61 protein-coding genes and 1 pseudogene (2 of these 62 cut by a window edge) are annotated in these 88,252 nt (G+C 49.8%); 51 read left to right on the top strand and 11 right to left on the bottom strand.

All coding sequences use genetic code 11. From position 1 onward, the window contains the following. On the bottom strand, window positions 1-815 hold the 5' portion of the coding sequence (locus NYR52_RS09870) for a penicillin acylase family protein (protein WP_246026972.1). It extends 1,609 nt beyond the left edge of the window; the window shows 815 of its 2,424 coding nt (coding positions 1-815); it begins with the start codon at window positions 813-815; the stop codon falls past the left edge of the window. Between the two features lie 237 nt (window positions 816-1,052). Between NYR52_RS09870 and msrB the strand changes: the two are divergent. Further along, window positions 1,053-1,466 (top strand): annotated as a pseudogene (gene msrB / locus NYR52_RS09865) (peptide-methionine (R)-S-oxide reductase MsrB); the annotation flags it as partial. A gap of 62 nt (window positions 1,467-1,528) precedes the next feature. Here the strand turns inward: msrB and pepF are convergent. After that, the gene (pepF, locus tag NYR52_RS09860) at window positions 1,529-3,346 is read right to left on the bottom strand and encodes an oligoendopeptidase F (RefSeq protein WP_259435566.1); all 1,818 of its coding nucleotides are present in this window, start codon (window positions 3,344-3,346) and stop codon (window positions 1,529-1,531) included. Between the two features lie 97 nt (window positions 3,347-3,443). Continuing rightward, window positions 3,444-4,346, bottom strand: coding sequence for an EamA family transporter (locus tag NYR52_RS09855; RefSeq protein ID WP_132223674.1), 903 nt, complete (start codon window positions 4,344-4,346; stop codon window positions 3,444-3,446). A 409-nt stretch (window positions 4,347-4,755) separates the two neighbouring features. Between NYR52_RS09855 and rimP the strand changes: the two genes are divergently transcribed. The 26 genes from rimP to NYR52_RS09730 all read left to right on the top strand — a co-directional run bounded on the left by rimP (window position 4,756) and on the right by NYR52_RS09730 (window position 29,162). Then, window positions 4,756-5,217 carry a ribosome maturation factor RimP gene (gene rimP / locus NYR52_RS09850; protein WP_022738995.1) on the top strand — a complete coding sequence of 154 codons (462 nt, stop codon included), beginning with the start codon at window positions 4,756-4,758 and terminating at the stop codon, window positions 5,215-5,217. Window positions 5,218-5,240: 23 nt separating this feature from the next. After that, window positions 5,241-6,365: a transcription termination factor NusA gene (gene nusA, locus NYR52_RS09845; RefSeq protein ID WP_132223671.1), complete on the top strand. Its 1,125-nt coding sequence runs from the start codon at window positions 5,241-5,243 to the stop codon at window positions 6,363-6,365. Between the two features lie 21 nt (window positions 6,366-6,386). After that, complete coding sequence (gene rnpM / locus NYR52_RS09840) at window positions 6,387-6,665, top strand: RNase P modulator RnpM (RefSeq protein WP_022738992.1); 279 nt, start codon at window positions 6,387-6,389, stop codon at window positions 6,663-6,665. Beyond that, window positions 6,658-6,957, top strand: a complete 300-nt coding sequence (locus NYR52_RS09835; protein ID WP_022738991.1) for a YlxQ family RNA-binding protein — start codon at window positions 6,658-6,660, stop codon at window positions 6,955-6,957. The genes rnpM and NYR52_RS09835 overlap by 8 nt, the downstream gene beginning before the upstream one ends. 50 nt (window positions 6,958-7,007) lie before the next feature. After that, window positions 7,008-9,257 carry a translation initiation factor IF-2 gene (gene infB, locus NYR52_RS09830; protein WP_246026974.1) on the top strand — a complete coding sequence of 750 codons (2,250 nt, stop codon included), beginning with the start codon at window positions 7,008-7,010 and terminating at the stop codon, window positions 9,255-9,257. 2 nt (window positions 9,258-9,259) lie between these two features. Then, a complete protein-coding gene (locus tag NYR52_RS09825) occupies window positions 9,260-9,541 on the top strand; it encodes a DUF503 domain-containing protein (protein ID WP_022738988.1) in 282 nt (93 codons plus the stop codon). A 28-nt stretch (window positions 9,542-9,569) separates the two neighbouring features. Continuing rightward, window positions 9,570-9,923 carry a 30S ribosome-binding factor RbfA gene (rbfA, locus tag NYR52_RS09820; protein WP_022738986.1) on the top strand — a complete coding sequence of 118 codons (354 nt, stop codon included), beginning with the start codon at window positions 9,570-9,572 and terminating at the stop codon, window positions 9,921-9,923. A gap of 1 nt (window position 9,924) precedes the next feature. Continuing rightward, complete coding sequence (locus NYR52_RS09815; RefSeq protein ID WP_132223662.1) at window positions 9,925-10,893, top strand: DHH family phosphoesterase; 969 nt, start codon at window positions 9,925-9,927, stop codon at window positions 10,891-10,893. Continuing rightward, a complete protein-coding gene (truB, locus tag NYR52_RS09810) occupies window positions 10,890-11,801 on the top strand; it encodes a tRNA pseudouridine(55) synthase TruB (RefSeq protein ID WP_132223659.1) in 912 nt (303 codons plus the stop codon). The genes NYR52_RS09815 and truB overlap by 4 nt, the downstream gene beginning before the upstream one ends. Further along, complete coding sequence (locus NYR52_RS09805) at window positions 11,801-12,742, top strand: bifunctional riboflavin kinase/FAD synthetase (RefSeq protein ID WP_132223656.1); 942 nt, start codon at window positions 11,801-11,803, stop codon at window positions 12,740-12,742. Before truB ends, NYR52_RS09805 begins: the two co-directional genes overlap by 1 nt. 139 nt (window positions 12,743-12,881) lie before the next feature. After that, window positions 12,882-13,151 carry a 30S ribosomal protein S15 gene (gene rpsO, locus NYR52_RS09800; protein ID WP_022738982.1) on the top strand — a complete coding sequence of 90 codons (270 nt, stop codon included), beginning with the start codon at window positions 12,882-12,884 and terminating at the stop codon, window positions 13,149-13,151. A gap of 138 nt (window positions 13,152-13,289) precedes the next feature. Beyond that, a complete protein-coding gene (pnp, locus tag NYR52_RS09795; protein WP_022738981.1) occupies window positions 13,290-15,419 on the top strand; it encodes a polyribonucleotide nucleotidyltransferase in 2,130 nt (709 codons plus the stop codon). Window positions 15,420-15,533: 114 nt separating this feature from the next. Next, window positions 15,534-16,511 carry a polysaccharide deacetylase family protein gene (locus NYR52_RS09790; RefSeq protein ID WP_022738979.1) on the top strand — a complete coding sequence of 326 codons (978 nt, stop codon included), beginning with the start codon at window positions 15,534-15,536 and terminating at the stop codon, window positions 16,509-16,511. A gap of 56 nt (window positions 16,512-16,567) precedes the next feature. Next, window positions 16,568-17,812 (top strand): M16 family metallopeptidase, encoded by a 1,245-nt coding sequence (locus tag NYR52_RS09785; RefSeq protein WP_259435565.1) that lies wholly within the window; start codon window positions 16,568-16,570, stop codon window positions 17,810-17,812. A 1-nt stretch (window position 17,813) separates the two neighbouring features. Then, a complete protein-coding gene (gene dut, locus NYR52_RS09780) occupies window positions 17,814-18,257 on the top strand; it encodes a dUTP diphosphatase (protein WP_259435564.1) in 444 nt (147 codons plus the stop codon). Window positions 18,258-18,273: 16 nt separating this feature from the next. After that, window positions 18,274-18,465 carry an aspartyl-phosphate phosphatase Spo0E family protein gene (locus tag NYR52_RS09775; RefSeq protein ID WP_022738975.1) on the top strand — a complete coding sequence of 64 codons (192 nt, stop codon included), beginning with the start codon at window positions 18,274-18,276 and terminating at the stop codon, window positions 18,463-18,465. Between the two features lie 102 nt (window positions 18,466-18,567). Continuing rightward, window positions 18,568-18,813 (top strand): YlmC/YmxH family sporulation protein, encoded by a 246-nt coding sequence (locus NYR52_RS09770; RefSeq protein WP_022738974.1) that lies wholly within the window; start codon window positions 18,568-18,570, stop codon window positions 18,811-18,813. A 99-nt stretch (window positions 18,814-18,912) separates the two neighbouring features. Then, window positions 18,913-19,812: a dipicolinate synthase subunit DpsA gene (gene dpsA, locus NYR52_RS09765; RefSeq protein ID WP_132223647.1), complete on the top strand. Its 900-nt coding sequence runs from the start codon at window positions 18,913-18,915 to the stop codon at window positions 19,810-19,812. Then, complete coding sequence (locus NYR52_RS09760; protein WP_259435563.1) at window positions 19,812-20,414, top strand: dipicolinate synthase subunit B; 603 nt, start codon at window positions 19,812-19,814, stop codon at window positions 20,412-20,414. The genes dpsA and NYR52_RS09760 overlap by 1 nt, the downstream gene beginning before the upstream one ends. A 103-nt stretch (window positions 20,415-20,517) precedes the next feature. Beyond that, window positions 20,518-21,555, top strand: coding sequence for an aspartate-semialdehyde dehydrogenase (locus NYR52_RS09755; protein WP_259435562.1), 1,038 nt, complete (start codon window positions 20,518-20,520; stop codon window positions 21,553-21,555). Window positions 21,556-21,571: 16 nt separating this feature from the next. Beyond that, entirely contained in the window at window positions 21,572-22,801 is a 1,230-nt protein-coding gene (dapG, locus tag NYR52_RS09750; RefSeq protein ID WP_132223638.1) for an aspartate kinase, read from the top strand. 17 nt (window positions 22,802-22,818) lie between these two features. Next, window positions 22,819-23,700, top strand: a complete 882-nt coding sequence (dapA, locus tag NYR52_RS09745; protein ID WP_259436750.1) for a 4-hydroxy-tetrahydrodipicolinate synthase — start codon at window positions 22,819-22,821, stop codon at window positions 23,698-23,700. Window positions 23,701-23,894: 194 nt separating this feature from the next. Beyond that, a complete protein-coding gene (locus NYR52_RS09740; RefSeq protein WP_106342210.1) occupies window positions 23,895-25,571 on the top strand; it encodes a ribonuclease J in 1,677 nt (558 codons plus the stop codon). A 955-nt stretch (window positions 25,572-26,526) separates the two neighbouring features. Further along, a complete protein-coding gene (locus NYR52_RS16765) occupies window positions 26,527-26,757 on the top strand; it encodes an imm11 family protein (protein ID WP_375163201.1) in 231 nt (76 codons plus the stop codon). A gap of 482 nt (window positions 26,758-27,239) precedes the next feature. Then, complete coding sequence (locus NYR52_RS09735; protein ID WP_259435561.1) at window positions 27,240-27,416, top strand: hypothetical protein; 177 nt, start codon at window positions 27,240-27,242, stop codon at window positions 27,414-27,416. A gap of 453 nt (window positions 27,417-27,869) precedes the next feature. Continuing rightward, the gene (locus tag NYR52_RS09730; RefSeq protein WP_259435560.1) at window positions 27,870-29,162 is read left to right on the top strand and encodes an MDR family MFS transporter; all 1,293 of its coding nucleotides are present in this window, start codon (window positions 27,870-27,872) and stop codon (window positions 29,160-29,162) included. 124 nt (window positions 29,163-29,286) lie between these two features. Here NYR52_RS09730 and NYR52_RS09725 read toward each other — a convergent pair whose 3' ends face one another. After that, the gene (locus NYR52_RS09725; RefSeq protein ID WP_259435559.1) at window positions 29,287-29,481 is read right to left on the bottom strand and encodes a hypothetical protein; all 195 of its coding nucleotides are present in this window, start codon (window positions 29,479-29,481) and stop codon (window positions 29,287-29,289) included. Between the two features lie 685 nt (window positions 29,482-30,166). On the opposite strand from NYR52_RS09725, the gene NYR52_RS09720 reads away from it, so the two are divergent. Beyond that, window positions 30,167-31,102 carry a S66 peptidase family protein gene (locus NYR52_RS09720; protein ID WP_132223624.1) on the top strand — a complete coding sequence of 312 codons (936 nt, stop codon included), beginning with the start codon at window positions 30,167-30,169 and terminating at the stop codon, window positions 31,100-31,102. Window positions 31,103-31,166: 64 nt separating this feature from the next. On the opposite strand, the gene aceA is transcribed toward NYR52_RS09720, so the two are convergent. Both aceA and aceB read right to left on the bottom strand, forming a co-directional pair. Next, window positions 31,167-32,447, bottom strand: a complete 1,281-nt coding sequence (gene aceA, locus NYR52_RS09715) for an isocitrate lyase (protein WP_375163143.1) — start codon at window positions 32,445-32,447, stop codon at window positions 31,167-31,169. Between the two features lie 24 nt (window positions 32,448-32,471). Then, window positions 32,472-34,085: a malate synthase A gene (gene aceB / locus NYR52_RS09710; RefSeq protein ID WP_259435558.1), complete on the bottom strand. Its 1,614-nt coding sequence runs from the start codon at window positions 34,083-34,085 to the stop codon at window positions 32,472-32,474. A 280-nt stretch (window positions 34,086-34,365) separates the two neighbouring features. Between aceB and NYR52_RS09705 the strand changes: the two genes are divergently transcribed. Together NYR52_RS09705 and NYR52_RS09700 are read left to right on the top strand one after the other, a co-directional pair. Next, complete coding sequence (locus NYR52_RS09705) at window positions 34,366-34,551, top strand: H-type small acid-soluble spore protein (protein WP_022738954.1); 186 nt, start codon at window positions 34,366-34,368, stop codon at window positions 34,549-34,551. A gap of 560 nt (window positions 34,552-35,111) precedes the next feature. Continuing rightward, complete coding sequence (locus NYR52_RS09700; RefSeq protein WP_259435557.1) at window positions 35,112-35,702, top strand: histidine phosphatase family protein; 591 nt, start codon at window positions 35,112-35,114, stop codon at window positions 35,700-35,702. A gap of 207 nt (window positions 35,703-35,909) precedes the next feature. On the opposite strand, the gene NYR52_RS09695 is transcribed toward NYR52_RS09700, so the two are convergent. From NYR52_RS09695 to NYR52_RS09685, 3 genes are all read right to left on the bottom strand, one after another. Further along, window positions 35,910-36,188, bottom strand: coding sequence for a hypothetical protein (locus tag NYR52_RS09695; protein WP_022738951.1), 279 nt, complete (start codon window positions 36,186-36,188; stop codon window positions 35,910-35,912). A 132-nt stretch (window positions 36,189-36,320) separates the two neighbouring features. Next, window positions 36,321-36,887 (bottom strand): alpha/beta fold hydrolase, encoded by a 567-nt coding sequence (locus NYR52_RS09690; protein ID WP_259436749.1) that lies wholly within the window; start codon window positions 36,885-36,887, stop codon window positions 36,321-36,323. A 7-nt stretch (window positions 36,888-36,894) separates the two neighbouring features. Then, window positions 36,895-37,251, bottom strand: a complete 357-nt coding sequence (locus NYR52_RS09685) for an alpha/beta fold hydrolase (RefSeq protein WP_259435556.1) — start codon at window positions 37,249-37,251, stop codon at window positions 36,895-36,897. A gap of 372 nt (window positions 37,252-37,623) precedes the next feature. On the opposite strand from NYR52_RS09685, the gene NYR52_RS09680 reads away from it, so the two are divergent. The 13 genes from NYR52_RS09680 to NYR52_RS09620 all read left to right on the top strand — a co-directional run bounded on the left by NYR52_RS09680 (window position 37,624) and on the right by NYR52_RS09620 (window position 74,331). Further along, a complete protein-coding gene (locus NYR52_RS09680; protein WP_022738948.1) occupies window positions 37,624-37,755 on the top strand; it encodes a hypothetical protein in 132 nt (43 codons plus the stop codon). After that, window positions 37,736-38,554 (top strand): prohibitin family protein, encoded by an 819-nt coding sequence (locus tag NYR52_RS09675; protein ID WP_259435555.1) that lies wholly within the window; start codon window positions 37,736-37,738, stop codon window positions 38,552-38,554. The genes NYR52_RS09680 and NYR52_RS09675 overlap by 20 nt, the downstream gene beginning before the upstream one ends. Window positions 38,555-38,804: 250 nt before the next feature. After that, the gene (locus NYR52_RS09670) at window positions 38,805-40,031 is read left to right on the top strand and encodes an aminopeptidase (RefSeq protein WP_132223606.1); all 1,227 of its coding nucleotides are present in this window, start codon (window positions 38,805-38,807) and stop codon (window positions 40,029-40,031) included. A 466-nt stretch (window positions 40,032-40,497) separates the two neighbouring features. After that, complete coding sequence (locus tag NYR52_RS09665; RefSeq protein ID WP_259435554.1) at window positions 40,498-55,077, top strand: non-ribosomal peptide synthetase; 14,580 nt, start codon at window positions 40,498-40,500, stop codon at window positions 55,075-55,077. 168 nt (window positions 55,078-55,245) lie between these two features. Further along, on the top strand, window positions 55,246-65,835 hold the full coding sequence (locus tag NYR52_RS09660; RefSeq protein WP_259435553.1) for a non-ribosomal peptide synthetase: 10,590 nt from the start codon (window positions 55,246-55,248) through the stop codon (window positions 65,833-65,835). A 395-nt stretch (window positions 65,836-66,230) separates the two neighbouring features. After that, a complete protein-coding gene (thrS, locus tag NYR52_RS09655; RefSeq protein ID WP_132220845.1) occupies window positions 66,231-68,177 on the top strand; it encodes a threonine--tRNA ligase in 1,947 nt (648 codons plus the stop codon). Between the two features lie 172 nt (window positions 68,178-68,349). Then, window positions 68,350-69,972, top strand: a complete 1,623-nt coding sequence (locus NYR52_RS09650) for a spore germination protein (protein ID WP_259435552.1) — start codon at window positions 68,350-68,352, stop codon at window positions 69,970-69,972. A gap of 7 nt (window positions 69,973-69,979) precedes the next feature. Next, window positions 69,980-71,089 carry a GerAB/ArcD/ProY family transporter gene (locus tag NYR52_RS09645; RefSeq protein WP_259435551.1) on the top strand — a complete coding sequence of 370 codons (1,110 nt, stop codon included), beginning with the start codon at window positions 69,980-69,982 and terminating at the stop codon, window positions 71,087-71,089. Beyond that, window positions 71,073-72,245 carry a Ger(x)C family spore germination protein gene (locus tag NYR52_RS09640; RefSeq protein WP_132220839.1) on the top strand — a complete coding sequence of 391 codons (1,173 nt, stop codon included), beginning with the start codon at window positions 71,073-71,075 and terminating at the stop codon, window positions 72,243-72,245. Before NYR52_RS09645 ends, NYR52_RS09640 begins: the two co-directional genes overlap by 17 nt. Window positions 72,246-72,431: 186 nt before the next feature. Next, a complete protein-coding gene (locus tag NYR52_RS09635; RefSeq protein ID WP_259435550.1) occupies window positions 72,432-72,767 on the top strand; it encodes a DUF402 domain-containing protein in 336 nt (111 codons plus the stop codon). A gap of 13 nt (window positions 72,768-72,780) precedes the next feature. Then, a complete protein-coding gene (locus tag NYR52_RS09630) occupies window positions 72,781-73,266 on the top strand; it encodes a dihydrofolate reductase (protein WP_259435549.1) in 486 nt (161 codons plus the stop codon). 106 nt (window positions 73,267-73,372) lie between these two features. Next, the gene (locus tag NYR52_RS09625) at window positions 73,373-74,131 is read left to right on the top strand and encodes a ClpP family protease (protein WP_132220834.1); all 759 of its coding nucleotides are present in this window, start codon (window positions 73,373-73,375) and stop codon (window positions 74,129-74,131) included. Then, window positions 74,128-74,331: a YlzJ-like family protein gene (locus NYR52_RS09620; RefSeq protein ID WP_132220832.1), complete on the top strand. Its 204-nt coding sequence runs from the start codon at window positions 74,128-74,130 to the stop codon at window positions 74,329-74,331. The genes NYR52_RS09625 and NYR52_RS09620 overlap by 4 nt, the downstream gene beginning before the upstream one ends. A gap of 252 nt (window positions 74,332-74,583) precedes the next feature. Here the strand turns inward: NYR52_RS09620 and NYR52_RS09615 are convergent, their stop codons facing one another. Further along, complete coding sequence (locus tag NYR52_RS09615) at window positions 74,584-75,054, bottom strand: hypothetical protein (protein ID WP_132220830.1); 471 nt, start codon at window positions 75,052-75,054, stop codon at window positions 74,584-74,586. 1,037 nt (window positions 75,055-76,091) lie between these two features. After that, window positions 76,092-77,561, bottom strand: a complete 1,470-nt coding sequence (locus tag NYR52_RS09610; RefSeq protein WP_259435548.1) for a phytoene desaturase family protein — start codon at window positions 77,559-77,561, stop codon at window positions 76,092-76,094. 631 nt (window positions 77,562-78,192) lie between these two features. Here NYR52_RS09610 and NYR52_RS09605 point away from each other — a divergent pair. The 8 genes from NYR52_RS09605 to yfmH all read left to right on the top strand — a co-directional run. Next, complete coding sequence (locus tag NYR52_RS09605; protein WP_259435547.1) at window positions 78,193-80,550, top strand: FtsK/SpoIIIE family DNA translocase; 2,358 nt, start codon at window positions 78,193-78,195, stop codon at window positions 80,548-80,550. A gap of 167 nt (window positions 80,551-80,717) precedes the next feature. Further along, on the top strand, window positions 80,718-81,746 hold the full coding sequence (locus NYR52_RS09600) for a BMP family lipoprotein (protein ID WP_132220824.1): 1,029 nt from the start codon (window positions 80,718-80,720) through the stop codon (window positions 81,744-81,746). A gap of 326 nt (window positions 81,747-82,072) precedes the next feature. Next, window positions 82,073-83,584: an ABC transporter ATP-binding protein gene (locus tag NYR52_RS09595; RefSeq protein WP_132221007.1), complete on the top strand. Its 1,512-nt coding sequence runs from the start codon at window positions 82,073-82,075 to the stop codon at window positions 83,582-83,584. Further along, window positions 83,581-84,651, top strand: a complete 1,071-nt coding sequence (locus NYR52_RS09590; protein WP_022737590.1) for an ABC transporter permease — start codon at window positions 83,581-83,583, stop codon at window positions 84,649-84,651. Before NYR52_RS09595 ends, NYR52_RS09590 begins: the two co-directional genes overlap by 4 nt. Next, window positions 84,644-85,579: an ABC transporter permease gene (locus NYR52_RS09585; protein WP_022737591.1), complete on the top strand. Its 936-nt coding sequence runs from the start codon at window positions 84,644-84,646 to the stop codon at window positions 85,577-85,579. The genes NYR52_RS09590 and NYR52_RS09585 overlap by 8 nt, the downstream gene beginning before the upstream one ends. Window positions 85,580-85,678: 99 nt before the next feature. After that, window positions 85,679-86,716, top strand: coding sequence for a BMP family lipoprotein (locus NYR52_RS09580; RefSeq protein ID WP_132220820.1), 1,038 nt, complete (start codon window positions 85,679-85,681; stop codon window positions 86,714-86,716). 148 nt (window positions 86,717-86,864) lie between these two features. After that, window positions 86,865-88,163, top strand: coding sequence for an EF-P 5-aminopentanol modification-associated protein YfmF (gene yfmF, locus NYR52_RS09575; protein WP_022737593.1), 1,299 nt, complete (start codon window positions 86,865-86,867; stop codon window positions 88,161-88,163). Next, window positions 88,150-88,252, top strand: partial view of an EF-P 5-aminopentanol modification-associated protein YfmH gene (gene yfmH, locus NYR52_RS09570; protein ID WP_259435546.1) — the 5' end (the start) only. Its footprint extends 1,190 nt past the window's final position; 103 of the gene's 1,293 nt are visible here — the first part of the coding sequence; the start codon lies at window positions 88,150-88,152; its stop codon lies off the right edge, out of view. Before yfmF ends, yfmH begins: the two co-directional genes overlap by 14 nt.

The following is an 88,252-nucleotide window of genomic DNA, read 5'->3' as shown; positions in this document are numbered from 1 at the left end:
TTGTTGCTACCGTTGTACGCTATCGGGAAAGGAGCTTTGGCCAAATGGGCGGTCAATTGGGAGAGCGCGTGTTTTGATGGGACGGCCAATTGGTTACTGGGGATGGTGCGGTCCGTTTCTGGCGGAAATAAATCCAGGGCTTTTGCTTGTGGATATTGCATCAGCATCAGGTAGCGAAACGCTTGCCCCTTCCATTTGCCGCCCAAGTCATACGCCATATATTTGCCGATGATTAGGGAATCGACCGGTGTCCAAGGACGTGGTTCATAACCGGCAAGGGTGAATTCCAGTGGCAATCGGTGATTCTGTTTGGCTTCATTGATATATGCATTTACTCCTTTGGCGTAAGCGGACAAGATGCGTTTGGCTTCATCGGAGTAAGCTTCGTAAGAGCGTTCAGCCGCCCGGCGCAATCCCAGCGTTCGGAAAAACTTATCCTTGTCCAATGCGGACTTTCCCACCACTTCACTCAATTGACCGGATGCCAAACGCCGGGACATGTCCATTTGAAAGAGACGGTCTTGCGCGGTGACATAGCCTTGGGCCATGTACAGGTCTTGCTCGTTTTGCGCTTTGATATGCGGCACTCCCTGTGAATCACGTGTCACCTGTACAGGAGCTCTCAGTCCAGGTAACTTCACATCCCCAGTTGTCTGGGGGAGTAGATGGAGCACGAAGAGACTGACGGTGCCGGCCGACAACAGGAAGAGCAGGAGGAGCGTGATGAACAGCGTCCGCCAGACCGGGATGCGCTTGGGGTGCTTGGTGAGCGGGGTGGTCATTTCGTACTTCAGCTCCTTTGTTTGCAAATTCAATAATATAATTATCACAATAATAAATGTTTTTGTAAAATATAAATCGATTATTGCTGATGGAGGGGGAATTGCTTGATCCATTAGCCCAACTCGTCCTGTGAAAAACGCGTGAGGGAGAATTGTTTTTTTGGGGGGACTGCAACAGATGATTGCAAAAGGTTAAGATAATAAGAAACGGAAGACTGCCTAGGGGAGGTACATATCATGGACAAAAAAAAGCCTTATAGTCCCGAAGAATTGAAGGCACGCTTAACGCCATTACAATATCGAGTTACGCAAGAAAATGGGACTGAGCCTCCGTTTCAAAATGAATTTTGGGATCATGACGAAGAAGGGCTGTATGTGGATATCGTATCAGGCGAACCATTGTTCACTTCCATGGACAAGTTTGACTCTGGATGTGGTTGGCCCAGTTTTACCAAACCGGTGGAGCCAGACAGAATTGTTGAGAAACTAGACACAAGCCATGGAATGATTCGTACGGAAGTCAGAAGCAAAGACGGGGATTCACATTTGGGACATGTGTTTGACGACGGCCCTGGCCCCAACGGCCTTCGCTATTGCATCAACTCCGCGGCCCTGCGCTTTATACCGAAGGATGAGTTGGTTAAAGAGGGATACGGCGAGTATTTGCCGCTGTTTGAAAAATGAGGGGACAATGAACCGGCCCGGCGCATGTTGATGGCGCCGGGCCGGTTCGGTTTTCATCCCGCTCAAGTAAAGAGGAGTTGCTCCAGCTCATTCAGTTTTTCTTCAAAGTCTTTCAACGCCAACCGAATTGGTTCCGCAGTCGTCATGTCAACGCCTGCTTTCTTCAGCACTTCGATCGGATAGTCAGAGTTGCCTGCTTTGAGGAATTCTGTGTAGCGGTCAACGGCAGGTTTGCCCTCAGTCAAAATCTGTTTGGACAGTGCGGTGGCTGCGCTGAATCCGGTGGCGTATTGGTATACGTAATAATTGTAGTAAAAATGGGGGATGCGGGCCCATTCCAGGCCGATTTCCTTATCGCTGATCATTCCTTCGCCATGGTATTTCTGATTGAGTGCATAGTACAGCGAAGTGAGCAGATCAGGTGTTAATGCCTCGCCGGCTTGCGCCTTTTGGTAGATGGTATGCTCGAACTCGGCGAACATCGTTTGTCTGAACACAGTGCCCCGGAAAGAGTCGAGATAATGGTTGAGAAGATAAAGTTTTTGTTGCTTGTCGGTGGTGTGTTTCATCAAGTAGTCATTCAACAGAGCCTCGTTGCAGGTTGAAGCGACTTCAGCGACAAAGATGGTGTAATCCCCGTATATATAAGGTTGATTTTTGCGGCTGTAGTAGCTGTGTACGGAATGCCCGAATTCGTGAGCCAAGGTGAACAGGTTGTCGACGGTATCTTGCCAGTTCATCAGGATGTAAGGATTGGTGCTGTAAGAGCCAGAGGAGTACGCGCCGCTGCGTTTGCCCTTGTTTTCCATCACGTCTACCCAGCGGTTTTCATACGCTTCTTTCAGGATGGAGATATATTCATCCCCCATGACGGCCAGGCCTTCCAGCAATTTTTGCTGTGCTTCGGGGTAGGTGATTTTCATCTTCGCGTCAGGCACCAGTGGGGTGTAGATGTCATACATGTGCAGTTCTTCATATCCCAATGCCCGTTTGCGGATTTCCAGATAGCGGTGCAAAAGCGGCAAATGCTCATTCACTGTGTTGACGAGCTGGTCATACACGGTTTCTGGAATGTGATTGTTGCTCAGGGCGGCGTGACGGGCCGAATCGTATCCGCGAACCTTGGCGTAGAAGCTGTTTTTCTTGACTACTCCGCTCAGGGTGCTGGCGAAGGTGTTTTTAAATTTGTCATACGTGTGGTACAAGCCTTCAAATGCTTCTTTCCGCACCCGCCGGTCGCTCGATTCCATCAGTTTGATGTAGCGGCCGTGTGTGATTTGTACAGGTGTGCCGTCTTCATCCACGATCGTTGGGAATGTGAGGTCAGCGTTGTTTAACATACCAAAGGTTGTAGCGGAAGCACCTAATACATCAGCCGCTTGGGCCAAAATGGCTTCCTCTTTTTCGGATAATACATGCGGGCGTTTTTTGTTCAGCTTTTCCAACGCGTGGCTGTACACGCGGAGTTCACTGTTTTCCGCGAGAAACGCTTTGATTTTGTCTTCGCTGATGGAAAGGAGTTCGGGTGTCATAAAAGAGAGCGCGCTTCCCGCTTCTGCGAACAAGCTTTTTGCCCGTGCATCAAGCGCTTGATAGAAGGAGTTGGTGGTATCTTGGTCATACCGCATGTGGGCGTATGTATACAATTGTTCAAGGCGCATATGCAATTCATCCCTGAACTTGAGCGCGCGCAACAAGGATTCGGCTGAATCGCCCAATGTCCCTTTGAAGTCTGCAGCTTTGGGTATCAAGGCTTTCACCTTGTCAAACTCTTCGTTCCAAAGGTCGTCGGTTGCGAAAATATCTTCCAAACGCCAAGTGTATTCCACCGGCACTTCCGAACGATGTGGCAGTTGCTTGCTGTTTTGTTGCTTGGACATAGAAAGCCTCCTTACCTCTTTTTTACCATTATACTCGAAAGGGGAACAAAATTCGATCTACGAACGGTTTTGTCACCCTTTCGAGAGCGGAGGAAAATCACGATTGTTTGGCAGAAATCGATCGCCTCCCGATGATGCTTGGAGCCTCGGATATCAAAATGCCGAGCAGGATCAGCAACACCCCGGTCCATTGCAGCATAGTCGGTTGTTCATGCAAAAAGAACGCCGCCACGACGATGACCGCCGGCAATTCGACGGAACCCAAGATGGAGGCGAGCCCGGAGCCGATGTGAGGGATACCCTTCATAAACAATATGGTAGGAATGACAGTGCCGAACAAGCCGAGCAAAAGACCCCAAAACCACAAGCCGTCAAATAGCTTCCCCTCGATGAGAAAAGCGGGGGAAAAGATAAGGAGGTTAGTAAACAATCCGCCGGTTACAAAGCTGGCGCTACGAATCATCGGGTTGACATCGATCGCGACGAAATTGCTAAAATAAATGAATAGCGCATATGTCAAAGCGGACAGCAAACCGAAGAAAATCCCCTTAGCATGAAGCGAGGCGCCGTTGAGTTGGGAAGCACTGGCCAGCAACGAGCCGCTCAAAATGATAGTGGTGGCCAACCAGTGATTCCAACGAGGTCTCACCCGCGTACGCATCCATTCCAACAATAGACCGATCCACGTGAATTGGAACATGAGGATGATGGCAAAGGAGGCGGACAGCGTCTTGAGGGACAGATAATAGAAGATTCCCGTCAAACCGGACACCATCCCACACATAATTAGAGAAAGCAGGCTTTTGCGAGAAAGCCGCTTCGTTTTGGCGCAGGCTGGCAAGGCTACCAGCCACAAAAAGAGACAACCAAAAAACACTTGGCTACCCGTGATTTCTCCCGTGGCAAACCCGTGTTGGTAGGCTAGTTTGGTGATTGTGGACACCACACCATAGGATGATGCGCCCATCAATACATAGATGCTCGCTTGTGTGCGACTCATCAAACCACTCCTATCTAGTTACAACCAGATTAAAAAATAAATCACAAAAAACGATTGGAACCAAGCTGGAAACAACAAAATTCCCTATTGTTTCAGCACGTTGCTTGTTTAGCGGAATAAAGGATAATATTGTATATTTTTATAATCCTATCGAATTTTAACATGCAAATCTGGATTATGGCATCAATTTCATGTAAATCTTTTTTTTGTGCATGATAAAGGAAAACGAAGCCTGCACCCCATGCTTTTCCGTGAAAGGCAATTGCATGCATTTTGCTGATTGTGTTATAATCACGTTGGCTATACTTAGTGTAGATACATCTGTTGGCAATAAAGAGTGGGTGCTGACCCACTCTTTCCGTTTTGCTAGGGGTGATATCGAATTGGCTCAAAATAAGGAGGGTTGGCCTTGAGCCGACAAGTGTCAGAAGTGGTGGAGAAGATCGCACTTCCAATCATAGAGGCAGAAGGACTGGAATTAGTCGACGTTGAGTATAAAAAGGAAGGGACAAACTGGTTTTTGCGCGTATTTATTGACCGCGAAGATAAACCAGTGGACTTGGACGATTGCAGCCGCGTCAGTGAGCGACTGAGCGAAGTGCTTGACGAGACTGATCCCATTCCTGGCGCTTACATACTGGAAGTCTCTTCTCCTGGGGCTGAAAGACCACTAAAAAAAGAAAACGATTTCCACAAAGCTATCGGCAAACATGTGCACGTGACAACCTATGAGCCGATTGACGGGCAAAAGGTGTTCGAAGGCGTATTGAAAGAGGTTGACAGCGTCTCTTTGACGGTAGAGGAGAAAAAGAAAACGGTGCACATCCCACGGGAAAAAGTGGCGAAAGCCCGTTTAGCGATCGTTTTTTAAAAACGAAGGGAGGATGTTGGCCGATGAATGCTGAGTTCATCGAAGCCCTCGGTCAATTAGAGAAAGAAAAAGGGATTAGCAAGGACATATTGATCGAAGCAATCGAAGCAGCCTTGATCTCCGGTTATAAGCGTAACTTTCACTCTGCACAAAACGTGCGGGTCGACATTAACCGCCATAACGGAGAAGTGCGTGTGTTCGCGCGCAAAACAGTGGTTGAGGACGTGTTGGACACGCGCTTGGAAATCAGCTTGGCAGCTGCGCGTGAATTGGATCCGAACTACCAATTGGACGATATCGTTGAGATTGAAGTAACTCCGGCTGATTTTGGCCGTATTGCGGCGCAAACTGCCAAACAAGTGGTGACACAACGCATCCGAGAGGCGGAGCGCACAGCGATCTACAAAGACTTCATCGATCGTGAAGAGGATATCATCACCGGGATCGTGCAACGCGCTGACAATCGCCACTACTATGTGGATCTGGGCAGAGTGGAAGCTCTTTTGCCACATTCAGAAGTGATTCCGGGTGAACGCTTCAAACATGGAGATCGCGTAAAAACTTACATTACCAAGGTAGAAAAATCGACGAAAGGCCCGCAGATTTTCCTTTCTCGCACCCACCCTGGTTTGTTGAAAAGATTGTTTGAGTTGGAAGTGCCGGAAATCTACGAAGGCGTGGTCGAAATTCGTGCCATCGCCCGCGAAGCCGGACAACGTTCCAAAGTGGCCGTTTCTTCGCGCAATGAGGATGTCGATCCCGTGGGAGCATGTGTGGGTCACCGCGGACAACGTGTGCAAACGGTTGTAAATGAATTAAAAGGGGAAAAAATCGACATTGTTCGCTGGTCAGAAGATATCGGCGAATGGATTGCCAATGCGCTCAGCCCGTCCAAAGTGATCAGTGTCACCGTGTATGAGGAAGAAAAGATGGCGCGTGTAATCGTGCCGGATCACCAGTTGTCGCTGGCTATCGGCAAAGAAGGGCAAAACGCTCGCCTCGCCGCCAAACTGACCAACTGGAAAATCGACATCAAGAGCGAATCCGAAGCGCAAGAGGCCGGCGAACCGATTGAACAAGAGCCGATGCTGGTTGAGCAGGTAGCGGAGGAAGCCGAATCCGCACATGAAGCGGATGAAATGTTATAAAATGGGGAGGTTGCTTGAACGATGAAGCAACGGAAGGTTCCCATGCGCAAATGCGTGGCGTCTCAGGAAATGTTCCCAAAAAAGCACTTAATTCGTATTGTTCGTACACCCGACAACGAGATCATCATTGATCCGAGCGGGAAAAAATCCGGGCGCGGAGCGTACTTGTGTGCCAAGTTGGAATACATCGACATGGCACAAAAGAAAAAAGCGCTGGACCGGGCCCTAAAAGCACAAGTTCCATCCGAAATTTACGACGAACTGCGCGAAGTGGTAAAAGGGATGGACCTGAATGAATAAGATGCTACAGTTGTTGGGTCTCGCTATGAGGGCGAGAAAAGTGGTTTCAGGTGAAGAGCTAGTCATTCAAGAGATCCGATCGGGTAAGGCGCGGCTGGTTTTCCTGGCCACAGATGCCGCGAAAAATGTGGAAAAGAAAGTAACGGACAAATGCTCTTCCTATGGCGTTCCATTGATTCGATATGGTACCCGGGGGGAGCTTGGAGCTGCAATCGGCAAAGAAGAACGGGTGGTGATCGCTATACTCGATGAGGGATTTGCCCGTTCGTTCCGTAAGCTTTCGAGTAACTGACGGGGGTGAATGGATTGGCCAAAATCCGAGTATATGAGTACGCCAAACAGATGAAGATGAGCAGCAAGGAAGTGCTTAACATTTTAGAACGTATGGATATGAAATTAAATAACCATATGAGCGTGATGAACGAAGGAATGATCCAAAAAGTGGAACAGTATATAAACGAAGTAAAAAAGTCTTCTAACAGTAAAGAAGAGAAGCCGCAGGGAGAAAAGAAGCCGAAGCAAAACCCGAATGCTCAAAAGAATCAAGGGCAAAACCGGGGGGCTCGTCAAAACAATCGGCCAAACCAACAATCACCGAGAAATCAAAATAAACGTCAAGCCAATGACGGGGCTAACGACGCACAATCGGCCGGCACGTCCAATGCCGGAAATGCCTTTGGTGGCAAGAAGTCGGACAACAATCGTAAAGGGAAGTTTAACAAAGCCAATGGCGGAAAAGGAAACGCTTCGTCTGGATCAGGTGGCAAAGGTGGCCGTAACAATCGCCGCAAGGGTGACCGCCGCGGGTCTGAACAACGCGAAAAGCAGGCACCTGTGCTACCTAAAGAAATCACCGTGTCCGGACCGCTTTCTGTTGGGGATTTCGCCAAGCTCCTGCGCCGTGAGGCTTCTGCCGTCATCAAGAAGTTGCTTATGCATGGGGTCATGGCTACGATCAACCAAGAAATTGATGTGGAGACCATGGTTGTCATCGGGGACGAATTTGATGTGAAAGTCCAATATGTTGAGGAAGTGGATGAAAGCAATTTTGAGGAGCAAGTGGAAGAGGATGCTCCAGAGGATTTGGTTGAACGTCCTCCTGTGGTTACGATCATGGGGCATGTTGACCACGGTAAAACGACCTTGCTTGATAAAATTCGCCACACCAATGTAACCGCTGGGGAAGCGGGTGGTATCACCCAGCATATCGGCGCGTATCAAGTGGAGGTATCGGGCAAGAAAATCACTTTCCTTGACACTCCTGGCCACGCCGCGTTTACAACCATGCGCGCACGGGGGGCGCAAGTGACCGACATCACCATTTTGGTTGTCGCTGCAGATGACGGTGTCATGCCACAGACGATTGAGGCGATCAACCACGCTAAAGCGGCAGAAGTGCCGATCATCGTTGCCGTCAACAAGATCGATAAACCAGACTCCAATCCTGACCGTGTCAAGCAACAATTGACAGAGCATGGTCTGGTACCAGAAGAATGGGGTGGAGACACGATTTTCGTTCCTGTGTCAGCGTTGGCAGGAACAGGCATTGATGAGCTGTTGGAAATGATTCTTCTGGTAGCAGAAGTGCAAGAATACAAGGCGAACCCCAACAAACGGGCGCGTGGTGTCGTAATCGAAGCCGAGCTGGATAAAGGCCGTGGGCCGGTTGCGACCGTATTGGTACAAAACGGAACATTGAAAGTGGGAGATGGGGTTGTCGCGGGCAACTTCTTTGGTAAAATCCGTGCAATGGTCAATGACCGCGGACGTCGGGTAAAAGTGGCTCCACCATCGATGCCGGTGGAAATTCTCGGTTTGCCTGACGTGCCCAACGCCGGGGATCAATTCATGGTGTTTGAGGATGAGAAAAAAGGCCGGGCGATTGCAGACAAGCGCCTGCAAAAGCAACGTGAAGAAGAGCTTGGCGCAAACAGCCGCGTGTCCTTGGATGATCTGTTTAAGCAGATTCAACAAGGAGAAGTGAAAGACCTGAACGTGATCATCAAAGCTGACGTGCAAGGCTCGGCAGAAGCATTGCGGGGCTCTCTGGAAAAAATCGATGTAGAAGGCGCACGAGTCAAGATCATCCATCAGGGTGCCGGGGCAATTACGGAGTCCGACATCATCCTCGCTTCTGCGTCCAACGCCATCGTAATCGGATTTAACGTGCGTCCAGAACCAAACGCCAGAGCGATGGCTGAGCAGGAAAAAGTGGATATCCGCTTGCACCGCATCATTTACAATGTGATCGAAGAGATCGAAGCCGCGATGAAAGGGTTGTTAGACCCTGAATTTGAAGAGCGTGTGGTGGGTACCGCAGAAGTGCGTCAAATCTTCAAAGTGTCCAAAGTGGGTACCATTGCCGGATGTTACGTCACAGAAGGTAAAGTGGTGCGCGATGGGCATGTCCGCCTCATCCGTGACGGCGTGGTTGTGCATGAAGGCAAGCTGGACACCCTCAAGCGTTTCAAAGACGATGCCAAAGAAGTGGCACAAGGGTATGAATGCGGCCTGACAGTGCAAAACTACAATGACATCAAAGAAGGAGATGTCATCGAAGTTTATGTGATTGAAGAAGTGGAGCGGACATAAACGTGCATATCGGATTGTTGGAAGTGGAGGGGCGCGTGCCCGTCTCTGCTTCCTTAAAGGACAAACGGCGTGTGATTCAAAGTGCGCAGGCAAAACTGCGCAACAAGTTTAATTTGTCCGTTGCGGAAGTGGGTTATCAAGACAACCGGCAGCTTACCGCCTTGGCCGTCGTCGGTGTGGGCAGTCATGCGAAGGTTGTGGAACAGGAGTTGCGACAGGCCCTCACCGTGTTGGAAAATACGGATGGGTTGGAAGTGACTTATACCTCTATCACCTTTATGTGAATACATGTGCAAGTAGGAGGGGTAGACCATGGCGCGCATTCGTGTTAGCCGTGTTGGAGAGCAAGTGAAGAAGGAATTGAGCCAGATCATCCAGCAAGAAATCAAAGATCCACGCATCGGCTTTGTAACGGTGACGGCGGTAGAGATGAGCGGTGATTTGCAAGTGGCTAAAGTTTACATCAGTGTGATGGGAAGCGCTGATCAAAAATCGCAAACCTTGTCCGGTTTGGAGAAAGCAAAAGGATACATTCGCTCCGAAGTCGGCCGCCGCATCAAATTGCGCCATGTTCCAGAGCTTGTTTTTGTCATAGACAATTCGCTGGATCGGGAAGAGCATATTTCCCGTTTGTTGACAGAAGTCAATTCGCAGGAGAAAGAGTAAGATGAACTGGATTCAACCTTTGGAACAATGGATTGAAGAAGCGGATCGTGTGCTGGTCGTGTCTCACATCCACCCGGATGGAGACGCGATCAGCTCTACGCTTGCAATGGGAACGATGTTACAGGCTATGGGAAAACAAGTGGTTATGGTTAATGAGTCTCCATTGCCTAAGAAATTCGCGTTTCTTCCAGGAGCGGACGAAGTGAAGCAGGTCCATGAAGTCAGCGAACCCTTTGAGCGGGTGGTGGCTTTGGACTGCGCTGATCGGGCTCGAATGGGGGCTTGCTGCGAATTGATCGCCCCAGGTGCTTCCGTGGTTAATATCGATCATCACGCCACCAATGATGCGTTTGGAACGATGAACATCGTCCAGCCGCAAGCGGCGGCAACGGCGGAGATCCTTTATGATTGGATTGACCAAAGCCGCGTGGGGTGGAATGAGGAGCTGGCAACCCATATTTACACAGGATTGTTGACCGACACCGGCGGTTTCCGATATTCCAACACATCTCCGAAGGTGTTGCGGCAAGCGGCCAAATTGGTTGAGATGGGCATCTCTTTCCACCAAATAGCCGATCAAGTGCTTGAGACTGTGACACTGCCTCAATTGCGTTTATTAAAGGCGGCGCTGGGGACACTACAGCAAACGGATGATGGATTGGTCGCGTGGATGAAGTTGGCCAAGGCCGATATTGCAAATGCGTCCCATGATGATTTGGATGGTATCGTCAACTATGCCCGCAATATTTTAGGGGTTGATGTGGGAATCTTGTTTAGAGAGGAGCAACCCCAGACGGTCAAAGTCAGCCTGCGGTCGCGCGAGCTTGTCGATGTGGGGAGAGTGGCCAAGCAGTTTGGCGGCGGTGGCCATGCCCGGGCGGCGGGTTGCACAGTGCAGGGCACCATCGCGGAAGCGGAAGCGAGCGTGTTGGCGGAAATCCGTTCGCAGCTTAGGAGTGAAGCAAGATGACAATGCATGGGATTTTGCCGGTATTCAAACCACGCGGCCGCACTTCGCACGACATGGTGGCAGCCATACGTCGCTTGGCCAAGCAAAAGCGGGTGGGGCACACCGGCACATTGGACCCAGAGGTGGAGGGCGTGTTGCCCATTTGCTTAGGGCAGGCGACTCGCGTGGTGGAGTATGTGCAAGCGTTGCCGAAACGTTATCGCGGTTCGCTTAGGCTTGGCGTTGCGACGGATACAGAGGATCAAACCGGGCAGGTGACAGAACAAGTGGAGGCGGTACCTGACATCACACGAGAAGGGGTTGAATCAGTCATTCAGCGCTTTGTGGGTGAGATTGAGCAGGTGCCGCCTATGTATTCTGCCGTAAAAATCGAGGGCAAACGATTGTATCAATTGGCCCGGGAAGGAAAAGTGGTGGAACGCCCCAGCCGAAAGGTTACCATCCATGAGTTAAAGGTATTGAAACTGGAAGAGGGAAGATATCCGGTTATCCATTTTGAAGTACTTTGCTCCAAAGGGACGTATGTGCGGACGTTGTGCGTGGATTTGGGCAAAGCCTTGGGATATCCGGCGCATATGAATTCTTTGATCCGCGTTCAGAGTGGACCGTTCCGCTTGGAAGAGTGTTACAACCTCGCTGAGTTGGAAGCTTTGGGCGGGCCAGCGGAATGGAAACGCGTTTTAACACCGATCGACGGTGGATTGACTCATTTCCCGGCGGTGACCGTCAACGGGGTCAATGCGAAAAAAGTGTTGGACGGCGGGTGGCTGACCCTTGACGAAAGCGGAGTGGAAGCGGGACAATTATTTCGGGTGTATGCGGACACGGGAGCTTTTTTGGCCTTGTACCGCATGGGCTCGGCTGGACGAGCCAAGCCGGAAAAAGTATTTCGGGATGTGGAACGCTGATGGAAATCATTCATGTGACTTACCCTTTTATTCCGCAAACGCCTGAGGCTGAATGGGTGCTGGCGATCGGTTACTTTGACGGGGTGCATCGCGGTCACCAAGCGGTGATTCGTGAAGCCATCCAGTTGGCGAAAGAGCTTCATGCCCGCCCTGCGGTGATGACGTTCGACCCCCATCCTCGGGACGTGTTGGGTCAGGCTCACATCACCCGCTATTTGACGCCGCTTGACGAAAAGTTGAAGCAGTTTGCCAAGTTGGGTGTGGAACGGGCGATTGTAATGAAATTCGATTTGACCTTTGCGGCGTTGTCCAAAGAAGCATTTGTAGAGGAAGTGTTGTTGCCGTTGGGGGTCAAAGGGGTTGTGACTGGCTTCAACTTCACTTTTGGCCGCAAGGCAACCGGTACGGCGACTGACTTGGCCGACTTGGCACAGGGCCGGTTTGTTACACGCGTGGTAAATCAAATTGATCTGGGGGAAGGGCCGGTCAGTAGCACCCGATTGCGCCAAGCGTTGGCTGATGGGGATATGACATTGGTTACACGCATTTTGGGACGGCCTTATTCCTTTGAAGGCGTGGTAGTGGACGGTGACAAGCGGGGACGGCAGATGGGTTTTCCGACCGCCAATTTGCAGCTGACCGCTCCATACCTAATTCCGCGCCGTGGGGTTTACGTCGTCGGTGTGACTGTGGACGGGGAGCCGGCCCACGGCCTGATGAATATCGGAGTGCGACCTACTTTCTCCGATCCGACGCCGAAGGTAATGCTGGAAGTGCATTTGCTTGACAAACATGCGGACTTGTACGGGAAAGTGTTGCGGGTTTCTTGCTTGTCGTTCATTCGCGAAGAGAAAAAATTCTCAGGCGTCGATGAACTGATCAAGCAGATCAACCAAGATAAACAACATGCGGAAGAGTGGTTGCAAATCTACGCGAAATAAGCGCTCGCTTCTTGTGCAACACACCATGTTATGCTATACTATTCCGGTGGCAAACATGCCACGACAACCCTAGCTCGGATGGCCGAGGCCTCGACGGTGGTCTGGGTTAAGGGGGATTAGAATAAGGAGGATATGAGACATGGCATTAACCAATGAAGTAAAAAGAGACATCATCAACCAATTTAAAAAACACGAAGGCGATACGGGTTCCCCGGAAGTGCAAATCGCCATTCTGACTCATCGTATCAATGAGCTGAACGCTCACTTGAAAGACCACAAGAAAGATCATCATTCCCGCCGTGGTCTTCTGAAAATGGTTGGTCAGCGTCGTAACCTGCTCAACTATTTGAAGAACAAAGACATCACCCGTTATCGCGAACTCATTGAAAAGCTTGGTCTGCGTCGATAAGAACACAAGCGGGGCATTTTTGCCCCGCTTTTTATCTTACCTTCCTTTTAAAAAGTTAAGAGAAGGAACATACTGTACATATGAAGAAGTATGGAATGTTTGTGTGTGTTTTTCTTGAGAGGGGGAAATACTTGTACTATGGAATCAGCACTATTTGAAACGGAATTAGCAGGACGCAAACTCGTACTTGAAATTGGGAAATTTGCTGGGTTAGCTAACGGTTCCGTTATGGTTCGTTATGGCGATACAGTCGTGATGGCGACGGTGGTCGCTTCCAAAGAACCGCGTGATACGGACTTTTTTCCATTGACAGTCAATTATGAAGAGCGCTTGTATGCCGTGGGCAAAATCCCGGGCGGGTTTATCAAGCGAGAAGGCCGCCCGAGCGATAAAGCCATTTTGGCCAGCCGTTTGATTGATAGACCCATTCGTCCGCTGTTTGATGAGGGGTTCCGGCATGAAGTGCAAGTGGTCACGATTGTGATGTCTGTCGATCAAGATTGTTCCTCTGAGATTGCGGCACTCATCGGCGCATCCACTGCACTCTCCATTTCTGACATCCCATTCCGGGGGCCGATCGGCGGTGTAATCGTAGGGCGTGTCGATGGCAAACTGGTTATCAATCCGACGGTTGAGCAACAAGAGCGATCTGATCTGCACCTGGTTGTAGCGGGAACAAAAGAAGGCATCAACATGGTGGAAGCGGGATCAAAACAGATTCCGGAAGAAACGATCTTGGAAGCGATTCTCCTCGGTCATGAGGTAATCAAGAAGATTGTGGCCTTCCAAGAAGAGATCGTGGCGCAAGTGGGCAAACCGAAAATGGAAGTCCAGCTGTACCAGGTAGACGAGCAGATTGATGCGCGGGTGCGCGCGTTGGCTACCGATTCTTTGCTTGCTGCCGTGCAAGTGACGGAAAAGCAGGCCCGACAGGATGCCATTGATCAAGTGAAAAAACAAACCCTTGAACAAATGTTGGAAGAATTGGGCGAAGAGGCATTCGCCGAACATGAAAAAGATATCAACACTGTGTTGGACAAGATTGTGAAGGAAGAAGTGCGCCGCCTGATCGTCGAAGAAGGCAAACGGCCAGACGGTCGCAATCCGGAGGAAATTCGTCCGCTTTCCAGCGAGATTGGCATTTTGCCGCGCACACATGGTTCCGGTCTGTTCCGGCGGGGTCAAACCCAAGTGCTGAGCGTTTGTACCTTGGGGGCCTTGGGTGATGTGCAGATTTTGGACGGCTTGGATCTGGAAGAATCAAAGCGGTTCATGCACCATTACAACTTCCCGCCGTTTAGCGTAGGGGAAGCGAGACCGATCCGTGCACCGGGACGCCGTGAAATCGGCCATGGAGCCCTGGGTGAACGGGCATTGGAACAAGTGATTCCATCCGAAGACGAGTTCCCATACACCATTCGCCTCGTATCCGAAGTGTTGGAGTCCAACGGGTCCACTTCGCAAGCAAGTATTTGTGCTTCCACTTTGGCATTGATGCATGCAGGGGTGCCGATCAAAGCGCCGGTCGCCGGTATCGCGATGGGATTGGTGAAAGAAGACAACAAAGTGGTTGTGTTGACTGATATTCAAGGCATGGAAGACCATTTGGGTGACATGGACTTCAAGGTGGCTGGAACGCGCCGCGGCGTGACTGCGTTGCAAATGGACATTAAAATATCCGGCATTGACCGCTCGATTCTCGAACGGGCGCTGGAACAAGCCAAAAAAGCGCGGATGACCCTTTTGGACAACATGGAGGCGACCATCAGCGAGCCGAACAAAGAGTTGTCCCCATACGCTCCAAAAATCCTGACCATGCGCATTCACCCCGACAAGATCCGTGACGTCATCGGGCCGAGCGGGCGCGTGATCAACAAGATTATCGAAGAAACCGGCGTGAAGATCGACATCGAGCAAGACGGCCGTATTTATATCGCTTCCCCGGAAACGAGTCAAAACGAACGTGCCAAGAAGATTATCGAAGATTTGGTGCGTGAAGTAGTTGTCGGCGAGATTTACGTTGGTACAGTGAAGCGAGTAGAAAAATACGGAGCCTTTGTGGAGCTGTTCCCAGGCAAAGAAGGGTTAGTCCACATTTCGCAGCTTGATGTGAACCGTGTCGCCAAAGTGCAAGATGTGGTTAATGTCGGTGATTCCATCAAGGTTAAAGTGACGGAAATCGACGATCAAGGTCGGATTAATCTCTCGCGCAAAGTGCTTCTCAAACAAGAGGATAAGAACACTGAGCAGAAAAAACATAGCAAGTGAAACAAGAGAGGCAAAAAGAGACAGAGCGATCTGCCTCTTTTTTTACGCCTAAAGACTTCAGCAGAATAGGGAATTGTCCACCCGCATAAGGTAGGAATAAAGGAGGTGGACACCTTGTTCTTCCCAGCCAGATTAACGGCCTTTATCCTTATCATTTTGTTGCTGTTTTTCATGGCAGATACGCCTTTTATGGAAGCTTATGTGACTGCTGTGAAGCAAGGGAAAGATATCCCGGCATGGGCGCATGCGGATGAAGATGAGTTGTTGCGCAAGCAAATCCAAGCAGAAGCCCCCAAACGATTCATTCCGCCAATTGATGCGCGGGTTGATCGGGTGTGGAAGCTCATTCCCGGATTAAACGGGAGAGAAGTGGATATTGAAGCGACCATCAAAGAGACCAAAAAGCAGAAACGGAATCGCCCCATCCGCTGGGTGTACCGCCAAGTCAAGCCGGCTGTACCAATGGAAGAACTGGGCGCCCATCCTATTTACCGGGGGAATGAGCAAAAGAAGGCCGTCGCGTTGATGGTGAATGTAGCTTGGGGAACCGAATATTTGCCGAAAATGTTGCAAATATTGCGGCAAGAAAACGTGAAAGCGACGTTTTTTTTGGACGGATCATGGCTTAAACAAAATCCAGACATGGCTCGGAGGATAGTGAAAGAGGGGCATGAAATAGGCAACCACGCTTATTCCCATCCGATGATGAGTCAGTTGACCCCAGAGCGGATGAATGAAGAAATTAGCAAAACGAATCAGCTGATTGAAAAAACGCTTGGCGTCAAGAGCCGCTGGTTTGGCCCGCCCGCAGGCGATTTCAATCAACGGGTGGTAGCCGTTGCTGCGGCTCACGGAATGCATACTGTATTATGGACCGTAGATACAGTTGACTGGCGCAAGTCAGTTTCTCCCGCAATGATGGTGAACAAGGTGAAGGAGGCTATGGGCCCCGGTCATTTGCTGTTGACTCATCCCACGGATCGGACGGTGGAGGCATTGCCGCTGATTTTGCGCACAATGAAGGAGAAGGGGTGCCGCTGGTTGACAGTTGGGCGTTTGCTCTCATCGGAACGGCTGGAGACGATTGAGTGAACAAGAGAGTTTTGATATAGTAGGGATATTGTTTTTTATGAGAAGGAGGATCCTGCGTGATCGTTAAACATACGCTTCCAAATGGTGTGCGCATAGTTGCTGAGAAGATTCCCCATGTCCGCTCGATCGCTTTTGGGATTTGGGTCGGAACGGGCTCCGAGCGTGAGACACCGCAAAATAACGGCATCTCCCATTTCATTGAGCACATGCTGTTCAAGGGGACCAAAAAGCGGTCAGCCCGTCAGTTGGCGGAAGCGTTTGATGAAATCGGGGGTCAAGTGAACGCGTTCACATCCAAAGAGATTACTTGTTATTACGCCAAAGTGCTGGATCAGCATTTCCCAACAGCACTCGACGTTTTGTCGGATATGTTTTTTGAATCGGTGTTTGCCGAAGAGGAGATTGAAAAAGAGAAAAAGGTAATCATCGAAGAAATCCGGATGGTGGAAGACACACCGGACGATTTGGTGCATGATCTTTTATCTGAGGCATCTCTTGGGCAACACGCACTAGGGTATCCCGTTTTGGGAAGTGAAGAGACAGTTGAGGCTTTTACCCGGCAAGATTTGGTGCGCTACCGCGAGCAATACTATACGCCGCAACAAGTGGTGGTGGCTTTAGCGGGCAACTTGCCGGATGATTATCTCGAACAGATCGAAGAGGTTTTCAGTGGCTACCAAGGCCGGACCATCACACGAACAGATGATCTCCCGGTCTTTACCCCGGGAACAAAAGTAAAGGAAAAACCGACGGAGCAAACGCATTTGTGCATCGGTTTGCCTGGTCTCGCTGTCAAAGACTCGCGGATTTACACATTGGTGTTGCTTAATAATGTCTTGGGGGGCAATATGAGCTCGCGCTTGTTTCAAGAAATACGCGAAGAGCGTGGATTGGCCTATTCTGTCTACTCATACCATTCAGCCCACCGGGACATGGGGATTTTCGCCATTTACGCGGGAACCAAACATGGCCAGGAAGAAGAAGTGGTCGATTGCGTCCAACATATCTTGACGCAAGTAAAAGACAAGGGCATCTCTCATGCGGAGTTGGTTAAGGCCAAAGAGCAGCTGAAAAGCAACCTCATGCTGGGACTTGAAAGCACCAACAACCGCATGAGCCGATTAGGTCGAAATGAATTACTTTTGGGCCGTCACCTCTCATTGGATGAAATCGTGGAAAGCGTGGAGAACATCACGCTGGACGATGTGAATGACTTGGCTCGGGAAATGATCGCTTCCCCCATGTCGCTCGCCCTTATATCTCCAGATGCCAAGGTGCCGGCTACCTTTAGGAGGAACTAAGTTGATTGATGTCAAACTAATTCAATTACCAGGAAACGAAGATTTGCCTCTTCCAGTGAAAATGTCCACAGGCTCCAGCGGTTTTGATTTGCATGCGGCGATACATGGAGAAGTGCTCATCGAACCGGGTAAGTGGAAATTAATCAAAACGGGCATTGCGATTTCAATGCCGAATGGACTTGAAGCGCAAGTGCGCCCGCGCAGTGGTTTGGCTTTAAAGTATGGGATTACGGTGTTAAATACGCCTGGCACCATCGATGCCGATTACCGCGGAGAAATCGGAGTGATCATGCTCAATCTGGGAGATGAGGCATTTGTGGTCCGACGTGGAGAACGGATTGCTCAATTGGTGTTCATGTCGGTTCCGCAAGTGGAAATCCAAGTGGTGGAACAATTGGACGATACCGCGCGCGGATCGGGCGGATTTGGTCATACGGGCAGATAAGGAAGAGGGGATCTGCATGACCGAAGAGTCGCTGAGCCGTCTGGAACAAGAAATGGAACGCCTTCGCTCGCAGCTACACCAATCCGTGGAGGGGGAACCCTCACGGTTGTCTGCGGAGCATGTGTTACCGCTTTCCAAACGATTGGACACACTCATCGTCGCTATGCAAAAAGCGAAACGAATATGCCGCCAAACACGCATTGGTTGATCTAGACCCGGGATACTTCCCGGGTTTCTTTCGTTTTTCAGTCATATGTCCATAAGTAAGCCATACATTCAATAACAGCACCCCAAATGAGGAGGGCGAATCATGAGATGGAGTGAATTTGCCGTCAAAGAATGCGTGGATGTGAGCAATGGGGAAAAGCTGGGCAGCTTTGCGGCGGCTGATATGGAATTTAATCCGACGACGGGAAAAATCGAAGGCATTTTGTTGGAAACGGCAAGAGGTGCGTGGCTCAAGAAAAACGCCCGGCAGCTGGCTTTATCTTGGGCGATGATCAAAAAAATCGGTCCGGAAATCGTCATTGTGGACACCCACTCAGAAAAAAGGTAACCCCTATTCCACCAGTGACATATGATGCAAGCAAGGATAGTACTTTGGCATGCGCCCTTATTCAATCATTATTTTCCCTGGGAAAGGGGTCGTGAGCAAATGCTGACTGGCAAGCATGTGGTCTTCCTCGGTGGTGATGCAAGGCAGTTGGAAGTGATCAAAAGCTGCATTCAGATGAATGCCCGCGTGAGCCTCATCGGTTATGACAATTTACAAAGCCCGTTCAGCGGGGCTTCTCTTAAAGAATTGTCGACCGAAGTGCTAAGTAAAGCAGATGTGCTTGTCTTGCCGATTGTGGGAACGGATGAACACGGACATGTAAGCAGTGTGTTCACTTCTGACACGCTCATCCTCACGGAAGAGCACCTCTCTTCACTGCCGGCGCATTGCATCGTATTTGCGGGAATCGCCAAGCCGTATTTGAAGGATTTGTGCGCAAGATATGGGATTGAGCTGATTGAGTTGATGCAACGGGATGACGTGGCGATCTACAATTCAATCCCCACAGTAGAGGGCGCTTTGATGATGGCCATTCAGAACACGGATATAACAATACACGGATCGGTCTGCTTGGTATTGGGGATGGGTCGATGCGGCCTTTCATTGGCTCGCGTCCTGCATGCTATCGGTGCTGATGTGAGAGTGGGGGTTCGCAGTTCTGCCCATCACGCGCGCGCGTTTGAAATGGGGTTCAAGGCGTTTGACACCCAAGAGCTTAACCAACATGTGAAAGAGGCGGATTTGATATTTAACACGATCCCGGCGCCGATTATTACAGCCCAGACGCTCAGCCAGTGCCCGCATGATGTGGTAATCATCGATTTGGCTTCCAAGCCGGGTGGAGTCGATTACGCCTTTGCCGAGAAAAGGGGCATTAAAGCGATCTTGGCCCCCAGCTTGCCGGGGATCGTCGCACCTAAAACGGCGGGCCGGATTTTGGCTCGAACCATTACGCAGTTGTTGAAACCGATGGAACTTCAAAAGGAGGGGAACGTTTGATGAACTTCCAAGGGTACACCATCGGCTTTGGTTTGACAGGATCTCATTGCACACATGATGAAGTGTTGCCGCAGATGAAACGACTGGTCTCATTGGGGGCGGAAGTGATTCCGATCATTTCTCACACCGTCGCGACAGTAGATAGCCGGTTTGGAACGGCGGAAGATTGGCGGCGGAAGATCGAGGATATAACAGGGCGGACGCCGCTCATGACGGTGCCGGAAGTTGAACCGTTCGGGCCGAAACAAACATTGGACTGCATGTTGATCGCTCCTTGCACAGGCAACACACTGTCGCGGCTGACCAACGCCATGACGGATGGGCCGGTTTTGATGGCCGCCAAGGCGCAAATGCGCAATCATCGGCCAGTTGTGCTTGCCATATCTACCAATGACGCGTTAGGATTAAATGCGATAAACCTCGCCCGTCTACTCGCGGCGAAAGATATTTACTTCGTTCCTTTCGGCCAAGATGCGCCGGAAAAAAAGCCCAAATCGATGGTTGCGCGAATGGAGTTGATACCGGAGACGTGTCTCGCCGCGATAGAAGGGAGACAACTGCAACCATTAATAGTTGAAAAATATCGGGATTTGGCTAAATAATATAGTATGCTATTAAAAGCCTATTTGTCCCCTAAACGAGAAATGGGATTTAGGGGACATTTGTCATAATGAACAGCGTGCTGCTTGGGAGGGAATGATACTTATGACAATAAAAGGATATACAGTAGCGGTTGTGGGCGCAACGGGTGCTGTGGGACAACAGATGGTCAAATACTTGGAAAAACGGGAGTTCCCGGTGAAAGAATTGCGTCCGCTCGCTTCAAAGCGTTCGGCAGGGGGAACGATTTCTTTTAAGGGACAGGAAGTTACGATTCAGGAAGCGACACCGGAAGCATTTGAAGGCGTGGAGATCGCCCTTTTTAGTGCAGGCGGGAACGTGAGCAAAGTGTTGGCTCCGGAAGCCGTGAAACGGGGCGCGGTGGTTATCGACAACTCCAGTGCTTTTCGGATGGATCCCCAAGTGCCGCTGATTGTGCCTGAGGTGAATGCGGACAAAATCAAAGAGCATCAAGGAATTATCGCAAACCCGAACTGCTCGACGATCCAAATGGTTGTCGCGTTGAAACCGCTGTTGGAACGATATGGAATTGAGCGGATCATCGTATCAACCTACCAAGCGGTATCCGGTGCCGGCTGGAAAGCGGCTATCGCGCTGGAAGAGCAAAGCAAAGCTGTGTTGAATGGTGAAGAGGTGACACCGTCCGTCCTGCCGGTAGGCAAATTGGATAAACATTATCAAATTGCGTTTAACGTGATCCCTCAGATTGATGTGGGGCAGGAAAACGGATATACCTTTGAAGAGATGAAAATGGTCAATGAAACCAAAAAAATCCTAGGTGACGACAGCATCGGCGTGACAGCCACGTGCGTACGCGTTCCGGTGGTGCGCGGCCATAGCGAATCCGTGTACGTCGAGTTAAAGTCGGAGTATGATTTAAAAGAGGTTCGACAACTGTTGAGCGAGGCTCCGGGAGTTATTGTGCAAGACGATATTCAAGAGCAAGTGTATCCGATGCCGCTTCAGGCGACAGATCGCATGGAAACATTTATTGGCCGCCTGCGGCGTGATTTGACGCATCCACGCGGCTTAAATATGTGGGTTGTGTCTGACAACTTGTTAAAAGGTGCGGCCACCAACGCTGTCCAAATCGCCGAAGCGCTCATCGATCAAGATAGATGAAGAGAAGGGATATGTCATGGGGATTTTAGTGCAAAAATTTGGCGGAACTTCCGTTGCCACACCTGAACAACGGGCTCGGGTTCTGCACCATATCAGAAAAGCCTTGGCGGAAGAATACCGCTTGGTTGTCGTCGTGTCGGCGATGGGCAGAAAAGGGGACCCTTACGCGACGGATACGCTGTTGCAATTGCCGAAGCAATACGATGACCAGATTACGCCGCGCGAAAAAGACATGTTGATGAGCTGTGGTGAAATCATCTCCGCAACCACGATTTCGAGCATGTTGACCAAACATGAGATCAAGAATGTTGTGTTGACTGGTGGACAAGCGGGAATCATCACCAATGACCATCATACCAATGCCCAGATTATCACGGTCAACCCCAAGCGAATCCTGCGGGAGTTGGAAGGGAATCAGGTAGTGGTAGTGGCTGGCTTCCAGGGGCAGACCACGGATGGCGAAATCACCACCCTTGGCCGAGGCGGGAGCGACACGACAGCGACGGCGTTGGGCGTGGCCTTGCGCGCTGATTATGTAGACATTTTTACTGATGTCGAAGGGATTATGACAGCAGATCCCCGTATTGTGGATGACGCTTCCTACTTAGAGAGGGTTACTTACACAGAAATGTGCAACCTCGCTTTTCAAGGGGCCAAAGTGATTCATCCTCGCGCGGTGGAGATTGCGATGCAAACCAATACACCGATTCGTGTACGATCCACGATGTCTGATCATCCGGGGACATTGGTGACCAATGCGACGGAATCTGATCGCCTGGCCGGGGAAGTTAGGGATTTGACCATTATTGGGATTACCCAGATGGCTGATGTGACGCAGATCAAAATTCGGTTGGAACAAGGTCAATACGATTCACAGCTTAAAGTGTTCAAAACGATGGCAGATCACGGGATCAGTGTTGACTTCATCAGTGTCAACCCCAGCGAGATCGCATATACCGTATATGATGGGATGGCGGAGCGGGCGGCCCAATTGCTGACCGGATTGGGCCTCCATCCGGAGTTGACCGGGGGATGTGCCAAGGTGTCGGTAGTCGGGGCGGGCATCGCGGGAGTGCCAGGAGTGATGGCCAAGATCTCCGAAGCCCTGACAGAAGAAGATATTCAAATACTCCAATCGGCTGACTCGCATACGACGATTTGGGTATTGGTGCGCGGGGAAGACATGGTGAAAGCCGTGCGCGCCCTTCATAGAAAATTCGACTTGCACAACATACACTTTTCTTAAACAAATGGAGGAATGCCATTATGCTGTTTGGTCGGTTGATTACGGCCATGTGCACGCCGTTTACGAAAGAGAATCGCATTGATTGGGGTAAAGTGGAAGAATGCATTGATCGCTTGATAGACACTGGTAGCGATGCGATCGTAGTGGCGGGCACCACGGCAGAGTCTCCCACCTTGACTCATGAGGAGAAACTGGAGCTGTTCCGGTTCGCCAAGCAAAAAGCAGCCGGACGCGCTAAAATCATTGCGGGCACCGGGAGTAACAACACAGAGCAAACCATCCTCTTGACCAAAGAAGCAGAGGAGATCGGCGTAGATGGAGTGATGTTGGTAGCCCCTTACTACAACAAGCCATCGCAAGAAGGGCTGTACCAACACTTTAAAACAGTGGCTGAAGCTACCCGATTGCCGGTTATGCTGTACAATGTGCCGGGACGTACCAGTGTAAACATGACTGCGGACACCATGGCGCGTTTGGCCCGGCTGGAAAACGTGGTCGCCATCAAAGAAGCTAGCGGTGACCTCAACCAAATTTCACAATTGGTAATGCAAGTCCCAGAGGACGTTGCTGTCTACAGTGGGGATGACAGCTTAACGTTGCCGATTTTGGCTGTGGGAGGCGCGGGAATCGTCAGCGTGGCCAGCCATTTGGTCGGACGTGAAATGAAAGAGATGATTGAAGCATTTTTTGCGGGAAATCATGCCTTGGCTCTATCTCTGCATCAAAAGTTGCTTCCCGTGTTCAATGGCTTGTTTATGACATCCAGCCCTGTACCACTTAAGTACGCCATGTCATTACAAGGCTGGTGCGAGCCCAATGTGCGCTTGCCTTTGGTGGAAATGACTGAACAGGAAAAAGCGCAAGCGGAAAGCTGGTTGAAAGTGCTGAAAACCAACTGAATAAAAGCGTGAGAAAAAGGCTGACCATTTTTCTGGTCAGCCTTTTTGCTTGCGGAGAAGACATGTTCTCGGACAACCATTCCAATATTGCGACAAAATAATTTGTTGCATACACATTTTTTGATCGTATATAATGAGAACAAGTGAGAATTGTGCGGTTTACGGGTGACGACAACTAAATGTAGGAGGTTACTTTGTTGAGCAAAAACCAGCGAGGCAAATTACACATTTTTGCACTCGGTGGGTTGGACGAAATCGGAAAAAACATGTATGTGGTGCAGTATGAGAATGACATCGTGGTGATCGATGCGGGTTTGATGTTTCCAGAAGAGGACATGTTGGGAATCGACATCGTCATTCCAGACATCACATACCTGATTGAGAATAAGGAAAAAGTTCGTGGGATCATCTTAACACATGGACATGAAGACCATATCGGAGGACTTCCTTACATTTTGCGTCAATTGAACGTCCCGATCTATGCGACAAAGCTGACGATGGGACTGGTTGAGCATAAATTGCGGGAAGCGCATATCTTAAACGACACCAAACGCTATATCATCAATAACCATTCAGAGATCAAACTGGGTTCCACCTTGAAGGCGACCTTTTTCAATACAAACCACAGCATTCCCGACTCGGTCGGAGTTTGTGTTGAGACGCCGGAAGGTAACGTTGTTCACACGGGGGATTTTAAATTCGATATGACCCCGGTCAATGAAAAAGTGGCGGATATCCATAAGATGGCGGAAATCGGCAGAAAAGGTGTTCTATGTCTTTTATCCGATAGTACCAATGCTGAACGGGCTGGCTTTACTGGATCTGAGCGTACTGTTGGAGAAGGCATTAACGAGGTGTTTCGGAAGGCGAAACAACGGGTTATCGTGGCAACTTTCGCATCCAATATTCACCGGATTCAACAAGTTGTGGATGCTTGCCAGCTTTATGGAAGAAAGCTGGCTGTCGTGGGCCGCAGCATGGTGAACGTGGTGAACATCGCATCCGAATTGGGTTATCTACATATCCCATCAGACCTGCTCATTGAACCGGACGAGATCAACCGTTTGCCGGCCAACCGCGTAGCCGTGATCTCAACAGGAAGCCAAGGGGAATCCATGTCGGCACTGACCCGCATGGCCAACGCTTCCCACCGCAAGGTTGAAATCTTGCCCGGTGACACAGTGATTATCGCCGCAACGCCGATTCCCGGTAATGAAAAACTGATTGGACGCACAGTGGATCAGTTGTTCCGCATTGGTGCCGACGTCGTTTACAGCACCACCTCCCACGTGCATGTCTCCGGACATGGTTCCCAGGAAGATCTCAAATTGATGTTGAGCTTGATCAAACCCAAATACTTTATTCCGATTCATGGTGAGTACCGCATGTTGCGGGCTCACGCCCAACTCGCCGAATCAGTAGGCGTTCGTCCCGAAAACATCTTTATCTGCGACAACGGGGATACGGTTGAGATCTCCGGCGGTAAAGCAAGATACGGTCCAAAAATTACAACAGGAAAAGTGCTCATCGACGGTTTAGGAGTTGGCGACGTTGGAAACATTGTACTTAGAGACCGCAAACTCTTATCGCAAGATGGTATCTTAGTCGTTGTTGTCACCCTTAGCAAGGCAAACGGAGCCATCCTTTCCGGACCAGACATCATCTCCCGTGGCTTCGTGTACGTCCGGGAGTCTGAACAGCTCTTGGATGAAGCAAATCGGATTGTAAGCATGACCATGGAAAAATGCATGAAAGACCAAGTGAGCGAGTGGGCTTCCCTCAAAACAAGCATTCGCGATGCACTCAGCAAATTCTTGTTTGAGCGGACACGCCGCCGCCCCATGATTCTTCCAATTATCATGGAAGTATAGTCAGAACGTAACCGCACATAAGCCATAGCCCCTGAGACGTCAGGGGTTGTGGTTTTTTTATTTTAGCCGGGCCGGTGTTCGGCGGAAATGATATGTTTTATATTACCTATTCTTCTTTTGTATATTGCCCCCTTTCTTCATTCCTTCCATAAGCCGGCGACTGAAAAACCGTTTTTCCCATTTGCTTCACGCGTGACGAGGCGCTCATTGGGAAAAGGTTTTTCAGCCGCTGCTTCTACCACTATTACAGTTACAGCTCCGATGTGTACCGATTCGCCACTGTTGGGGTTGCTTCCGAACCAAGTTGCATCGCACTTTGTTTACAGGAGAATGGAGAGCCTTAGCTCTGGCATTATTTTTTAAATTTTAAATACCTGAAGATCCTGATAGTATTTTTGTTTTGGATTATCGGGATTAGCGTTTAAGGAAGTTTGGAGCAATGAACAGTAGGGGAGCAGGTGAACATGCTGGCATCGTTTCTTTTTAAAACATTTCTCTGATTGAGTGAAAAAATATAGGTAACTATTCAACCAGTTGTTTCTCATAAACGTAGTGGAGATAGTGAAGCGGCATATATAGATGTTATTATGCCGAGTTGTACATGAGACTGAGAACTGTAGACACATATAAATGTTACAAGGCATTAAAGAAGAACTACAACAAAATATCGAGGTTAAATGGTATGAAAATTTATGTACTTGATTATGATTATTCGTATCGGTCAATTGTACCTATTGAAGAACACTTATTTGATCAATTTGAACAATTGGGCAAATCACTGATAAAAAACTGGCAGCCAATTAAATTAAAAGTACCTGAGTCTAAGAAGGAATTTCCGAGGAGTGATTTCCCGAATTTGTTAACATATGTTCCGGTGTTTAGCCCAAAAAGCAAAGGCATGTTTTAAAGAATTGCTGAGACCTCTGAATGAGTTTTTAACTGTAACAATCATACTATAGATGGATTAGATGAAGAAAAATCGGATGTAAAGCGATTTGTAAGTAGTAGGAGGATCATGCGGATTGTAAAGCATGAGTTTGTTCCGGAGAAAGTGAAGGATCAAATAATGTTTAAAATCCCTCAAGATCCAGGATCAATTTATGTATCCGATTTATTTGTAGAAAAATATAATCATCATGAACTTGTGGGCCTAAAATTTAGGGAGATTTGGAATAAGGAAGCATAGCAAAACTGCAAAAAGCCACAACCCCTTGGGTGTCCAGGGACTGTGGCTTTTTAATATGTTTACTGTTGTGGGGTCTGTTTGCAGAGATAAACAGTGATGTACGGCAAGTAATATGCATGGAAGAAGGGACTTGGGAAGGAGTCAGCCTTTTATTACCAGCCACCCTAACATGAGATAGATGGCGCCGAAAAGGATGAATGGGAGATAGGTGATAAAGGATTCCATGGCTATGCACCTCTCTTTTGTTTGATTAAGGGGCATTAAGAGGGAACAAGCTGTTGTAACCTGTTTTCCCAAGCAGACGGAGCCATTGTTAGTTTGTCCAAAATTCTTCTGTCATTCACTCGGGTGAGTCCGGTTACAGTGGAAATATCAAGGGAACGGGTTTTTTTCATCAGGTGAAAAGGAGTATGAACAAGATTTGTATAAATTAACAAATACAGGATATTTTTAGCTGACATGGGCAAAGGAGTGTTGGATCAATGGGGCGTGAAAATAGCAAAAGAAAAACCACCCCTTCTGAAATGGTCGAAAAATTGGCGAAGTATCTCGGCGTGACTGAAGAATATTTCAGCCGCCGGTTTACGAAGCAAAAAAGAGAATGGATATATTCCAGGTTAAAATTAATAAAACAATGGGAAGAAAATAGAAAGCAATGAGCGATGACTATTCATATGCATCTTAAACAATACATAAAGCTGTGAGTCAGAAGGAGGAGGGAGGTTGCGTTTTTATATACAGAATATTGATAAATTGATATCTGATTACTGATTTGACAATTGATTGTGAATTTTGTACAATGAGAACGAACGTGGGTTCTATCTGGACAGATAGCGATCCAACAAAACAATAAATGCTTTCAAAAATATGTGAGAAAGGGGATGCACCGTGATGATGAAACGAGTAATGATAATTGTACCATTTCAATATCAGCATAATGAAGGCTTTATTTTTTACCGCGTGCGGTGTTACAATCCCCTCATCAATTCTCTACACTAGGATGGATGATATTCTGTTCTGGCCCAATTGAAATGGAGAGCGCACACACTGGTAAAAGATATTTGCCAGTGTTTTTTGTTGTTGTTTGATAAATGAATTTTGGAGGCTACGGTATGTTTTTAAAAGATTGGGATTTGAATTTGAAGATTCGATTATTTGGCGAAGGGATTACCAATGTGTTGTTTTGGATGTTTTTCCCGTTTATGTCCGTCTATTTCTCGCAAGTGTTCGGAAAGGAATGGGCGGGAGGTATGCTGGTTTTTTCCCAACTGTTGGGGGTGATCGCCAATCTGATCGGCGGGTATTGCGCCGACCGATTTGGGAGGAAACGGATGATGGAGCTATCTGCGTTTGCTAAAGGCGTCTCGTTCTTGGTGTTTGCTTTTGCCAATTCTCCATGGTACACTTCCCCCATTTTGACATACATCAGTTTTGCGGCCCTCGGAATTTGCGGATCCCTTTACTGGCCGGCGAGCCATGCGATGGTAGCGGATTTGGTAAAAGAGGAAGATCGCAATCAAGTGTTCGCCATTTTTTATACAGCTATTAACTTATCCGTGGTGATCGGCCCGTTGTTGGGAAGCATCTTTTTCTTCCATTATCGGTTTGGTTTGTTGTTGGTAGCGGCGTTGACCGCCTTTGTGCTGTCGTTGCTCATTCGGCGTTATGTGAGTGAAACAATTCCGGAGCGAGCGGTGGCTCACCAAGGAAATCGACTTAAAGCACAGGGGTGGCGGCAATTTGTGCACAGTCATTTACAGGATTATCGAGTCATTTTGTCTGACCGCACCTTCATGCTGTTTATTTTGGCGGGGATTTTGGTGGCCCAAACGTTTATGCAACTCGATTTGGCGCTGGGCATTTATGTGACGGAGAAATTCCCGAGACAAACCTTATTCCATGTTGGTGAGTGGTCGCTTGAAGCGGGTGGTACGACATTTTTCGGATGGCTGGTTGCGGAGAATGGCTTATTGATTGCCCTGTTTACTGTTTGGGTCAGCCGATGGGTCGGTCGGATGCAGGAGAAAAGGGTTTTCCTCTCTTCCGCGTTTTTGTACGGGATTTCCATGTTGGCTTTTGGCAGCAGCACAAATATATGGGTGGCATTGGCGGCCATGGTGCTGTTTACAGTTGGAGAGCTGTTGGTAGTGGGATTACAAGAGAGCTTTGTCTCCAAATTAGCCCCAGAACACATTCGCGGGCAATATTTTGCTGCTGCCAGCATGCGGTTTACGATTGGCAAAACATTGGCACCTTTTTCCATCCCTCTGGCAGCGTGGGTTGGGTATGGATGGATGTTTGTTGTGCTTGCTTGCCTTGCCTGGCTGGGCGGTTTCATATACATGGCGATGTTCCGTCGATTGGAACGCCAACCCGTGATTATAGCGGCCGATCATTCAGCATGAGATATCGTGAAAATCGGAAGAAGAACCCCGGTAGTAACGGGGTTCTTTGTTTTTGCGCTCGACAAAGAGCGCCGATTCATACGTCATCGGCGGAGTTACTTGCCATTTGGCAGGCAAAAACCGATTAGCAGTAGTCAAATCTCTCGGCGCGATTAATTTGCCGGAGAGCGCGCCCTTCAAATACAAGTGCGTCTGCGATGCGGTTTTCTGCCGTTTCAAAGCGTTCATCTCTGATTGCGTCGATAGAGCGGTTTAACTCTCTGATGGCACGTTTTAAGTTTTTGATGGCACGGCATTTAGCGGACCTTCTGCGAGACATGAAGAACCCCCCTTTGTGATGTGATCAGTTGATATGGAATAGCATATGGATCATTGAGTGAAGTTGCTTGTGTCCCTGCCTTGTTTATAAAAAACTCTAGTAAAAACAGGGTATAGATCTATATTTGAGATACTATCAGTTCTTCAAGTCAAAGGTCCGCGCTTAAATAGTTTTAATATTCAGTTTATAATCATAGTGAAAAAAGCCGGCCATCGGCTGGCAGGAGAGTCCCAAAACGCCAGAATCATTCGGGACATGGGTGGGGTGGGGTATGAACTGACCTATGATGATATGCAGGAAAAGGTGGGTTGTCAGGGGAACTGGCTGGAAGCTGGATGGGGGATGAGGATGGTTGAGGGGAAAAAGGGAAAGGAAATGGAGGATCCAGTGAATGGGTGCACTCCATCCCTTTGCAATGAAATGGTATTGGCGTACACCTATCGTAACCCTTTCTTGGCAACCCATTCAATCATAGGAAAATCACAAATCAATGATAGTTTAAATCGCAGGTAGTCTTAGCTGATCGATTAGCCAGTGTTCTGTGGGAGTCTGCTGAAAAGGGGTTCAACTGCTGATCCGGAAGGAATGTATACTTGTGGCAAGAATGCATTGCTGTGTCGAGTGTATTAAGAATGATTGAAGCCTTTTTAAGCTGTTATGCCAGACGATGATAGGGAGGAAAACAATGAAACCACCAGCATTAAAACCGGGTGATCTGATCGGGGTTATCGCTCCTGCCAGCCCGGTGCCTGAAGAGAGACGGAAATGTGCATTACAAACATTGCGCAGATTTGGTTATCGGGTAAAAGTAGGAGCCTCCGTGCAGGAACAGCATGGCTATTTATCGGGAACAGATGAAGTGCGGGCGCGGGATGTGAATGAGATGTTTGCTGATCCGGAAGTGAGGGCGATCATGTGCATCAGGGGTGGCTATGGCTCACAGCGCCTCCTTGACCGGATCGATTACGCTATGATCAGGAGGAATCCGAAGATTTTTGTAGGCTACAGCGATATTACGTCCCTGCACTTGGCGCTTTGGAAAAAGGCAGGATTGATCACTTTCCACGGGCCCATGGTAGGAGAGTTGGAACATGTCTCGGAGGAAGAGGAGCTGGCTTGGTCGGTTTTATTTCGCCAACTTTCCAATCCTCAACAGCTGGGAAAATATCCAGACACCGGGCGGGCGCACTGTTATACGATCACGCCAGGGAGAGCGACTGGTAGGCTGATCGGGGGAAATCTTTGTCTTTTGGCGGCTTCGATGGGAACTCCTTATGAGCTGGATACTACTGGGAAGATTTTGTTCATTGAAGAGGTGGGAGAAGAGCCTTATCGCATTGACCGCATGCTGACGCAATTGCGTTTGGCTGGAAAGTTGGAACAGGCTGCTGGTATTTTGTTCACCGACTTTCATGATTGCGATGCGGCGAACCCGGAGCGAAGCCTAACTTTGCGCGAAGTGTTGGAGGAGATTGTCCGGCCACTAGGCGTTCCTGCTTATTTTGGCTTTCAAGCTGGACACACCAAGCCGAACCTGACATTGCCCATCGGTATTCGAGCCGACTTGGATGCTGGCGAGGGGACGTTGATATTGTTGGAAGGATGTGTCCAGGCCAACTGATCATAAGCAAAATGGAGAAGCACCCATCCGGCTATGCCGAAAGGGTGCTTAATTTATGTGACCATTAGGACATAAACTGTTGATGTTCGGTAGAATTTTTCAATGCCGTGGTGGATGAGGTGCCACCGGTGATGATGAGGGAGACTTGATCGAAGTAGCCCGTTCCCACTTCACGCTGATGGCGCGTGGCGGTGTATCCTTCCGCTTCAAGGGCAAATTCGGCCTGTTGCAGTTTGGAATATGCCGTCATGCCGTTAGAGGCGTATTCATTGGCCAGTTGGAACATGCTGTAATTGAGAGAGTGGAAACCCGCCAAGGTGATGAATTGGAATTTGTAGCCCATGTTTCCGAGCTCATCTTGGAACTTGGCAATGGTTTTGTCATCCAGCTTCTTTTTCCAGTTGAAAGAGGGAGAGCAATTGTACGCCAGCAATTTTCCGGGGAATTTGGCGTGAATCGCTTCGGCGAAACGGCGCGCTTCCTCGAGATCAGGTTCCGATGTCTCACACCAGATAAGATCGGCGTAAGGTGCGTAGGCCAATCCGCGGGCAATCGCTGTATCCAGTCCGGGTCGAATCCGAAAGAATCCCTCGGGGGTTCGCTCACCCGTGAGGAAGGGATGGTCAGCGGGATCAATGTCACTGGTCAACAGCTCTGCGGCGTTGGCATCGGTGCGGGCGATCAGGATGGTAGGCACGCCCATCACATCTGCGGCGAGGCGAGCCGAGATGAGATTGCGGATCGCATGCGAAGTAGGAATCAGCACTTTGCCGCCCAGATGGCCGCATTTTTTCTCTGAGGCTAATTGGTCTTCAAAATGTACGCCGGAGGCCCCTGCTTCAATCATCGCTTTCATCAACTCAAACACATTCAGCGGCCCTCCGAAGCCCGCTTCTGCATCGGCGACAATAGGTGCAAACCAATCCCGCTGTTTTTTCTCTTCGGCCCATTCAATCTGATCGGCGCGTTGCAGTGCCTGGTTGATCCGTTTGACCACTTGGGGCACGCTGTTGGCGGGATACAAGCTTTGGTCGGGGTACATTTGTCCAGCCAGGTTGGCGTCGGCGGCCACTTGCCAACCGCTCAAATAGATTGCTTTCAATCCAGCTTTCACTTGTTGCATGGCCTGGTTGCCAGTGAGTGCCCCCAATGCTTTGATATGAGGCTCCGTATGAAGCATTTCCCACAGTTTGCGGGCGCCGCGCGATGCAAGCGTGTATTCGATGGTGAGAGAACCGCGAAGTTTCAGTACATCCGCGGCGGAGTATGGGCGTTTGATTCCCTTCCACCGGGGGTTGGTGGACCAATCTTTTTCCAAAGCGGCAATTTCCTGTTGATGGTTCATCATCATTCATCCTTTCTAATCATGTTAATCTAATAACGCATAGCCGGGTAATGTCAGAAACTCTGTGAATTCATCACTCAACACCAATTCGGAAAACAGGGGGATCGCCATATCCAAACGATGGGAGGATCCCAGCTGTTCACGCAGACGGGTCGCTTCTTCCTGCAACAATTGCTGATATAACTCTTTGGTGATCGGCCGCCCGTCCTCCAGTGAGGCGTCCGGATGGCGCAACCATTGCCAAACCTGCGCACGAGAAATTTCGGCGGTGGCTGCATCTTCCATCAGGTTGTCGATGGCTACAGCCCCTGAACCGCTTAACCAAGCGGCGATATAGTGGATGCCGACACGAATGTTGGTTCGCAGTCCGTCTTCGGTAATCGGGCCAGTGGGCACCCGCAACAAGTCGGCTTGTGTGATGGTTACTTCTTCTTGCTTTCGACTGATTTGATTGGGTTCTGGCATCCAGTGATCAAACACTTCCCGGGCCAGTTGGACAAGGCCGGGATGAGCTACCCATGTGCCATCATGCCCGGCTTGGGCTTCCCTCTCTTTATCGGCGCGCACTAATTCAAATGCCCGTTGAGTCGCTTCGGGGTTTTTCCTGCTCGGAATGTGAGCGGCCATTCCGCCAATGCAAGGGGCATTGCGCTTGTGACATGTTTGGATTGCCAATTGGGTATAAGCTTTCATAAAGGGGGTTGTCATCGTGACAAGCGAGCGGTCAGGCAACAATATGGCACGATGGTTTTGCAAGTGTTTCATGTAACTGAAGATATAATCCCAGCGGCCGCAGTTTAATCCGGCTGAATGTTCTCTCAATTCGTACATTATCTCGTCCATTTCAAACGCGGCCAAGATCGTTTCGATCAATACAGTCGCTTTGATGGTGCCTTGTTCAATCCCTTTCACTTGTTGGGCATAAATAAATACGTCATTCCACAAACGGGCTTCCAAATGGCTTTCCATTTTTGGGAGGTAAAAATAAGGGCCTGATCCTTTGGCCACCAAGGCCTTTGCATTGTGGTAGAAATAAAGTCCGAAATCAAACAGGCTGGCTGGAACCGGTTTTCCGTCAACAAGGACGTGTTTTTCATCCAGATGCCATCCGCGCGGCCGCACATGGAGCACAGCAGGATCGGGGTTTACTTTATACCATTTTCCTTGGGGGCTCATGTAGGTGAGTGTCCCTCGAATTGCGTCACGCAAGTTAATTTGCCCTTGCACGGTGTTGTGCCAAGTGGGGGAGTTGGCATCTTCAAAATCTGCCATGAAACCCTGGGCACCTGAGTTGAGAGCATTAATTACCATTTTGCGATCTCCAGCAGGACCGGTGATCTCCACCCGCCGGTCAAGCAAATCCCGGGGCAAGGGGGCGATGGACCAATTTCCTTCCCGAATGGCTCTCGTCTCATCCAGAAAATCGGGCAGTTCAGTTTTTAGTTTTACCGACCGTTCTTTTCTGTTATGCAACAGACGATCGCGTTGATCGCGGAAGCGTCGTGTAAGATCAGCAATGAATTGCAAGGCTGAGAAGGTGAGAACTTCGGCATAGGCATCAGTGACTGGGCCTATGATCTCAACTCTTTCCGGGCATGATACTTTTCGCAACAAACCGGATCCCCTCCTGGGTGCCATTATGTTATATAACAGATTTCCTTTTCGTTTTCTATACTAACACAGCAACTGTTATAGTACAACTGATATTTTCAAAAAAATGAATTTTTTTATTTAATAAAGAAAGGTACAGGGTTTGGCGTTCTTCACACTCGGAGCGTTTTGTTATGAACCATCATCTCGACCAGTTTCATGTGCATAACTCTCTATCTTTGACACAACCTAAGAGCGAAGTTAGCATGATTGTTTTGCTGAGCAAACAAATGATCTGAGATGGATTCTCTGATAGGGAGGTGACTTGATGCAAATCGATCGGGCAAAGGAGATTTTGCAGTCGCCGGAGAAAATTGCGGTGACCTACCGTGGCGAGCCGGTATGGATCGAGATGGTGGATGAAAGCGCAGAAAAAGTGCGCGTCCACAGCGAATCCAATCCGCAAGAAGTGAAGATTCTCCCCGTTCACGATTTGGATGAGCAAAGAGCATGACAAAAGAGGGAAATCACCCTTTAATCCTTGTAAATGGCTCAGGGTGAGAGAAGCAAATTTGGAGAGCAGCGAGGTTCTGCTCTCTTTTTTAATGCGTTTGATAGAGGATCTTGGGAGAAAGTAGTTTAAACTGGTTATGTTAGTGTAAAATGACACTGGAAAGGCGATCTGGGAATGTCCGGTGAATCAAGCTGATTTTTCATCAGATCCAATCAGTTTTAGCAATAGATGTGGAACGATCGGGGGGAGTGTGACTGCATTTGAGAAAAAGAAATCAAAAGACATGGCGCGGGATTGTTCTCATTATAATGAACTGAGGCAGTGTTCTAAAAACACGACAACCCGTGGCGAATCACATGGAAGACAAGCGAACCGCCCCGATGGTGTGACATCAGTGTCACTTTAGTCCATTTTGCTTAAGGCCGTAACTTCTTCAGGCGCGGGAACGATGAAAGGATATTTACATCAAGGGGAAATCGACAACAGAGCATGAGCTACAAACTGCCGGAACGAAACCGGTTACGTGGCGACAGTGCCTGCTTTAGAAGGAGGAAGAAGTAATGCAAATTTTGTTGATCCGGCATGGACAATCCGAAGCGGATGCATTGGAGGTGCACGAGGGCAGGGTTGACTTTCCGTTGACCCCGGCAGGTGTGGAACAGGCGCATAAGATGGCGGAGCGGGTGAAGGAAGCGTTTCCGCCCGAATATATTTGGGGGAGCACATTAAAAAGAGCAAGTGAAACGGCATCCATTTTGGCCAGGACGATTGGTTGTCCTATTAACTATCTCCCCGAATTGGAAGAGCATAACAACGGAAAGCTTGCTGGCCGTTCGCAGGCGGGCAAATCGGTTCCCAGGAACCTCCCCCCACATGTGAAATTGGGTGAGACAGGAGAATCAGGTATTGAATTTCGTGCGCGAGCCGAGCACGTATTTTCATATATTAAACATTATAGTAAACCTTATCGTCGTATCGCGATTGTCTCCCATGAAGGGATGATTTCACGGATATTGGAAAGTTTTTTAGGTTTGCCAGTTCATCACGACTACTATTTTCATACCAGTGAAGCGGGGATTCATTTGATTGAATACAATGAACGAGGCCGGTTTGTGCATTTTCTCAACTCTGATGACCATGTGAGAACTTAAATTTTACGTTTGTTGTCCATCAACTGTTCATGAATGGCCTTAAGGGTGCGATGAATACATCGCAACGAGGCGGCGGTTTAAGTATCCAAAACCGGATGCCCGTGCACCACAATCGTTTGGTGCACGGGCATTGCCATTTTGATGACCCGCATCCACGTTAGAGGGGGATTTGTTTGTGCGAAAGGATAGATGCTTCCCGTTTGTAACTCAGAGTTCCATTTTATTGATGATGGAGTGATATACTCCGGTTCCTGATCCGTGTATATGGGACACTTCTTCTCGCAACAAGTCAATGATATAGGTGCGTTCCTGTTCGGTCAGGTCGGCATCCACATCGCGCAACTTGCGTTGCAAGCTACTGATCAAATTTAAGCTGTGCTCCGCTTCTTTACGGCCTGGTTCGCGCATATTGGCTTCGTGCAACCGGGCTTCTTCTTTCTCCAAACGCTCAGACAGGATGTTCATCTCTTCAAGCGATAAGATCATCACAACGCCTCCCTAAAAACATCATCCGATGATAGTATCGTTCGAAACCAGGAAAAACATGCGGCACCGGAAAAAGGACCCGTCAGCCCTTTGTCTGCATGTTCGAAAGCAGGTTGTTATGAGAGTGATTCATTAGACCGTGTTGACGGGGCCTGTATTGTTGGTGATTGCCGTGAGCCAGTCGGAGATGAGCTGGTTGCATTGCCGCCAGGCTTTGGTGGGAAGTTGGTGGCGTTTGCTCTTGATTTCTTGGGTAGTCACTTGAGGAAGCCGGGCTTGAAGTAGCTTGGTGTATTTGTGAAAACTACGATCTTTACTTCCATAAAGAAGTAATATCGGTTGCTTTATCTCTATCAGTCGCTTGGTGCAATTGTACTGTTGGCTAAATGCGAAATATTGCTGGATGTTTTTTGGATCGCCTTGGCACGCGGCGCGGTGGAGATTGGCAAATGTCAATGGCGTATCGGCATTGCTCCAGGACAAGATAGTGGCCAAAGACCGGAAACAGAGGGGTGTGCATAAGTGGGTCGCTGCTCTAATGGCCGCTTTGAGGTACAGTGTGCTGACTTCCGACATGGCGCTGATTAGAATCCCTCCTGCAAAGCGATCCGGATGGGCAAGCAATGCTTCTAGCACAATGCTTCCACCGGTGGAATATCCACATAAGTAAGCTTCTTCAATGCCTAGAGCGTGTCTGATGAATAGGCTAGCGGCTCCAAAACCATTTTCTCATTCGCTTCACGCGTGGCGAGGCGCTCCTCGAGAAAAGCTTTTTCCGCCGCTTCTTCCCTACCAACTTGATTTGCCAGACACACCCTAGTTTGTTAAGCAGTTGCCTGATATCCTCAGCGATCAATGGATATGTCAGCGGAGTGGGGGACGGGTCGCTGGCTCCGTGACCCCGAATGTCAAATGTCAGAACGCGAAAGGACGTCGTGAGTTCAGCTATCTGATAGCGAAATACCGCGCTGGTGATAAGGGGAGGATGGATGAAAACCAGAGCGGGACCTTGTCCTGCAAGATGATAATGCAACCTTGTTCCATTTGCTTCGATCAACGGCACCGAAGACCCTCCTTTGGCTGTCCATTTACAGGTAGTGTGATATGTGCAGGGAGAAAGTATGAGAGCTGACAATGGGGAGACTCTGGCCGAGGGAGTATCCCTGAAAATGTAATAGATGTCTTTTTATGAAATGGAAGATAGACATTATCAAAATTCTCGTTCATTGGTGTTTTGGTCATTTTTTTGTAATATGAAACGGATGCAGAAATTTTTTCAGTTTTTTAATAGAGGGATTTGACCTGACGCTTGTTTCCCTTATAATAAAAGAGCATTGTCCTTATTGTTTTTTTTATGGTGTGAGGATTTTATATTTTTAAAGAAAAGGGGAGAACGGTGTCCATACTTCTGGTCCTATTTTTAGGAGGGTTATTGTTGGTCGGTTTGTATCCGTGGTATGAACGAATGGGCAATTACTTGCTGACGAAGTGCGAATCGATTGAAAAAAAGAAGATTCCGCGGAAAAAAGGGGGGACCAAACGCAAGGATGCCAGTCAAATCACATAAAAAGCGCAAAAAGCAGTGGATCGGATTTGCTGCGGTGTTGGTTTGCTACATACTGATTGTTTTGTTGCTGGGGAGCTGCCTGTCAATGGTAGAAGCCGGTCACCAAGGCGTGGTATTCAACTATTTCAGTGGCGTTCATCCGCAAGTGTTGGGAGATGGGTTGCACCTTCATTGGCCGTGGGAATCGGTGACGGCGTATCCTGTTTCTACCGAAATGGCAACGTTTGCAAAGGGACAAGCCGTATCTGTGGTGAGTAAGGACGGACAACGGGTGCAGATCGATGTGTTTATGAGCTATCACTTGCAACCCGCCCGCTTGCCCGGGTTGATGCAACGTTTGCATCAGGAGGATTGGGAAGATGCGCGGCAGCAAATTTTGCGGGGGCGGTTGCAAGCTGCCATGCAGACAGTGGCGCTTCGGCATTCGGTGGTCAGTCTGTTTGCCACACAAAGAGAGACTGTCTGCCGGGAGATCGAAGCCGAGGTGAAACGGGAATTGGCGAAAGACGGAATTGGATTGGAAGGATTGGCCTTGACTGATTTGCGCGTTGATGAGCGGATGCGGCAACGTTTGCAGAAGCTTGTTGAGTCTGATATTGAACATCAATACATATTGCGCGAGACGGCCAATAAAGAGCAATTGGCCCGACAGCGTCTGAATGAAGCGGAAACGAGCCGCAAGGTGACTCTGATCGAAGCGCAGGGCGAAGCGGAGGCTAATCGTCTGATTAGCCAATCGTTGACACCGGAATTGATGCGTTATTACCAGCGGGAACAAGTAAAATCCCGCACAAACTGAGTCGTGTTTGCTGGGTTGATGAAATTAGGCGAATTGTAGTCTGAACTGCCAGAGGGGGTCTATTTCCGCCCTCCATGCCAAGTACTGCCAACCATCTGGCGCCAACGCGCGGGTGACAAAGAGGAGGTACGCGCACCGTCTTGTGAGCCCTCGCGGTCACGCTTTATAATACAAACGAAAAACAAACCATCAGATAAGCTGACTATTCCCTGCGATACGTAATATATGGGGGCGGAATGAGGTAGAGACGATGTTGAAAGCAAAAGAATTGACCACTTACGCCAGGTTGTTGGTCCAACTTGGTGTCAACTTGCAACCGGGTCAAAACCTGGCTATTCGGGCGTCAACCGATGCCGCGCCGCTGGTGCACAAACTGGTTGAGGTGGCTTATGAATCCGGGGCGCCCCATGTATTGGTTGATTGGTCTGATGATGAGATCAATCGTATCCGGTTGCGCATGGCGCCGGAGGAAACGCTTGCTTTCGTGCCTGAAGGCAAAGTGGAGGACTTCATCCGCATGATTGAGGGAGGGGCGGCGGTCATTTCTATTTTGACCCCCAAACCAGAATTGTTGAAAGATGTGGAAACATCGCGCATCGCCACCGTGACGAAGGCGATGGGCAAAGCGATGAAAAAATATCAAGAACTGGCGCAAGGTGGGGAAATAAGCTGGACGATCGGAGTGGTGCCCACAGCGGAATGGGCTAATGTGGTATTTCCGGAGTTGGGGGAAGAAGCGGCTCTGGCCAAACTGTGGGAGAGTATCAAATTGGCAACGCGTTTGGACCATGGCGATCCATTGGCTTATTGGCAAGCATACGCCAACCGATTGGAAGAGCGGACGGCTTGGTTAAATGATCAACAATTCACGCGGTTACAATACCGGGGGCCTGGAACAGAGCTTACAGTGGAACTGCCTAAAAACCACCGCTGGTTGGGCGGAGGATTAAAGAACAGACAAGGCGTCTACTTTCTTCCCAACATCCCGACGGAGGAAGTGTTCACCGCGCCAGTGCGTAACGGAGTAAATGGGCGGGTGCGGAACAGTAAGCCGTTGGTATATCATGGCCAGGTAATCGACGGTTTCACACTGACTTTTGAAAACGGGCGGGTTGTGCAGGCAGAAGCGGAGACAGGGAATGCTTCGCTTCAGGCGTTGCTTCAGATGGATGCTGGTGCCGCTCATTTGGGGGAGGTCGCCTTGGTGCCCCATGATTCGGTTCTGTCCAAGTTGGGCGTGGTTTTCCGAAACACCTTGTTTGACGAAAATGCCTCATGTCATTTTGCCCTCGGAGCGGCTTATCCGTTTTGCATTGAGGATGGTGTAACGATGTCCAAGGAAGAAAGAGCGGGCAATGGGTTGAATGAAAGCGTCATTCATGTGGACTTCATGGTTGGCACAGCAGAACTGGACATCGATGCCGTAACGGTAGAGGGACGGGTGGTGCCGCTGTTTCGCAATGGAAACTGGGTATGACCGGACGGAGCGGCTCTTGCTGATTTTGGCAAGGGTCGCTTCATTTTGTATGGCGGCAACATGGTTTGAAAGACATTGGCAAGAGATCGCTTCAAAAATCGCGGCGATCTCTTGCTGTTTTATTCTATGAGGAGGGGAGATAAGGAAGAGATAGAATTATAAAATAGGAAAAATATAGAAAATCAGGCCGGGTGGAGGATGTTTTTTTTAAAAGAAAAGAGGTGGTTTAGAGAAGAGGGGTATAAATGATTCGATTTGCAATAAGTATAAATATTTTTGTGGGATACTTAGTTTATTTTGTTGTTAGTTAATGTATTTATTCGTTTTTTAAAATTAAATCTGGTCATTTGTTGTTGCGGAGAATAAATCCATCAAACGTTGACATGGATTGAAAATTCCGATAAACTCGTAGTTGCAATTTGAAAATAATATAAATTTACCATCAAACCGATGTCGGAGGGTAATTATGTCCTATAATGAATTGGTTCAACCAGAGCGGAAAGATCGGACATATTACAAAGAATATTTGCGTGGGTATAATGATAGCATTCCGATCGTACCAGAACGGATCGCGGAAGGTCCATGGCATGAGGCTGGCGACCATAACGGTGTGGGCTTCTTGCAGTTGGATTCCCTGTTGACTAAAGAAATCAGCGCTTTGGCAGATAAAATGAATGTCTCGGTTCCCACATTGATCAGTTTGATGTGGGGAGTCTTGTTGCAGAAATACAATCGTGTGGATGATGTGGTGTTCGCTTCGGTTTCCCCTTTGGGCGGAAAGGAAAGCGATGATGAGCTGGCTATCCAATTACGCCGGGTGCAATGCACCAAAGGGGAGACGGTTTACGATGTGGTTGCTAAGAATATGGGGCATCCAGAGGTTGAGGCCGTCTTGTTGTCGGAATTGGAGAAGTGGACAGGGATCGCTCCGGATGCTTTGCAGCATCTTTTGTGGGTGATTGAGTCTGACTTGGATGAGATGGATAATCAGCAAAATATATTTTCTGAATACAATAAACATTTACTTATATCTAATGATTCCATTTTTAGATTGCATACTCAGATTTGGATTAGCCACACGTTAACTTTGCGTTTTGCATTTGACCGAAGACGTTTTGACTCAGAATGGATTGGGCGCATTGGCCAACACTTCGCGCGAGTGATTCAAGCCTTTGTCTATCATCCTGAGCAAGCATTGCATGCCATCGATTTGCTGACTGAGGCTGAAAAAGAGGCTTTGGTGCGCGCCTTTAATGATACGTCGATGCCTTATTCCCACGACCAGACCATCCATGCCTTGTTTGAACGACAGGCGGAGCGCACACCAGATCAAGTGGCGGTGGTATTCAAAGAGGAAAAATTGACTTATCGGCAATTGAACGAGCGGGCAAGTCAACTGGCTCGTGCTTTGCGCGACCGGGGCGTGGAACGGGAAGAGATCGTGGGGGTTTTGGCAAAGCCTTCACTGGAGATGATCGTTAGCATTTTGGGGGTGTTAAAAGCAGGGGCCGCCTTTTTGCCCATTGATCCTCACTATCCGTTGGAGCGTATTGATTACATGTTGCAGGACAGCCGTGCCTCCCTGTTGCTTACACAAACCGGACTTCCCCTTCCTGTCGGCTGGAAGGAGCGCAAACTATTCTTGGATCGCATTGCTTGGGAAGAAGGAAGCCTCTTCGACGTTGAAACACCAGGGAGTCCTGATCAGTTGGCTTATGTGATTTATACATCGGGGTCGACTGGCAAGCCAAAAGGAGTCATGGTTGAACATCGAGCGCTGGTAAATTTGGCCAGTTGGCATGTGAGACGGTTTGCAGTGACGGCGCAGGATCGGGCTACGAAATACGCCGGATTTGGATTTGACGCTTCTGTATGGGAGATTTTCCCCTATTTGATCGCAGGAGCGACGCTGATTGTCATCCCTGAAGAGCTCCGTTTAGATGTGGAGGCGTTGAACCGATACATGGAAGCGGAGAAGGTGAGCATCAGCTTTCTTCCAACACCGGTGGCGGAGCAGTTTATGCGTTTGGAGAACCGCACCTTGACCAGGCTCTTGACAGGTGGAGACCGGTTGCGGCAGGTGCGTCGGCAACCGTACCGGCTGTTTAACAACTACGGTCCGACAGAAAACACGGTTGTCGCCACTTGCTATGAAGTGAAGCCGGAGGGGCCGATTTTGATCGGTAGGCCGATTGCCAATAACCAAGCGTTTGTGCTGAGTGAGGAAGGGCAATTGCAGCCCATTGGCGTCCCGGGAGAGCTTTGCCTGGCCGGAGACAGTTTGGCTCGGGGTTATTTGGGGCGCGATGATCTTACTTCGAGCAAATTCGTCCCCCATCCGTTTGCACCGGGAGAACGCATGTATAAAACGGGGGATTTGGTTCGGTGGTTGCCCGACGGGAATTTGGAGTTCTTAGGGCGGATCGACGACCAGGTGAAAATCCGCGGATACCGGATAGAACCCGGAGAAATCACCAATGTGCTGTTGCAGCACCCTGCCATTGAAGATGGTGTTGTGGTGGCGCGCGCAGATTCCTCAGGCCAGTCTGTTTTGTGTGCATATGTGGTTGAGACTGAGCCGGTGGGTGACAGCGAGTTGCGAGCGCATCTGGCACAGGAATTGCCTGAATATATGATCCCTGCTCATATTATCCGTTTGGAGCGGTTGCCGCTTACCCCCAATGGCAAGGTGGACCGGAAAGCGTTGCCGGAGCCAGTGGCGAACACAACGCCGGAGAGTAGGTATGTAGCGCCGTCAGATCCAGTCGAGGTGAAGCTGGCCGGGCTGTGGCAAGAAGTGTTGCAAGTAGATCGGGTTGGATTAAATGATCAGTTTTTCGCGTTGGGTGGGCATTCATTGCACCTGATGATGCTGGCAGCGCGCATCCGTGCCGAATTTGGGATGGATGCTCATATCGCCCGCCTCTTTGAATGCTCTACGCTAAGCGAAATGGCGGCAATGGTGCGGGAAGCGAATCATGATACCACCGCTTCGCTCCAACCCGTGGCGGAGCGGGAGTATTATCCAGTGACTTCGGTGCAACGCCGATTGTACGCGATGGAGCAACGTGGCAATATCGGGGTAACCTACCATAACCCCGTGGTGCTGGAACTGTCGGGCGGGTTGGATGTAGCACGTCTGCGCCAAAGCTTGCAGGCTGTGGTGGACAGGCATGAATCATTGCGTACCTCCTTCCACTTGGTTGAGGACGAGGTGATGCAAAAAGTGGAGCCGGCGGTGCCAGTGCCTTGGGAACAATGTGAGGCAAAGGATGAAGCAGAGGCCGCAACATGGATCGAGCAATTTATCCGCCCGTTTGATTTGCGGCAAGCACCTCTATTGCGAGCGGGCCTGATCCATTTGGGAAAAGAGCGGCATGTGTTGGTGATTGACATTCATCACATTGTTTCAGACGGCTTTTCTATCGAGCGGATTTTTCGCCGCGAGCTGAGCAAGCTGTACCGCGGGGAAACATTGCCTCCGCTCGCTCTGCACTACAAAGATGTGGCGGTGTGGCAAGAGGAATGGAAGCGCACCCCCGCTTGCCAAAAACAGGGGGAATACTGGGCGCAACAGTTTAATGAGGAATGGCCTGTTCTGGAACTGCCGACTGATCGGCCGCGTCCGAAGCTCCAACAGTTTGCAGGAGAAAAGGTTCGGTTCCGTTTGGACGTGGAATTGACTCATCAACTGAAACGGGTGAGTGAACGAGAAGGGGCCACGCTGTTTATGGTTTTGCTTGCGGCATATAAGGTGATGCTGGCCAAATTGTCGGGGCAAACCGATCTGGCGGTAGGCTTTCCCGTTGCCGGCCGCACCCAGGCGGAAGCGGAGCAGATTTTCGGCATGTTTGTCAATACGTTGCCGCTCAGGTCGCAACCGACACCGGAGCTTACCTTCCACCAATACCTTGCAGAGGTGAAACAAAACGTCCTGGCCGCGTATGGACATGGAGAATATCCATTGGAAGAGCTGGCGACGCTCCCCAGCGCAAAAGACGGCAGTCGCAACCCATTGTTCGACACAGTGTTTGTATTGCAAAATGTCGACAAAGAGCCATTCGCATTGCCGGGGATCGATGTAAAGCCGTTTACGGGGTGGAAATGGAAGCAATCCATGTTTGATATGACATGGGAAGCGGAGGAACAGGAAACCCTTCATTTCACCGTAGAATACAACACTTCTTTATTTAAGCGGGCGACGGTTGAACGGTGGATTGGCTATTATATACGGTTGCTGGAGCAGGTAGTTTCGGGTACAGAAAAGGAACTCCAATCATTCACTCTGATGGATGAAGCAGAAGCAGATCGGTTGCTGAACGCGTTTAACGCAACGGAAGCAGAGTATCCAAGAGACCGAACCCTGCACGAGTGTATAGCGGAACAGGCGGCGCGCACGCCCGAACGGACGGCAGTGGTGCACCGGGAGGAAACGCTGACCTACGGCGAATTGGATGCCCGTGCCAATCGACTGGCCCGTTTGCTACAAGAGCGAGAGGTGAAGCGGGAAGAGATTATCGGGATCATGGTGCGTCCATCATTGGCGATGGTGGTCGGGACGCTTGGGGTGTTGAAGGCAGGGGCGGCTTATCTGCCGATCGATGTCGAGTACCCGGAGGAGCGGATTCGCTATATGCTGGCGGACGCACAAGCGAAGCTGTTGTTGGCCGAGCGTGGCGTGGATGTGCCAGAGGAATGGGTTGACCGGGTATTGTGGCTGGATCAAATCGATTGGGAGGCAGGAGACCGAAGCGCATTGCCGGAGAAAGGGCAACCGGATGATCTCGCTTATGTGATCTACACTTCCGGTTCGACGGGCCAACCCAAAGGGGTGATGGTGGAACACCGCGCGGTACTCAACTTGGCTACGTGGCACATCCGCGAATTCGGGGTGACAGAAGCGGATCGGGCAACGAAATACGCGGGCTTTGGTTTCGATGCATCAGTGTGGGAAGTGTATCCGTACCTGCTGGCCGGGGCTACCCTGCATGTGATTCCGGAAGAGCTGCGGCTGGATGTGGCGGGATTAAACCGTTACATGGAGGAACAGGGGATCACGATCAGTTTCTTACCGACACAGTTGGCGGAACAGTTTATGCGGTTGGAGAACAGAAGCTTAAAGACGCTGTTGGTGGGTGGAGATCGCTTGCAACAAGTGCGGCCCCAGCCATACCGGGTAGTGAACAACTATGGCCCGACAGAGAATACGGTTGTCACCACCAGCATAGAGGTGAAGCCGGGCATGGAGGTATTGCCGATCGGAAAACCGATCGCCAACAACCGGGTGTATGTGCTGGGAGCAGATGGGCGATTGGTGCCGGTTGGTGTGCCGGGTGAATTGTGCGTCAGCGGCGAGAGCTTGGCACGGGGCTACCTGGGCCGCCCAGAGTTGACGGCGGAGAAGTTCGTGCCCAACCCATACGCCCCCGGGGAGCGGATGTACAGGACAGGAGACCGGGTGCGCTGGTTGCCTGATGGCACTCTCGAATTCCTGGGGCGGATGGATGAGCAAGTCAAAGTGCGCGGGTTCCGCATTGAATTGGGAGAGGTGACCGACCGGTTGTTGACACATCCCGCAGTACGGGAAGGGATCGTCACGGCCAGAACGGACGAAACGGGCCAAACCTACTTGTGCGCATACTTCACGGCGGAAGGCGAATGGACGGAAGAGGAATTGCGAGAGTACATGTCGCGCATATTGCCGGATTACATGGTGCCAACCTATTTCATCGGCCTGGACGCGTTGCCGGTTAACGCCAATGGCAAGGTTGACAAGTGGGCGTTGCCCGAACCGGACATCAGTGGCCAGCGTGTGTATGCGGCGCCGTCGACTGAGATGGAGCATTTGCTTGCCCGTATTTGGGAAGAAGTGCTTGGAATGGAGCAAATCGGGATTCATGACAACTTTTTTGCATTAGGTGGAGACTCCATCAAAGCGATCCGGATGGCGGCATTGCTAAATCGTCATGACTTGCGGCTGGAAACCAAAATACTATTTAGCCATCCCACCATTGCAACCTTGGCACCCTGGGTGCAACCGGCTCGCCAGCGGTTGACCGAGGCAGAAGAAATTGCCGGAGAAGTGGAACTTACTCCGATTCAGCAATGGTATTTCTCCAAGCGTTCCCCAGAACCGCATCATTTCAATCAGGCGGTGATGTTGCGCAAAGAGGCCGGTTGGCGGGCGGAGAGTGTTGTGCGAGCGTTTGGGGCATTGGTCAAGCACCACGACGCGTTGCGCATGGGTTATCAATTGTCGGAGACGGGCGTCATCCAATGGGTTCGGGGAATGGACGGACAGCATTTTACCTTGGAAGAGACCGACTTACGCGGCCAAGGGGACGAGCAAGTGAAAGCGTGTGTCGAACAGGTTGCGAACCGGTTGCAACAAAGCTTGTCATTGGAAACGGGGCCGTTGGTTCGGCTGGGGCTGTTCAAGACGGACCAGGGAGACTGTCTGTTGATCGTGATCCACCACTTGGTGGTAGATGGTGTGTCGTGGCGGATCTTGCTGGAGGATTTTCACGCGTGCTATGAGGCGGACGAACAAGGAAAAGATATTGAACTCCCTGACAAGACGCATTCTTTTCAACTTTGGGCGGCTAAGTTGAAAGAGGTGGCTAATAGCGGCGTTGTGCTGAAAGAGCGCGATTACTGGAAGCAGCAGGAGACATTAGCGATTGCACCACTACCTAAAGACAGCGAGGGTTCTGGCCATCCGACGATGGGAGAACAGGTCGACATGACTTGGAGCTGGAACCGTGAAGAGACAAACAGGCTTCTTACCAGAACCCATCATGCGTACAACACAGATGTAAACGATTTGTTGTTAACTGCCTTGTGTCGGGCGCTCAAAGAGTGGACAGGCCAAGAACGGATTGCGCTCCATCTGGAAGGGCATGGGCGTGAGCAGATCATTCCGGGCATAGATGTGTCGCGAACGGTGGGCTGGTTTACCACCATGTACCCAGTCGTGTTCGACTTGCGCTATGACAACTGGGCTGACGCCATTCCACAAGTGAAGGAAACGTTGCGGCGGATTCCCAACAAAGGCATTGGCTATGGTCTTTTGCGTTATATGGCGGAAGCAGAACACACGCAGGATTTGACGTTTGCCTTGGAGCCGGAAATCAGTTTCAACTATTTGGGCCAGTTTGCGGAGGAAGGATTGGGCTCATCACCATTGCCGACGGGAACCTGGTTTAGTCCCAAAACGCCGGATAAACATGCCCTGTCGATCAGTGGTATGGTGGTCGACGGAAAGCTACATTTCATCTTTTCGTATAACCGGGAGTGGCTGTTTCCTGAGACGGTGGAGCGGTTGGCGGGCCGCTTCGACCAATATCTTCGAGAATGTGTGGCTCACTGCGAGGGGTGGCGGACGACGGTACGCACACCGAGTGATTTTGGAACGAATCCGTTGACATGGGACGATTGGAATCACGTGCGCACACTGATTGACGAACAGAAGATTGAAGATGTGTATGCGTTGTCCCCTTTGCAAAAAGGGATGCTGTTCCATTCGTTGCAAGACCGTCTGCAATACTTTGAACAATTTACGTTGGAGATTTCCGGGAAGATTGATGTGGCCCAATTTGAAGAAAGTTTACATGTGCTTGTGCAACAACATGGCATGTTGCGTACAGTCTTTGTGCATGAGAAATTAAGCGAGCCTGTGCAAGTGGTTTTGACATCTTGTTCCGTTCCGTTTTCATTTGTCGATCTCACCAGCTTGCCAGAAGAGGAACGTTCTGTCCGCATAACCGGGTTGAAAGCGGAAGACCGACAGCGCGGTTTCGCCTCATTGCAACAGCCATTAGTCCGCTTCACCTTGATTCGAATGGGAGATGCACAATACCGGTTGATTTGGAGCGTCCATCACCTGTTGATAGATGGATGGTGCCTCAAGCGCTTGCTTGAGGATTGGCTGGCGTGGCATCAAGCGCGGATGTGCGGGGAGACGTTGCCGGCGATCGCTCCGGTTCCTTATCGTCGCTACATCGAGTGGTTACAAGAACGAGATCATCAGAAGGCTCAAGCGTTTTGGGAATCCTATCTGCAAGGTTTTGAGCAAAAAACGACACTCTTTGGTCAGACTGATCCACCAAAGCGGTTAGTCGTGAAAGAAAAGGCAGAACGGATTTTCACACTGTCCCACGAGTGGACGGCACGACTCGGCCAATTGGCACGCCAAGCTCAAGTGACTGTCAACACGGTGTTACAAGCATTGTGGGGCGTCTTGCTACAGAAAATGAACAGTGTGCGCGATGTGGTGTTCGGTGCGGTTGTATCCGGTCGTCCGGCTGACTTGCCTCAGGTGGATGAAATGGTGGGTCTTTTCATCAATACAGTGCCGGTGCGCGTTCGCGGGGACAAAACCACCTCGTTTGCTGAATTGCTTGCGCAGTTGCAACAGGAGAATCTGGCGGCCGAACCGGCTCACTTTTCCTCATTGGCAGAGATCCAGACCCACACGTCGTTGGGTAACCAACTGTTTGACCATATCGTCGCATTTGAAAACTACCAATTGGATATGTCCGCGCTGAAAAAGGCTTATGCGGGCACGGGGTTTGTGATCGAACGGATCGAAGCATTTGAGCAGGACAATTATGCTTTTAGTTTGGTCATTTATCCGGGTGAACAGATCACATTGAAGTTTTCTTACGCGACGGAAGTGTTCACGCAAGAGCAAATGGAGCAGCTGTTCGCTTCGCTACAGGCTTTAATCAGACAAGTGGTGGCCGATCCCCGGCGTTCAATCGATGAGCTCGACATTGTTTCTGAAGCAGAAGCAGATCGGTTGCTGAACGCGTTTAACACAACGGAAGCGGAGTATCCAAGAGATCGAACCCTGCACGAGTGTATAGCGGAACAGGCGGCGCGCACGCCCGAACGGACGGCAGTGGTGTACCGGGAGGAGACGCTGACCTACGGCGAATTGGATGCCCGTGCCAATCGACTGGCCCGTTTGCTACAAGAGCGAGGGGCGAAGCGGGAAGAGATTATCGGTATTATGGTGCGCCCATCATTGGCGATGGTGGTCGGGACGCTTGGGGTGTTGAAGGCAGGGGCGGCTTATCTGCCGATCGATGCCGAGTATCCGGAGGAGCGGATTCGCTATATGCTGGCGGACGCACAAGCGAAGCTGTTGTTGGCCGAGCGTGGCGTGGATGTGCCAGAGGAATGGATTGACCGGGTATTGTGGCTGGATCAAATCGATTGGGAGGCAGGAGACCGAAGCGCATTGCCGGAGAAAGGGCAACCGGATGATCTCGCTTATGTGATCTACACTTCCGGTTCGACGGGCCAACCCAAAGGGGTGATGGTGGAACACCGCGCGGTACTCAACTTGGCTACGTGGCACATCCGCGAATTCGGGGTGACAGAAGCGGATCGGGCAACGAAATACGCGGGCTTTGGTTTCGATGCATCAGTGTGGGAAGTGTATCCGTACCTGCTGGCCGGGGCTACCCTGCATGTGATTCCGGAAGAGCTGCGGCTGGATGTGGCGGGATTAAACCGTTACATGGAGGAACAGGGGATCACGATCAGTTTCTTACCGACACAGTTGGCGGAACAGTTTATGCGGTTGGAGAACAGAAGCTTAAAGACGCTGTTGGTGGGTGGAGATCGCTTGCAACAAGTGCGGCCCCAGCCATACCGGGTAGTGAACAACTATGGCCCGACAGAGAATACGGTTGTCACCACCAGCATAGAGGTGAAGCCGGGCATGGAGGTATTGCCGATCGGAAAGCCGATCGCCAACAACCGGGTGTATGTGCTGGGAGCAGATGGGCGATTGGTGCCGGTTGGTGTGCCGGGTGAATTGTGCGTCAGCGGCGAGAGCTTGGCACGGGGCTACCTGGGCCGCCCAGAATTGACGGCGGAGAAGTTCGTGCCCAACCCATACGCCCCCGGGGAGCGAATGTACAGGACAGGAGACCGGGTGCGCTGGTTGCCTGATGGCACTCTCGAATTCCTGGGGCGGATGGATGAGCAAGTCAAAGTGCGCGGGTTCCGCATTGAATTGGGAGAGGTGACCGACCGGTTGTTGACACATCCTGCAGTACGGGAAGGGATCGTCACGGCCAGAACGGACGAAACGGGCCAAACCTACTTGTGCGCATACTTCACGGCGGAAGGCGAATGGACGGAAGAGGAATTGCGAGAGCACATGTCGCGCATATTGCCGGATTACATGGTGCCAACCTATTTCATCGGCCTGGACGCGTTGCCGGTTAACGCCAATGGCAAGGTTGACAAGCGGGCGTTGCCCGAACCGGACATCAGTGGCCAGCGCGTGTATGCGGCGCCAACGACAGACTTGGAGAGAGCACTGGTCCGCATCTGGGAACGAGTGTTACAGAAGGAGCGCGTGGGCATTGATGACCGGTTCTTTGAATTGGGCGGGCATTCGTTGACAGCAATGTCGTTATCGGCTCAGATCCATAAAGAGTTGAACATGGAGATGCCGCTACGCGAAATTTTCGCTCGCCCGACCGTAAGAGAAATGGCGGCATATTTGTCGGAATTGGATCACAATGCGCATAGGGAAATCAACCCCGCACCGCCAGCTGCTCACTATCCGGTCACTTCTGCGCAAAAGCGCCTTTATGCGCTTCAACAGATAGATGGGGTCGGTACGGGATATCATATGCCGTATTTCTTCCGGGTCAGGGGACAGCTTGATCTGGAGCGACTGGAGCAGGCGGTCACCAAGCTGGTGCAACGGCATGAGTCCTTACGCACCTCGTTCCATCTCCTTGAGGGCGAATTGGTACAGCAGGTTCATCAAGAAGCGGCTGTTGCCATAGAGTATGAGCAAGCCGCTGATCAAGAGGATGCCAGACGAATCATGCGAGCGTTTATCCGCCCCTTCGACTTGGAACGGGCACCTTTATTCCGAGTCGGAGTGGTCAGTGTGGACGCGGGGGAAGCCTTCTTGATGTGGGATTTGCATCATATTGCTGCGGATGGCGTTTCAATGGAGCGGCTGTTTGCCGATTTCGCCAAATTGTATCAAGGCGAGGACTTACCGGAGCTACGGTTGCAGTACAAGGATGTGGCTGTGTGGCAACAATCAGAGGCTGCACAAGAAGCCAAGCGTGTGCATGAGTCTTACTGGTTGCGGGAATTGTCTGGGGAATTGCCTGTTTTGGAATTGCCGGCTGATTTTCCGCGCCCGCCGGTACAACGCTTTGAGGGGAGTTATCTCACCTTCACCATCGATGAAACATTAAGCGGCAAATTGAAGCAGTTGGCGGAAGAACGGGGAGCAACGCCCTATATGGCATTGATGGCCGCTTATGCGGTGTTACTGACCAAGTATACCGGTCAAGAAGATGTGATCGTGGGGGCGCCGGTGGCAGGTCGTTCACATGCGGACACACATGAGATCGTGGGGATGTTTGTCAACACGTTGGCGATTCGTAGCCAGCCCCGGTTGCGGGAAAGTTTCTCATCGCTTTTGGCGCAAATCAAAGAAAAGGTGTTGCTGGCGACCCAACACCAAGATTACCCGCTGGAGGAATTGATTGAAAAGCTGGGTGGACAACGTGACATGAGCCGGACGCCGTTGTTTGACACAACGCTCGGGATGCAAAACATTTCCCCACCGGTCTTGCAGTTGCCCGGAGCGACACTGACGCCGGATGAGTTGGAATGGAATAGTTCGAAGTTTGACCTGAGCTGGCTCTTCACCGACGGCACATTCCTCACGGGAATGGTGGAATACAGCACGAGCTTGTTTACGGAAGCGACGGTAAGGCGTATGATCGGCCACTACCTGCACATATTGGAACAGATTGTGAATGATCCGGACATAACGCTCGACAGGATTGAACTGACAACCCAAGCGGAGCGAATGCAAATTCTCAACCAATTTAATGCCACTCAGGCGCCCTACCGTGACCGGGCGTTGGCTCACCAGCTGTTTGAAGAGCAAGTGGAACGTTCACCCGAACAATTGGCCGTTGTGTATCGAGAAGAGGCGCTGACTTACAGCGAGGTGAACAAGCGCGCCAACCGACTGGCTCGGGTGTTGCGGGCGCAAGGGGTGACTCGTGACCAGATTGTCGGGTTGATGATGAAACGGTCGCATGCGTGTGTCATTGCCATGTTAGCGATCATGAAAGCGGGCGGCGCATATCTGCCGATCGACCCTGAATACCCTGAAAGCCGCATTCAGTATCTGCTTGAAGACAGTCAGGCAAAATGGTTGTTGGTTCATCGCGGGACAGAAATTCCTGGCAATTACCGGGGCCATGTGATCGTAGCCGATGAAGCCTATGCTGAAGACGATTCCAATCTGACCCCGGTTAACGAGCCGACCGATTTGGTCTACATGATCTATACTTCCGGTTCGACCGGCAAACCCAAGGGAGTGATGATTGAGCATCGTAGTTTGTGCAACCTTGGCCTGCTGGGCCCATTGCGGGAAATTGAACCACACAGCCGGGTGATGCAATTTGCTTCGATTAGCTTTGATTCTTCAGTGGCCGAAATCTTCCCCGCTTTGTTTACGGGAGCGACCCTCTACTTTGAGGATCGTGACATCCTGTTGGGCGAATTGACGCAGTATTTGAAGCGAAACCGGATCACGACTGCAGCATTGCCTCCTTCTGTATTGCGCACCGTGCCTTATGAAGCATTACCAGATCTGAAAACAGTGATCAGCGCGGGAGAAGCTTGCACGATGGATTTGGTGCGAACATGGGGGCAGGGACGTACGTTTATCAATGAATACGGGCCGACAGAGGGAACCGTCTGCGCGACATTGGCGCGCCTCACACCGGATATGGACAAAGTGACGATTGGAAGGCCAATCAAAAACCAACAGGTTTATATCGTAAATCGCGAACATCAATTGTTGCCGGTGGGAGTTGTGGGCGAGCTTTGCATCGGCGGAGCGGGTTTGGCCCGTGGTTATTGGCAGCGCCCTGATCTTACGGCGGAGAAGTTTGTGCCAAACCCGTTTGTCCCGGGTGAGCGTATGTACAAAACGGGGGATTTGGCCCGTTGGTTGCCGGATGGCAGCATCGAATATTGGGGCCGCATTGACGACCAAGTGAAAATCCGTGGACATCGGATTGAATTAGGAGAAGTGACTACACGGTTGTTAGAGCATCCCGCTGTCCATGAAGCGGTGGTCATAGCCAGGAAAGATGAACGTGGGTATTCCTATCTCTGCGCTTATTTCACGGAGAAGGGTCCATGGACCGTCGCGGAGCTAAGGCAACACTTGGCGTATGCATTGCCGGATTACATGATTCCAAGCCATTTTATACTGCTGGATAAGATTCCGCTCACCCCGCACGGCAAAGTGGATAAGCGTGCCCTGCCTGAACCGACGGAACCATCGGAGACAGGGGTAGACCATGTTCCTCCTGCTACCGATATCGAACGGTTGTTGGCAACGTGCTGGCAGAAAGTGCTGGGGATTGCACGGATTGGTACCCAAGACCATTTCTTGGAGTTGGGTGGAGACTCCATTAAAGCGATTCAAGTTGTCGCCTATTTGAAGCAACATGGTTGTAAAGTGAGAATCAATGATCTATTCCAATATCCGACGATTGCCGAGCTGGCTACGCGCGTTCAATGGTTGGAGACACATGCGGCAGAGTGGGGGCCGGTTACGGGAGAGGTGCCGCTCACCCCAATCCAGCGGTGGTTTTTCGATAAGCAATTTACCGAAGCGCACCACTGGAACCAAGCGATGATGCTATACCGGGAAACGGGCTGGGATGCGGATGCGGTGAAGCAGGTGCTCCAAGCGTTGGTTGCTCACCATGATGCATTGCGCATGGTTTATCACCAAGAAGGGGAGAGCTTGAAGCAGATCAACCGTGGTTTGGAAGGAAACCATTTTGCCTTCACCGTCTTTGACCTGTCACAGGAGCTGGATCTTCAAGGTCGCATCGAGCGGGAAGCCGGACGATTGCAACGGCAGCATCGCCTCGTAGAGGGACCATTAATGCAGGTGGGTTTGTTTAAGACGAAGTCGGGAGATCATCTTTTGATCAGCATTCACCACTTGGTGGTTGACGGAGTATCTTGGCGTATTCTGATGGAAGACTTTGCCACGGCTTACCAACAAGTGATGCAAGGCAAGCCGATTCAGCTACCGCCGAAAACAAGTTCGTTTCAAGAGTGGAGCCATAAATTGGAGGAGTACGCCAACAGTCCCGAGTTGTTGCGAGAAAAGGAATACTGGCGCCAGATTGAGGAGAAGCCCGTTTCTGCCTTGCCCAAAGATTTTCCGGTGGATAAACCGTTGACGATCAACGGCTGCAAGACGGTGACGGTCACATTGCCCGAAGCGGAAACCAGACAGCTCCTGACGGAAGTGCATGCCGCTTACCACACTGAAATAAATGACGTGCTGATGGCGGCGTTGGCTCTGACCATCAGCGAATGGAACCAAAGCAAAATCGTGACGGTCAACATGGAGGGGCACGGTCGGGAAGAAATTGCCGAAGACCTTGATTTGACGAGAACAGTGGGTTGGTTCACATCTACGTTCCCCGTGGTGATCGAGGTGGAATCGGAGCAATTGTCGGACACCATCAAGCAAGTGAAAGAACAATTGCGTCAAATTCCCAATAAAGGCTTGGGTTACGGCATCTTGCGCTATTTGACCGCCCCTTCGCACAAACACGATGTACCTTTCAACATGGAACCTGAGTTGAGTTTTAACTATCTGGGACAGTTTGACCAAGAGATGTCGACGGATTTGTTCGTTCAATCGCCCATGCCTAAAGGGGATGAACTAAGCCCCTTGTCTGAAATCCCACATCTCCTAAATATTGTGGGCATCGTGATGGAACAACAGTTGTCGGTACATTTCCACTATCATACGGGGGCACATCGGCATGAAACCATTACCAGATTGGCTGACAGGTTCCTGTGGTGGTTGCGCGAAATCATCACCCACTGCTTGAACAAAGAAGAGAGTGAATATACGCCAAGCGACTTTAGTGCCAATGATTTGACGTTTGAAGAAGTGGAAGAGATCACAGAATTGTTGGCAGAGTTGGATCTCGATTAGAACGTGCTGATGAACAGGCCAGTACCAGTGTGATGCGCCGAACACGTTCTAATGCAAGCGGGTGCGGAAAGCCCCAGCAATAATAACACATCACCGCTGTCGGTGTCCGCGTGCGCGAAGGGGACACCGACGGCGGAATTCATTTATGCGACAGCGCAGGTGATATAGATGGATATGAAAAATATGGCGGATATATACTCCCTTTCTCCAATGCAAGAGGCGATGTTGTTTCATTCCTTATATGACCAAGGGAATTCGTATTTTTTGCAGATGGTCATGAAAGCCGAGGGAGACTTGGATCCCGCTTTGTTAGAAAAAAGCATGAACGTATTGATTCAACGTTATGAGGTGTTTCGTACCGTTTTTGTATATAAAGGAATGACGAAGCCGCGCCAAGTTGTGTTGAAGGAAAGGAAATTCAAAATAGGTGTGCGGGATTTGTCCCATCTGCCGGAATCGGAGCGTACCAGCGCATTTTCCCAGCTGCTCCGCCAAGATCAAGAAACACCGTTTGATTTGTCCAAAGATATTTTGTGGCGTGTGACCGTCGTCCATATGGGAGAGGGGCGCCATCACATCATTTTTAGTAGCCACCACATCCTGACGGACGGCTGGTGTATGGGGATTATTCTGGAGGATTTGTTTGAAACGTATGGCCGTTTGCGACAAGGGCAGCCGGTTCCCACCAAACGGGTCACACCATATCGGGAATACATTCGTTGGTTGGAAAAGCAAGACAAAGAAAAGGCTTTGACATATTGGAAAGATTATTTGGCTGGCTTCGATCAGCGCACGGGGGTGCCTCGGCAAGGGCAGGAGAAGCCGCAAGATTACCGGTTGGAAAAGGCCTCGTATCAGCTTGATCCGGCGTTGACCGAAGGGTTGCATCAATTGGCCCGTACGTCGCATGTCACGTTGAACAATTTGTTTCAGACCATCTGGGGCATACTGCTGCAGAAATACAACGATACAGAGGATGCTTTGTTCGGTGCGGTTGTGTCGGGTCGCAATAAAGAGATTCACGATATCGAGCGCATTGTGGGCTTGTTTATCAATACGGTGCCTGTTCGCGTCAAAGGGGCGGGGGCTCAACGTTTCATCGAATTAGCCAAAGAGGTGCATCAAGCTTCTCTCGACAAAGAGGCATTTGATTACCTTTCTCTAGCGGAAGTGCAAGAGCGAACCGAACTGAAAGAGCAATTGTTTGATCATATCATGGTTTTCGAAAACTATGATTTTGACCGTTCGGTTTTCGAAAAACACCGGGAGCACATCGGGTTTGACATCTGCGGGGCATACAGCACGTTCGACAAAACCAATTATGATTTCAACGTGATCGTAGTCCCCGGAGAAAAATGCCAGATCCTGTTTCATTACAATGGGTTGAGCTACACTGCGGCGTTTGTCGACCAGGTTTTCCGGCACTTTTCACATATTGCAAAACAAGTGGTGGAGCGCCCCGACCTGCCGATCAATGAGATCGAAGTGGTAACCGAAGAGGAGAAGCGGACGTTGCTGGTTGACTTCAATCCGCCAATGCGGCCTTATCCCAAGCATAAACCGGTCCAACAGCTGTTTGAAGAGCAGGTTGAACGGACACCCAACCATGTCGCGCTCAAGATGGGCACCTGTCAGCTGACCTATCGGGAGCTGAATGCCGAGGTGAATCGCTTGGCTCGCGTGCTACGCAGACGTGGGGTGGTGAGAGGCCAGCTGGTCGGCCTCATGGCAGAGCGCTCTTTGGAGATGATCATCGGCATGTTTGCAATTATTAAGGCCGGTGCCGCCTATGTGCCGATTGATCCCAATTATCCGGAAGAACGCATCCAATTCATGCTGGATGACGGCCATATTTCCTTGATTGTGAAACAGCCGCATCTATGTTTGCCGCCCGCTTTCATGGGAGATGTTGTTATCCTTGACGAAAAGGTCTGGGCCGGCGAAGAGGGGGACAACCTCCCGCTTATGAGCGGGCCGGAGGACATGATCTATGTGATCTACACATCAGGTTCTACCGGGACGCCCAAAGGGAGCATCTCATGCCATTACAACGTTGTACGCACGATCGTTCAGACGGGGGATGTAGATATCACCGCTGAAGATGCCATGCTACAGCTCGCCAACTTCACCTTTGACGGATCCGTGTTTGATATATTCGGGTCCTTGCTTCACGGCGCAAAATTGGTGTTGGCGCCCAAAGAGGTTTTGCTTGATTTGAATCAAATAACGGCATTGATTCGAGAAGAGAAAATTACCATCTGTTTTATGACGACGGCATTGTTCAACACCATTGTCGATCTGAACGTCTCTGCCCTCGCCGATTTGCGGAAGCTGATATTTGGTGGGGAAAAAGCCTCGCTTAAGCATGTGCGCAAAGCGTTGGCGGTGTTGGGCAATGATCGCCTTGTCAATGCCTACGGCCCCACTGAGGGCACGGTGTATGCGACCATGTATCGGTGTGAACCGTACTGGCTGGAGCAGCAAACGGTCCCCATCGGTAAGCCTGTCAATGCGACCAAACTTTATGTGGTGAACAAATCCAATCAGTTGCAACCGATTGGTGTGCCTGGTGAATTATGCGTCAGCGGCGACGGAGTGGCTTTGGGGTATCTCAACCGGCCGGAGCTTACCGCGGAAAGGTTTGTGCCTGACCCCTTTGAACCGGGCAGAACCATGTACCGTACCGGGGATTTGGTGCGGTGGTTGCCCGACGGCAACATAGAGTACATCGATCGGATGGATGGCCAGGTGAAAATACGCGGCCACCGTATTGAGCTCGGTGAAATCGAAGTCAAATTGTTTGAGCATCCCGCAGTAGAAAAAGTCGTTGTAATCGCAGACAAAGATGAACACGGTCACTCATACTTATGTGCCTATGTCATGTTGGGAGAGCCGTGCGAAATGTCCGAATTGCGCCAGCATGTGCAGGCTGGATTGCCGGAATACATGGTGCCAGATTATTTTGTGGAGATCGCTGATTTACCACTTACGTTCAACGGGAAAGTCGATAAGCGTTCCTTGCCCAAGCCCACGCACAGCTTGCGGACTGAAGCCGATTATGTCCGCCCAGCGAATGAGCTGGAAGCCAGCTTGGCGGAGATCTTCCAAGAGGTGTTGAATCTGGAGCGGGTCAGTGTGACGGCAAACTTCTTCCAATTGGGCGGGCACTCGCTGAAAGCGATGATTTTGGCTTCACAAGTGCATAAGCGACTGCGTGTCGATTTGCCGCTCCAAGAAGTGTTCGCGCGGCCGACGGTAAGAGATCTGGCAAGCTATGTGCAGGCAAGCCGGGAATCAGAACAGCTGGTGATCAAACCAGCACCCGCGCAGGAGTGGTACCCCGCATCTTCCCAACAAAAGCGGTTGTATGTGGTCAGCCAGCTGGAGGGATCGGGTGTCAGCTATAATATGCCCATGGCTTTCGATTTGCAGGGGCGTATTGAAGTGGAGCGGCTTGAGCGGGCTTTCGGCCAGTTAATCGCCCGGCACGAGAGTTTGCGCACTTCCTTCCATCTGGTGGAGGGGGAACTAAAACAAAAAGTACATCAGGACGTATCATTTGTGATCCAAAAGATGACGGCGGGGTCTGAGGAGGAAATGCGGGATCAGTTGCGTGCGTTCGTCAGGCCGTTTGTTTTGGATCGGGCACCGCTGTTTCGAGTAGGGCTGATCAGCCTTGCACCGGAGCGGGCTGTGCTGGTGATGGATTTGCACCATATGATCGCCGATGGGGTGACGATGAATCTCTTGTTCCAAGACTTGGTGCGGCTCTACGAAGGGGAGCGCCTGCCCCCGCTTCCGTTGCAGTACAAAGATATTGCTGTGTGGCAACAAAGTGATGCGGTGCGCGCCGAGTGGAAGCGTCACGAAGCGTTTTGGCTGCAGGAAATGGCGGGAGAGTTGCCGGTGTTGACATTGCCGACCGATTTCCCGCGTCCTCCCGTGCAACAGTTTGATGGGGCGTATGTGACCTTTGCGCTGGACGCGGAATTGACGCGTAAACTCAAGCGATTGATGGAAGAGCAAAATGTTACCCTGTATATGTTGCTGTTGGCCGCTTATCATGTGCTATTGGCAAAATACACCGGGCAAGAAGATATTATCATCGGTTCCCCCATCGCAGGCCGCTCCCACGCAGACATGCAACCGGTAGCCGGTATGTTCGTCAACACGCTGGCTGTGCGCAACACACACCAGCCTGAGCAGACATTTGCGGAATTTTTGGCCCAAGTCAAAGCACGCGTGTTGAAAATGATGCAACATCAGGACTACCCGTTTGAAGAATTGGTGGAAAAGCTGGGACTTGCCCGCGATTTAAGCCGCAACCCGTTGTTTGACACACTATTTGCCGTGCAAAACATGGACTTGTCCGCACTCGTTTTGCCTGGATTGACATGGACGCCGCTTGAAATGGAGTGGAAACAGGCGAAATTCGACATGAGTTGGGTGGTGGCAGAAGGCGAGCAAGTGCAAGGGACCGTTGAGTATAGCACCCATTTGTTTACGGAGGCAACGGTTCAGCGCATGATCGGTCATTTCATCCATATCATTGAGCAAATCGTGGAACGACCACAGATGCGCGTGCAGGACATCGTATTGGTGACCGAAGCGGAAAAAGAGCTTCTGCTAGGGACTTTCAATAAGACGACTCACTCTTACCCGCAAGACAAACCGATTCATCAATTGTTCGTGGAACAAGCGTTGCGCACGCCGGAGCGTGCGGCGGTAGTGTACCAGGGAGAGTCACTCACCTATCGCGAGCTGGATTGGCGATCCAATGAATTAGCGCAGCTGTTGCGTGACCGGGGCGTGCAACGGGAGCAGATCATCGGATTGATGTTCTCTCCATCACTTGATCTGTTTGTGGCCATGTTGGGTGTATTGAAAGCGGGGGCCGCATTTTTGCCGATCGACCCGGCGTATCCGGCGGAGCGGATCAAGTACATGTTGGAGGATAGCCGAGTGCCGTTTACGTTGACGCACGCGGGGATCAAGGAACGGATCAAAGACGCACCGGTTTTGACGTTGGATGAATTACAGTTATCAGGCAAAGAGGTACCATCCGTGCCCCTAGTCAATAAAGCTGCCGACTTGGCCTATGTGATTTATACTTCCGGATCAACCGGAAAACCCAAAGGGGTGATGGTGGAACACCGCTCGCTGGTCAACCTCACCTGCTGGCATGTGCGGGAATTTGGATTGACGGAGCGAGACAGATCAACCAAGTACGCGGGTCTCGGTTTCGATGCTTCCGTTTGGGAGATTTTCCCCAGTTTGATCGCAGGGGCGACCATTCATGTGATTGAGGAGTCGCTGCGCCATGATGTGATCGGTTTAAACCGTTATATGAATGAAAATGGGATCACGATCAGCTTTTTGCCCACACCGGTGGCCGAACAGTTCATGCGCTTGGAAAACCGTTCCTTAAGGATATTGTTGGTCGGTGGAGACCGTTTACAACAAGTGGAGCCGCGCCCCTATGTCGTCGTCAACAATTACGGTCCGACGGAAAATACAGTGGTGACGACAAGCGGACAGGTAAAGCCGGGCGAAACGATAACCATCGGCAAGCCGGTCGCCAACAATCGGGTGTATGTCATCAATCGCGACGGCCAGTTACAACCGGTCGGTGTGCCCGGAGAGTTGTGCGTCAGCGGGGAGAGTTTGGCCCGCGGCTATCTGCATCGTCCTGACCTGACCGCGGAAAAGTTTGTCGACAATCCGTTTGCGGCGGGGGAAAAAATGTATAAAACCGGAGACTTGGTACGGTGGACGGCTGATGGCCAGATCGAGTTTATCGGCCGGGTCGATGAGCAAGTGAAAATCAGGGGATATCGGATTGAACTAGGAGAAGTTATGGCTAGACTCTTGCAGCACCCGGCGATTCGGGAAGCGGTAGTGCTTGCACGGGAAGGGATCGATGGAGAAAGAAGGCTGTGCGCTTACTTCACATTGGAAGAAGCTTGCGACATCGCCGAGTTGCGGGCACATCTGGCGCAAGAATTGCCTGATTACATGATTCCCTCCCATTGGGTTCCATTGGAACAGATGCCGCTGACGGTCAATGGCAAAGTGGATAAAAAGGCCCTGCCGGAACCGTGTGGGGATTCTGAAGCCGAAGCGTACACGCCACCAGCCACTCCTACAGAGCAGAAATTGGCAGCTATCTGGCAAGAGTTGTTACAGGTAAAGCACATTAGCCGCACTGATTCGTTCTTTGCCTTGGGTGGACATTCGTTGAAAGCGATGGCTTTGACGGCCCGCTTGCAAGAAGAGTGGGGGGTAGATCTTTCGTTACGGGAGTTATTCGCGCATCCCACGATCAAGGAGTTAGCGGAATTCATCCATGGTCGGGCCCATGTGAAAGAAGCGATTCCAGTGGCGCCAATGCAGGAATATTATCCTGTCACATCCGCACAAAAACGCTTATATGTGGTGAGCCAACTCGAAGGAGTAGGTACAGGGTACAACATGCCGTTGGCGTTCCGCCTGAATGGCAAACTCCAAGAGGAGCGATTGCAATGGGCGTGCCAGCAGTTAATAGAAAGGCATGAAAGCTTGCGCACCTCGTTCCATTTGATCGGTGGGGCATTGAAGCAGAAGGTTCACACCCACGTGCCTTTCGCGATTGAATGGATGGAAGCGCAGGACGAAGTGGAAGCCGAGGTTGAACTCCGGCGATTCGTTCGCCCGTTTGCCTTGGATGAGGCACCGTTGTTCCGAGTCGGCTTAATCCGGTTAAATGCTGATCAACACATGCTGGTGCTTGACTTGCATCACATTGTCAGTGATGGGGTATCAGTCAACATCTTGGTTCGTGATCTGATGCAACTGTATCAAGGTGAAACGTTGCCAGCTCCCACGGTGCAATTTAAAGATATTGCCGTATGGCAGGAGAGTGAATCGGCGCAAGCGGCCCGCCGCCGTCATGAAGCGTTTTGGCTCGAGATGTTTGCAGGGGACTTGCCCGTCTTGGGGCTGCCGACTGACCGGCCGCGTCCACCCGTGCAACGTTTTGAAGGACAGCGTTTCGGCTTTCGCTTAAATGCTGACACCACCGAAAACTTACGCAAGGTGGCCAGCCAAACGGGTGCGACCTTGTATATGGTGCTGTTGGCGGCGTACCACGTATTGCTTAACAAATATACAGGGCAAGATGATTTCGTTGTCGGCACCCCGCTGGCCGGGCGCACGCATGCCGAGATGAAGCCGATCATAGGGATGTTCGCCAACACGCTGGCGATTCGCAATCAAGTGCGGGAGGATCAATCGTTCCGCCAGCTAGTAAATCACGTGAAGGAGCGGGTGCTTGATGTGATGGAACATCAGAGCTACCCCATGGAAGACTTGTTGGAAAAGCTGGGGCTGAGACGGGATATGAGCCGCAATCCACTGTTTGACACGGTTTTTGCCGTGCAAAACTTGGAAGCTCCCCACTTGTCGTTGCCGGATTTGGAAGTCCAACCATTTGAGTGGGGTTGGCAAAAAGCTAAATTTGATCTCAGTTGGGTGATTGCGGAAGGAGAAGGGTTGGAAGGGAGCGTCGAGTACAGCACCCATTTGTTCGCTGAAGCAACTATCCGTCGCATGACACAGCATTTTACACATATTTTGGAGCAAGTAGCCAAAAAGCCGGAACTGCTAATCAGTCAGGTGGAATTGATGACAGAGACGGAGAAAACCCAAGTGCTGTACGAGTTTAACCGAACGGAAGCACCTTATCCACATCATCGCACTGTTACGCAATTGTTTGCTGAACGTGTAAACCTGGTTCCCGACCGAACCGCAGTGATCCATGGGCAAAAGCGGATCACTTACCGTGAGTTGAACCGGCGGGCAAATCTGGTGGCTGGTGAGCTTCATAGAATGGGGGTTGCTCGGGGGCAGATCGTAGGCTTGCTCACGAAGCCTTCTATCGAGATGATTATTGGCATTTGGGGCATTTTGAAAGCGGGAGCCGCTTATTTACCCATAGACCCGCAATACCCGGAAGAACGCATTCGCTATATGGTGGCGGACAGCCGGGCCGAAATCGTATTGACGCATGGCGACGTTCCCGCGTTGGCGAGCGTCCGGCAATTAGACTTGGGTGCCTTTGATTATGGCAAAGGTGCAGGAGAGGAACTGGCACTGTCACATAACCCCCATGATTTGGCGTATGTGATTTATACTTCAGGCTCAACAGGTAAACCAAAGGGTGTGATGGTGGAGCACAAAGCGTTAGTAAATCTGATTACTTGGCATAACCGCCGGTTCCATGTGACGGAAGAAGACCGGATGACCAAATATGCCGGAGTCGGTTTCGACGCCTCCGTCTGGGAGATTTTCCCCACTTTGGTAGCGGGAGCGGCCCTCATCATCATTGACGAGGAATTGCGTTATGAAATAGAAGCCCTCAATCGCTACATGGAACAACAAGGAGTGACGATCAGCTTTTTGCCGACCCAAGTGGCGGAGCAATTCATGCAATTGCCCAACAGCACTCTGAAAACGTTGCTTGTCGGCGGTGACCGATTGCAACGGATGGTTCCTCAAACATATGCCGTCATCAACAATTACGGACCTACTGAGAACACCGTGGTAACGACAAGCTGTGAGCTGAAAGCAGATGAGCCGATCCTAATCGGGAAGCCGATTGACAACCACCGTGTTTACGTCTTAAACAAGCACCATCAGTTGCAACCGATCGGCGTTCCAGGTGAGCTGTGCGTCAGCGGCGTCGGTCTGGCTCGGGGATACCTGCATCTTCCGGAGCTGACAGCGGAAAAGTTTGTCGAAAGTCCGTTTGACTTAGGTGAGCGACTCTACAAGACCGGAGACTTGGTCAAGTGGTTGCCAGATGGGAGCTTGGAATTCCTGGGGCGGATCGATGATCAGGTGAAGATTCGCGGATATCGAATCGAACTGGGAGAGATCAGCGCGAGTCTGTTGCAGCATGAGGCGGTGAAAGAGGCTGTTGCGCTCACACAGACCATGCCCGATGGGAGACAGGAATTGTGCGTTTACTACACGACGTCTGATGATTGCCTGATCGAAGATTTGCGGGCACATTTGGCCCGGGAATTGCCTGATTACATGGTGCCAACTCACTTTGTGGAGTTGGCTGAACTTCCGCTGACGGCCAACGGCAAGGTGGATAAGCGGGCTTTGCCCATCCCGGAAACGGGAAACGCGTTGCGGGAGTATGTGCCTCCACGAACCCCGGTGGAGCGTGTGCTGGCCGAGGTGTGGCAAGAAGTGCTCCATATCGAGCGCGTTGGTGTGCACGATCCATTTTTTGAATTGGGCGGTGATTCGATCAAAGCGATGCAGGTGGCGGCCCGCCTGGCACAGCACCAGCTGAAAATGCGCTTAAAGGATCTCTTCCGGCATCCGATGATTGCGGAGTTGGCTCCTGCGTTGCGGACACTGGAGACGGAGTCTGAACAGGATCTTGTTGTCGGCGAAGTCCCGTTAACTCCGATTCAGCACTGGATTTTTGACATGAACGAAACGGTTGACCATTGGAACATGGCGATTATCCTTAAGCGGGAAGAGGGCTGGAAAACAGCCGCTTTGCGCAAAGCGTTCACCAAAATCACTGAACATCACGATGCGTTGCGGATGGTTTGCTGGCGGGAGGAGGGACGCATTCGCCTCTTTAACCGCGGACGCGACGGGGTGCACTTCACCTTGGAGGAATTTAACTTAGCTGGGGAGGCGAACATAGCCAAACGCATCGAACAAGAAGCGAATCGTCTTCATCGTTCGATCAAATTGGCAGAGGGCCCCTTGGTCAAGCTTGCCGTCTTTCATGCGGATGATGGGGATTATCTGCTTCTGATCATCCATCACTTGGTCATTGATGCAGTATCATGGCGGATCATCTCTGAGGATTTGGACAGTGCTTATGAACAGGCGCTATCGGGCAAGGAGATTGTTTTGCCGGCCAAAACGACTTCATTCAAAGAATGGAGCCATCAATTGTCCCACTATGCCAACTCTGCGGAATTCCTGAAAGAGCGTGCATATTGGGAGCGGATGGCGGATGAACGGGTGCCGAAACTACCCATTGACAAGCGCGGGGAGGAAACGTATTTATTCCAAGACTTGCACACGATCACCATGCGCCTGCCCGCTGAGGAAACCAAAGAGTTGCTTACACATGCGCATCGCGCCTTTCAAACCGAGGTGAACGACCTCTTGCTGGCTGCCTTGGCACAAACGGTATCGGAATGGGTCGGAGGCAAGGTCGCCGTTGATCTGGAGGGACACGGACGGGAGGAAATCATCGAGGGTGTGGACCTCACCCGCACAGTCGGTTGGTTTACCTCCATTTATCCGGTCATACTGGAAGCGGATCAAAGGGATTTAAGACGCACCATCGACAATGTGAAAGAAGCCTTGCGCCAAGTTCCCCATAAAGGTGTGGGATATGGCATCATGAAATATTTGACGGACCCTGCTCTCAAACAAGCGTTGCACCTGCCACCAAGAGCGGAGATCAACTTTAACTATCAAGGTGAATTTGTGCGAGATATGGAGAAAGAAGAGTATCGTTTGTCTGACATGCCTGTGGGGCAAGGAATCAATCCGCTCACCAAATGGCCTTACAAAATGGATTTCAACATCTTTGTGGAGAACGGCGAACTCCTCATCCTGATCCGTTATCAAAGCACCCTATTTTACCGGGAGACGATGGAACGGTTCGCCGCGAATTACAAAGGGAACTTGGAACGGATTATCGACCACTGCCGAAGTAAAGTGTTGATTAAGTGAAGTGATGGCGGGCAAGTTTTAACACTTGCCCGCTAAAGTAAACAAATATGGTTGACAACGCGGTGATAGGGCACTATAATCATAAACAAATTTATTTTTCACAGCGATGCGGAAAGACATGCCCTAAAGAAACCTATGCATCAGAGAGGCGTTGCCGTGGCTGCAAGCACGCCCATAGGACTTTTAGCGGATACCACTTTCCAAGCTGCCATCAGGGAGTAAGGCGACTTATGAAATGATGGCCGGGGTGTACGTTATACACCAACAAGGATGGCGTTTGCCCCTATTGGGGAACCCATCAAATCAGGGTGGAACCACGGGAACAACGTTCTCGTCCCTCATTTAATGAGGCGGCGGGGACGTTTTTTATTTTACCTAAAAAGAGGTGTTTAACAGTGGCAGAACAGCTGAAGATCAGGTTAAAAGATGGTTCGGAGAGAGAATATCCAGCTGGCACCACGTTTAAGGAAATTGCCGCGTCCATTTCACGTAGCTTGGCGAAGGAAGCGGTGGCCGCCAAACTGAATGGAAAAGTGTTGGATTTGATGCGCACGATCGAAGAAGACGGCGATTTGGAACTGTTGACCCTAAAGGAAGCTGAGGGGGTTGACGTGATGCGCCACACCGCGGCCCATGTTATGGCTCAAGCGGTGTCCCGCCTGTATCCTGGTGTCAAGTTCGCGATCGGTCCGGTGATTGAAAACGGGTTTTACTATGATTTTGCTGACCATACTTTCACTCCGGAAGATCTGCCCAAAATTGAGGCAGAGATGAAGAAGATCATCAAGGAAAATCTGCCGTTGGAGCGCGAAGTGCTGTCCCGCGACGAAGCGATCAAGTTTTTCGCTGAGCGGGAGGATCGTTTCAAGGTGGAGTTGATTCAAGACTTGCCGGAAGATGAAGTGATTACCATCTATCGTCAGGGCGAGTTTGTAGATTTGTGCCGTGGCCCACACCTGCCTTCTACGGGCAAGGTGAAAGCATTCAAGCTGATGAACATTTCCGGGGCATACTGGCGTGGGGATTCCGACCGGGAGATGCTGACCCGCATCTATGCCGTGGCTTTTAATAAAAAAGAAGAACTGGATGCCCATTTGAAGCTGTTGGAAGAGGCTAAACAACGCGACCATCGCAAGCTGGGCAAAGAATTGGGCTTGTTCACCTTATCCAAAGACGTGGGTCAAGGCTTGCCGATCTGGTTGCCAAAAGGGGCCAAAATCCGCCGCATCATCGAGCGTTACATTGTGGACTTGGAAGAGCGTTTGGGTTATGAGCATGTGTACACCCCCCATTTGGCCAACGTGGATCTCTACAAAACATCGGGCCATTGGGAACATTACAAAGAAGACATGTATCCGGTGATGAAGATCGACCAAGAAGAGTTGGTGTTGCGGCCAATGAACTGCCCACACCATATGATGGTGTACAAATCCCGCTTGCATAGCTACCGCGACCTGCCGATCCGGATCGCTGAGCTGGGCATGATGCACCGCTATGAGATGTCGGGGGCCTTAGCCGGTTTGCAACGGGTGCGGGTGATGACCTTGAATGATGCCCACATCTTCTGCCGCCCGGATCAGATCAAAGAAGAATTTACCCGAGTAGTGCGGCTCATTGAGCAAGTGTACAAGGATTTTGGTATCACGGATTACTATCACCGCTTGTCTTTCCGCGATCCGGAAGATAAGGAGAAATACATCCAAAATGATGAGATGTGGGAATTGGCGCAAGGTATGTTGAAAGAAACCATGGATGACATGGGATTGGACTATGTGATTGCCCCGGGTGAGGCGGCTTTCTATGGTCCGAAATTGGATGTTCAAGTCAAAACGGCGTTGGGAAAAGATGAGACCTTGTCTACTGTGCAACTGGACTTCCAATTGCCGATGCGGTTTGAATTGGAGTACATGGGCGAAGATGGCAAGATGCACCGCCCGGTTGTCCTCCACCGCGGTATTGTGGGAACGATGGAGCGCTTTGTCGCTTTCCTCATCGAGCAATACAAAGGAGCATTTCCGGCTTGGTTGGCACCAGTGCAAGCTCGCGTGCTGACGGTAAGCAAAGTGTTTGACACTTATGCGCAAGAAGTGGCAGATGTCTTGACCAGAGCCGGATTGCGAGTGGAGTTTGACAATAGTGACGAGAAGCTCGGCTATAAGATCAGAAAATCGCAAACAGAGAAAATCCCGTACACCTTGGTGATCGGGGAGAAAGAACAAGCATCCCGTTCTGTTGCGGTGCGCCGTTATGGTGAAGGGGATCTAGGTGTGATGACGGTAGACGCCTTCGCCAACCTCCTCAAGGAAGAAGTGGGGAACAAAGGGTTGCTGGTGAAAAACTAAGGGGAAATCCATTCCATAAACCGCAGTTCGATGATAACGAACTGTGGTTTTTTTTGTGCGTGAAAAGAAGGTGCGGTTGCCAATTTATGCCGTATGAAGAAGTGTGGTTCTGTCCAAAATAAGGAAAACCGACGTTCCGTGGGCCAGTTTCGCAGAGAAAGGGGGATGTGGGATGACAGATGGACGGAAGCGCAAAACATCGCGGATAAGAAAGGCCCGGCCGCTTTCTCCGAAGAAGATGTCGGCTACTGAGCCGTCCGCGTCGCCGGGGGTAAGGGAGGATGGGATACCGAGCGGTGGCGGGGCAAACCAGGCGTTCGTAGATCCGTTTCAGCGTTTGATTGAGGAGATCGGTACCCGCACAGAACTGCGGACGAGGGAGTTTTATTTACGAGGTACCAACATTCGCGCCGTATTGATATTCTTGAACGAATTGGCAAATAGCATTGTAATTAATGAGTATGTCTTGAAGCCCTTGTTAATGAATTTTCGACTTTCCGATGAGGTCGATGGGGCCAATATGCCGTCCAACCTGCTGGATATCATAAAGGATCGTTTTCTTACTGTGAATGATGTGATTAAAGTAGCGGTATCCGACGTATCATCTCATGTCTTTCACGGAAATGCGGCATTGTGGATTGAGGGTGCTGACGAGGTATTGGTGATCAATACCAAGAATAAAAAGTCGCGCAAATTTGCCGAGCCGCTGACGGAGGCTTTGGTTAGAGGTCCGCGGTTGGGTTTTAACGAAAGCCTTCAGGATAATCTGGCCATTTTGCGCCAACAAGTGGCCAATCCCAATCTGTCAGTCATCACGAAGCATGTGGGCCAACGCACCAAAAAAGAGTTGGCCATTGTTTATTTTGAGGGCATTGTCAATGAAGATTTGCTTCAAGAGGTAGAACGACGAATCGACAACATGATTGAATTGGATGATATACCGGAATCCGGTTATATTGAGCAACTGATCGAAGAGAATCATGTGACGCTCTTTCCCCAATTGCAAAGTACGGAACGGCCCGACCGCATCGTCGCCGCGCTGTTGGAAGGGCGGGTGGTTATTCTACTTGACGGCACCCCCTTTGCCTTAATCGCTCCCGTCACGTTCGCGATGTTGCTTCAGTCACCTGAAGATTATTATGAACGATGGATTCCGGGTTTCCTGATTCGCCTGTTGCGTTATTTTGCCGCATTTCTTACCATCTTTCTCCCTTCCATCTATATCGCTTTCGTCTCCTTTCATCAAGGGCTTATTCCTACCACGTTGGCTATTTCGATTGCAGCCACGAGGGAAGGGGTCCCGTTTCCATCTATCATTGAATCTTTTGTCATGGAGATTGCCATTGAAATTTTGCGTGAAGCGGGGTTGCGCCTGCCCAAACCGGTGGGACAAACGGTTGGCTTGGTTGGGGGGCTGGTGATCGGCGAAGCGGCGGTACAAGCGGGCATTGTTAGCCCGATCATGGTGATTGTGGTGTCGTTGACGGCGATTTCTTCTTTTGTCATTCCACAGTATGCGGGCGGTATCAGCATGCGTGTGTTACGGTTTGGGGCGATGATTTGCGCCGGTGTCTTGGGATTGTTTGGCGTGATCTTTTATTTTCTCATTCTCTCGATTCATTTGGTCAAATTAAAGAGTTTTGGTGTTCCCTATGTTTCTCCGGCTGCGCCTATTTACCTGTCTGATTGGAAAGATTTCGTTTTGCGCCTGCCGCAGAAAATGATGACCAGGCGTCCCAAAATGCTGTTTACGCAAGATGAGATTCGCTTGCGATCCCCGACAAAAAGGAAGTGAGTGGACATTGTTAACAAATTTGCAAGATCGCATCACTTCTACGCAAACCGCTGTCTTGGTATCCTCCTTTATCTTGGGGCTCGGCATTTTGACCCTGCCGCGCGCGGTCACTGATGAAACCGGTACCCCTGATGGTTGGATTTCGGTCATTCTGGGAGGGCTGGTAGCCATGTTGGCGGGAAGCCTTCTTGCAAAGTTCAGCCAGTGTTTTCCCGGAAAGACGTTTTACCAATACAGTAAGGACATCGCCGGTAAGTGGATCGGCAACATCATTTGTTTGTATACAGTAGGTTATTTCACCCTGTTGGCCTCATTTGAGGTCCGGGCCATGGCGGAAGTGACTGATTTTTTTCTGTTGCCAGCCACACCCAAGGAAGTGACGATGGGTATGCTTTTATTGGCCAGTGCGTATCTGGTAGTTGGCGGCTTAAATGCAGTGGCTCGATTGTACGAAGGTTTTCTTCCGATCACAGTGATCTTGTTTTTTCTCGTCTTGTTCATGGGTTTTAAGGAATTTGATGTCGATCATTTGCGACCGGTGTTGTCCAAAGGCTGGTTGCCTGTATTGCAGGGTGTCAAAACGACTTCCTTGTCCTACTTGGGACTTGAAACGATGCTATTTTTGCCCGCGTTCATGGACAAACCACGCGATGCTGTCAAAGCGGTGATCGTGGGGATCGGGATATCCATGGTATTTTATGTTTTAACAGTGATTATCGTCATAGGCGTGTTGACGGTTGATGATGTGGTGACGCTTACCTTTCCCACGATTGATCTAGCTCGGTCGGTTGAATTGGAGGGGGTGTTTTTTGAGAGGTATGAATCTTTTTTGTTGGCGGTGTGGATTTTGCAGATTTTCACCACGTTAAGCTTGTGCCATTATTTCGCAGGATTGGGTTTGAGGCACGTATTTGCCAATGAAAACTGGTTTCGCCCATTTGTTTACGGATTGTTGCCGGTGATATATGGATTGGGTTGGGTGCCGACAACAATTAATGATGTGTTTGCGGTGGGAGATCTATTGGGTTATTTGTTGCTTGGGCTTATCGTAGTTATCCCGTTGTTGCTCCTTATCATCGCGAAGATGAGGGGGATGTTGCATGCGAATCACTCCTAGAACGCTACTCATGCTGGTCTGCATGGTGTTACTGTGTGTTTGTTTGGGTGGTTGCTGGGATTATACAGACTTGGAAGAACGACACTTGCAGGTGGGTGAAGCGCTTGATTTGGCGGAGCAATCAGAAGAAGAAGAGACAAAGAGTCATCCCATGATTATGGTGACAGCGCAACATATTGTACCGGAAGCGATTGCCAGTCAAAAGGGAGGGCAACAACAGAAGCCGTATACTAATTTCTCAACAACTGACATATCGGTGTTAAAGGCTTGGCACAAGTTGTTTGAACGCTATACCCAAGTCCCCATCGTTTCACATGTGAAAGTGGTGGTGGTGAGTGAAGATTTGGCCCGTAAGCTGAATTTAAACCAATTGCTCATGGATTATCTACGTGATACACAGATCCGGTATAGTTGTCTGCTGTTCATAGCTGAGGGACGGGCGAAACACATTTTGGAAGTGGGGGAGGACGTGCCTGCATTTGAATTGGTGGACATGGCTAAGAACCGGGAGCGGATTGGCAGTATTTTGCCGGAGATGAGTTTGCAAAAAGTGTCAGCGAAGATGGCTGCCAAGTCCAGCTTTCTGTTACAAATGATTGGTGCCAGCGAAGGAGGAAAGAAAGTTGTTGGTGCGGCTGTTATTAAAGGGAAATCGAACAAGATGATCGGCACGTTAAATCCGGGAGAAGTGACTGCGGTCAATTGGCTGACAGGGGAGACCAGATCCGATATGATTAAAGGTTTTGACGACAAAACGGGCCAATTGGTTACGGTTGAGACGTCTGAGATCAAGAGCCGGGTAAGAGCGCAAGTACAGGATGGGCGCATCACCTTTTTGGTAAAGGTGGAAGCAGATGGGGAGTTGGAAGAAGACTGGCTGTTGCCGGGAGACGCTTTTGAAGGAGATTTGTTGCAACGGGCGGGTACAGCAGTGGAAAAATCGCTGACACAGATGATCCGGCATACGCTTGACAAATTGCAACATCAATACCATGCTGATGTGATCGGTTTCGGCAAAAAGTTGCAACTGGATCATCCCCAAGTCTGGGAAAAGATGAAGGACAAATGGGACGAGGTTTTCAGCGAGGCTGAGGTGAAAGTAGACGTCCACATTCAGGTGAGGGACTACCGAACCAAGGGACGCAAGACTAAGTGACAGGGTTTAAATGAACGGAATTTAGCCCTGTTTTTTTTCTGTGTTAGGGGAAGTAAACATATATTTGGTCAATCGCTTAACGTGTGCGAGCCAGTACAGTAAAGGGATCTGCAGTGTATAACCCGATATCCTTCACTATGAATGGAAAGGAGAATGCTTGGAGCAGACTGATGGCGGCATACTTGTATGGTGCAAGACCGGTCGGAAATTGGTACACCAAAAAAGAAGGTGTATATGATGGATCGGCCGTCATTGGAATATTTTTCGTTTACAGAATGGTTCACTGCTGCCATGCAGTTCGAAAATGGGCAGATTCTCTCTTATTATTGCAATGTGGCCATGCCATCTACTGTTCATGGAGATGTGGTGTGTTTTGTTGATCTGGATATGGATCTTATCAAAAAGGCCGAGCCGGATTGGCAAGTTGTCGAAGAAGATGAATTTCGCGATAATAGCGTAACCTATCGATATCCAGGAGAATTGATCCACCAGGCAGTCAGAATGATAGTGAACACTTATTAATGGAGGAGCTCACATGTTTTATATGATCGTGGCCAAGGATCTCAACGGCGTGATCGGAAAAGACGGTAACATGCCTTGGGGTAGAGACTTGCCCGCAGATTTGCAGCATTTCCGAAAGGTGACATGGGGACACACCGTCATCATGGGTAGAAAAACATTTGAATCAATTGGCAAACCGTTACCGGGTCGGGAGAATATTGTGTTATCCAGGAAGCGTACATGTTTGCGCGACTTTCCTGAAGTTCGCGTGACAGATTTTGACGGGGTGATGGCGGCCACCTTCTCCCGTCCCGCCTTTATCATCGGAGGTCAAGAAATCTATGAACTGTTTGCTCCCATTGCCACCAAAGCCTTCATCACCGTAGTGGAACATGAGTTTGAAGGAGATGCCTATTTCCCCCCTTTGCCGGGTGTCTGGGAAGTGGTTGCTTCATGCCGACATCCTCGGGATGAGAAGAACAAGTATAGCTGTACTTTCTATGTCTATGAAAAGCGATGATATCCCCATGCTACAACGTGTCGTCCTCGTTTTTCTCTGCGGGTGCAATAAGATTCCGTCCTTCCGACCATACTAAACAGGGACACGAGGTTGGAGGGATTAGCACATGTCTGAAGTGAATATAAAGAATGACCAAGTTGAATCGCCTGAAGGGAATCCGGAGCGGCCAGCAGAGGGAGCGGATGAGCAAAAGAAAAAGGATGCTGCGCTGCAAGCTATCCAGCAATTGGGGCAAACCAATGTCCCACAACTGGAATCCAATGTGTTCTGTATGAGCATCATCGGACAAGTGGAAGGGCATCTCGTCATGCCTCCACATAACAAAACAACCAAATATGAACATATCATTCCGCAAATCGTGGCAGTAGAGCAAAATCCCAAAATCGAAGGAATGGTTATCATTCTTAACACCGTGGGCGGCGATGTTGAGGCTGGACTGGCCATCGCTGAAATGATCGCTTCCATGAGCAAACCGACCGTTTCGATTGTTTTGGGAGGAGGTCACAGTATCGGCGTACCAATTGCAGTGGCAGCAGACACATCTTTCATTGCGGAAACCGCAACGATGACCGTACACCCGGTTCGGTTGACTGGCTTGGTAATCGGTGTGCCTCAGACTTTTGAGTATTTGGAGAAAATGCAGGATCGCGTGATCCGGTTTGTGTCCCAACATTCGAATATCACAGAGGAGAAATTCCGGGAGTTGATGTTTCGGACTGGGGATTTAGCACGGGACATCGGTACCAATGTAATTGGCAAAGACGCGGTCAAATATGGGCTGATTGACCGTGTGGGCGGAATTTCAGACGCGTTGGCAGAATTGAACCGGAAGATTGCTGAGTCCAAAGGGGAGATCCTGCAGTGATTTATTATGCGGTAGTGCCGATGGAACTCGCTTTTTTTGATGAATCACAAACACCGTTGGAAGAAGTGGAGGTTGAGGGAGTGCCCATGCTGGTGCGCAGGCATAATGAACAGGAAAAGACCATTGTTCGTTTGCTCAGCGCCGATCCTGCCCATTATCTCGATCCCCGGTTTCAACCCGGACTGCGGATTAGTTTATGATGAGTGAAAAGCTCTCCTGAGTGGGGAGCTTATTTATTATGGATGGATATAGGAAAAGGAAGCGAATCTGGTAGAAGCGATCAGAGCATCAGAATTTTTTGTACCTGAGCTATCTTTGGTTGCCGTTTCAAACGGAGTAATCGGTCATATTTTGTTTAGGGTTGTTTCTATTGATACAGATAAAGGGGCAGTGGCGATGCTCGGTGGTGAAACGAATGGAGACGTGAGTTGGGTGCAGAGAGTCCATTAAGACTAACTTTTTATCTTTGCGCTTTTATATTGTATGTAGTAAACCAACCAACCGATGATTAAGCCGTAGATGGTCCAGGCGGAATTCATAATAATAAGGGTTATTGCTTTTACGTCTCCCCAGCCCATGATGGTTTCACTCCAACCAATGGTGGGGTTGTTTGCGATAAGGGGCTTTTGCACTTCAGGAAAAAAGAAGAGAGAAACAACGATCTGTAAACTATAGAAGGACAATGTAGTCGCTGATGAATAGGTAAAAAAGGGTATACGATGTTTCTGAATCACCCAGGCTACGCCACTAAGCCCTATCATGAATAAGTTGAAGCGACTACCCAGATCAATCCAAGCCCAATAGGTGAGCATCTGCTTTTGGTTTCCAACCTCAACTTGCTGGCCTAAGTAGTAAGCATATCCGTTATACATTAGAAATATGAGTAAAAATACCCATATTAAAAACGGGAATTTTCTGAACATACCATCACTCCTATTGTTTAGATTAGCTAGAGAAGGATGCATTTCATATTTGCAGGCAGCATTGCCTTCTCATCCATTCTAAATCTGATCACGTTTGGATGGGAAGTCGTTCTATTTAATAGTACAACAACAAGAGCTTCAATACATACAAAAACAAATGTCGAGGTCATCTTAATGTGAAAAAGGTTTCCTTTAAATTGGTGAATCATTAAACTTTTTTTACTTACACAACGCTTTGATCAAAGTCTTGAGATGATACATGGAGGCAACCTTTTGTAGAAATCGATGTATTTTTGACAAAAAAATTAATTTATTCGCGAATATATACATGGGGCAGCCGTTCAACTCAATATGATCATGATCGATGGTCGGAAAAACTTGGTTCGCTGAAAAATGGATGGATTCGACGGGCTTTATTATTCGAATGCGTAGTGTGTTTACAATGATTTACTTCCTTATCCAGCATCTTATAACGGAGGGATAACTATGGCGATACAATATGTGGCTTTGATATATGCGGTACTGACATCGATTCTCTTCTTTGGAATAAACATTTTGGGTCAGAAGCGGGAATGGAAACAAAAAACGACCTATATGTTGTTTATTGCTTTGGATGTTATCTTGATTCTTGTTTTTGTCTTTTTGATCTTTAATGGAACAATCGATATAAAGTGGAAATGAGCGATCTGACTGGGTTTATGTGATCATATGTGAGAAGTTTGCTCCAGTACAGCTGATTTTCTTCGTGACGCCCTTTTTCAGCCATCGATCAACCAAAGTATAGGGGTAGAAGGAGCATCCACCTTGATGGATGAATATCACCAATTTTTTGCAGATATTTCTTCTACCCCTACCGCAATGTTTGGCAGTTTCGAGTGACGAAAAACCGAACCTGAATCGGATTAGCAGAGGTGCTCACATTCTGTTGCTTATCCCAAAAGCGAAATTCTAAATATACGAAAAAGCCACATACCATTGTCTTTGTGGCTTTTTCATATTATGTGATTATATCGAGTTGCTCATTTTTATCGTGAATTTTATCTCGACTGAAGGATGTAGTTGGCCGTGATTTTTCCTGATTTGATAGCTCCGATGACTCCATGTGTGTTGGGTGTCCAATGGCCGGCCAAATACAACCCCTCGATCGGCGTGGTTGGCCCCATGTTTTCTGCCCAAGGTTGGGTGGCAGATTTCATCCAACCATAAATCGCTCCGTTGTGATTGGATGTGTATCGTTCAACTGTTTTCGGGGTGGCGAACTCTTGAAAAACCAATTTTTCTTGAATACCAGGTAGTTTCTTTTCCACTAATGCCACATAATGGCGTTCAATCGCTTCTTTACCGAGTTGGGTGCGAGCTTTTTCCAGATGGGAGGCTGAGCACAAGGACATGAATGTCATAATTGCATATCCGTCGGGGGCCAATCCGGGATCAACGGTAGAAGGACAACAAACAAGGATACAGGGTTCTGTTTCCGGATTCAGTGGATCATACAAGTATTGTGCTTCTGTCTCCAGTTGCCGATCGGGAAAGAGGAACAGTTCGTGTGGAAGAGATTGGGTATCATGGTTGGACACCGCTCCGTATTGTATCACCGCCGAGTAGGAAGGTATCATTTGTTTCATGCTTTGCAGGTAAGTGGAAGGCAAATGTTCTGCCCCTAAAAGATCTATCAGCGTTGTTCGGATGTCGGCATTGGAAATCACGGTGTTTGCCAGATAACAGTTTCCTTTATGGTCAAGCACGCCCGTGACGCGCTTACCGTCGAACAGGATTTTTGACACTTTTTTATTGAGTTGGACGATCCCACCTTTTGATTCGATATAATCGCGCAAGAGATTGGCCATCGTTTGCGATCCTCCTCGCGGATAATACGCGCCATGATGATAAGAAGCCATCATCGCCATCATAAACGGGGTGCTCAATTGGTTGGTCGGCACACCGCCATAGGGATGCAATGCTCCCAGCACCAATGCAGCATGGGGATGAGAAAAACGCCCCTGCAAGTACTGGGCAAAAGACAGATGGGCTACTTCCATCAGCCGCTGAAGAATATGGGGTTCCTGTTGAAACTGATCGTGCAAGATGATGGTTCCCAATTGCTTAATCTCTGCGATGGTTTCCTCGATCACTTCTTTATCTGCGGGAAACCATTTCCCCATCAACGCAGACAGTTGATCGAGGTTGGCAGGAATCTCATAATGACGGGTGCCCAGCTTGAGATGGAACATGGGATTTACTTCTAAAAATTCAATGTCACCAGATAGGCCCAACTCCTCGTACAGTGAATGAATAATCCCTCCTGGTTGGCATCCGCCGATCAAATGAATTCCTGCATCAAAAAGAAAGGTGCCCCTTCGGAAAGATTGGGCGCACCCCCCAACCACATAATGTTGTTCTAAAACGGATACTTTTATCCCTGCTTTGGCCAATAACGCTCCAGCGGTGAGACCGCCCAATCCAGAACCGATAATGATGACATCAAGGTCTGTGTTCGCTTGTTTCACTTTCGTTCCTCCATAAATTTATATTGATTATATTATTTTATGATTAATAAATATATAAAGGGGCTTTAAAATAGATAAGTTAATGACAATTAGTTAAATATTGTGTGAGTGCGGTGATCTGCCCCCATTGACATGCACGTGTTGAAGGCTTGTGCACGATGCCGCCTTAAATGATTAACGAAATGATGATTTCGTTAATCAACAATAAAACTCTATTAAAAATGAGTTTTTACGTCATGTTGGCGTATGCTGTGGTTTTGCAATATAGTACCTTTTAGAGCGTATCTGATGAATAGGCAGCGGCTCCAAAACCGTTTTCTCATTCGCTTCACTTGTGTATAGGCGCTCATCGTGAAAAGGTTCTTCCTCCGCTTCTCCCTACCAACTTGATTTGCTAGACACACCCTAATAATGCCCTATCCGAACACCCGAACGAGGGTTTTTTTATTTTTCGCTTTTTCGGTGGGCAGGGAATGGGCATGTCGATAGGAAATTTTGTAAGGTGAGATCATTCGCCGACCAGCCGGGGGTGAAAAGAACAGATAAATCAGAAATGTCAAGAGAAGAAATCCTGCTGGTGAGCTTTTCCATGTTATAATGGAAAGCGATGGCTAAGTGAAAGGTGATCGAAATGGCAAGGAGAAAGAAAAAAAAGAAGCAACCTGAACAACTAAAGCGTGAAATATTATTCGAAATTTACGGCATCACCCTTTTGGCCTTATCTTTTATCACTATGGCAAGTTATGGCGCCATCGGGCGAAACCTGACGTATTTGGCACGGTTTATTGTAGGAACCTGGGATTTTGCTGTGCCGATCATCGGCATCTGGCTGGCAGTGTACGTAATGGTCAATCGGAAATGGCCACAACGCTGGTCGCCGCGAATGACGGGCGTGTTGTTGGTGTTTTTGTCACTGCTGGCTTATAACCATTATCTTACCTTCCACACTTTGCAGACCAAACAAGGCATTGTCGACGCCACGTGGTACCTGTTGTTGGATGAGCGGACTTCCGCCGTTCCCCAAGACATTGGCAGTGGCATGGTGGGTGCTGTCCTCTACGCTCTGTTGCGGTTTTTGTTTGCTGACACAGGCACATTGATTGTGCTGGGGGCATTCGTGTTGAGCGGGCTTCTCTTGATCGCTGATTTTTCGTATGTAAAGGCGTTTAAGAAGACCAAGGGCTGGATCAAGAAGATGAAGAAAAAAGTGAAACGAAGCCTGATTGAATGGCTGCGTGGATATGTAGCTAAACAAGCTCGCCGCCAGCAAAAGCGGCACAAAGCGCCTGCCTCGTCACGACGGCGGGAGGATGCCGAGCAAGGTGTTAGCAATGATCCGATCGTCGAACCGATCATTTATGATTTCGCCGATCATGCTTACCAGAAAGAAGCAGGAGATGACATGAAGCCGAAGCAGTTGCAGCTTCAGCTCAAGACAGAAGAAGGATCAACTCCTCGCCAAGATGTCCCAGTCCAGGCGGCTGGTTCAGCTGAACCGGTCAAAGAGGAAGAGTTGGTGGTCCGGTTCCAGTCGCACACGCCGGCAGAATACCGGTTGCCTCCGCTTTCATTGCTCACCAAATTCAAACGGAAACATCAGCTGAATCAAGGGGATTATCAGGAAAACGCCAAAATCCTGGTCGAAAAGTTGAAGAGTTTCGGTGTAAAGGCCAATGTGATCGGAATTCATCGGGGGCCGGCTGTGACGCGGTATGAGATTCAGCCGGAGACAGGAGTGAAAGTGAGCCGGATCGTCAATCTGGCAGATGACATCGCATTGGCTTTGGCAGCTCAAGATATTCGTATTGAAGCACCTATTCCCGGTAAATCCGCGGTGGGGATTGAAGTCCCCAATCCCGAAGTCGCCAAAGTCGGGTTGCGTGATGTGATAGAAAGTTTGCCATACCAAGACAACCAATCCAAGCTGAGTATTGCTTTAGGACGAGATATTTATGGTGAGCCCAAGGTGGACAGCTTGGCGAAAATGCCCCATTTGCTGATCGCGGGGGCGACCGGTTCGGGTAAAAGTGTTTGTATTAACGGCATCGTTGTCAGTTTGCTCTACAAGGCGCGTCCAGACGAAGTGAAGCTCCTGATGATTGACCCCAAAATGGTTGAGTTAAACGTGTACAACGGTATTCCTCATCTGTTGGTGCCCGTGGTGACGGAGCCGCGCAAAGCAGCTGTCGCTCTCAAAAAAGTGGTGGCCGAGATGGAGAAGCGATATGAGCTGTTCGCCAAGATGGGAGCGCGTGATATTGAACGGTATAACCAGATGGTCGCAGAACGGAAAGAGAATGGAAGAGAGCCGTTGCCCTATATTGTGGTCATTGTCGATGAGTTGGCGGATTTGATGATGGTTGCGCCATCCGATGTGGAAGACGCGATTTGCCGCTTGGCACAAATGGCCCGTGCCGCGGGGATTCATTTGATCATTGCCACGCAACGTCCGTCCGTCGATGTTATCACGGGTGTGATTAAAGCGAATATCCCTTCCCGGATCGCCTTTGCTGTTTCCTCACAAGCTGACTCGCGAACCATTCTCGACATGGGCGGCGCTGAAAAGTTATTGGGTCGAGGGGATATGTTGTATTTGCCAACCGGTGCCTCCAAACCGATTCGGATTCAAGGGGCTTTTGTCACAGATGAAGAGGTGGAGGCAGTGGTGAAGTTCGTAAAAGGTCAGCAGGAACCCCATTACCAAGAAGAGATGATTCCGCAGGCGGGTGAGAATCAGACGCAGGATATGACTGACGAGCTTTATCCGCAAGCGGTTCAGATTGTGTTGGAATCACAGTCGGCTTCAGCTTCCCTTCTGCAACGCCGCTTGCGGGTTGGATACACTCGGGCTGCGCGCCTGATCGATATGATGGAAGGAGACGGTCTGATCGGTCCCTATGAAGGCAGCAAACCGCGCGAAGTGTTAATGACGAAAGAACAATATGAACAAAAACAAAACAGTAGCCAAATAAGTAAACCCATGGTATAACATTTATGGGCGAAGCTTTATTTGACATCCAAATAATGTTTTTATCAAAAATATAGAATTCCTCTGGATTGATACGTATTTTTTCTGTATTGGTTAGAGGGGGGTTTTTTGCGTCAGATGAAGCTTGGCACTACAAGCGATTTGTTGCTGCAAGGGGGAAAATGGAAATGGTAAGAAAAGCATGGGCTGCCGTGTTGGCGGGTGTCCTGGCTGTCTCTTTGGTCGGTTGTTCCGGTCAAAATGCAGGACAAGCTGGTGGCAAAGGATTTTCGGTAGGCATGGTAACGGATACGGGAGGTTTGAATGACGAGTCATTCAACCAAAGCGCTTGGTCCGGCATTGAACGTTCCCAAAAAGAATTGAGCACGGATATCAAGGCTCTAGAATCCAAACGTGACGAAGACTATGTTCCTAACTTGACCAAATTTGCCCGTGAAGGCCGCAATATCACTTGGGGCATTGGCTTTAAGTTTAACAAAGCGATCCCAGAAGTGGCTAACCAATTTCAAAACGTACACTTTGGCATTGTGGACGACAATTTGGGCGGAAATATTCCGAAGAATGTAACGGCAGTAACCTTTAAAGAAGAAGAAGGTTCCTTCCTTGTCGGGGCGATTGCTGGTCTGACGACGAAAACAAATAAAGTTGGCTTTATCGGCGGAATGACCTCTCCTTTGATCAAAAAGTTTGAAGCTGGTTTCATCGCAGGGGTGAAAGCGGTAAATCCTAATGCGGAAGTACAGGTTGCTTATGCTGAAAGCTTCACCGACGCGACGAAAGGTCGTTCTTTGGCTCAGTCCATGTACAACGGAAACGTTGACATCATTTACCATGCTTCCGGTGGTGTGGGCAAAGGACTGTTTGATGAAGTGAAAGTGCGTGAACAAGGCAAATTCTGGGCTATCGGTGTTGACATGGACCAATCCAAGCTGGCACCGGAACACACCTTGACTTCCATGATCAAAAAAGTGGATGTTGCCGTGTTTGATGTGATCAAAGAATTGAAAGAAGGAAAACTCAAAGGCGGCGAGCAAAAAGAGTTTGGCTTGAAAGAAGGCGGCGTAAGCTTTGTGAAAAGCAAACACATCAGTGACGATGTAGTAAAAAAAGTGGAAGAGTTCCAACAAAAAATCATCAAAGGCGAAATCAAGGTGCCAACCACGCCTGAAGAAGCAAAAAACTTTAAAGCGAACTAATCAGGCGGAGCAAAGAGTTGGAGGAACACTCCAACTCTTTTTTATGTCCAAATTAGAAAAACATATTGAAATTCTGTGGTTATAGTATCTATTTATAAAAATATCTCTTCCTTATTCTAATTATCTCATGTATACTAGAAATCCCTCTTGTTTTAATCCGCTTTCATTTGGAAGAGAGATGGTTCGCCGTTTTTTTGATTTTGGCATCATGTATACTGCTGTAAGCGTTGTCTCATTCTAAAATGGAAAGATAAGTGATATAAACAAGGGGAGAAAACACGATCCTTTTTATTTATAAAGGGGGGAAGCCTGTGAACGTCGTTGAGATGCTAGGAATAACCAAACGGTTCCCGGGAATCGTTGCCAACGATCAAATTCATCTCACTGTGAAAAAAGGTGAGATTCATGCCTTGCTTGGGGAAAATGGAGCTGGAAAGTCAACATTGATGAACATCCTGTTTGGCTTGTATCAGCCGGATGAGGGTGAAATTCGCATCAAGGAACAACCGGTTACCATCACAGGCCCCACAATGGCCAATAAGCTTGGAATCGGAATGGTTCACCAACACTTTATGTTAGTCCAACCATTCACTGTCACCGAAAATATCATTCTGGGTGATGAACGGAGCAAGTTGGGTATCATCGATGTAAAAAAAGCGGAAAGTGAGATCCGGCGTCTGTCGGAACGCTATAATCTCAAGGTGGATCCCACGGCCAAAATATCTGATATTTCCGTAGGCATGCAACAACGGGTGGAAATCCTCAAAACATTGTACCGTGGCGCTGATATTTTGATCTTTGACGAGCCGACTGCTGTGTTGACTCCGCAAGAGATCAATGAATTGATGGAAATTATGCGGAACCTTGTAAAAGAAGGGAAAACAATTATCTTCATCACACATAAGCTGAAAGAAATTATGAGCACTTGCGACCGGGTAACGGTGATTCGCCGCGGGAAGGTGATCAAGACGGTCGATGTGCAAGATACGGATGAGAATCAACTAGCCGCGTTGATGGTTGGCCGGGAGGTCTCTTTCGAGATCGAAAAAGCAGAAGCCAACCCAAGTCAAACGGTGTTGGATATTGCCAATCTGGTTGTTGAAGACAATCGCGGCGTAGAAGTGGTTCGCGGGCTGAACATGCAAGTGAGAGCCGGTGAAGTGGTCGGCTTGGCTGGTGTGGACGGTAACGGACAAACTGAATTGATCGAAGCGATCACCGGCTTGCGTCCGGTAAAAGCCGGGACGATTCGACTTGGCGGGCACGATGTGACCAATGCAAGCCCTCGCAAGGTGACCGAAGCAGGCGTGGGCCACATCCCCGAGGACCGTCACAAACGCGGGCTTGTCCTTGACTTTTCGGTTAGTGAAAACATGGTCTTGCAAACATACTACCAAGCGCCGTTTTCAAAAAATGGGCTGATACAAAAAGAAGAAGTAGATCTATACGCGGAGCGATTGATCAGCGAGTTTGACGTGCGCACGCCTGATAAACACGTGCCTATTCGTGCTTTGTCCGGAGGTAACCAGCAAAAAGCGATTATCGCTCGGGAAGTGGACCGCAATCCCGACTTTTTGATCGCGGCCCAACCGACCCGTGGGTTGGACGTGGGGGCGATTGAGTTCATCCATCGCCGGATCATCGAACAACGGGATAAGGGCAAAGCCGTGCTGTTGGTCTCTTTGGAGCTGGATGAAGTCCTGAAATTGAGTGATCGGGTGGCCGTGATTTATGAAGGGAAAATCGTCGGTTGGGTTGATCCGAAAAACACCTCCGAAGAAGAATTGGGCTTGTTGATGGCCGGCAGTGTCAAACAACAGGAGGTGAAGGCGGAATGAAAGTCTTGTCTCGCATCAATTCACAATCTACTTTTATCACTTCCCTGTTGTCCATTCTTTTAGGGATGTTGATTGGCGCGATCATGATGGTGGTAGCCGGATATGATCCGATTGCGGCTTACAACGCGTTATTCGTCAGTGCGTTGGTGCAGCCATACGACTTGGGTGAAACGCTCCGGACGATTACGCCTCTGATCTTGACTGGATTGGCGGTTGCCTTGGCGTTTCGGACGGGCTTGTTCAACATCGGTGTCGAGGGGCAGTTTATCGTGGGTCAGTTGGTGGCGATTATCGTCGGGCTCAAATTGAATCTGCCACCTGTTTTGCACGCCGTTGTAGCTGTGATCGCCGGTGGCTTGGCCGGAGCTGTATGGGGCTTGGTGCCAGGCTTGTTGAAGGCAACGCGCGGGGTTCACGAGGTGATCATCTCAATCATGATGAACTTTATCGCCTTGTACCTGTCGAACGCATTGGTTTTCCACTGGTTGTCCAATGGGGCCGATTCGACCCCGAAAATCATGGATTCTGCTTCGTTACGCATTGATGCTGTTTCACAAATGTTCGGAGGCGCCCGTTTGCATTTTGGACTTATCCTTGCGATCTTGGCCGCTTTCGTTATGTATGTGCTTGTATGGCGTACCCGGTTGGGATATGAATTGCGCGCGGTTGGACATAATCCGCTGGCAGCAGAATACGCTGGCATGAGCGTTAAACGCAACATCATTTTGTCCATGATGTTCAGTGGTGCGTTTGCCGGTTTGGCCGGTGCGGGCGAAGCATTGGGTACAAGCGGTTATCTGGCGATTCAACCTGCCTTCACAGGTATTGGGTTTGATGGCATTGCGGTAGCCTTGTTGGGTGCCAGCACTCCACTAGGTGTCGTATTGGCTTCTGTGCTGTTTGGTATCCTCACATATGGCGGCGGAAACATGCAGTTTGAAGCCGGGGTGCCATTTGAAGTCATTCGGGTAGTGTTTGCCGCAATCATCTTGTTTGTAGCTGCCAATGTGACCGGCCGACTCATGGGCAAATTCAGCCGGAATAAAGGGGGGGACAAGCGTGCTTGATACGTTGACCAACATATTATCAACAACTGTCATTTATGCCACCCCGTTGATTTTGGCCGGGATGGGTGGCCTGTACTCTGAGCGATCCGGTGTTGTCAATATCGGGTTGGAGGGATTGATGACCATTGGTGCCTTCACCGCGGTCGTTTCCACTCTAACAACCGGTAATCCATGGTTGGGTCTGCTGTTTGCAGTTCTTGCCGGGGTGTTGCTCGCATTGCCGCACGCTGTCGCCTCCATTACATTCAAAGCGGATCAAGTGGTTAGCGGTGTGGCGATCAACTTTTTGGCTTTAGGGTTATCCGTTTATTTGGTTAAGCACTTGTATGATGGTGCCGGACAAACCCCGGTGGTGGAAAACAAGTTGAATGCCATCGCGATTCCGTTTTTAAGCGATATTCCTGTGATCGGCCCCTCTCTCTTTAAAGCGTTGCCTACTACGTATATCGCGATTTTGGTGGTACTGATCAGTTACTATCTGCTTACCCGTACCACCTTTGGCATGCGGTTGCGCGCGGTGGGCGAACATCCACATGCAGCGGAGACAGCGGGTGTATCCGTGGTGAAAATGCGCTATGTTGCCGTATTGATCAGTGGCGCGCTGGCCGCATTAGGGGGAGCTGGATTGTCGATTGCCATTGGCAGTGAGTTCAACCAAGGTACAGTGGCGGGTCAAGGGTTTATTGCTTTGGCCGCGCTGATTTTCGGGAAGTGGCGTCCGTTTGGGGTACTGGGGGCGGCAACGTTCTTTGGTTTTGCCGTAGCGTTGACCTTGACAGGCCAGCTGTTTAATGTAACGAAATACGTGCCCAGTGAAGTGCTGAGCATGTTGCCTTATGTGTTGACCATCCTGGCGTTGGCCGGCTTCGTAGGCCGGGCGGAAGCGCCTGCCGCAGTTGGGAAACCATACGAAAAAGGAAGCCGTTAATCCTCATCAAAAGACCTTAGCCAATTCTTTGGCTGAGGTTTTTTTTATTTGCTCAGGCTCATACTAAGTTCATCCAGATCAAAACAAAGGAGGATCATCATGAAACGGATGAGCTGGGCTTCGTTATTGCTGGCTTGCTGTGTTTTCTTGCTGTCCGCGTGTGCAGGGGGCGGAAACGCCAACCAAAAAGCGAAAGGCGATTTCTCCGCCGGGATGGTGACGGACACGGGTGGTTTGAACGATGAATCATTCAACCAGATCACATACGCTGGCTTAAAACGGGCACAAAAGGAGTTAGGCATAGATATCAAGGCACTTGAGTCAAAACGGGATGAAGATTATGTGCCCAACTTGACCAAATTTGCCAGGGAAAACCGCGACATGATATGGGGTGTCGGTTTTAAGATTGAAAAAGCCATTGCTGATGTGGCAAATCAATTTCCAAATGCTCAGTTTGGGATCGTGGACAGCGATATGGGCGGCAAGATTCCCAAAAATGTTACCGCTGTCACCTTCAAGGAAGAAGAAGGCTCATTTTTGATGGGAATGATCGCCGGTTTGAGCACCAAGACAGGAAAAGTCGGCTTTATTGGCGGGATAAGCTCCCCACTTATCAAAAAGTTTGAAGTGGGGTATCGAGCTGGTGTCCATGCGGCAAATCCCAAAGTGAAAGTGCAAGTAGCGTACGCTGAAAGCTTTAATGATGCCACCAAAGGGCGGTCGCTGGCCAAAGCGATGTACGATGGTGGGGCTGATATCATTTATCATGCGGCCGGCGGTGTTGGAAAAGGGTTGTTTGACGAAGTAAAGACACGGGAAAAGGGAAAATATTGGGCTATCGGAGTGGACATGGATCAGAGTCGCTTGGCTCCAGATCACACGTTGAGCTCGATGGTGAAGAGAGTGGATGTGGCTGTTTTCAACGTGATGAAAGCACAGCAACAGAAGAAGCACAAAGCAGGCACATTGTTACAATTCGGCTTAAAGGAAAACGGGGTGGACTATGCCCCAACCACTACCAAACATGTCAAGCCTGACGTGCTCAAACGGGTGGATGAATTTAAACAAAAAGTGGCCAATAAAGAACTGATTGTTCCTGCCACAGAAGCTGATCTGAAGCAATTCATGCAGAGCTAAAACGGCGCCGCCCAACTGCTGTGAACGAGCCGTTGGGCGGTAACGCTTTTTGATAGGGAATTCATCCGAAAAAGTGGTTATCGTTTCCATTCAGTTGGAATTAGTCTATAATGTTAATACATCGGCACATTAAAGGAGAGGTGTCAACGTGGCCAATAACCATTTTGAAACCGTTTCGATTGGAAATATCCAAGTGCATGTCTTACCAAGCACCAAGTTTAAAACGACCACGTTTGTAGCTTATATCGGACAAGAACTTAAGCCGGAAACCGTAACCAAAACCGCGCTGTTGCCGGCAGTGTTGCAACGGGGTACACAATCGACCCCCACCACGATCCAATTGAAAAGGAAGCTGGATGATCTGTACGGAGCCATCCTGTTTGGCGACGTGTCCAAACGAGGGGAACGCCACCTGATGGAATTTGGTCTGGAAATCGCCAATGAGCGGTATTTGCAGGACAAGCCGGCGCTTTTGGAAGAAGGGCTGTCCTTTTTCACCGAAGTGTTGTTTGCCCCGGCAACCGAAGGCAATGGGTTTAAAGCTTCTTATGTGGAAGCTGAAAAGAAGAACCTCAAGCAAAAAATCGAGAGCTTGCAAGACGACAAAATCCGCTATGCCGCTCAGCGCATGGTAGAAGAGATGTGCAAAGGTGAACCCTACGCCTTGTTTACTCACGGACGGCTAGCTGATTTGGAGCAATTGGGGGCGACCGAACTTTATACATATTATCAGGATGTGATTCAAACCTGCCCCATTGACCTGTACTGCGTGGGCAATGTTTCAACAGAACAGGTTGTCGAACTGTTGCGTGACCGCTTGGCCTCGCAGGCTACTGGGCAACGCAAGACATATACACTCGCCCCCGTCGTCCGCGAAGTGAAGGAAGAAAAGGTGGTTGTCGATCGGCTCAATGTCAAACAAGGCAAATTAAACATCGGTTGCCGTACACAAACGGAGATCACTTCAAACGACTATCCGGCACTGGTTGTCTACAACGGGATTTTGGGTGGGTTCCCGCACTCTAAGCTTTTCCGCAATGTGCGTGAAAAGGCCAGTCTGGCGTACTACTGCTCTTCCCGACTGGAAAGCCTCAAAGGCTTGTTGATGATCCAATCCGGCATCGAAATCGGCAATTACCAACGAGCGGTCGATATCATCAAAGAACAATTGGAAGCCATGCGTCAGGGACGGATCGACCAACAAGAATTGGAACAAACCAAAGCGACATTGACCAATGCTTACAAAGAACAGCAAGACCGCTCATACGAGCTGATCCATTTCCATCACCAATCGGTGTTGGCTGGGCAAGAAAGAACGCTGGAGCAGATGCTGCAAGCCATTCAGCGCGTCAGCATGGAAGATGTCGTGCGGGTGGCGCAAAAGGTGCAATTGGATACGATTTATTTCCTGCGTGACCAGGAGGGGAATGCTGATGCAAAAAATTGAATTCGCCCAAATCCAAGAAACCCTGTTTTATGAAAAGCTGCCCAATGGATTGCATGTGTACATCTTGCCGAAGCAAGGGTTCAGCAAGA

The organism is Laceyella sacchari (assembly GCF_024927925.1).
Classification (GTDB): Bacteria; Bacillota; Bacilli; order Thermoactinomycetales; family Thermoactinomycetaceae; genus Laceyella; species Laceyella sacchari.
The sequence above is the reverse complement of the archived record's forward strand: the minus strand, read 5'-3'. Positions and strand labels throughout refer to the sequence as shown.

What these genes read in the sequence shown, in the direction of transcription:
- pepF (WP_259435566.1), bottom strand. Translation starts at nt 3,346, where the DNA reads ATGTCCAAGCAACAAAACAGCAAGCAACTGCCACATCGTTCGGAAGTG.
- NYR52_RS09855 (WP_132223674.1), bottom strand. Translation starts at nt 4,346, where the DNA reads ATGAGTCGCACACAAGCGAGCATCTATGTATTGATGGGCGCATCATCC.
- nusA (WP_132223671.1), top strand. Translation starts at nt 5,241, where the DNA reads ATGAATGCTGAGTTCATCGAAGCCCTCGGTCAATTAGAGAAAGAAAAA.
- rnpM (WP_022738992.1), top strand. Translation starts at nt 6,387, where the DNA reads ATGAAGCAACGGAAGGTTCCCATGCGCAAATGCGTGGCGTCTCAGGAA.
- NYR52_RS09835 (WP_022738991.1), top strand. Translation starts at nt 6,658, where the DNA reads ATGAATAAGATGCTACAGTTGTTGGGTCTCGCTATGAGGGCGAGAAAA.
- infB (WP_246026974.1), top strand. Translation starts at nt 7,008, where the DNA reads ATGAAGATGAGCAGCAAGGAAGTGCTTAACATTTTAGAACGTATGGAT.
- rbfA (WP_022738986.1), top strand. Translation starts at nt 9,570, where the DNA reads ATGGCGCGCATTCGTGTTAGCCGTGTTGGAGAGCAAGTGAAGAAGGAA.
- NYR52_RS09815 (WP_132223662.1), top strand. Translation starts at nt 9,925, where the DNA reads ATGAACTGGATTCAACCTTTGGAACAATGGATTGAAGAAGCGGATCGT.
- truB (WP_132223659.1), top strand. Translation starts at nt 10,890, where the DNA reads ATGACAATGCATGGGATTTTGCCGGTATTCAAACCACGCGGCCGCACT.
- NYR52_RS09805 (WP_132223656.1), top strand. Translation starts at nt 11,801, where the DNA reads ATGGAAATCATTCATGTGACTTACCCTTTTATTCCGCAAACGCCTGAG.
- rpsO (WP_022738982.1), top strand. Translation starts at nt 12,882, where the DNA reads ATGGCATTAACCAATGAAGTAAAAAGAGACATCATCAACCAATTTAAA.
- pnp (WP_022738981.1), top strand. Translation starts at nt 13,290, where the DNA reads ATGGAATCAGCACTATTTGAAACGGAATTAGCAGGACGCAAACTCGTA.
- NYR52_RS09775 (WP_022738975.1), top strand. Translation starts at nt 18,274, where the DNA reads ATGACCGAAGAGTCGCTGAGCCGTCTGGAACAAGAAATGGAACGCCTT.
- NYR52_RS09770 (WP_022738974.1), top strand. Translation starts at nt 18,568, where the DNA reads ATGAGATGGAGTGAATTTGCCGTCAAAGAATGCGTGGATGTGAGCAAT.
- dpsA (WP_132223647.1), top strand. Translation starts at nt 18,913, where the DNA reads ATGCTGACTGGCAAGCATGTGGTCTTCCTCGGTGGTGATGCAAGGCAG.
- NYR52_RS09760 (WP_259435563.1), top strand. Translation starts at nt 19,812, where the DNA reads ATGAACTTCCAAGGGTACACCATCGGCTTTGGTTTGACAGGATCTCAT.
- NYR52_RS09755 (WP_259435562.1), top strand. Translation starts at nt 20,518, where the DNA reads ATGACAATAAAAGGATATACAGTAGCGGTTGTGGGCGCAACGGGTGCT.
- dapG (WP_132223638.1), top strand. Translation starts at nt 21,572, where the DNA reads ATGGGGATTTTAGTGCAAAAATTTGGCGGAACTTCCGTTGCCACACCT.
- NYR52_RS09735 (WP_259435561.1), top strand. Translation starts at nt 27,240, where the DNA reads ATGGGGCGTGAAAATAGCAAAAGAAAAACCACCCCTTCTGAAATGGTC.
- NYR52_RS09730 (WP_259435560.1), top strand. Translation starts at nt 27,870, where the DNA reads ATGTTTTTAAAAGATTGGGATTTGAATTTGAAGATTCGATTATTTGGC.
- NYR52_RS09725 (WP_259435559.1), bottom strand. Translation starts at nt 29,481, where the DNA reads ATGTCTCGCAGAAGGTCCGCTAAATGCCGTGCCATCAAAAACTTAAAA.
- NYR52_RS09720 (WP_132223624.1), top strand. Translation starts at nt 30,167, where the DNA reads ATGAAACCACCAGCATTAAAACCGGGTGATCTGATCGGGGTTATCGCT.
- aceA (WP_375163143.1), bottom strand. Translation starts at nt 32,447, where the DNA reads ATGAACCATCAACAGGAAATTGCCGCTTTGGAAAAAGATTGGTCCACC.
- aceB (WP_259435558.1), bottom strand. Translation starts at nt 34,085, where the DNA reads ATGGCACCCAGGAGGGGATCCGGTTTGTTGCGAAAAGTATCATGCCCG.
- NYR52_RS09705 (WP_022738954.1), top strand. Translation starts at nt 34,366, where the DNA reads ATGCAAATCGATCGGGCAAAGGAGATTTTGCAGTCGCCGGAGAAAATT.
- NYR52_RS09700 (WP_259435557.1), top strand. Translation starts at nt 35,112, where the DNA reads ATGCAAATTTTGTTGATCCGGCATGGACAATCCGAAGCGGATGCATTG.
- NYR52_RS09695 (WP_022738951.1), bottom strand. Translation starts at nt 36,188, where the DNA reads ATGATCTTATCGCTTGAAGAGATGAACATCCTGTCTGAGCGTTTGGAG.
- NYR52_RS09675 (WP_259435555.1), top strand. Translation starts at nt 37,736, where the DNA reads ATGCCAGTCAAATCACATAAAAAGCGCAAAAAGCAGTGGATCGGATTT.
- NYR52_RS09670 (WP_132223606.1), top strand. Translation starts at nt 38,805, where the DNA reads ATGTTGAAAGCAAAAGAATTGACCACTTACGCCAGGTTGTTGGTCCAA.
- NYR52_RS09665 (WP_259435554.1), top strand. Translation starts at nt 40,498, where the DNA reads ATGTCCTATAATGAATTGGTTCAACCAGAGCGGAAAGATCGGACATAT.
- NYR52_RS09660 (WP_259435553.1), top strand. Translation starts at nt 55,246, where the DNA reads ATGGATATGAAAAATATGGCGGATATATACTCCCTTTCTCCAATGCAA.
- NYR52_RS09650 (WP_259435552.1), top strand. Translation starts at nt 68,350, where the DNA reads ATGACAGATGGACGGAAGCGCAAAACATCGCGGATAAGAAAGGCCCGG.
- NYR52_RS09640 (WP_132220839.1), top strand. Translation starts at nt 71,073, where the DNA reads ATGCGAATCACTCCTAGAACGCTACTCATGCTGGTCTGCATGGTGTTA.
- NYR52_RS09635 (WP_259435550.1), top strand. Translation starts at nt 72,432, where the DNA reads ATGGTGCAAGACCGGTCGGAAATTGGTACACCAAAAAAGAAGGTGTAT.
- NYR52_RS09630 (WP_259435549.1), top strand. Translation starts at nt 72,781, where the DNA reads ATGTTTTATATGATCGTGGCCAAGGATCTCAACGGCGTGATCGGAAAA.
- NYR52_RS09625 (WP_132220834.1), top strand. Translation starts at nt 73,373, where the DNA reads ATGTCTGAAGTGAATATAAAGAATGACCAAGTTGAATCGCCTGAAGGG.
- NYR52_RS09615 (WP_132220830.1), bottom strand. Translation starts at nt 75,054, where the DNA reads ATGTTCAGAAAATTCCCGTTTTTAATATGGGTATTTTTACTCATATTT.
- NYR52_RS09605 (WP_259435547.1), top strand. Translation starts at nt 78,193, where the DNA reads ATGGCAAGGAGAAAGAAAAAAAAGAAGCAACCTGAACAACTAAAGCGT.
- NYR52_RS09600 (WP_132220824.1), top strand. Translation starts at nt 80,718, where the DNA reads ATGGTAAGAAAAGCATGGGCTGCCGTGTTGGCGGGTGTCCTGGCTGTC.
- NYR52_RS09595 (WP_132221007.1), top strand. Translation starts at nt 82,073, where the DNA reads ATGCTAGGAATAACCAAACGGTTCCCGGGAATCGTTGCCAACGATCAA.
- NYR52_RS09590 (WP_022737590.1), top strand. Translation starts at nt 83,581, where the DNA reads ATGAAAGTCTTGTCTCGCATCAATTCACAATCTACTTTTATCACTTCC.
- NYR52_RS09580 (WP_132220820.1), top strand. Translation starts at nt 85,679, where the DNA reads ATGAAACGGATGAGCTGGGCTTCGTTATTGCTGGCTTGCTGTGTTTTC.